104 protein-coding genes, 7 tRNA genes, 1 other RNA gene and 1 riboswitch (1 of these 113 running past the window's edge) are annotated in these 111,713 nt (G+C 65.9%); of the genes, 40 read left to right on the top strand and 72 right to left on the bottom strand.

The genetic code is table 11. The features are described from left to right. The 3 genes from AC1DBN_RS00560 to AC1DBN_RS00550 all read right to left on the bottom strand — a co-directional run. A protein-coding gene (locus tag AC1DBN_RS00560) for a flotillin family protein (RefSeq protein WP_231994287.1) crosses the window boundary here: on the bottom strand, positions 1–42 show its beginning. 1,473 nt of this gene lie to the left of the window's left edge; the window shows 42 of its 1,515 coding nt (coding positions 1–42); the start codon lies at positions 40–42; its stop codon lies beyond the left edge, outside the window. 154 nt (positions 43–196) lie between these two features. Continuing rightward, on the bottom strand, positions 197–1,009 hold the full coding sequence (locus AC1DBN_RS00555; protein ID WP_477722420.1) for an IclR family transcriptional regulator: 813 nt from the start codon (positions 1,007–1,009) through the stop codon (positions 197–199). 40 nt (positions 1,010–1,049) lie between these two features. Beyond that, positions 1,050–1,883 (bottom strand): NAD-dependent epimerase/dehydratase family protein, encoded by an 834-nt coding sequence (locus tag AC1DBN_RS00550; protein WP_477722419.1) that lies wholly within the window; start codon positions 1,881–1,883, stop codon positions 1,050–1,052. Positions 1,884–1,983: 100 nt separating this feature from the next. Here AC1DBN_RS00550 and AC1DBN_RS00545 point away from each other — a divergent pair, with 100 nt between their 5' ends. The 12 genes from AC1DBN_RS00545 to AC1DBN_RS00490 all read left to right on the top strand — a co-directional run bounded on the left by AC1DBN_RS00545 (position 1,984) and on the right by AC1DBN_RS00490 (position 13,246). Then, positions 1,984–3,315, top strand: a complete 1,332-nt coding sequence (locus tag AC1DBN_RS00545; protein WP_477722418.1) for a sugar ABC transporter substrate-binding protein — start codon at positions 1,984–1,986, stop codon at positions 3,313–3,315. Further along, entirely contained in the window at positions 3,312–4,262 is a 951-nt protein-coding gene (locus AC1DBN_RS00540) for a carbohydrate ABC transporter permease (RefSeq protein ID WP_091720653.1), read from the top strand. Before AC1DBN_RS00545 ends, AC1DBN_RS00540 begins: the two co-directional genes overlap by 4 nt. Next, on the top strand, positions 4,259–5,176 hold the full coding sequence (locus AC1DBN_RS00535) for a carbohydrate ABC transporter permease (protein ID WP_091720656.1): 918 nt from the start codon (positions 4,259–4,261) through the stop codon (positions 5,174–5,176). The genes AC1DBN_RS00540 and AC1DBN_RS00535 overlap by 4 nt, the downstream gene beginning before the upstream one ends. A 41-nt stretch (positions 5,177–5,217) precedes the next feature. Next, positions 5,218–6,507, top strand: a complete 1,290-nt coding sequence (locus AC1DBN_RS00530) for a glucarate dehydratase family protein (protein WP_091720659.1) — start codon at positions 5,218–5,220, stop codon at positions 6,505–6,507. Continuing rightward, positions 6,501–7,715, top strand: coding sequence for a hypothetical protein (locus AC1DBN_RS00525; RefSeq protein ID WP_477722417.1), 1,215 nt, complete (start codon positions 6,501–6,503; stop codon positions 7,713–7,715). The genes AC1DBN_RS00530 and AC1DBN_RS00525 overlap by 7 nt, the downstream gene beginning before the upstream one ends. A gap of 49 nt (positions 7,716–7,764) precedes the next feature. Continuing rightward, entirely contained in the window at positions 7,765–8,796 is a 1,032-nt protein-coding gene (locus AC1DBN_RS00520) for an NADPH:quinone reductase (protein WP_091720664.1), read from the top strand. A 98-nt stretch (positions 8,797–8,894) separates the two neighbouring features. Then, positions 8,895–10,664: a peptidoglycan D,D-transpeptidase FtsI family protein gene (locus AC1DBN_RS00515; protein WP_477722416.1), complete on the top strand. Its 1,770-nt coding sequence runs from the start codon at positions 8,895–8,897 to the stop codon at positions 10,662–10,664. 47 nt (positions 10,665–10,711) lie between these two features. Continuing rightward, positions 10,712–11,404, top strand: coding sequence for a histidine phosphatase family protein (locus AC1DBN_RS00510; RefSeq protein ID WP_314214675.1), 693 nt, complete (start codon positions 10,712–10,714; stop codon positions 11,402–11,404). Between the two features lie 23 nt (positions 11,405–11,427). Beyond that, complete coding sequence (locus AC1DBN_RS00505) at positions 11,428–11,979, top strand: DUF3090 domain-containing protein (protein ID WP_091720672.1); 552 nt, start codon at positions 11,428–11,430, stop codon at positions 11,977–11,979. Next, complete coding sequence (locus AC1DBN_RS00500) at positions 11,979–12,743, top strand: SCO1664 family protein (RefSeq protein ID WP_091720674.1); 765 nt, start codon at positions 11,979–11,981, stop codon at positions 12,741–12,743. The genes AC1DBN_RS00505 and AC1DBN_RS00500 overlap by 1 nt, the downstream gene beginning before the upstream one ends. Positions 12,744–12,758: 15 nt before the next feature. Continuing rightward, the gene (locus tag AC1DBN_RS00495; protein ID WP_091720677.1) at positions 12,759–13,037 is read left to right on the top strand and encodes an SDR family NAD(P)-dependent oxidoreductase; all 279 of its coding nucleotides are present in this window, start codon (positions 12,759–12,761) and stop codon (positions 13,035–13,037) included. Next, complete coding sequence (locus tag AC1DBN_RS00490; RefSeq protein ID WP_477722415.1) at positions 13,034–13,246, top strand: hypothetical protein; 213 nt, start codon at positions 13,034–13,036, stop codon at positions 13,244–13,246. The genes AC1DBN_RS00495 and AC1DBN_RS00490 overlap by 4 nt, the downstream gene beginning before the upstream one ends. 77 nt (positions 13,247–13,323) lie before the next feature. Here AC1DBN_RS00490 and AC1DBN_RS00485 read toward each other — a convergent pair whose 3' ends face one another. The 9 genes from AC1DBN_RS00485 to AC1DBN_RS00445 form a co-directional block, all read right to left on the bottom strand. Further along, positions 13,324–14,157 carry an aldo/keto reductase gene (locus AC1DBN_RS00485; RefSeq protein ID WP_091720682.1) on the bottom strand — a complete coding sequence of 278 codons (834 nt, stop codon included), beginning with the start codon at positions 14,155–14,157 and terminating at the stop codon, positions 13,324–13,326. 234 nt (positions 14,158–14,391) lie between these two features. Next, on the bottom strand, positions 14,392–15,453 hold the full coding sequence (locus tag AC1DBN_RS00480; RefSeq protein ID WP_091720685.1) for an MsnO8 family LLM class oxidoreductase: 1,062 nt from the start codon (positions 15,451–15,453) through the stop codon (positions 14,392–14,394). A gap of 179 nt (positions 15,454–15,632) precedes the next feature. Then, the gene (nrdF, locus tag AC1DBN_RS00475; protein ID WP_091720688.1) at positions 15,633–16,607 is read right to left on the bottom strand and encodes a class 1b ribonucleoside-diphosphate reductase subunit beta; all 975 of its coding nucleotides are present in this window, start codon (positions 16,605–16,607) and stop codon (positions 15,633–15,635) included. 97 nt (positions 16,608–16,704) lie between these two features. Then, entirely contained in the window at positions 16,705–18,825 is a 2,121-nt protein-coding gene (gene nrdE, locus AC1DBN_RS00470; RefSeq protein ID WP_091723990.1) for a class 1b ribonucleoside-diphosphate reductase subunit alpha, read from the bottom strand. Positions 18,826–18,845: 20 nt separating this feature from the next. Beyond that, positions 18,846–19,316 (bottom strand): class Ib ribonucleoside-diphosphate reductase assembly flavoprotein NrdI, encoded by a 471-nt coding sequence (nrdI, locus tag AC1DBN_RS00465; protein ID WP_091723992.1) that lies wholly within the window; start codon positions 19,314–19,316, stop codon positions 18,846–18,848. A 102-nt stretch (positions 19,317–19,418) separates the two neighbouring features. After that, positions 19,419–19,664, bottom strand: a complete 246-nt coding sequence (nrdH, locus tag AC1DBN_RS00460) for a glutaredoxin-like protein NrdH (protein WP_015937305.1) — start codon at positions 19,662–19,664, stop codon at positions 19,419–19,421. 397 nt (positions 19,665–20,061) lie between these two features. Then, positions 20,062–21,432 carry a class I SAM-dependent methyltransferase gene (locus tag AC1DBN_RS00455; RefSeq protein ID WP_477722414.1) on the bottom strand — a complete coding sequence of 457 codons (1,371 nt, stop codon included), beginning with the start codon at positions 21,430–21,432 and terminating at the stop codon, positions 20,062–20,064. Next, positions 21,429–22,193 (bottom strand): DUF1365 domain-containing protein, encoded by a 765-nt coding sequence (locus AC1DBN_RS00450; protein ID WP_091723995.1) that lies wholly within the window; start codon positions 22,191–22,193, stop codon positions 21,429–21,431. Before AC1DBN_RS00450 ends, AC1DBN_RS00455 begins: the two co-directional genes overlap by 4 nt. Positions 22,194–22,207: 14 nt before the next feature. Next, entirely contained in the window at positions 22,208–23,605 is a 1,398-nt protein-coding gene (locus AC1DBN_RS00445; protein ID WP_091720691.1) for an NAD(P)/FAD-dependent oxidoreductase, read from the bottom strand. A 137-nt stretch (positions 23,606–23,742) separates the two neighbouring features. Between AC1DBN_RS00445 and AC1DBN_RS00440 the strand changes: the two genes are divergently transcribed. Both AC1DBN_RS00440 and AC1DBN_RS00435 read left to right on the top strand, forming a co-directional pair. Beyond that, on the top strand, positions 23,743–24,660 hold the full coding sequence (locus AC1DBN_RS00440) for a LysR family transcriptional regulator (RefSeq protein WP_091720693.1): 918 nt from the start codon (positions 23,743–23,745) through the stop codon (positions 24,658–24,660). A 45-nt stretch (positions 24,661–24,705) separates the two neighbouring features. After that, on the top strand, positions 24,706–25,212 hold the full coding sequence (locus AC1DBN_RS00435) for a DUF2004 domain-containing protein (protein ID WP_015937310.1): 507 nt from the start codon (positions 24,706–24,708) through the stop codon (positions 25,210–25,212). A 108-nt stretch (positions 25,213–25,320) separates the two neighbouring features. On the opposite strand, the gene AC1DBN_RS00430 is transcribed toward AC1DBN_RS00435, so the two are convergent. The 7 genes from AC1DBN_RS00430 to AC1DBN_RS00400 all read right to left on the bottom strand — a co-directional run bounded on the left by AC1DBN_RS00430 (position 25,321) and on the right by AC1DBN_RS00400 (position 31,799). Continuing rightward, positions 25,321–26,283: a methylenetetrahydrofolate reductase gene (locus AC1DBN_RS00430; protein ID WP_314214690.1), complete on the bottom strand. Its 963-nt coding sequence runs from the start codon at positions 26,281–26,283 to the stop codon at positions 25,321–25,323. Positions 26,284–26,625: 342 nt separating this feature from the next. Beyond that, positions 26,626–27,483 (bottom strand): hypothetical protein, encoded by an 858-nt coding sequence (locus AC1DBN_RS00425; RefSeq protein WP_091720699.1) that lies wholly within the window; start codon positions 27,481–27,483, stop codon positions 26,626–26,628. Further along, positions 27,480–28,430, bottom strand: a complete 951-nt coding sequence (locus AC1DBN_RS00420) for a vWA domain-containing protein (protein ID WP_091720702.1) — start codon at positions 28,428–28,430, stop codon at positions 27,480–27,482. The genes AC1DBN_RS00425 and AC1DBN_RS00420 overlap by 4 nt, the downstream gene beginning before the upstream one ends. Continuing rightward, positions 28,427–29,437 carry a vWA domain-containing protein gene (locus AC1DBN_RS00415; protein WP_172829968.1) on the bottom strand — a complete coding sequence of 337 codons (1,011 nt, stop codon included), beginning with the start codon at positions 29,435–29,437 and terminating at the stop codon, positions 28,427–28,429. Before AC1DBN_RS00415 ends, AC1DBN_RS00420 begins: the two co-directional genes overlap by 4 nt. Then, positions 29,428–29,898, bottom strand: a complete 471-nt coding sequence (locus AC1DBN_RS00410; RefSeq protein ID WP_477722413.1) for a hypothetical protein — start codon at positions 29,896–29,898, stop codon at positions 29,428–29,430. Before AC1DBN_RS00410 ends, AC1DBN_RS00415 begins: the two co-directional genes overlap by 10 nt. Beyond that, positions 29,888–30,781, bottom strand: a complete 894-nt coding sequence (locus AC1DBN_RS00405; RefSeq protein ID WP_091720710.1) for a DUF58 domain-containing protein — start codon at positions 30,779–30,781, stop codon at positions 29,888–29,890. Before AC1DBN_RS00405 ends, AC1DBN_RS00410 begins: the two co-directional genes overlap by 11 nt. 10 nt (positions 30,782–30,791) lie before the next feature. Then, on the bottom strand, positions 30,792–31,799 hold the full coding sequence (locus tag AC1DBN_RS00400; protein ID WP_091720712.1) for an AAA family ATPase: 1,008 nt from the start codon (positions 31,797–31,799) through the stop codon (positions 30,792–30,794). Between the two features lie 151 nt (positions 31,800–31,950). On the opposite strand from AC1DBN_RS00400, the gene AC1DBN_RS00395 reads away from it, so the two are divergent. Continuing rightward, complete coding sequence (locus AC1DBN_RS00395) at positions 31,951–32,154, top strand: hypothetical protein (RefSeq protein ID WP_091720714.1); 204 nt, start codon at positions 31,951–31,953, stop codon at positions 32,152–32,154. A 30-nt stretch (positions 32,155–32,184) separates the two neighbouring features. Here AC1DBN_RS00395 and AC1DBN_RS00390 read toward each other — a convergent pair whose 3' ends face one another. From AC1DBN_RS00390 to AC1DBN_RS00380, 3 genes are all read right to left on the bottom strand, one after another. Then, the gene (locus AC1DBN_RS00390) at positions 32,185–33,387 is read right to left on the bottom strand and encodes an ROK family transcriptional regulator (RefSeq protein ID WP_091720716.1); all 1,203 of its coding nucleotides are present in this window, start codon (positions 33,385–33,387) and stop codon (positions 32,185–32,187) included. A gap of 164 nt (positions 33,388–33,551) precedes the next feature. Beyond that, positions 33,552–34,724 (bottom strand): class I SAM-dependent methyltransferase, encoded by a 1,173-nt coding sequence (locus AC1DBN_RS00385; RefSeq protein ID WP_091720719.1) that lies wholly within the window; start codon positions 34,722–34,724, stop codon positions 33,552–33,554. Positions 34,725–34,798: 74 nt separating this feature from the next. After that, a complete protein-coding gene (locus tag AC1DBN_RS00380) occupies positions 34,799–35,881 on the bottom strand; it encodes an FAD-dependent oxidoreductase (protein ID WP_091720722.1) in 1,083 nt (360 codons plus the stop codon). An 80-nt stretch (positions 35,882–35,961) separates the two neighbouring features. On the opposite strand from AC1DBN_RS00380, the gene AC1DBN_RS00375 reads away from it, so the two are divergent. Then, on the top strand, positions 35,962–37,344 hold the full coding sequence (locus tag AC1DBN_RS00375) for a class I SAM-dependent methyltransferase (RefSeq protein ID WP_091723997.1): 1,383 nt from the start codon (positions 35,962–35,964) through the stop codon (positions 37,342–37,344). A 58-nt stretch (positions 37,345–37,402) separates the two neighbouring features. On the opposite strand, the gene AC1DBN_RS00370 is transcribed toward AC1DBN_RS00375, so the two are convergent. The 13 genes from AC1DBN_RS00370 to AC1DBN_RS00310 all read right to left on the bottom strand — a co-directional run bounded on the left by AC1DBN_RS00370 (position 37,403) and on the right by AC1DBN_RS00310 (position 51,204). Continuing rightward, positions 37,403–37,475, bottom strand: a tRNA-Ala gene (locus AC1DBN_RS00370). A 210-nt stretch (positions 37,476–37,685) separates the two neighbouring features. Then, positions 37,686–37,758 (bottom strand) — tRNA-Ala (locus AC1DBN_RS00365). A 114-nt stretch (positions 37,759–37,872) separates the two neighbouring features. Then, positions 37,873–38,262: a ribosome silencing factor gene (gene rsfS, locus AC1DBN_RS00360; protein ID WP_091720725.1), complete on the bottom strand. Its 390-nt coding sequence runs from the start codon at positions 38,260–38,262 to the stop codon at positions 37,873–37,875. 38 nt (positions 38,263–38,300) lie between these two features. Continuing rightward, positions 38,301–39,749, bottom strand: coding sequence for a hypothetical protein (locus AC1DBN_RS00355; protein WP_091720728.1), 1,449 nt, complete (start codon positions 39,747–39,749; stop codon positions 38,301–38,303). A gap of 7 nt (positions 39,750–39,756) precedes the next feature. Beyond that, positions 39,757–40,407 carry a nicotinate-nucleotide adenylyltransferase gene (gene nadD, locus AC1DBN_RS00350; protein ID WP_269457122.1) on the bottom strand — a complete coding sequence of 217 codons (651 nt, stop codon included), beginning with the start codon at positions 40,405–40,407 and terminating at the stop codon, positions 39,757–39,759. Between the two features lie 13 nt (positions 40,408–40,420). Next, positions 40,421–40,660 carry a hypothetical protein gene (locus tag AC1DBN_RS00345; RefSeq protein WP_091720733.1) on the bottom strand — a complete coding sequence of 80 codons (240 nt, stop codon included), beginning with the start codon at positions 40,658–40,660 and terminating at the stop codon, positions 40,421–40,423. Positions 40,661–40,739: 79 nt separating this feature from the next. After that, positions 40,740–42,119, bottom strand: coding sequence for a glutamate-5-semialdehyde dehydrogenase (locus AC1DBN_RS00340; RefSeq protein WP_091720736.1), 1,380 nt, complete (start codon positions 42,117–42,119; stop codon positions 40,740–40,742). 26 nt (positions 42,120–42,145) lie between these two features. Further along, a complete protein-coding gene (gene proB, locus AC1DBN_RS00335; RefSeq protein WP_091720739.1) occupies positions 42,146–43,297 on the bottom strand; it encodes a glutamate 5-kinase in 1,152 nt (383 codons plus the stop codon). Then, on the bottom strand, positions 43,287–44,876 hold the full coding sequence (gene obgE, locus AC1DBN_RS00330; RefSeq protein ID WP_477722412.1) for a GTPase ObgE: 1,590 nt from the start codon (positions 44,874–44,876) through the stop codon (positions 43,287–43,289). Before obgE ends, proB begins: the two co-directional genes overlap by 11 nt. A 113-nt stretch (positions 44,877–44,989) precedes the next feature. After that, positions 44,990–45,253: a 50S ribosomal protein L27 gene (gene rpmA, locus AC1DBN_RS00325; RefSeq protein ID WP_009372867.1), complete on the bottom strand. Its 264-nt coding sequence runs from the start codon at positions 45,251–45,253 to the stop codon at positions 44,990–44,992. A gap of 60 nt (positions 45,254–45,313) precedes the next feature. Then, positions 45,314–45,622, bottom strand: coding sequence for a 50S ribosomal protein L21 (rplU, locus tag AC1DBN_RS00320; protein ID WP_015937330.1), 309 nt, complete (start codon positions 45,620–45,622; stop codon positions 45,314–45,316). Positions 45,623–45,956: 334 nt separating this feature from the next. Continuing rightward, positions 45,957–47,486 (bottom strand): bifunctional hydroxymethylpyrimidine kinase/phosphomethylpyrimidine kinase, encoded by a 1,530-nt coding sequence (locus AC1DBN_RS00315; protein WP_091720745.1) that lies wholly within the window; start codon positions 47,484–47,486, stop codon positions 45,957–45,959. Positions 47,487–47,495: 9 nt separating this feature from the next. After that, a riboswitch (TPP riboswitch) is annotated at positions 47,496–47,594 on the bottom strand. A gap of 142 nt (positions 47,595–47,736) precedes the next feature. After that, on the bottom strand, positions 47,737–51,204 hold the full coding sequence (locus tag AC1DBN_RS00310; protein WP_091720748.1) for an Rne/Rng family ribonuclease: 3,468 nt from the start codon (positions 51,202–51,204) through the stop codon (positions 47,737–47,739). 439 nt (positions 51,205–51,643) lie between these two features. On the opposite strand from AC1DBN_RS00310, the gene AC1DBN_RS00305 reads away from it, so the two are divergent. Next, positions 51,644–52,315 carry a vitamin K epoxide reductase family protein gene (locus tag AC1DBN_RS00305; protein ID WP_091720749.1) on the top strand — a complete coding sequence of 224 codons (672 nt, stop codon included), beginning with the start codon at positions 51,644–51,646 and terminating at the stop codon, positions 52,313–52,315. 100 nt (positions 52,316–52,415) lie between these two features. Here the strand turns inward: AC1DBN_RS00305 and ndk are convergent, their stop codons facing one another. The 4 genes from ndk to ileS are packed head-to-tail and all read right to left on the bottom strand — an operon-like array spanning position 52,416 to position 58,046. Beyond that, positions 52,416–52,829 carry a nucleoside-diphosphate kinase gene (gene ndk / locus AC1DBN_RS00300; protein WP_091720752.1) on the bottom strand — a complete coding sequence of 138 codons (414 nt, stop codon included), beginning with the start codon at positions 52,827–52,829 and terminating at the stop codon, positions 52,416–52,418. A gap of 51 nt (positions 52,830–52,880) precedes the next feature. Further along, positions 52,881–53,339 (bottom strand): DUF4233 domain-containing protein, encoded by a 459-nt coding sequence (locus AC1DBN_RS00295; protein WP_091720754.1) that lies wholly within the window; start codon positions 53,337–53,339, stop codon positions 52,881–52,883. Positions 53,340–53,342: 3 nt separating this feature from the next. Next, a complete protein-coding gene (locus AC1DBN_RS00290; RefSeq protein WP_314216679.1) occupies positions 53,343–54,701 on the bottom strand; it encodes a bifunctional folylpolyglutamate synthase/dihydrofolate synthase in 1,359 nt (452 codons plus the stop codon). Positions 54,702–54,704: 3 nt separating this feature from the next. After that, entirely contained in the window at positions 54,705–58,046 is a 3,342-nt protein-coding gene (gene ileS, locus AC1DBN_RS00285) for an isoleucine--tRNA ligase (RefSeq protein ID WP_477722411.1), read from the bottom strand. 379 nt (positions 58,047–58,425) lie between these two features. Between ileS and AC1DBN_RS00280 the strand changes: the two genes are divergently transcribed. Next, positions 58,426–59,469, top strand: a complete 1,044-nt coding sequence (locus AC1DBN_RS00280) for an endonuclease/exonuclease/phosphatase family protein (protein WP_314216682.1) — start codon at positions 58,426–58,428, stop codon at positions 59,467–59,469. Positions 59,470–59,515: 46 nt separating this feature from the next. Here the strand turns inward: AC1DBN_RS00280 and AC1DBN_RS00275 are convergent, their stop codons facing one another. Continuing rightward, positions 59,516–60,277 carry an SDR family oxidoreductase gene (locus tag AC1DBN_RS00275; RefSeq protein WP_091720766.1) on the bottom strand — a complete coding sequence of 254 codons (762 nt, stop codon included), beginning with the start codon at positions 60,275–60,277 and terminating at the stop codon, positions 59,516–59,518. A 148-nt stretch (positions 60,278–60,425) separates the two neighbouring features. On the opposite strand from AC1DBN_RS00275, the gene valS reads away from it, so the two are divergent. Continuing rightward, positions 60,426–63,044 carry a valine--tRNA ligase gene (valS, locus tag AC1DBN_RS00270; RefSeq protein ID WP_091720768.1) on the top strand — a complete coding sequence of 873 codons (2,619 nt, stop codon included), beginning with the start codon at positions 60,426–60,428 and terminating at the stop codon, positions 63,042–63,044. Between the two features lie 346 nt (positions 63,045–63,390). Here valS and AC1DBN_RS00265 read toward each other — a convergent pair whose 3' ends face one another. The 6 genes from AC1DBN_RS00265 to AC1DBN_RS00240 all read right to left on the bottom strand — a co-directional run bounded on the left by AC1DBN_RS00265 (position 63,391) and on the right by AC1DBN_RS00240 (position 68,648). Further along, a complete protein-coding gene (locus tag AC1DBN_RS00265; RefSeq protein ID WP_477722410.1) occupies positions 63,391–64,005 on the bottom strand; it encodes a mycothiol-dependent nitroreductase Rv2466c family protein in 615 nt (204 codons plus the stop codon). A gap of 73 nt (positions 64,006–64,078) precedes the next feature. Beyond that, complete coding sequence (gene clpX / locus AC1DBN_RS00260) at positions 64,079–65,359, bottom strand: ATP-dependent Clp protease ATP-binding subunit ClpX (RefSeq protein ID WP_056079756.1); 1,281 nt, start codon at positions 65,357–65,359, stop codon at positions 64,079–64,081. Between the two features lie 176 nt (positions 65,360–65,535). Next, the gene (locus tag AC1DBN_RS00255) at positions 65,536–66,195 is read right to left on the bottom strand and encodes an ATP-dependent Clp protease proteolytic subunit (RefSeq protein ID WP_015937343.1); all 660 of its coding nucleotides are present in this window, start codon (positions 66,193–66,195) and stop codon (positions 65,536–65,538) included. 40 nt (positions 66,196–66,235) lie between these two features. Then, positions 66,236–66,856: an ATP-dependent Clp protease proteolytic subunit gene (locus tag AC1DBN_RS00250; RefSeq protein WP_015937344.1), complete on the bottom strand. Its 621-nt coding sequence runs from the start codon at positions 66,854–66,856 to the stop codon at positions 66,236–66,238. Between the two features lie 234 nt (positions 66,857–67,090). Then, positions 67,091–68,491, bottom strand: coding sequence for a trigger factor (gene tig / locus AC1DBN_RS00245; RefSeq protein WP_477722409.1), 1,401 nt, complete (start codon positions 68,489–68,491; stop codon positions 67,091–67,093). An 82-nt stretch (positions 68,492–68,573) separates the two neighbouring features. Continuing rightward, a tRNA-Pro gene (locus tag AC1DBN_RS00240) sits at positions 68,574–68,648 on the bottom strand. A 130-nt stretch (positions 68,649–68,778) separates the two neighbouring features. Here AC1DBN_RS00240 and AC1DBN_RS00235 point away from each other — a divergent pair. Further along, a tRNA-Gly gene (locus AC1DBN_RS00235) sits at positions 68,779–68,852 on the top strand. A gap of 152 nt (positions 68,853–69,004) precedes the next feature. On the opposite strand, the gene AC1DBN_RS00230 is transcribed toward AC1DBN_RS00235, so the two are convergent. The 3 genes from AC1DBN_RS00230 to AC1DBN_RS00220 form a co-directional block, all read right to left on the bottom strand. Continuing rightward, the gene (locus AC1DBN_RS00230; protein WP_314216690.1) at positions 69,005–69,964 is read right to left on the bottom strand and encodes an Fpg/Nei family DNA glycosylase; all 960 of its coding nucleotides are present in this window, start codon (positions 69,962–69,964) and stop codon (positions 69,005–69,007) included. After that, positions 69,964–70,458, bottom strand: coding sequence for a ribose-5-phosphate isomerase (locus AC1DBN_RS00225; protein ID WP_091720779.1), 495 nt, complete (start codon positions 70,456–70,458; stop codon positions 69,964–69,966). Before AC1DBN_RS00225 ends, AC1DBN_RS00230 begins: the two co-directional genes overlap by 1 nt. Before the next feature lie 79 nt (positions 70,459–70,537). Continuing rightward, positions 70,538–71,557 carry a hypothetical protein gene (locus AC1DBN_RS00220; protein WP_314216691.1) on the bottom strand — a complete coding sequence of 340 codons (1,020 nt, stop codon included), beginning with the start codon at positions 71,555–71,557 and terminating at the stop codon, positions 70,538–70,540. 176 nt (positions 71,558–71,733) lie between these two features. On the opposite strand from AC1DBN_RS00220, the gene pepN reads away from it, so the two are divergent. Beyond that, positions 71,734–74,286, top strand: coding sequence for an aminopeptidase N (gene pepN, locus AC1DBN_RS00215; RefSeq protein WP_314216703.1), 2,553 nt, complete (start codon positions 71,734–71,736; stop codon positions 74,284–74,286). A gap of 18 nt (positions 74,287–74,304) precedes the next feature. Beyond that, the gene (locus AC1DBN_RS00210) at positions 74,305–74,778 is read left to right on the top strand and encodes an OsmC family protein (protein WP_477722408.1); all 474 of its coding nucleotides are present in this window, start codon (positions 74,305–74,307) and stop codon (positions 74,776–74,778) included. Here the strand turns inward: AC1DBN_RS00210 and AC1DBN_RS00205 are convergent. Continuing rightward, entirely contained in the window at positions 74,775–75,791 is a 1,017-nt protein-coding gene (locus AC1DBN_RS00205; protein ID WP_314216695.1) for an NAD-dependent epimerase/dehydratase family protein, read from the bottom strand. The genes AC1DBN_RS00210 and AC1DBN_RS00205 overlap by 4 nt on opposite strands. Before the next feature lie 66 nt (positions 75,792–75,857). On the opposite strand from AC1DBN_RS00205, the gene AC1DBN_RS00200 reads away from it, so the two are divergent. Both AC1DBN_RS00200 and AC1DBN_RS00195 read left to right on the top strand, forming a co-directional pair. Next, positions 75,858–76,544, top strand: coding sequence for a mechanosensitive ion channel family protein (locus tag AC1DBN_RS00200; RefSeq protein ID WP_426763137.1), 687 nt, complete (start codon positions 75,858–75,860; stop codon positions 76,542–76,544). 2 nt (positions 76,545–76,546) lie between these two features. Next, complete coding sequence (locus AC1DBN_RS00195) at positions 76,547–76,996, top strand: globin (RefSeq protein WP_314216698.1); 450 nt, start codon at positions 76,547–76,549, stop codon at positions 76,994–76,996. A gap of 4 nt (positions 76,997–77,000) precedes the next feature. Here AC1DBN_RS00195 and AC1DBN_RS00190 read toward each other — a convergent pair whose 3' ends face one another. Next, on the bottom strand, positions 77,001–77,660 hold the full coding sequence (locus AC1DBN_RS00190; RefSeq protein ID WP_477722407.1) for a DUF8185 domain-containing protein: 660 nt from the start codon (positions 77,658–77,660) through the stop codon (positions 77,001–77,003). A gap of 63 nt (positions 77,661–77,723) precedes the next feature. Between AC1DBN_RS00190 and AC1DBN_RS00185 the strand changes: the two genes are divergently transcribed. Further along, complete coding sequence (locus AC1DBN_RS00185; RefSeq protein ID WP_477722406.1) at positions 77,724–78,704, top strand: acyl-CoA thioesterase; 981 nt, start codon at positions 77,724–77,726, stop codon at positions 78,702–78,704. 129 nt (positions 78,705–78,833) lie between these two features. Here AC1DBN_RS00185 and ettA read toward each other — a convergent pair whose 3' ends face one another. From ettA to AC1DBN_RS00170, 3 genes are all read right to left on the bottom strand, one after another. Continuing rightward, on the bottom strand, positions 78,834–80,516 hold the full coding sequence (gene ettA / locus AC1DBN_RS00180; protein WP_056079796.1) for an energy-dependent translational throttle protein EttA: 1,683 nt from the start codon (positions 80,514–80,516) through the stop codon (positions 78,834–78,836). A 61-nt stretch (positions 80,517–80,577) separates the two neighbouring features. After that, positions 80,578–80,994, bottom strand: coding sequence for a DUF6993 domain-containing protein (locus AC1DBN_RS00175; RefSeq protein WP_477722405.1), 417 nt, complete (start codon positions 80,992–80,994; stop codon positions 80,578–80,580). 344 nt (positions 80,995–81,338) lie between these two features. Beyond that, positions 81,339–81,893, bottom strand: a complete 555-nt coding sequence (locus tag AC1DBN_RS00170; RefSeq protein WP_477722404.1) for a single-stranded DNA-binding protein — start codon at positions 81,891–81,893, stop codon at positions 81,339–81,341. A gap of 207 nt (positions 81,894–82,100) precedes the next feature. On the opposite strand from AC1DBN_RS00170, the gene AC1DBN_RS00165 reads away from it, so the two are divergent. Further along, positions 82,101–82,173: transfer RNA gene (locus tag AC1DBN_RS00165), tRNA-Arg, on the top strand. A gap of 121 nt (positions 82,174–82,294) precedes the next feature. On the opposite strand, the gene AC1DBN_RS00160 is transcribed toward AC1DBN_RS00165, so the two are convergent. Further along, positions 82,295–83,494: an ROK family transcriptional regulator gene (locus AC1DBN_RS00160; RefSeq protein ID WP_477722529.1), complete on the bottom strand. Its 1,200-nt coding sequence runs from the start codon at positions 83,492–83,494 to the stop codon at positions 82,295–82,297. A 197-nt stretch (positions 83,495–83,691) separates the two neighbouring features. Between AC1DBN_RS00160 and xylA the strand changes: the two genes are divergently transcribed. Together xylA and xylB are read left to right on the top strand one after the other, a co-directional pair. Further along, positions 83,692–84,879 (top strand): xylose isomerase, encoded by a 1,188-nt coding sequence (xylA, locus tag AC1DBN_RS00155; protein WP_091720811.1) that lies wholly within the window; start codon positions 83,692–83,694, stop codon positions 84,877–84,879. A gap of 2 nt (positions 84,880–84,881) precedes the next feature. Further along, the gene (gene xylB, locus AC1DBN_RS00150; RefSeq protein ID WP_477722403.1) at positions 84,882–86,300 is read left to right on the top strand and encodes a xylulokinase; all 1,419 of its coding nucleotides are present in this window, start codon (positions 84,882–84,884) and stop codon (positions 86,298–86,300) included. Between the two features lie 115 nt (positions 86,301–86,415). On the opposite strand, the gene AC1DBN_RS00145 is transcribed toward xylB, so the two are convergent. The 3 genes from AC1DBN_RS00145 to AC1DBN_RS00135 are packed head-to-tail and all read right to left on the bottom strand — an operon-like array spanning position 86,416 to position 89,635. Next, on the bottom strand, positions 86,416–87,255 hold the full coding sequence (locus AC1DBN_RS00145; protein WP_091720817.1) for a sugar phosphate isomerase/epimerase family protein: 840 nt from the start codon (positions 87,253–87,255) through the stop codon (positions 86,416–86,418). Beyond that, entirely contained in the window at positions 87,252–88,466 is a 1,215-nt protein-coding gene (locus AC1DBN_RS00140) for a dihydrodipicolinate synthase family protein (protein WP_477722402.1), read from the bottom strand. The genes AC1DBN_RS00145 and AC1DBN_RS00140 overlap by 4 nt, the downstream gene beginning before the upstream one ends. Beyond that, complete coding sequence (locus tag AC1DBN_RS00135; RefSeq protein WP_091720822.1) at positions 88,466–89,635, bottom strand: Gfo/Idh/MocA family protein; 1,170 nt, start codon at positions 89,633–89,635, stop codon at positions 88,466–88,468. Before AC1DBN_RS00135 ends, AC1DBN_RS00140 begins: the two co-directional genes overlap by 1 nt. A 169-nt stretch (positions 89,636–89,804) precedes the next feature. Between AC1DBN_RS00135 and AC1DBN_RS00130 the strand changes: the two genes are divergently transcribed. The 3 genes from AC1DBN_RS00130 (at position 89,805) to AC1DBN_RS00120 (ending at position 92,446) form a co-directional block, all read left to right on the top strand. Next, entirely contained in the window at positions 89,805–90,893 is a 1,089-nt protein-coding gene (locus tag AC1DBN_RS00130; protein WP_091720825.1) for a LacI family DNA-binding transcriptional regulator, read from the top strand. Then, a complete protein-coding gene (locus tag AC1DBN_RS00125) occupies positions 90,893–91,669 on the top strand; it encodes an alpha/beta hydrolase (protein WP_091720828.1) in 777 nt (258 codons plus the stop codon). Before AC1DBN_RS00130 ends, AC1DBN_RS00125 begins: the two co-directional genes overlap by 1 nt. 63 nt (positions 91,670–91,732) lie before the next feature. Continuing rightward, positions 91,733–92,446 (top strand): DNA alkylation repair protein, encoded by a 714-nt coding sequence (locus tag AC1DBN_RS00120; protein ID WP_091720830.1) that lies wholly within the window; start codon positions 91,733–91,735, stop codon positions 92,444–92,446. Here the strand turns inward: AC1DBN_RS00120 and mptB are convergent. Then, positions 92,443–93,999 carry a polyprenol phosphomannose-dependent alpha 1,6 mannosyltransferase MptB gene (mptB, locus tag AC1DBN_RS00115; protein ID WP_390896651.1) on the bottom strand — a complete coding sequence of 519 codons (1,557 nt, stop codon included), beginning with the start codon at positions 93,997–93,999 and terminating at the stop codon, positions 92,443–92,445. The two genes, AC1DBN_RS00120 and mptB, sit on opposite strands and share 4 nt — an antisense overlap. 155 nt (positions 94,000–94,154) lie before the next feature. Between mptB and orn the strand changes: the two genes are divergently transcribed. The 3 genes from orn to def all read left to right on the top strand — a co-directional run bounded on the left by orn (position 94,155) and on the right by def (position 95,691). Beyond that, complete coding sequence (gene orn / locus AC1DBN_RS00110; RefSeq protein WP_091720837.1) at positions 94,155–94,775, top strand: oligoribonuclease; 621 nt, start codon at positions 94,155–94,157, stop codon at positions 94,773–94,775. Between the two features lie 134 nt (positions 94,776–94,909). Continuing rightward, positions 94,910–94,982: transfer RNA gene (locus tag AC1DBN_RS00105), tRNA-His, on the top strand. A gap of 136 nt (positions 94,983–95,118) precedes the next feature. After that, on the top strand, positions 95,119–95,691 hold the full coding sequence (gene def, locus AC1DBN_RS00100; RefSeq protein WP_091720840.1) for a peptide deformylase: 573 nt from the start codon (positions 95,119–95,121) through the stop codon (positions 95,689–95,691). 17 nt (positions 95,692–95,708) lie between these two features. On the opposite strand, the gene AC1DBN_RS00095 is transcribed toward def, so the two are convergent. The 5 genes from AC1DBN_RS00095 to rnpB form a co-directional block, all read right to left on the bottom strand. Next, complete coding sequence (locus tag AC1DBN_RS00095) at positions 95,709–96,506, bottom strand: HNH endonuclease family protein (RefSeq protein WP_091720843.1); 798 nt, start codon at positions 96,504–96,506, stop codon at positions 95,709–95,711. Positions 96,507–96,620: 114 nt separating this feature from the next. Continuing rightward, complete coding sequence (locus tag AC1DBN_RS00090) at positions 96,621–96,830, bottom strand: hypothetical protein (protein WP_477722401.1); 210 nt, start codon at positions 96,828–96,830, stop codon at positions 96,621–96,623. A 75-nt stretch (positions 96,831–96,905) separates the two neighbouring features. Further along, positions 96,906–98,384, bottom strand: a complete 1,479-nt coding sequence (locus tag AC1DBN_RS00085) for a glyceraldehyde-3-phosphate dehydrogenase (RefSeq protein WP_477722400.1) — start codon at positions 98,382–98,384, stop codon at positions 96,906–96,908. 239 nt (positions 98,385–98,623) lie between these two features. After that, entirely contained in the window at positions 98,624–99,166 is a 543-nt protein-coding gene (locus AC1DBN_RS00080; RefSeq protein WP_314213411.1) for a TspO/MBR family protein, read from the bottom strand. A 44-nt stretch (positions 99,167–99,210) separates the two neighbouring features. Further along, an RNA gene (gene rnpB / locus AC1DBN_RS00075) (RNase P RNA component class A) lies at positions 99,211–99,596 on the bottom strand. Between the two features lie 56 nt (positions 99,597–99,652). Between rnpB and AC1DBN_RS00070 the strand changes: the two genes are divergently transcribed. Beyond that, positions 99,653–100,417 carry a YaaA family protein gene (locus AC1DBN_RS00070; protein ID WP_314213412.1) on the top strand — a complete coding sequence of 255 codons (765 nt, stop codon included), beginning with the start codon at positions 99,653–99,655 and terminating at the stop codon, positions 100,415–100,417. A gap of 74 nt (positions 100,418–100,491) precedes the next feature. Here the strand turns inward: AC1DBN_RS00070 and AC1DBN_RS00065 are convergent, their stop codons facing one another. Both AC1DBN_RS00065 and AC1DBN_RS00060 read right to left on the bottom strand, forming a co-directional pair. After that, a complete protein-coding gene (locus tag AC1DBN_RS00065; RefSeq protein WP_056079856.1) occupies positions 100,492–101,229 on the bottom strand; it encodes a zinc ribbon domain-containing protein in 738 nt (245 codons plus the stop codon). A gap of 113 nt (positions 101,230–101,342) precedes the next feature. Then, on the bottom strand, positions 101,343–102,266 hold the full coding sequence (locus AC1DBN_RS00060) for a Nif3-like dinuclear metal center hexameric protein (RefSeq protein ID WP_477722399.1): 924 nt from the start codon (positions 102,264–102,266) through the stop codon (positions 101,343–101,345). A gap of 101 nt (positions 102,267–102,367) precedes the next feature. On the opposite strand from AC1DBN_RS00060, the gene msrA reads away from it, so the two are divergent. From msrA to epsC, 3 genes are all read left to right on the top strand, one after another. After that, positions 102,368–102,892: a peptide-methionine (S)-S-oxide reductase MsrA gene (msrA, locus tag AC1DBN_RS00055; RefSeq protein ID WP_091720857.1), complete on the top strand. Its 525-nt coding sequence runs from the start codon at positions 102,368–102,370 to the stop codon at positions 102,890–102,892. A 64-nt stretch (positions 102,893–102,956) separates the two neighbouring features. Beyond that, a complete protein-coding gene (gene cysK, locus AC1DBN_RS00050) occupies positions 102,957–103,892 on the top strand; it encodes a cysteine synthase A (RefSeq protein WP_091720858.1) in 936 nt (311 codons plus the stop codon). Positions 103,893–103,931: 39 nt separating this feature from the next. Further along, a complete protein-coding gene (epsC, locus tag AC1DBN_RS00045) occupies positions 103,932–104,516 on the top strand; it encodes a serine O-acetyltransferase EpsC (protein WP_091720860.1) in 585 nt (194 codons plus the stop codon). Positions 104,517–104,632: 116 nt separating this feature from the next. Here epsC and gndA read toward each other — a convergent pair whose 3' ends face one another. Further along, positions 104,633–106,069 carry an NADP-dependent phosphogluconate dehydrogenase gene (gndA, locus tag AC1DBN_RS00040; protein ID WP_377202158.1) on the bottom strand — a complete coding sequence of 479 codons (1,437 nt, stop codon included), beginning with the start codon at positions 106,067–106,069 and terminating at the stop codon, positions 104,633–104,635. Between the two features lie 204 nt (positions 106,070–106,273). Between gndA and AC1DBN_RS00035 the strand changes: the two genes are divergently transcribed. Beyond that, on the top strand, positions 106,274–106,999 hold the full coding sequence (locus AC1DBN_RS00035) for a FadR/GntR family transcriptional regulator (RefSeq protein ID WP_477722398.1): 726 nt from the start codon (positions 106,274–106,276) through the stop codon (positions 106,997–106,999). A gap of 184 nt (positions 107,000–107,183) precedes the next feature. Here the strand turns inward: AC1DBN_RS00035 and AC1DBN_RS00030 are convergent, their stop codons facing one another. The 5 genes from AC1DBN_RS00030 to AC1DBN_RS00010 all read right to left on the bottom strand — a co-directional run bounded on the left by AC1DBN_RS00030 (position 107,184) and on the right by AC1DBN_RS00010 (position 109,617). Further along, entirely contained in the window at positions 107,184–107,474 is a 291-nt protein-coding gene (locus AC1DBN_RS00030) for a hypothetical protein (RefSeq protein WP_477722397.1), read from the bottom strand. Between the two features lie 124 nt (positions 107,475–107,598). Further along, positions 107,599–107,671 (bottom strand) — tRNA-Val (locus tag AC1DBN_RS00025). 115 nt (positions 107,672–107,786) lie between these two features. Continuing rightward, positions 107,787–108,662, bottom strand: coding sequence for a Sir2 family NAD-dependent protein deacetylase (locus AC1DBN_RS00020; protein WP_477722396.1), 876 nt, complete (start codon positions 108,660–108,662; stop codon positions 107,787–107,789). A gap of 50 nt (positions 108,663–108,712) precedes the next feature. Continuing rightward, positions 108,713–109,201, bottom strand: coding sequence for a peroxiredoxin (locus AC1DBN_RS00015; protein WP_477722395.1), 489 nt, complete (start codon positions 109,199–109,201; stop codon positions 108,713–108,715). Further along, on the bottom strand, positions 109,198–109,617 hold the full coding sequence (locus tag AC1DBN_RS00010; protein WP_091723998.1) for a DUF3052 domain-containing protein: 420 nt from the start codon (positions 109,615–109,617) through the stop codon (positions 109,198–109,200). Before AC1DBN_RS00010 ends, AC1DBN_RS00015 begins: the two co-directional genes overlap by 4 nt. A 312-nt stretch (positions 109,618–109,929) precedes the next feature. On the opposite strand from AC1DBN_RS00010, the gene aceE reads away from it, so the two are divergent. After that, on the top strand, positions 109,930–111,713 hold a 1,784-nt coding region (gene aceE / locus AC1DBN_RS00005; protein WP_477722394.1), incomplete at its 3' end, for a pyruvate dehydrogenase (acetyl-transferring), homodimeric type.

The raw sequence follows: 111,713 nt of genomic DNA, 5'->3' as shown, positions 1-111,713 counted from the left end.
CAGCAGCACCACTGCTGCTCCGGCGATCAAAACGATCACCATGGTTCCCCCAATAATCATTTCTCCCCTTATTCACATGTTGAATTTCTCCAGTCACTTTACGTGCCAAAGCCTGCGGAGTGAATCCTGCCGGTGTGGCGGCCGGTAGAGTCCTGCGCTTCAGAGCCGCCGACCAGGACGTACGACGGCGGGCGGGCTAGCGGATGCCAGCAGTACGCAGGGTCCGCGCCAGTTCCGCGGCCGCAGATTGCAGGGTCGCCACCGTCCCGACGAGGACGTCGTCGGTGGCCAGTTCGACAGGAATCGAACAGCTCATCGCATCCGTTCCCGGAATGCGGTACGGGACCACGACGCTGACGCAGCAGAGCCCCACGGTATTCTGCTCCCATTCCACCGCGTGCCCTGTCTTCCGGAATTCGGCCAGTTCAGTTTGCAGGGCATCGAAGCCAGTCACTGTCTTGGGCGTCAATTGCGTGTAAGGGCCCGGTCCAAGCCGCTGCAGCACCTCATCGTCGGTGTACTCCGAGAGAATCGCCTTGCCCAGCGCCGTCACCTGTGCAGGCAGCTTGCGGCCAACGCGCGACGAGAGCCGGCGGCGGTCCACCGCCTGGCGCGTCGCCAGGTAGATAACGTCGGAGCGGTCCAGCCGGGCATAGTGCGTGGTGAAGCTGGTTGCATTGCGCACTTTTTCGAGAATGCCGGAGACGTGCTCCATGACGGGATCCCGGTCAAGGTAGGCCGTGCCGCATAGCAGCGCGTGCGTGCCGATCCGGTAGGCGCCTTCCGGGGTCTGCTCGATCCAGTTCAGTTCAAGCAGCGTCAGCAGGAGCCAGTGCAGGCTGGAGCGGGGGTACCCCGTCAGCTTGAAGATCTCCGCCGTGGTCAGCGGCTGTGGAGCTGCCGCCACGAGTTCGAGGATCGCTATGGTCCGCTCCGCGGACTTGACCAGCTTCACGTCACCGCCGGAAGTCTCCGCCCGCGCGCCATCCTGTACATTGAGCGACGCCATCAGCGCTCCCCCTTCCGCCGTGATCCGGGCCTGGCGCGGTTCATTTGGCTGCCAGGGCCGGATAGTTGTCCATTCCTACTTTATGGCCGCTGCCGGCCCATGCTCCGCCAAGAAGCGCGGCGAACTCGTCGTCCCGGGCAGTGTCGATGCCGGCAGCGAACACCTCGGCATCGTCCTGCGGCTCGAAACCAATGGCGCGGCCGGCTTCCAGGTTGGCCCATCCGCGCGTGTTCGCCGATACCGCCCAGACCACGTGATGGCCCGGCGCACCCCGGTCACTGAGGGTGGCCTGCACCAGACGGAATGAATCCGCAGGGGACAGCCACGAGCCCAGCGTCCGCACGTTGCCCGGCCGTTCACCGCCCGTACCAACCCGGGCACTGACCACTTTCATGCCGAACTTGTCCGCGTAGAGGCTCCCCAGCGCCTCCACCGCCGCCTTGCTGACACCGTAGTAGGTGTCCGGACGCGGGGTAAGCACCACGTCCTGTGCGGCGGCGGCCGTCGGGTGGAACCCAACGGCGTGCGTGGAGCTGGCAAGGAGGACACGTCCGATGCCGTTGCGCCGGGCCGCTTCGAGGGTCACTTGGGTGCCGGTGATGTTCGTCGACACGATCTCCTCCCAGGTCTTTTCACGGTGCAGTCCGCCCAGGTGCACCACAGCTACAGCTCCCTCCAGCGCGGCGTTCATGAAGGTGGAGTCCGTTACCGAACCCACGTGCATTGACTCGTTGGGCAGCAACTGAGGGGCTTCGGCCAGGTCCAGGAGGCGGACGGCATAGCCGGCTTCCGCGAGGTAGGGCCGCAGCAGCGTGGCCATCATTCCAGCCCCGCCGGTGATGGCGATATGGGCGCCCTTCGATACTGCGGACAAGTTTCCTCCAGTTGTTGACAGCCTGTGATCCTGATCATACTCTCGTGAAGTACGTTTCACATAGTAACAGGCATTTATATATGTAAAAAGGAGAATCAGAGTGGATTCGAAAATGATGACCCGCTCCCGCGCCGCCGTGGCCCTGACGATGGCTTCCGCAGCGCTGCTGACCGGCTGTGGCGGTGGCTCCGCGGCCCCGGCGGCGAAGGACGACGGGCAGCCCATCGAAGTTTGGGCACGCGCCGGAACCGACGCCGCCACCACCTACTCTGCGATGTTCAAGGAGTTCACCGCCAAGACGGGCGTCCAGGTCAACTTTCAGGGCGTTCCCGACCTCGACCAGCAGCTGCAGACCAGGGCCGCCTCCAAAAAGTTGCCGGACATCGTCATCAACGACTCAGCGGCCCTGGGCAACTACACCTCGCAGGGCTATCTCCAGAAGATCGACAAGTCATCGGTGGCCGGCAGCGACACCATCGCCGACTCCCTTTGGAACGAAACTACAGGCCTGGACGGCGCCACCTACGGCGTGCCGTTCTCCCGCCAAACCATGGTGACCATGATCCGCAAGGACTGGCGCGAAAAGCTCGGCCTGCCCATCCCCACCACCCAGGAGGAACTCGCAAAGCTCGCAACCGCTTTTGCCACCCAGGACCCGGATGGCAATGGCCAGGCAGACACCTACGGCATGACCGTTCCCGGCTCCACCGAACGCGGCTACCTTGGCTGGTGGGCCTCCTCCTACATCTGGCAGGACGGTGGTTCCTACCTCAAGGACGAGGGTGACGGAAAATACTCCGCCACGGCCTCCAGCGCCGAGGCCCAAAAGGGTGTCACCTGGGTCAAGCAGCAGTTCTGCACCGCAGGGAACGTCCAGCCAGGCGCCCTGACGGCAGCCACCAGCGTGGCGTCGCCCTTCTTCCAGACCGGCAAAACCGGCATCATTCTCACCGGGCCCTACAACTTCTCATCGTTCGATACCGCCCTGGGCAAGGACACGTACGAAGTCATCGAGGCCCCCAAGGGCTCCGTCGACAACACCGTCCTGGCTGAAGGCGAAAACATCTACGTCACGGCCAGCAACGGCAAGCCGGAGCAGACCAAGCAGGTCATCAACTACCTGGTCTCCACGGACGGCCAGAAGGCCGGCATGACGGCCGGCAAGCAGCCGATCGTCCGCGTACCGGTCAACGCCGACGTCGACGCTGCCGCCGTCTACAACGATCCCCGCTGGGGGGTGGTGCAGGACGCCCTGAAGAACTCCTCCAAGGCGTTCCCGTCCGCCATCAACTTCGTTCCCGTCAAGCAGGCAGTGGCCGAGTCGCTGAACAAAATCGTCTCGGACTGCGGCTCGGACAACATAGCCTCCGGCCTGAAGGACCTCGATACCGCCATCAATGACGAGCTGACGAAGCAGAACGCCAAGTCATGACCGTCACGCCAACCAAGCCGGCACAAACGCGGGCAGCCGCCAAGGGCGGCAAACAGCTGCCCGAACGCCGGCGGCAGGTCAACGGAAAGCAGATGCTTGCGATTTGGCTGTTCCTGCTGCCGGCAGCTGTCCTGGGCCTTTACTTCAAGTTCATCCCCATGTTCGAGGGGGTGCGGCTGAGCCTGTTCAAGGTCCAGCCGTTCCTGGGCGACGTTTTTGTTGGCTTCGACAACTACGTCAACGTCCTCACCGATGCCCGGTTTATGGATGCCCTGGGGCACACTGTGGTCCTGGGCCTTGCCCAGACCCTCGGCGCCCTGGTGGTGGGCTTCGGCCTGGCCCTTCTGCTGGAGGGCCAGGCACGGTCTCTGTGGGTCCTGCGCACCGCCATCTTCCTCCCGGTGGTCACGGCGCTCGCCGTGGTGGGTGAGATCTGGCGGATCCTCTACTTCCCCACTGCCGACGGCCCCCTGAACACCATTCTTGGCTGGGTGGGCCTGGAACCGCTGCAGTTCCTCAACGGCACGGACACCGCACTCTGGTCCATCGCCGTCGTCGGCATCTGGAGCGGTGCGCCGTACAACATGGTGATCATCCTGGCCGGCCTGACCGGAATCGACCGGACACTCTATGAATCGGCAGGCGTGGACGGCGCCACCATCTGGCAGCGGCTGCGCTACATCACCTTGCCGGCGCTGCGGCCCTCGATCGTGATTGTGCTGACCCTGGCCGCCATCCGCAGCCTGCGCAGCTTCACCGAGGTCTATGTGCTGACCGGCGGTGGACCGGCCGGATCCACCGAAGTCTGGATGACCCGGATGTACTCGCTTGGTTTCCAGCGCAATGACATCGGGGTGGCTTCCGCCGCGGCGGTCCTGCTGCTGGTGGTCACCCTTCTGCTCACGGTGGGCACCCAACTCCTGGCACGAAGGAAGGCACACCGATGAGCCAGACCGGCACACAAACCCGTACTGCTCCGCAGGGCCGGCGGCCGTCGTCGGCCTCGCGCTTCGACTCAGCCCTGGGCTGGTCCCCCGGCTTCGGCACTAACATGGTGCTGCGCATCCTGCTCTGCATCCTGGTGTTTTGCATCTTCGCCCTGCCGTTCGCCGCGATCATCTCCGGCGCGTTTGACAGGAACAGCAGCCCCACGGAAATCACGCTGCTGCCCAAGACCTTCACCACGGCCAACTTCGAAGCCGCAGCGCAGCAGGGCCTGTGGGGCTACCTCCTCAATTCACTGGTGGTTGCCGGCGGCGGGTTGCTCCTGCAGATGACAGTCTCCGTGTTTGCCGCGTACAGCCTGAGCCGGCGGAAGTTCCGCGGCCAGGCCCTGGTGATGCTCCTGGTCCTGCTGACCATGATGCTGCCGGAGGAAGTCATCGGCATTCCCCTCTCGCTGGTCCTCGGGGATCTGCCGTTGCTGGGTATCAGCCTGCGCGGAACTGTCCTGGCCGTCATCCTGCCGGTGGGCATCTGGGGTTTCTCCATCTTCATCATGAGCGAATTCATGAAGGAGATCCCGGCGGAAATCGAGGAAGCCGCACGCCTGGACGGTGTGGGCGAATTCCGGATGCTGTTCACCATCATCCTGCCTCTGTGCAAGCCGGCCCTTGGCGTCATAGGGATCTTCGGCTTCATGATGGTGTGGGACCAGTACCTGCTCCCCCTCATCGCCGCCAACGATCCGAGCGATTACACCCTGACCGTTGCCCTCTCCGTGCTCCGCAACGACACCACCGTTGGTCCCGGCGTCCTGCTGGCCGGCGCCGTGATGGCTATGGTCCCCAGCCTGCTGGTGTACCTCTTCCTGCAGCGCTCCATGATCCGCGGCATCACCTCGGGCGCCACCAAAGGCTAGGTCCGGCCCGGCCGTTTCGCACCTCCCACGAAAGTAGTTCCATGAAAACCAGCACCACCCTGCCCGCCGCGCCCACCCCCACCGCGGCGGACCTGAAAATCACCGAGATCACCATTACGCCCATTGCATTTTCCGACCCGCCACTGCTGAACGCCGTGGGAGTGCACGAACCGCTGGTCCACCGGGTGATCATCGAGGTCAGGACCGCCAACGGCCTGCTGGGCCTGGGCGAATGCGCCGGCGGCCAGAGCCGGCTGGAAAACCTTGCCGTTGGCGCCAACGCCATCAAAGGCCTGGGCGTGTTTGACACCTCCGTGATGGAACAGCTGATCACCGGGGCGCTGGACCCCAGTCTCTCCTCCTTCGAAAAGGCTGCCGTCTTCTCGGCCTTCGAGGTGGCGGCGCTGGACATCCAGGGCCACGCCACGGGCAGGACCGTCAGCGAACTGCTGGGCGGAACCGTCCGGGACGAAGTTCCCTTCAGCGCCTATCTGTTCTACAAATGGGCGGAGCACCCCGCCCTGGATGGCAAGCCTGCCATCACCGATGAGTGGGGCGAGGCCCTGGACCCTGCGGGCCTTGTCCGCCAGGCGCAGAAAATGATCGGCGAATACGGGTTCAAGTCCATCAAGCTCAAGGGCGGCGTATTTCCGCCCGCGCAGGAAATCGAAGCCATCAAAGCCCTGCGGGAAGCGTTCCCGAAGCTGCCGCTGCGGCTGGACCCTAACACGGCCTGGACCGTGGAAACGTCGCAATGGGTGGCCCGCGAAACCGATGGACTGCTTGAATACCTGGAGGACCCCACGCCCGGGCTGGAGGGCATGGGCGAGGTGGCGGCCGCCGCTTCCATGCCGCTGGCCACCAACATGTGCGTGGTGGCGTTCGACCACATCAAGCGCAGTGTGGAGCTGGATTCCGTTCAGGTTATCCTGGGCGACCACCACTACTGGGGCGGCCTCCGGCACACCCGCGAGCTGGGAACCCTCTGCCAGACCTTCGGCATAGGATTGTCCATGCACTCCAACTCACACCTGGGCATCAGCCTGGCAGCAATGGTCCACGTTGCCGCCGCTACCCCGGCCTTGACCTACGCCTGCGATACCCACTACCCGTGGAACGGGCACAACGACGTGGTCAAGCCGGGCGCCCTCCGCTTTGTTGACGGCAGCGTGCGCGTTCCCACCGGCACTGGCCTGGGCGTTGAGCTGGACCGGGACAAACTGGCCGAGCTGCACCAGCAGTACCTTGATGCGAAAATGACGGCCAGGGACGATACCGGCTACATGCAGCGGTTCATGCCCGAATACACGGCGGATCTGCCCCGGTGGTAGCCCCGCAGGCCATCGGCTACCTCTATCCCTGGGATGTCCTGGGGGATCCGGCCGCGCCGGCATGGCTGGGCACTGCCGGAGTGGACCGGGTGGCGTTGGCTGCGGCCTACCATTCGGTCCGGGCCGGCACCCCCCGCCATCCGGACCGGCGCGTGGTGGATGCCCGAACCGCGGCGCTGTACGTGCCGGCCGGAGCCGCGTTTGCAGACCAGGCGTTGGTTCCCGCCTCTGCCAAAGGGTGGACGGGAACGGCGAACTCCTTTGCCGGCGCGGCCGCCGTGGTCCGCGGCCTGGGCCTGCCGGTGGACGCCTGGACAGTCCTGACGCACTCAAGCGCAGCGGGAGGCAACAACCCAGATCTGTGCGTCCGCAACGCCTTTGGCGAGGTGTACCGCTATGCCCTCTGCCCGTCGCAGCCGCAGGTCCGGACGTACGCGGCCGCCCTGGTGGCACAGGTACTGGCGGAGGGACAGCCGGACGGCCTGGTCCTGGAGGCCATCGGTCCGCTGGGTTTCGGCCACCAAAACCAACATGAAAAAACCGAAGGCGCGGAATACTCCCCGTGGGTCCAAGCGCTCCTTTCGCTGTGTTTCTGCACTGCCTGCATTGCCGCCTGCGAAGCCCGCGGTTTGCCGGTGCAGGAGTACCGGAGCCAGGTCCGCAGCGCCGTCCTGTTGGCGGAAGATCATACCGAGACGCCTGAAACGGCGCCTGGAGCGGCCGATTTCCTCCCGCTGTTGGACATCCGCTGGGATGCGGCAGCTGCATTGCTGGATGAGTGCCTCGCAGCCATCGACGCGTCCGGTGCCGCTCCACGGATTTCCTTACATGCATCGCCGGACCCCTGGTCCACGGGCCCCTTTGTCGCCACGGCTTCCTTGCGCCGCAGCAAACTGTGGCCGCTGATGGACCAGGTGACCGCCGTCGTCGCCTGCTGGGGAGAATCGGACCAGGGTGTCGCCGCGGTCCGGGCACTCAAGGCCGCCGCGCCGCAGGCCCGCGTAGGCGCGTACGTGCTGGCCCTGCCGCCCAAACGTGCCGACGCCGGCCACCTCGCCGCTGAATGGGAGAGCCTTGCGGAAGCCGGAGCCGACGAACTCCACGTCTACCACCTGGGGCTGGCCTCGACCCGCCGGCTTGGCGCCATCGGCGGGGCGGTCACGATGCTGCGCGATGACGGGGCACTGCGGCAACGCGACGTTCGGTAGGTTGGTGCCATACGTCAGGGCCAGTTTTTATCGAGGCATGGGAGAACAAGTGAAAGCGATCGTGTACGAAGAGACCGGTGCGTCGTCGGTACTGCAACTTCAGGACAAAGCAAAGAGCGATCCGGGTCCCGGCGAGGTCCGCGTCCGGCTGGCTGTATCCGGGGTAAATCCCACGGACTGGAAGTCCCGTGCAGGCAGCGGGCAGGGCAGCACGAAGCTGAAGGCGCCAAAGGTTCCGAACCAGGACGGCGCCGGAATTGTCGATGCCGTAGGCCCCGGGGTGTCAGGCTTCAGCGCCGGCGACCGCGTCTGGCTCTGGGACGTGGCCTGGGGCGGCGACGAAGGTACGGCCCAGGAGTATGCCGTTGTTCCGTCGGTGAAGGTGGTGGCCCTTCCCGATGATGAGTCCTTTGATACCGGGGCCTCCCTGGGCATACCGGCCCTGACCGCGCACAGGGCCTTGACCTCCAGTGAACACGGGCCTGACCGGCTCTCCCCCGGATCGTTGACCGGCCAGACCGTTCTCGTCACTGGCGGCGCAGGAGCCGTAAGCCACGCCGCAATCCAGCTGGCCCGCTGGGCCGGAGCCACCGTCATCACCACCGTCAGCGACGACCGGAAGGCCGGCCTCGCCCGCCTCGCAGGGGCTCACCAGGTCCTCAACTACCGCACCGAAGACGTTGTTGCCGCCGTCAACGCCGCAGTCCCGGCGGGCGTGGACACCATCGTGGACGTCAACGCTCCCGCCAACCTGGAGTCCGACGTCCGGATCCTCAAGCCTGGCGGAACCATCGCTATTTATGCAGCGAACCCCGGGGAATCGGTGACCGTCCCCGTCCGGGAAAGCATGGGCAAGAACATCCGCTACCAGTTCATCCTGACCTATACCGTCACTGACGGGCAGAAGGAGCACGCGGTGGAGTCGGTAGCCGAGGCGCTGGCGGCAGGCGCGCTTCGCGTCGGTGAGGACCATGGGCTGCCCCTGACCCGTTTCCCGCTTGCCGAAACGGCATCGGCGCACGACGCCGTCGAACAAGGGACCATCGGAAAGGTGCTCATCGACGTCGCCCCGCTCCCCTAAGGACGATTCCGCGCAGGCCCGGCGTGCCAAATCTCACATTCACGGCCACGCCGGGCCGCCGGGCACCCCCGTGCAGGGGCCGCGGCTAACGTGGACGGGTGCGAATCCATGACGTGTCCAGCCCGCGATCCACCGCCCGCGTCCGCCTTGGATTCTGCTTCATGGTGGCGCTGCTCCTGGTGGTTGCGGGCCGGGTGTTCGTGGTCCAGGGATTCGATCCAGAGAGTTATGCGTCCAAGGCTGCGGACCGGCGGACCCAGGTATCCGCGCTCGCCTCCGAACGCGGCGCCATCCTGGACATGAACGGCACCGTCCTGGCCCAGAGCACCGTCCGCTACGACATCGTGGGCACACCGAAAGTCAACAGCACCACCGAGACTTTCCGCCAGGTAGACGATTCCGGCACCGTCCAGACGGTCACACGCGACCAGGGCCTCCTGGAACTCGCCAACCTCCTGGAGATGCCTGAGCCCGAAGTCCGTGAGCTCATGACCGGCGACGCCCTGTTCACCTATCTTGCCAAAGCCGTGGACCCCGGCGTCGAACGTGCAGTCGTGGACCTGGGAGTTCCGGGAGTGGAGTCGAGGCCGGTCAAAAAGCGCGCCTACCCCCAAGGGGCGGTGGCCGGCAGCATTGTTGGATTCACCAATGACCAAGGCGGCGCCGCAGGCCTCGAACTGACCCTGGACGAACAACTGACAGGCCGCGACGGGGAACGGACCTACCAGACCGGCGCCGACGGGATCATCATCCCCACCGCTCCGCTGGAGGTGGTGCCGGCCACCAACGGCCAGTCGGTCAGGCACACCATCGACACCGATCTGCAGTACGCGGCGCAGGAAGCGCTGGAAGCCCAGGCAGGCAAACTCAGCGCCGACTGGGCGAACCTGATTGTCGTCGAAGCCAAGACCGGAAAGATCCGCGCCATGGCGGAAACAAATTCCGTGGACCCCAACGACCCCGGAGCCACCGCACCGGAGGATCGCGGAGCGCGGTCCGTGCAGGCTGCCATTGAGCCGGGGTCAACGGAAAAGGCCATCACTGCAGCGGCCGCCATCGAAGAAGGACTCGTCAGCCCCGGCTCCCGCCTCGTCATTCCGTCCGGGTACACGGTGAACGGGCAGTTCTTCAAGGACTCCTTCGAGCACGGCACCGAGCAGCGGACCTTCGCGGGCGTCATCGGTTCCTCCATGAACACGGGCACCGTCATGGTCGGCCAGGACCTGAGCCGGGAACAGCGCTATGACTACCTCCGAAAATTCGGCATCGGCTCCAGCACCGGAATTCCCCTCCCCGGCGAATCCGCCGGGCTCCTGGCCAAGCCGGACCAGTGGGACGGCCGGCAGGAATTCGCCGTTCTCTTCGGCCAGGGCGTATCCCAGACTCCCCTGCAGACCACCATGGCGTTCCAGGCAATCGCCAACGACGGTGTCCTCCTCAAGCCGCGGCTGATCGAGTCCTACCTCGACCCGGACGGCACCGAACACCCGGTAGAAGCTGAACCCGGCAGCAGGGCGGTCAGCGAATCGACGGCGAGGCAGACACGCGACATCCTCGAGAGTGTGGTCACCGCTGGCGGCGCCAAAGACATCAAGGTCCCCGGATACCGGGTTGGCGGCAAGACCGGCACCGCTGAAGCGGTGGCCGATTCGGGCAAGGGCCTGGACGGGTATACCGCTTCGTTCGTCGGCATGGCACCGATGGATGACCCGCAGTACGTCGTCATGGTCAACGTCCAGCGGCCGGCCGGAAACATCTACGGAATTTCAACCGCGCCGGTCTTCAACAACATCATGACCAGGGTCCTCAGCAAGTTCGACGTCGCCCCGTCCAGGACGCCGTCAGTCAGCCTGCCCCAGAAGTTCTGAGACACGCGCCGCCGGGTTGGGCGCGCCAGTCTGGTTAGGCTGGGTGGATGGCAACAGTAATCCTCGTGCGGCACGGCCGCACCACCGCTAATGCGTCCGGGATCCTGGCCGGCCGGGCCGCCGGCGTGGGCCTGGACCAGACCGGACTTGAGCAGGCGGCTTTCGCCGGAGACCGCCTTGCCGTGCTGCCCCTGGCGGGCGTAGTGTCCAGTCCCCTTGAGCGTTGCCGGGAAACCGCACGGCTCATCCTCGACCGGCAGGCAGGCAGCCCTGCCGCTCCCGTCGAGTCCGACCTCACGGAATGTGATTACGGGCAGTGGCAGGGCCGCAAGCTCAGTGACCTCGCCACCGAAGACCTGTGGGGTGCGGTGCAGTCACAGCCGTCCACCGTCGTTTTCCCAGGCGGTGAATCGATGGCCGGGATGCAGGCCCGGTCAGTGGCGGCAATCCGGCGCCATGACGCGGCATTCGAAGCCGGTCACGGTCCGGGAGCCGTATGGGTGGCCGTGAGCCACGGCGACGTCATCAAATCAATCCTGGCCGACGCGCTTGGGATGCATCTGGACCTCTTCCAGCGCATCAACGTGGGTCCGGCCTCCATCTCGATAGTGCATTACGGTCCCGCCCGGCCAAGCGTCTACGCCACCAACACCGACGCAGGGGATCTTGCGTGGCTCACCCACGGCATCACATCCGGCGATGCGCCGGTGGGCGGCGGCGCGGGACAGGCTGCCACCTAGGCCCGTGTGCCTAAAATACTGATATGCCCACACTTGTTCACGAATTTGCCTGGCCTGACCGGGTCGTCATCGGCACCATCGGCGTTCCGGGGGCACGCACGTTCTATCTGCAGGTCCGTACGGGTAAGCAGATTGTCAGTATCGCGTTGGAAAAGCAGCAGTCAGCCGAGCTGGCTGAAAAGATCGACGACATCCTCGATCAGCTCGGCACCATCGAGGGAAATCCGTTCAGCGTTCCTGCGGGCACGCCCGTGGAACTGGTGGACAATGACCAGCTCGAGACGGTCGAGGAGCAGTTCCGGACGGGTGCCATGAGCCTGGGCTGGGACCCGGCAACAGCGCAGATCGTCATTGAGGCCTACCCCATCATTGAAATCGATGCTGATGCGGGCGAAATACCCGATGTCGATGACGCGGAGTTCCCCGAGATGCTGCTGGTACGGATGCCGGTTGGCACGGCGCGGGCTTTCGCCAAGCGCACGCGGGAGATCGTGGGCGCCGGACGCCCTGCCTGCCCGCTGTGCGGCTATCCTGTAGACCCCGAAGGGCACGTCTGCACCCTGCCCGAGGCCTGATGCCCGTCGACCTGCCGACCGGAGAGCTGACCCTCACCGGGCGGATCACGACGGCGTCGAATGCCACCTTCGTGGGGAGCATCGGCGACACCACTGTTGTCTACAAGCCGATTGCCGGGGAGAAACCGTTGTGGGATTTTCCCGACGGTTTCCTCGCCCACAGGGAGGTTGCCGCCTACCTGGTCTCGGAGGCACTTGGCTGGAACGTCGTGCCACGTACCTGGCTGCGGGACGGTCCGCTGGGCGAAGGAATGGTGCAGCTGTGGCAGGAGCCGGATCCCGACCAGAAGGCGGTGGACATCTTCTCTCCGGACGACGCGCCCCAGACCGGTTGGCGCCACGTTCTTGAAGGCGAGGATGAGACCGGCCGGACAGTTGCCCTCCTCCACGAGGACTCTGTGGCGCTGAGGCGCATGGCCGTGTTCGACGTCGTGGTGAATAACGCTGACCGCAAGGGCGGCCACATCCTCGCCATGGCGGGCGGGCACCGGCACGGTGTGGACCACGGGCTGACCTTTCACACGGACCACAAGTTGCGCACGGTGTTGTGGGGCTGGCTGGGCGATGACCTGAGCAGCGAGGAACTCAAGGGCATTGAGCGGGTCAGCGAGGGCCTGGACGGGGACCTGGGCCGGGACCTCGCGAACCTGCTCAGCGACGAGGAGATCGCATCGCTTGCCGTGCGCTGTGCCCGGTTACGCTCTGCGGGCCGGTTCCCGGCTCCAAGGGGCGGCATGCCTGCAGTCCCGTGGCCGCTGTTCTGAGGCAGTTGGAATGCGATGACGCTCGGCCTCGCCCGCGCCGGTGCCAGCGTCGTCATCTCGGCGGCGCGGGAGGCGGACGAGATCCGCAAGGTCGCCGATGAGATCAACGTGATGCTCGGCACTCCCCGGGTGCTGGCGCTGCAAGCGGACGTGACCCGGGAAGCCGAGTGCCGGCGCTTGGTCGACGAGGCACTCGCTGCCTTTGGCGGGCTTCACATCCTGGTCAATAACGCCGGCCGCGGCATGAAATACGTGAGCCCCTGCTGCCCGGCGGCGCGACGGACACGGGCATGATCCCCGACGGCGTATCCGAGGCTGTGCTCCGCCAACTGCTTCGGCCCGAAGTGACGGTCGAGCCGCTGCTTTGGCTGGCCTCGGATGACTCCGCAGAGATCACGGGCACCCGTCTGGATGCAGCGCGGTGGGACGAGACCCTTACGCCCGAACGGGCAGCCGCAGCCGCCCTCGAGCACGCTGGCTGGGCCAACCAGGCTCCGCACTGACGGAGTCACAGCTGCCCTGACTGACGTTGTCTGGATGGACGGGAGCCTGCGCCGGAACGGAGTTCGCGAAGGCGTCGCTAGATCACTTCGAGCACGCGTTTGCGAGTGGGCGGCGGATGGGCGCGATCCAAGTCAGCCAGGTCGCCGGGCGTGAGACGGACGTCGAGTGCGTCCCGGCATTCCTGGACATGGTTCGGGCTTGAGGCTTTTGGAATTGCCAGGACGTGCGGCTGCCTGAGCACCCAGGCGAGGGCGATCTGCGCGGGGCTGGCACCGTGTTCCGTTGCGATGCGGACCAGCACGGGATCGTCCAATACTCCGCCCTGCTCGAGTGGCGAGTACGCCATCACAGGGATGCCCCGCTCAGTGCACCACGGCAACAGATCGAACTCGATACCCCGGCGGGTGAGGTTGTACACCACCTGGTCAGTTGCGAGCTTCTGTCCGCCGGGCAATCGCATGAGGTCTTCCAGATTCGTGACGTCGAGGTTGCTGACTCCCCAATGCCGGATTTTTCCAGCGCGCTGCAGGTTTTCGAAGGCTTCGAGCGTTTCTGCCACCGGAACCGCGCCCTGCCAATGCAGTAGATACAGGTCGATGCTGTCCGTTCCGAGGCGACGCAGACTGCCCTCGCAAGCGGCGACGGTTCCGTGCAGCGTGGCGTGATGCGGCAGGACCTTGGTGACCAGGAACACTTCGTCGCGGCGTGTTGCCAGCGCCCTGCCAACGAGTTCCTCGGCGGCGCCGTCGCCATACATCTCAGCGGTATCGACCACGGACATCCCATGATCCAGGGCCATGTGTATCGCGGCGGTCTCGCGCGCGGCGTTGCCGCTGCGCTCACCCATTCCCCAGGTTCCGATTCCGAGCACCGGGACCGCTTCACCGGACGGAAGAAGTAACTCGCGCATCGTAGCTCCCGTCAGAAGTGCCCGTTCCCGGCCTGGGATTCGCCGCGTTCGTTCAACCTACTCCCCCGGAGCAGGACAGGACAGATCTCCAGGTGCGCGCCCCCGCTTACCGCAGCGTCTGCACGCATGTCCGGGCTGCGCGGCGGGAAACCTTTCCAGTTCCACGGAGTCCGGGGAACTGGAACTGGAACTTGCCGGCGTCCTGCCTGTCGCGCGGAAGGGCGCTGGATGGCCTCAAGTCAGGTGGGCGTCAAGGGGTGCCGCGAATCCCGGGCCCCCGTCCATGCTGCGGCGCTCGTCTTGGGGGAAGAGCCGCGCAAGGATCCGGTCAGAGTCCTCCTGTGCAGCGACGTCAAAGGCTCCGCCGGTGACCAGCAACTCGTCAGCTCCGGAGGTCGCAAGCAGGTGCTGGACTTGAGTCCGAACCTCGGAGGCCGTCCCGTACAGCGATGTGGACAGGCTGCTTTCGACCGCTTCCTTTTCCCGGAGAGTCAGCCCCGCCCACTCGGTTGGACCCACGGGCGCGAGGGCCGCGAATTCGCCGGTGGTCCTGGAGCGGGCCAGCGCGACGGCTTCGGGCAGAAGCAGTTCCCTCGCCGCCTGGCGGGTGCCGGCGACTGCTACGTTGGCGGAAACCAGGACATAGGGCAGGTCGAACCAGCGTGATGGACGGAACTGTGAGCGATACCTTTCCAGCGCCGGGAGTGTGCCGTTCTGATCAGTCCGGAAAACAGCCGGCCCGCCCAGCACCAAAGCGAGGCCGGCACGGGCTGCAATATCGGCTCCCGAACGGGTGGCCAGCACGAATACCGGTGTAGCCGAATCGTTCCGCGGCCGGGCAGTGATTGACGCGGTTCCGGACAGGTACGCAAGCAGTTGGGCCAGCTGGTCTTCGAACTGCTCCGCGTCCTGTTTCCCGGCGCGCAGCGCATTTCGGATTGCCGGGGTGAAACCGACAGAGCGGCCCACGCCCAAATCGATCCGCCCCGGATGCAGGGCCTCCAGCGTGGCCGCCTGTTCGGCAATCACGAGTGGTTGATGGTTGGGAAGCATGATGCCTCCTGAACCGACCCGGATGGAGTGCGTCCGGGCAGCAACGGCTGCCATCAGCACGGCCGGAACGGAACCGGCGATGCCTGGCACCGCGTGGTGCTCTGCGACCCAGAAGCGGTGGTAACCCCACTCCTCGGCCCGCTGGGCCCGTTCCACCACCAGGTTCAGGGCGTCGGCAGCAGGAAACCCGTTCCGGGCGTTGGCACGGTCGAGAATGGAAATCCGGGGAGGGGGAAAGGCCATACTGCTGGAACCACTCGGGGCGGGGAAGAATTCCGCTCCGTACGAAAGTTCGGAGTCCGGGTCCTGGGCCCGCAAGCCTGCCGCGTCGAGCGCGAGAGGCCGTTGCATCTCGGAAGGCCAACAAAGCGGGCCCCGCGCTTTACCGCGCAGGGCCCGCTTAGTCGGAGTCTCAGAAGTGACTAGAAGTCCCAGTCCTCGTCCTCGGTGTTCACGGCCTTGCCGATCACGTAGGAGGATCCCGAGCCCGAGAAGAAGTCGTGGTTCTCGTCAGCGTTCGGAGACAGTGCCGAGAGGATGGCCGGGTTCACGTCCGTGACGGAAGCCGGGAACATAGCCTCGTAGCCCAGGTTCATCAGGGCCTTGTTGGCGTTGTAGTGCAGGAACTTCTTGACGTCCTCGGCCAGGCCAACACCGTCGTAGAGATCGTGGGTGTACTGGACCTCGTTCTCGTACAGCTCGAAAAGCAGCTCGAACGTGTAGTCCTTGATTTCCTGGCGGCGTTCCTCGGAGACGGTCTCCAGCGCGCGCTGGAACTTGTAACCGATGTAGTAGCCGTGCACGGCTTCGTCGCGGATGATCAGGCGGATCAGGTCAGCCGTGTTCGTCAGCTTGGCGCGTGAGGACCAGTACATGGGGAGGTAGAAGCCCGAGTAGAACAGGAAGCTCTCCAGCAGGGTGGAAGCCACCTTGCGCTTCAGGGGGTCGTCACCCTGGTAGTAGTCCATGACGATCTGGGCCTTCTTCTGAAGGTTCTCGTTCTCGGTGGACCAGCGGAATGCCTCGTCGATCTCCTTGGTGGAAGCCAGAGTGGAGAAGATGGAGGAGTAGCTCTTGGCGTGCACGGACTCCATGAACGCGATGTTCGTGTAGACGGCTTCCTCGTGCGGGGTCAGCGCATCCGGGATCAGGGAGACAGCGCCCACGGTGCCCTGGATGGTGTCCAGCAGGGTGAGGCCGGTGAACACGCGCATGGTCAGCTGCTGCTCGACGGGGGTCAGCGTGTTCCACGACTGGACGTCGTTGGACAGCGGCACCTTCTCCGGCAGCCAGAAGTTGTTCACCAGGCGGTTCCAGACGTCGACATCCTTCTCGTCCTGGATGCGGTTCCAGTTGATGGCCTCGACGTGGCTAAGCAGCTTGACCTTTTCGGTCATGTCATCCCCTAAGCGTTGGGTGGGTTTCTCTAAGTTAAAGCGTACGACGGCGGGCGGGCACCCGCCGTCGTACTTGGCTAGTTAGTTGAAGCTACTACTAGAGCATGCAGCTGACGCAGCCCTCTACTTCAGTTCCCTCCAGCGCAAGCTGGCGGAGACGGATGTAGTAGATGGTCTTGATGCCCTTCTTCCAGGCGTAGATCTGGGCCTTGTTGATGTCGCGGGTGGTGGCGGTGTCCTTGAAGAACAGCGTCAGCGACAGGCCCTGGTCCACGTGCTGGGTAGCGGCGGCGTAGGTGTCGATGACCTTCTCGTAGCCGATCTCGTACGCGTCCTGGTAGTACTCCAGGTTGTCGTTCGTCAGGTACGGCGCCGGGTAGTACACGCGGCCCAGCTTGCCTTCCTTGCGGATCTCAATCTTGGACGCCACCGGGTGGATCGAGGAGGTGGAGTTGTTGATGTAAGAGATCGAGCCGGTGGGCGGAACAGCCTGCAGGTTCTGGTTGTAGATGCCGTGCTCCATGACGGAGGCCTTCAGCGCCAGCCAGTCAGCCTGCGTGGGGATGTGCACGTCCTTGAAAAGTTCGCGGACCTTTTCGGTCTGCGGCACCCATTCCTGCTCCGTGTACTTGTCGAAGAACTCACCCGAGGCGTACTTGGACTTCTCGAAGCCGCCGAACGTCTGGCCGGTCTCGATGGCCAGCAGGTTGGAGGCACGGACCGCGTGGAACACCACCGAGTAGAAGTAGATGTTGGTGAAGTCCAGGCCCTCCTCCGAGCCGTAGTGGACCCGCTCGCGGGCAAGGTAGCCGTGCAGGTTCATCTGGCCCAGGCCGATGGCGTGGCTCTGGTCGTTGCCCTTGGCGATGGATGGCACCGAGGTGATGTTGGACATGTCGGACACTGCGGACAGCGAACGGATGGCCGTCTCGATGGTCAGGCCGAAATCCGGGGAATCCATGGTCTTCGCGATGTTCAGCGAACCCAGGTTGCAGGAGATGTCCTTGCCGGTGGCATCGTAGGAGAGGTCATCGTGGTACGTGGTGGGCTGGGAAACCTGGAGGATCTCCGAGCACAGGTTGGACATGATGATCTTGCCGTCGATCGGGTTGGCCCGGTTCACGGTGTCCTCGAACATGATGTACGGGTAGCCGGACTCGAACTGGATCTCCGCGAGGGTCTGGAAGAACTCGCGGGCCTTGATCTTGGTCTTCTTGATCCGGGAGTCGTCCACCATCTCGTAGTACTTTTCGGTGACCGAGACGTCGGAGAACGGCATGCCGTAAACCTTTTCGACGTCGTAGGGCGAGAACAGGTACATGTCCTCATCCTTCTTGGCCAGCTCGAACGTGATGTCCGGGATGACAACGCCCAGCGAGAGGGTCTTGATGCGGATCTTCTCATCCGCGTTCTCGCGCTTGGTGTCCAGGAACCGGTAGATGTCCGGGTGGTGCGCGTGCAGGTAGACCGCACCGGCACCCTGGCGGGCACCAAGCTGGTTGGCGTAGGAGAAGCTGTCCTCGAGGAGCTTCATCACGGGGATGACGCCGGAGGACTGGTTCTCGATCTGCTTGATGGGCGCGCCCACCTCGCGGATGTTGGTCAGCGCGAACGCCACGCCGCCGCCGCGCTTGGACAGCTGCAGTGCGGAGTTGATGGAACGGCCGATCGACTCCATGTTGTCTTCGATGCGCAGCAGGAAGCAGGAGACCAGCTCGCCGCGCTGCTTCTTGCCGGCGTTCAGGAACGTGGGGGTGGCCGGCTGGAAGCGGCCGTCGATGATCTCGTCCACCATCTGGAGGGCAAGCTTTTCGTCGCCGCGGGCCAGGTGCAGGGCCACCATGCATACACGGTCCTCGTAGCGCTCCAGGAAGCGCTTGCCGTCGAAGGTCTTCAGCGTGTAGGACGTGTAGAACTTGAACGCGCCCAGGAAGGTCTCGAAGCGGAACTTCTTCTTGTACGCGCGGTTGAAGAGCTCGCGGATGAAGTTCATCGTGTACTGGTCGAGCGTCTCGCGCTCGTAGTAGTCGTTCTTGACCAGGTACTCGAGCTTCTCTTCCAGGTCATGGAAGAACACGGTGTTGTTGTTAACGTGCTGCAGGAAGTACTGATGCGCAGCCTCGCGGTCGGCGCCGAACTGGATCTCTCCGTTCGGGCCGTACAGGTTCAGCATCGCGTTCAGCTCGTGATAGCCCAAACCCTTGTAGGCGGCAGGCATCTCCGGCTTCTGGGCCATGGTTACTTCTGTGTCTGCGACAGTCGTGTCCAAAACGTGTCCAATCCTTGGTTGACCCGGGTGACGTCTTCCGGCGTTCCCATAAGTTCGAATCGATAAAGGTGGGGTACCTGGCATTTGGCGGCGATGATGTCCGCCGCCAGGCAGTAGTTGTCCCCGAAGTTTGTGTTTCCGGCGCCGATCACTCCGCGGAGCAGCTGCCTGTTCTGCGGGTTGTTCAGGAACCGGATGACCTGCTTGGGGACTGACCCCTCTCCCCCGGTGCCGCCATAAGTGGGCACCACCAGCACGAATGGCCGGGTGGCGAGGAGGGGTGCGTCCTTCGCATAGAGCGGGATCCGGGCCACTTCCCGGCCGAGCTTCACAACGAAGCGGCTGGTGTTCTCGGAAGTCGAGGAAAAGTAGATGAGCTGGCTGCCGGTCCGGACTGCTTCGGTTTCATCCGATGTCCGGACGGGCGGGGACACCTCCACGCGCTGAGCCGCGTGGTTGTGCAGGGCCCTGCGTCCCTGCTGTGCTGCTGGTGCTGCGATGGAAGTCACCTCAGCTGGCTGGTTTGAAGGAAAGCGGATTTCCTAGGCCACGGAGGAAACTGCGGAAAGCGCCAGTTCCTCGATCTTGTCCGGGCGGAAGCCGGACCAGTGGTCCTGGTCGGTGACCACAACGGGAGCCTGCATGTAGCCCAGTGCCTTCAGGCGGTCGAGCGCCTCGGCGTCCTGGGAGATGTCAACGCTCTGGTAGGTGATGCCCTTTTTATCAAGAGCGCGGTAGGTGGCGTTGCACTGAACACAAGCAGGCTTCGTGTAAACCGTTACGGTCATTGTCCCTGTCCCCTTAGTCGAAATCTTCGCTGGTCCGGTGTCCCCGTCCAAGCTGTATGTCGATACTACATGTAGTGCAGACGCCTCTTAGGAACCCCTAGATGATGTATTACAAGTATGTCATTTAATGCACCTTTAATCCACAGGCGGGCCCCTTCAAAATGTCCGGAATCCCGGCGATTTCGTGGACACCATCCACACCCTGTGGAGTACTTAGCCACATTTAAACCCCAGCGTGTCGGGGAAAAGACGGCGTGTCGCGGCCGTCCGCGCGACCGTTCCGGACAGCCAAAAGGGGGTCCCGAAGTGACCTTCGGAACCCCCTTGGGTGAGCAAACGCACGACGGCGGCAGGCCGGCGTCGTGCGCCCCCCAGCTTTCACCCGGGGAAGGTGGCGCTAGAGCTGCGCCTCCCGCCGGTCCAGCACGATCTGCTGGACATCCAGGTAGCCGGACTGGAACCCGGCACGCGAGTAGCAAAGGTAGAACAGCCACATCCGCTGGAACACCGCATCAAAGCCGAGCCCGTCCACTTCGGCGGACCTGGCAAGGAAACGCTCCTCCCACAGGCGGAGGGTGGCGGCGTAGTGGTCGCCCATCCCCATACGCTCCCGCACGCGGAGGGTGGTGTACTGCTGCGTAATGCCTTCGATGGCCCGCACCGACGGAAGGAACCCGCCGGGGAAGATGTACTTGTGCACCCAGGTGTAGGCGTTGCGGGTGGCCAGCATCCGGCCGTGGGGCATGGTGATGGCCTGGATGGCCACCTTCCCGCCCGGTGCCAGGACGCGGTCGATGGTCTGGAAGTAGATGGGCCAGTACTCATAGCCCACTGCCTCGATCATCTCCACGGACACCACGGCGTCGTACTCGCCTTCCACCGCGCGGTAGTCCTGCAGTGCCACTGTCACCTTGTCCGCGTACCCGGCATCGGCAATGCGCGCCTGGGCCAAAGCCTGCTGTTCGCTGGAGAGCGTCACGCTGTAGACGGTGGCGCCGCGGGCTGCGGCCCGCAGGGCAAGTTCGCCCCACCCGGTGCCGATTTCCAGGAGCCTGGTTCCCTGGCCTACGCCGGCCTTGTCCAGCAACCTGTCGATCTTCGCCTGCTGCGCCTCCGCCAAGACACCGAAGTCCACCGAATCCAGCGGTCCCGCAGCCGAAGGGAACAGCGCCGACGAGTAGCTCATGGTGGTGTCAAGGAAGTTGGCGAACAGCTCGTTGGACAGGTCGTAGTGCCGTGAGATGTTGCTTCGCGTGTTCTGCTCCGCGTTCCGTTCCTGCCGCGGCGTGCGCGGCAGGTAAAGGGTGCGGAGCTTCTGCAGCGGCATGGGGATCAGGCTGTCAACGGACGCCGCGAAGACCTCCAGGACGGCTGCGAGGTCGCTGGCTTCCCAGTCGCCGGCCATGAAGGACTCGCCGAGCCCGATCAGGCCGTTGTCACCGATCCGGACTTCGAAGGCTTCCGGCCGGACCATCGTCATCACCGGCGCGTCAGGGCCGCCCGTGCCCAGGACCGTTCCGTCCGGGTACTCCACGCGGAGGGGGAGCCGCTTGGCAGCCCCTTTGAAGAGCAGGCCTGCCGCCTTGCCTGCCACGGCAGCTTTGGCTCCCGACGGCGGCTGGGCAACTCCGGGCCAGATCTCCGGATCGATGGTGGCGGGCGATGCCGGCATTCCGGTGGGCGTCCAGGTGGCGGGGCCGTTGCCCCCGGCCGGGGTGCCTGCCTTGGAGTGGGCTGCGGCGGTGCCGTTGTCGTCCGTCATTGTCATTGAACTGCCTCCTGTGAGGTGTGGTGTGGCTTGGTGACGACGGGCAGGCGTCTTGCCCAGAGTTTAATGCCCTGCACCCTGATCAGGGCGGATACCAGCAGCGGCGCGGCCGGCACCTGGATTGCGGCGGCGATGATGTTCCGTGCGGTGGCGGGACGCCGCCGCCCGTCCATGGTGGCCACGAAGGGCCGCTGGCCTTCGCGCTCCAGCACGATCGAGACCGCCAGCCGCTCCCCCGGCGCCGGCAGCTTCATCCGGTACTGCCCGTCGACGTCGTTGAAGGGCGAGACGTAGAACGCTTTGGGTACCGATGCCCGGCCTGCCGCGTCCGTCCGGAGCAGGTAGCAGTGGCGCTCACCGTACGTGTTGTGGACCTCGGCAACGACGCATTGGAGGTCGCCATCGCTCCGGTAGCACCAGAACAGGGACAGCGGGTTGAAAACGTAACCGAAGACCCGGGCGCTGGTCAGCATCCGAATGGCACCGCCGTCGGGCTCGATGCCCTGGGTCCGCAGGTAGCCTTCCACGTTGGACCGGATGCTGTGGTCCGGGTTGCCAAGGTGGTCGCCGGCGTGGAATCCTACCAGCGGCCGGAGCCAGGCGGGCACGCGGGGCAGCCGGTCGACGTCGACGAACCAGCTGTAGCTCCGGTAGGTGAACGCGTTCTTCAGCGGGCTTTGCCGCACGTGTGAAATCGAGGTCCGGTAGATGGCCGCCACAGGGGCCGCGGCACCATCGGTGGTGGCTGTGCCGGCGTTCATGGCTACACCGTAGCTCACGAGGGTTCCGCCGCCCGGGCGAACTCGCGCTCCCCCTCGCCGGCAGCATCCGTGGGGCCGGCGTTGACGGGGGCCCACTGGCGGCCCAGCTTTTCCGCGGCGCGGACCCCGGCAAGGGCTCCGTCTTCGTGGAAGCCCCACCCGAGGTAGGCGCCGGCAAAGGCAACCTTGCTGTCACTCAGGGCGGTAATCGCCTCCTGCGCCTTCAGCGATTCGGGCGTGTACTGCGGGTGTTCGTACACCATCCGCTCCAGCACGGTGCCGTCTCCGATGAGATCGGACTCGCCGAGGCTGACGAGGTAGGGTCGGCCGTCCTGCGGTTCAAGCCGCTGCAGGCGGGTGAGGTCGTAACTGACCAGGACCCTGTCCGGCCGGGCATCACAGGACGGCAAACGGTAATTCCACGAGGCCCTCGCGTTCTCCGCGGACGGCAGCACGGCCGGGTCGCGGTGGAAGACCGTATGGTTCACGGAATAGGGCATGCCGCCGAGGGCTTCCTTCTCCTCTGGGGTGGCATCGGCAAGGAACCCGAGGGCCTGCGCCGGATGGGTGGCAATCACGACGGCGTCAAAGTCTTCCAGCGTGTCTCCGGCCGCGAGCTCCACGCCCGAGTCGTGGCGCCGGATGGCTGTAACGGGAGTATTGAGCCGGATGTCCGGCAGCGTCGCCGCCAGCTTTTCCACGTACCGCGCCGATCCGCCCGTGACCGTCCGCCACTGCGGCGAGCCCTTGAGGCCGAGCAGTCCGTGGTGGCCAAGGAAGGTGAACAAGTAGCGGGCAGGGTAGTTCAGCGCGGTAATCGGATCGCACGACCACACCGCGCTGACCACAGGGGTCATGAAGTGGGAGATGAAGTACTGGCTGAATTTTTCGCGGGCCAGGAACTCTCCGAGCGTGGGTTCCGGCGCCTTCGGGTCGCCGCTGACGGCCGAAGCCGGGGCAGTCTTCAGCAGTGCGCGGGCCCTGCGGTAGAACCGGGTGACCTCCAGCAGCATCAGCAGGTAGCGTCCGCGCAGCAGGCTTGATGGTTTGGCGATAATGCCGCGGGCTCCGTCCCGGGCCCCCGCGTACTCCAGGCCGCAGCCGTCGCAGCGGATGGACATGCTCATCTCGGAGTCCTGGGTTTCGACACCGAGCTCGGCAAACAGCCGCAGGAGGGTGGGATAGGTGCGTTCGTTGTGGACAATGAACCCCGTGTCCACGCCCATCAGGGAGCCTTCCGGCTGGGGCATGTCGTGGGTGTGGGCGTGCCCGCCCAGGCGGGAATCGGCCTCGAACAGGGTGACGTCGTCCTGCCGGTTGAGGACGTAGGCGGCGGTCAGGCCTGCCACTCCGCTGCCGATGACGGCAACGCGCCGCCTCTCGCCCCCACTCGCTGCTGGGTTAGGTGACAATCCATGCTCCTCTGCTGAACATCTGCCGCTGGACGGCTATACAAACGGCAATTCGGCGCCGGACCCGAAGCGGATGGGCTGATTGCCGCCCTTTTTGTCCAACCCTATGGGCACAGCACTCAGAGTACTGTTGGCTGGTGGTCAATCCGGTGCACCTGAAGACATTGATGGAGGTCACCCGCCTGGGCTCGTTTGCCGCAGCGGCGGCAACCCTGGGCTACACGGCTTCGGCCGTGTCCCAGCAGATGTCTGCCCTGGAGCGCGATACGGGCACCGTTCTGTTCCAGCGTTCGGCGCGCAGCGTGGTGCCTACGGAGGCCGCCGTCGTCATGACCCGGCATGCGGCCAAGGTGCTCACGGACATCGAGGCCCTGATGGCTGCCGCGTCGAAGACCCAGGATGCCGCCAGCCAGGAACTCAGGCTGGGCATCTTCCCCAGCCTTGCCACCTATGTCCTCCCCCGGATCCTGAAGAATCCGGCCTGGAAGAACCTCGGCATTGACCTCCGCGTCTCGGTGGCCGAGCCGGGACAAACCATCCAGGGGCTGCGCGCGGGCGGAGACCTGGACCTCGCCGTGGTTTTCCAGGTGGGGCAGACCGGGGTGGCGTGGCCGGCAACCATTAACAGGCAATGGATTGGCGACGACGACTTCCGGGTGGTCCTTCCGCGCGACTGGGGATTCCGGCCGGACGCCGGGGTGGCGGCCGAACACCTGTCCGAGTTGCCGTGGATCATGCACCACCCGGGCACCAGCGACGCCATGGTGATCGAACGGCTGTTCGCCGGCTGCAACCTCCATCCCCGCGTTGTGGCGCACAGCGACGACTTCCATGCCAGCCTGGAAATGGCGGCCGCTGGACTGGGTGCAGCCCTGGTCCCGGAACTGGCGCTGCGGAACAAGCCCGCCGGCGTCGTGGTGCTCGACGTCCCTGAAATCCGGCTTGCGCGCAACGTTTTCGCGCTCCTGATTAATGACCGGAAAACGGCCCGGGTGCAGCTGTTTGTCGACCTGCTGGCGGAGACTTTGGCCGGAATGCGCACCGCAGTGAATTAGGCCTGAACGCTGGAATGCGCTGCCCTTCGGGGCTATGTTGAATCTATGAACAAGGTAGCCAGCCAGCATTTTGGCGAAATTGAGCTCAATCACGGCAGGGATCACCTCTTTGCCGCTAAGCATGAGCTGCGTGGCCACCCGCTCAAGATTGACCTGAATGTCACCGCCCACGACCACTTCGATGAAGCGGCCCTGCGCAAGGTGGACTACCGGCTGCGATTCCTGCCCGAACTCGTTGATGAAGTGCGCGAGATGATCGCCGAGGAACTCGACCAGGAAGGCACCAGCCCGCAGGAGTACCTGCACTTCCACTGCAACGCCCTCAAGGATGAGCACCTGCAGAAGGTGTTCGGCGTGGAGGAACGCAGCCAGCTCACCAACGATGTCTTCCTTAAGGCCCTGAAGCTGGGCCACCTCGCCATCTACCCCGGGCAGCCCGAACGCTACTTTGTCCTGGACTTCACGTTGGGCGAGCACTTTACGGACGAGGTGCTGGTTGCCTCTGCCGACGAAGACGGCGTCGTTGACGACGAGATCGTCTGGGAGTCCTGAATCGCTGCTGAGAGCACGACGGCGGCCGGCTACCTTCAAGCGAAGGTGACCGGCCGCCGTCGGACTTTTGTCCGCGGCAGTTTGGTCCTTTCAGGAGAACGCTGCGGCTTAGCTGGCGAGCTGGGTCCGGTTGGCGACGCTGCGGCTGCCGGCGCGGGTGTGGCGCGGAAGGGCCAGCTTGTCCAGCACCTCCAGCGCGCTCTGGTGCTCGTTGAACGTGTAGAGGTGGATTCCGGGGGCGCCGGCATCCAGTGCGGCGTTGGCCAGGTCCACGGTGGCATCGACTCCGATGCGGAGCCGCTCGATGTCCGTATCGGCCGCAGCCAGCCGCTCCGTAAGTTCCGCCGAAGGTTCCACGCCTGCGAGTTCACCCAGGCGCTTGACGCGGCGAAGGCTTGTGAACGGCATGACGCCCGGGATGATCGGAATAGTCACCCCGGCACGGCGCGCCCGGGAGAGGAGGTCCAAGTACTGCGAGGAATCGAAGAACACCTGGGTGATGGCGAAGTCCGCACCGGAGCGCTGTTTGGCCAGCAGAACCTCGACGTCGTGTTCCTCGCTGGGTGACTCCGGATGGCGGGCGGGATACGCCGCCACACCGACCGCGACCTTCCCCGCACACAGCAGGGCCGACCGGCGCTGCTCCACACGGCGGATCAGTTCGATCAGGTCCTGGGCGTAGCGCAGGGAGCCGTTGACCGGCTGGCTTGCGTCGTTGGAAAGGTCGCCGCGGAGGGCGAGGATCCCGCGCACACCGGTGTCCAGAAGCTGGCCGATGACGCCGGCGAGCTGCTCCGGGGTGTTCCCCACGCAGGTAAGGTGCGCCAGCGGCCGGAGGGTGGTTTCCAGGAGGAGCCGGTCGATCAGCTCGAGGGCAGTGTCCCGGTTGGACCCGCTGGCACCGTACGTGACGGAGACGTAGTCCGGTGCAGTGGTTTCCAGTTCCCGGATAGTGGTCCACAGCGTTTCGGCAGCGGCCGGCGAACGGGGCGGAAAAAGTTCGTAGGACAACGCCACCGGGGCGGCGTCCGAGGGGTTTGGCTGTGTGCCAACAGGGCTTGTTGGTGACATTTGCGTCCTTGGCTTTGGGCCATTGGAGCTCCCCGCGGATGAGGCTGCAGGAACCGGCAATGGACTTGAGTTTGGGAATACGGAAGAACTCCACAGGGACGCAGCCGCGACTGTTTCGCCTGTGTTGAAGTTGTCCGTGAGCAAATGTCAGGCCCACATGGGGGCACCCACACCCTCCGAACGGAGGATCGCTGACACGTTACCAGGGTAACTTGCCTCCGACTTTATGAGCGGGCTGGCGGCCCGTTCAAGTCCGCTCCGAATTAAGACACAGTTTTACGCCCGGTTTCGATGCGCTGCTGAAGATTGTTCGCCCCGGCTGCCCCACTGGGGTCCGCACGCTTACCAGGGCCGGTCCGGGCCCTGGTTGTACCCGGTGTCCTTGAGGTAGTCCTCCCGTTCCCGTCCGGTGTTGCGTTCACGCTGCGACTGCCGTGCGCTCTCCTCAAGCTGTTCCAGCTGGCTTTGCTCCGGTGAGTCCGTCTCCTTTGCAGCAGGGTCTGGATTTTCAGTGGGCTGCTGTGCAGCGTCACCGTCTTTGCCGGCGGCCTCCAGTTTCCCGGCCAGGCGTCCCCCGGCTTCGTCCAGCCGCTCCCCCGCAGAACCATCACCTGTCCCCGAGGGACTGGCGAAGCACCCGTCCGGTGCCGCCTTGACCACGCCCAGGGCGTCGGAGAAAAGCGCCGCGGCCGACGCCGGGTCCTCCGCGCGCAGCTTGTCGTCGCCCAGGCGTTCGGTCGCCAGCACGAGGTTCACCCTGATGACGCAGGCATCGGCGGACCCGACGGCGCCTCCGGGAACCAGGTCCAGGGCTTCGGCGAAACGTTGCCGGGCGGCGTCGAAGTTCCCGCTGAGGACTTCGGCGTCCCCGGCGGCGAACGGGGCCTTGTGGGGCTCCGGAATATTGAGGGGCTGCAGCCAGCCGGCGGCGGCCGCGGCAGCACCGGCATCTTTGGCGTCGAATGCCGCGGCTGCCTGGCCGCCGAAGACGCCCAGGCTCAGGAGCTTGGCGGCGATGCCGAGTACCAGGATGACCGGCACGGCGGAGCCCGCCAGCAGCAGGCGCCGCTTCCGCAGACGTCCAAGGCTCTGCTGAGGGCCCTGATGTCGGTCCTTCCCGTTGGTGGCCCGGCTCCCGTGTGCCGCTACCCTCGTGTGGCGCTGGGGCCCCTTGGGTGGCAGGGGTTTTGTGGCGGTCATGGGACGCGTTCCCCCCGTTCGACTGCCTTGGCCGGGGCGGGGGACGCTGCACGGGGCAGCTCCCGGTACCGGCGGATGATCATCGCAGCATCCGGCAGGGCGAGCGCGAAGGCTCCCGCCGCGAACAGCCAGTACAGCTCCGTCCGGCTTTCCACGGAATCGCCGCTGCGCTCGAGTGTGCCCGGGCGGGCCTCCTGCATCATGGGGCCAACCGGGTCTCCGGCTTGCCGGTGCACGTACGGGACGCCCAGTTGCCCGGCCACAGCCTGCAGCCGCGGCTCATCGATGCGGGACAGGGCGTCTGCCCCGGCACCGTCACGCACGTAGGGCCCGTCCGCGGCTTCACCCGGATTACCGGAGTTTTCCTTCATGCGGGCGCCGGCGGCGGTGCCGTACCCCAGTACCGCTCCCCCGGCCACCAGGCTGCCGTCCAGATTGAAGCGTTCCGGCTCCTTTCCGCTGGTCTGCTCGCCGTCGCCCAGGTAGTACACCAGCCGCGGGCGCTCCGGGTGGCTCTCACGCGCGGCGTCGAGGCGCTCGGAAAGGACCTGGCGTGCGGCTGTGATGCTGCTGCCCTTGGCGAAGGCGGTCACCTGCGGCTCCAGGACGGTGACCATGGTCTGCAGTGCCAGGGTATCGGTGGTCAGGGGCATCCGGACAAAGGCTTTCGTGTCAAAGGTGATCAGCGAGAACCGCGCCCCGGGCAGTTCCTTGGCAATGGCCACGATGTCCTGCCGGACACCATCCATCCGCGGAGCTGAGGTCCCATAATCTTCGGCCACCATGCTGGTGGTGGTGTCCACCACAAAGAACACGTTCAGGTCCGTGGTGGCTGCCTGCGAGGTGCCGCCAGGCAGGGCAGGGCGGCAGAGCGCCGCCACCAGGAACGCTGCCAGCAAGCCACGGCGCAGCCAGGAACGATTCCCCGTCAGCAGGATCCGGCTCATAGCCGCATCCTCCACAGTGCGGAGCCAAGCGTTATCCCGGACAGGACGGCCACCCCCAGCGGAAGCACCGGCTGGTCTGAGACCACTGCCCTCGGGGCGCCTTTCAAAGCGGTGGCCTCCGTCTCCTGCACTGCGGCAACGATTCCCGGCACTGCCCCGGGATTGTCCAGCGCGTAGTAGGAGCCCCCCGTGGATTCCGCTGCCGTGCGGAGCTGAGCCCCCGGCTGCCCGGCATCGGAACCGTAGTCCAGGTCCCCCGGGTTCAATGCGTACACGCGAACTGTCCTGTCCTTCGCCAGCGCCGCTGCCTGTGGAAGCGTCAGGATCGGATTGCCGGATACATAGTTGTCAGTGGCAAGCACCACCGACCGGGAGCGTTTCGCTGCCGTGCCGTCCTCGCCTGCATCACTGTCCGGGGTACGGGGGAACCCGCTGAGGCAAGAGGCCAGCCCGTCGCCGATGAGCGAGGAGCCGCGTCCGCCCCAGGTGCCGTCCAGGAAACCGGAGCTTCCCGGTTTGCCCTCGAAGGCGTCGCGTGCCAGCAGCAGCTGGTCGCGGGCATACCCGTAGTCGTCCGTCAGCGGGAAGACCTGGCTGCCGGTGCTGTCGAAGATGGTCAGCCCGATCCGTTCACCGTCGAATTCCCGGGCCAGCTCGGCGAAGACTTCCACCACGGCAGCGTCGGCGCTGCTCATGGAGCCCGAAACGTCCAGGCACAGCATGATGTCCCGGTTGCGCTGCTCCGGCACCGTGGTGGTCAGCTGGACGGGGCGCGCCGCTGCAACGGCGGCCGATGCAAGCAACGCGGCGCAGGCGATCCCTGCCACGGCAAGCCACCGGCGGTGGCGGCGCAGGGCGTCCTGGTATTCGGGCAGCATGGTGAGGCGGTCGCTGTGGGCGGCAGGCCGGCGTCGGACGTCCGTCTGCCGGTGGCGCACGGCGATCCAGGCTGCTGCAGTGGCCGCCAACGCTGCTGCGGGGAGCAGCCACCAAAACATCAGCTCCATGCCCGCACCGTCTCCCGGGCCGTGGCCGCAGTGGCCGACACGGGCGGCAGCGGCTCGGGACCGAATTCTCCCGGGTAGATGGCGCCGACGGCGGCGGCGGCCGCGGGCAGGGGGTGCCGTTCCAGGTCGGCGTGCGTCATCCGCGGGGCGTCCACTCCGGAGGCGTCGCGGACGAAGCGGCGCAGCAGGTGGCTGATGTCCTGATGGGCCGCACGGGCATCCGTGGTTCCGGCCGCGGCATCCTGCTCAGCATCATTGATGCGCTGGATGTAGGCGGCCTTGAGGGCGGCGAGGTCGGTCAGCTGGGCGGGCCGCTGGTTTTCGGGGGCGGCCCGTGGCGGACGGGTGGAGGCAAAAACGAGGACGTACCACGCTGCCACGAGCGCGATCAGGGCGAAGCCTGCCCACATCCATGCCGGGCTGTACTGGAGGGGGCCGAAAAAGGCGGGCTCATCCTGCACGGCGGTGCCTTTCCAGGAGTGCGAAGAGCGCACTGACCACGTCCTGGCTGCCGTCTACTGTCCCCTCGGTGATGCCGGCCCGCCGCAGCATGGTGTTGCGGCCCGCATCCCGCTCAGCGGCGGCATCGGCGTAGGCGGCGGCAATGGCCTCTGTGCCGGCAAGGTGCATCGGGAGGACAGCGGAGTCGCTGACACTGAAGTACCCTGCACCGTCGCCGGGCCCGGCTCCGGAGGGCGCCAGATCCGCGTCCCGGATGGTGAGCCAGAGGATTTCGTGCTGGGCCCGGAGCCTGCGGAGGAGCTGCTCCAGGGCAGGGGACGCCGGGATTTCGTCCGCTGCCACGAAGAGGAGGTTGCGTCCTTTGACGGTGCGCGCCACGTGATCCAGCTGGTCCTCTATCCTGCTGGGGGCAGCGTCCAGGCCCGCACGGGAGTCGACGTGCCGGAGGAGCCGTTCCAGGTGGGCTTCGCCGGCCTTCGCGGGGATGGTGCCGGTGCCGGCAGAGTCGCCGCTGACCAGCCCCACCACGTCGCCGTGCCGGAACGCCAGGTATCCGGCCACACCCAGTGCCATGACGGCGATGTCCTTCTTAACCTCGCCTGACCGCGAGACGGCTGCCATATTTCGCCCCGTGTCCGTGACCAGGATGACCGTTTGCCGCCGGACCGCGACGTAGCGGCGGATCAACGGCGATCCGTGGCGGGCCGAGGCCTTCCAGTCGATGTCGCGGACTTCGTCGCCGGGGACGTAGGCGCGCAGGTCATCGAAGTCGAGGCTGCGTCCGCGGAAAACTGAACCGTACTCGCCGTCGAGCATTCCCCGGGCTTTGCGATGGGCGAAGATGGCCATCTTCGATTTCACCCTGTGCAGGAGGCTGGTCATTCCGGCGGCCTCAGGGGGTTGGGACGGCGGCGACGACGGCGTCGATTACCGTTTCCACCGGCACCTGCTCCGCGACGGCGTCAAAGTTGAGGATGATCCGGTGGCGCAGCACCCGGTGTGCCAAAGCCTTGACGTCCTCCGGAATAACGTGGTCGCGGCCGTGTAGGAGGGCCACAGCCCGGGCGGCCTGGCTGAAGGCGATACTGGCACGGGGGCTGGCGCCGAACTCGATGAAGTCCGCCAGCCGCCGCTCAATGTACTGGCCCGCGTTGCGGGTGACGAAAACCAGGCCCACGATGTAGTTGACGATCGCGGGGTCGAGGTAGATGCGCCGCACCAGGTCCTGCGCAGCCCTGACCGCGTCCAGCGATACGGCGGCGGCAGGCACCTGCTCCGGGCTGAAAACGCCGGCGTCGATGCGCCTGATGATTTCTGCCTCTTCCGCCGGCGATGGATAGTCCAGCACGTCCTTGAGCATGAACCGGTCCATCTGGGCTTCGGGCAACTGGTAGGTGCCCTCCTGCTCAATGGGGTTTTGCGTGGCCAGCACCAGGAAGGGGGACGGCAGTTTGTAGTCCTGGCCGCCGATGGACGTCTGCCGCTCCTGCATGGCTTCGAGCATGGCGCTCTGGGTTTTGGCGCTGGAGCGGTTGATCTCGTCCAGCAGCACGATATTGGCGTGGACCGGGCCAAGCTGCGTGACGAAGGTGCCCTTGGCGGCGTCGTAGATCTGTGTTCCCACGATGTCGCTGGGCAGGAGGTCCGGGGTGCACTGGATGCGGCGGAATCCTGCGCTGACCGCCTCCGCCACGGTTTGGGCTGCGGTAGTTTTGGCCAGCCCGGGGACGCTTTCGAGCAGGACGTGGCCGCCTGTCAGCAGTCCAACCAGCAGGGATTCGCGGAGCCTGGCCTGGCCCACCACCTTGGCCTCGAAGCTGCGGGAAATGCCGGCCACCACCTGCTGCGCCCGGGCCAGTTCGGCCGGTTCGATTCTCGCGGACGCGCTGGTTTGAAGCACTGGATTCCCCCTGGTGGCTGTTCGTGGCGCGGCGGGCCTGCCCGCTGCGCTCCGCCAGCAATCCTATCCATATCCGGCGCGCCACGTCCCGGAAGGACGGCCTGGATGGGGACCCCTCCCCATCGCGGGCACGCAGGTCTATCCTTTTGCCATGAGCGAGCTTCCAGCCAGTTACAAGGAATTTCTTTCCGACAAAAGCGACCTGTTCATCAGCGCAGTAAAGCCTGTCCTGCAGCAGTCGGCAGCGGACAAGCTCCACGGCGTCCGGGTCACCTACAACCCCGGATCCACCGGCCACCAGGCGCATGTGGATGACACCCTGCCGTTCGGCGTGGTGTTCGAAGACATCGACTGAAGCGGGCTGAACCGGCGGTACGCGGCGCCCTTAGCTTTCCAGCAGGAGCCGCTGCGCCCGGGGCGCCAGGGTGTGTTCGAGGACCAGTGACGCTGCGCCGATCGCACCCACGTCTTCGCCCACGCCTGTGCCTACTACTTCGATGGGATGGATAAGCCGGGCGGCGCTGTTTGCTTCGAGCAGCTGGGGCACCTTGGCCAGGAACCGGTCCGCCATGCCGCTCCAGAAGGGGCCGCCGAACACTACCCGTTCCACGTCCAGCGTGTTGGTCACCACGGAAATGGCACGGGCCACAAGGGTGGCGGATTTGTCGATGATGGCCATGGCGCGTTCGTCGCCGGCGTCGGCCAGTTCGCACAGCCTCGCGAAGCTCTGCTGGATCTCCGCGCCGGTGTTGCCGGGCCGGGTGCCGTTCAGGATGCCTGCGGCCTCTGCCTCAGCCACCAGGACCTGCGGGATACAGGACGATTTAACACAGCCGCGCAGCCCGCAATCGCACGGGGGTCCATCCGGGTCCACCATGATGTGGCCGATTTCCCCGGCGTTGCCTGACGTGCCGCGGATGACTTCGTCGTTGAGGACAATGCCGCAGCCGATGCCGGTGCCCATGTACATGAACACGAAGCTGCCGGCCCCGCTCGGGCCGCCGGCCCAGGTTTCCGCCACGGCGGCGCTGGTGACGTCCTTGTCCACCAGGACGGAGTATCCGGTGGCCTCGGACAGGGCGTTGCGCAGCTCCACCCGGTCCCACCCCGGAAGCAGCGGCGGGTCCACCACGGTTCCGTTGTCCAGGTCGATGGGGCCGGGCGCAGCCACGCCGAGTCCGGCGATCCGGTCCCGGTCGACACCGGATTCCTCCACCACCCGGGCAACCTGGGCGGCGATGGTGGCGATGACGGCTGCCGGATTGTTGCCGCCGGGAGTGTCGATCCGTGCGTGCTGGACGACTGATCCCACCAGGTCCATGACGACGAAGGTGGTCACGGCGGGGTCGAGGTGGACGCCGACGGCGTACATTCCCTTGGGGTTGAGGCGGAGGATGGTCCGGGGCTTACCCGGGCCGCTGCCTTCCTTGCCGGCTTCGACAATGAGGTTCTGGTCCAGCAGGCGGCGGGAGATGTTGGAGATGGTCTGCGGGGACAATCCGACGATCTGGGCCAGTTCAACCCGGCTGAGTCCGCCCGAGGTCCGGCGGATGGCGTCAAGGATGACTGTGAGGTTGAAATCCCCCATCCGTGGCAGGTTGGTTCCGCGCCTCGGTGAGGATTGGCGGATTTCAGACACGGTTACCCCTAAACGTCTTGGGCCACGTAGTTGTGGTGCTGCTTGAATCGTACGTTACGCGTGGTCACTGACACATAGCCGGGTTGGCTGCCCGGCGTGGCGGCGGCCCGTGGCTATCTGGCGGACCGCCGGACACTGCGCGTGACAATGAATTTGGGGTTGTTCCCCTCCACAGTGGTAGGCCCGACTTCCCGTTCGAGGGCGGGAAGGTAGGGCAGGTGCCTGTTGTAAACGGTCCAGAGTTCACCGCCGGGAGCAAGGACCCTGCCGGCCGCCTCAATCAGCTTCAGGCCCGCCCCCGCGTGGACCCCTGCGCCTACGTGGAACGGCGGATTCAGCAGGACCAGGTCTGCGCTGGAATCGGCCATGGTGCTCAGGGCATCATCCTGCAGCGCACTGATCCGCCCGTCGAGCCCGTTTGCCTGGGCGGTGGCACGTGCCGAGGCAACAGCCGCGGCCGACTGGTCCGTGGCGGTCACGTGCGCCACCGGGTACTTCCTGGCGTACATGGCCGCGAGGATTCCTGTCCCGCAGCCCAGGTCCACCGCGTGCCGGGCCGGTTTCATGGCCGGAAGGAAGGTCAGCAGGAACCGGGTGCCGATGTCCAGTTTGGGGCCGGCGAACACGGCTCCGTGCGCTGCAACGTCCAGGCCGAGTTCGTCGAGGTGCACGACGACGGGAAAGGACGTTGGCGGCTGGTCCGCCTTCGCATGGGAAGCCACAATGACCCGGGACTTTTGCCGGGCGAGCTGGGGCTGGACCGAGTCGAAATACCGTTCGAGGACGCCGTTCATGCCGAGCGACATGTGTTTCACCCGCCCGCCGGCGAGCAGCAGCGCCCCGGGCGCCGCGTGACGGGCAACCGCGGCGGCCACTTCCTCCAGCTCGGCCAGCGTTTTCGGCAACTGCAGCAACACCACCTCTGCCCCGGTGAGGAGTTCGGCGCCGAGCGGCAACTGGCGGAACTCCGGCACCCGGCCGCTGCCGGCGTCGTCGCTCTCCTTTTCCGCCTGCCAGGCGAGGGCGTTTTGCTGCAGCGCACGTTCTCCGGTGACCAGGTCCTGGTGCACCCGCAGCGCGGCAGGTGCCAGCAGGTCCAGGGCACCCAGCGTGAGGGCACCGTAGCGGTCGCCAAGGATGGCGACAGCGCTGCCGGGGCCCGCCGAAGCTGCGGCAGTTTCCAGGAGGAGCCTGTCCGTGGCGTCCCATGCCTGCAGGTTGGGCGCTTCCACGTCCGGGCGCCGGCGGAGGATCCCGAAGATCCGGTCAAGACTGTCTGTTGCCACGTTTTCCCTGCCGTTGTTCCTTAGCTGCGGGGTGTGCTCCACCCGCGAATTGATCGTGGTCCGTTCCCTCCGGGTCAGCCCCAAGGTACCGGCTCCGCTGCCGGGGCCAATCCGGGCAGCTTGAGGATCTCCGCCACTGCCGCCCGGCCGGCCCGGTTGGCGCCGATGGTGGACGACGACGGGCCGTAGCCCACCAGGTGGACGCGCGGCTCGGATGCCACGCGGGTTCCGTCCATGGCGATTCCGCCGCCCGGCCCGCGAAGGTGCAACGGAGCCAGGTGCTCCAGCTCTGCCCGGAACCCGGTGGCCCACAGGATGACGTCCGCCGCAAGGAATCCGCCGTCCGCCAGCCGGACGCCGCCGGGCTCAATGGCGGTGAACATGGGCTGCCTGTCGAGGGCGCCGCGCGCCGCCGCGGCCCGGAGCGCCGGAGTCCTGATAAGCCCGGTCACCGACACCACGCTCTGCGGCGGCAGGCCTTTCCGGACCTGCTCCTCGACGAGTGCCACGGCGTTATGCCCGGCACGGGCGTCAAATTCGTCGTCGCGCCAGACAGGCTCGCGGCGGGTAAACCAACTGGTGGAGGTGATCTGGGAGATTTCGTCGAGGAGGCCGACCGCCGAGATTCCCCCGCCCACAACGATGACATGCTTGCCAGGAAATTCGGTGGCGGAGACGTAATCCGCCACGTGCAACTGCCTGCCGCGGAAGCTGTCCCGCCCCGGGTAGATGGGCCAGAACGGCCTGGTCCAGGTGCCCGTGGCATTGATGAGTGCCTTGGCGCTCCAGTCCCCAGTGGAGGTGCGGACGCGAAGCCGGCCTGCAGGGTCTTCGTCTTCGCGGCTGACTGAAGAGACCTTGACCGGCCTCCGGACCGTCAGGCCCAGTTCCTGTTCGTAGTCCCCGAAGTAGCGGGTGAGGAACTCGGAACTGGGTTCACGGGAATCCACTGCAGGCTTGGCGATGCCCGGTAGATCGCTGATTCCGTTGACGGTGCCCATGCGGAGGCTCTTCCAGCGGTGGCGCCATGCGCCGCCGGGCCCGGCCTCGGCGTCGAACATCTCATACGCAAGCCCTCTGCGCTGCAGGTGGAAGGCGGCGGATAGTCCGGCTTGCCCTGCGCCGATCACCACGACATCGGTTTGGGCAGCAATCACTCCCCCATGATAGCCGGGCGGGACGTCCGGGCCTTAGGGTTGGCCCATAGAGGCCCGGCCAGCGATACCGGAGGACGATGATGGCAGGAACAACGCGCAGCACGGCGGACACCGGCAGGAGCAGTGCGGCCAGGTTGGCGAAGGCTTTGGCCATTGTTCTAGGCACACCTGACGTGCCCCTGCGGCTGAAAGCCTGGGATGGTTCCGAAGCAGGACCCCGGGATGCCCCCGTCCTGGAGTTCCGGTCGCGTCGGGCGCTGCGGCGGATCCTGTGGTCGCCGGGCCAGCTGGGACTCAGCCGGGCTTATGTGGCCGGGGAGCTCGACGCGCCGGGCGACATTTTCGCCGCCTTCACGGCCCTGAGTTCGGCGGGCAAATTTGCCGAGCCGGGACCGTTCCGGCGTCCGACGGTTGCGGAGCTGTGGACGCTCGCGGCTACGGCAGTGCGGCTGGGCGCTGTGGGGCCCAACCCGGCGCCTCCGCCCGAAGAGGCCCGCGTCGCCCGCAGAGGCCGGGTGCACTCCCGCCACCGTGACGCCGCGGCCATCTCCCACCATTACGACGTCGGCAACGACTTTTACGCCCTGGTTCTGGGCAGCTCAATGGTCTACTCCTGCGCGGTCTGGTCGGATGAACCTGGTGTAACCATGGAGAGCAGCACCGGTGAAAGCAGCACCACGGAGAGCAGCACCGGTGGCAGCCGGGCCGGCAACGACGGCCTGGACGCCGCACAGGAAGCCAAGCTGGATCTGGTATGCCGGAAGCTGGGGCTGAAGCCCGGGATGCGCGTGCTGGATGTGGGCTGCGGCTGGGGCAGTTTTGCCCTGCATGCGGCGGGAAAGTACGGCGTCACCGTGCTGGGAGTGACGTTGTCTTCGGAGCAGGCCATCCTGGCACGGAAGCGGGCTGCCGAGGCGGGGCTTACGGAGAAGGTGGAGATCCGGGTCCAGGATTACCGGGATGTGGCGGACGGGCCGTTCGACGCGATCAGCTCGATTGGAATGTCCGAGCATGTGGGCCGTGACCAAACCCCCGGCTATGCATCCTCCCTGTATTCACTGCTCCGCCCCGGCGGGCGGCTCCTGAACCACGCCATTTCCTGGAATGCCGGCCCCACCGATCCGGACCCCGATTCGTTCATTCCCCGGTATGTGTTTCCGGACGGGGAGATGATCAGCCTGGGTGAAATGGTGGTGGCTCTCGAGGGAGCGGGGTTTGAGGTCCTTGATGTTGAGGCGTTGCGGCAGCACTACGCCCTGACGCTGCGTGCGTGGGTGCGGCGGCTGGAGGAGAACTGGGACCAGGCGGTTGCCCTGGCCAGCGTTGGCCGGGCCCGGATCTGGAGGCTGTACATGGCGTCGAGTGCCATCGGCTTTGAAAATGGCCTGACCGGGGTGAATCAGGTCCTGGTGCAACGCCCGGGCGGCGCCGAACCGCCGCTTCGCCGCACGGCGTGGATGTAACTCCACCAGCGGAAACGCAAAAGGGAACCATCACAGTTGATGGTTCCCTTTTATTCCGTGGAGCTGAGGGGACTCGAACCCCTGACCCCCTGCATGCCATGCAGGTGCGCTACCAGCTGCGCCACAGCCCCGGAAATTTGCTGTCCCGGTCGTTTTCCCCGGAGCAACCTGACCAGCTTAATGCACTTTCCCCGCAGTACCAAATCGCACCTGCGAGCGGGCTGCCGGGGTCCCCTGGCAGATGCCTGCGCTCCTCCGCCAAGGCCTCCGGACGCCCCGCCGACCCATCGAACGCATAAAAAAATCCGCCGGAATCGTGATGATTCCGGCGGATTCTCCGGTGGAGCTGAGGGGACTCGAACCCCTGACCCCCTGCATGCCATGCAGGTGCGCTACCAGCTGCGCCACAGCCCCGAACTGCTGCCGCTCCTGAGAGCTTTTCTCGGGTTTCCCCGAAGCAACTCCAATATCTTAGATCAGCGGTTCCAAGAATTCCAAATCGGGAATACTCCCCGGAGCGGCGCGGGTTTACTCGCTTTCGGACGCGGCCGCAGCGGCGTCTTCCAGCTGCAGGTCCACCACGGGGCAGTCCTTCCAAAGCCGCTCCAGCGCGTAGAATACCCGGTCCTCTTCATGCTGGACGTGGATGACGATGTCGGAGTAGTCCAGGAGTACCCAGCGGCCGCCGGAACGGCCTTCGCGGCGAACAGGCCGCAGGTCCTGCTTGGCAAGTTCTTCCTCGATGCCGTCCACGATCGCGTTGACCTGACGCTCGCTGGGGGCTGATGCGATGAGGAAGACGTCGGCCAGTGCCAGGCGTTCACTCACGTCCAGCGCAACAATGTCATGGGCAAGCTTGTCCGCGGCAGCCTTGGCGGCGTCGCGGGCAATGGTGATGGATGTATCTGATGCAGTCACGGGACTCCTCGTTGATGAAAAAAACAGGGTGCGGCAGGTCAGGGGGTCATGCCGCTGATGATAAGGACGATGCCGGACACCAGGGCCACGACACCGAAAGCCAGGATGCAAAGCTGCAGGATGCGGTTGCGCCTCGCGCGGCCCAGGCCCGCGGTGGAAGCATCCAGGGGTTCAAGACCGTAGGCCGAGCTGGCCGGGACCCGCGGAACGTCCTCGAAGGTGGCCTGGCTGTCCGGGAAGACAACTGGCTTCGGCCGGGTGGCCGCCTTAGCCGCCGCTTCGGCCCGTGCAATGACCTGCGACCGGCCGGACACCGGCTCGGCCGCGCGGCCGGTCCTGGCAGCAGGCTTCTTCTTGCCTCCGGATGCAGGAACCTTGGTTCCCGGCCGGGTGGTGACCGGAACGTGGGATGTTGCCGGAGGCTTCATGACGGGACGGTCCACGCCGGGAACCTGGACGAATTCCAGCGGCGTCACCATGGCCAGGTTGCTCGTGGTGGACGGGCCCGGCCGGTCCTTGGGCGCATTCGCCCCTGGCTGGCTTGCCTTCGGCTGGGAAGCCGTAGGCGCGGCTGCCTGGGGCAACGGGTTCCCGAAGTGCGCGGCCTTGGGCTGGGCCGGCGTCGATGAGGCGTCCGCGGCCTGGCTCTCGCCGGGGGCTGCAGCTCCGCCGGCCTGCTCCGCGAGTTTCTGCCGGGCCATGGCCCGCCGGTTCAGCACTGCGGCGCGTTCCGCCAGGGCGATCTGCTCGGCAAGGATCCCGGGGTCCACCGCCTCCGGATCCATGGAGGCGATGTGCTCCATCTTGGCGATCTGGTTCTTGGCCTGCTCGGCAATCAGGGAACGGGCCGCAAGCGCCTGTTCCACTGTCATCCCTGCGGGGCCGGAAGGAACGCCGGCAGCCTTAGGGGCTGGAGTGCCGGACGGCGCACCCGGCGCCGCCGGAGCCTTGCCCTCTCCCCCGGCGGAGGGTGCAGATTTACTGTCGCCGACGGGTCCCGGCCGGGCAGGCGCCTTCGACGGGACAACAGGTTGGGTGGCGGCGGGTGGAACGATCGGGTTGGCCGACGTGAGGGCCTGCTCTTTGAGCTGCTGCAGGCGGAGCTGGCGTCGGGTGGGAGGCCCGCCCGCAGCAAGCTGGCCTTCCTTTTCCTCCAGGTCTTTGATGGTGCGCAGGGCTGCCCTGTCACGGGCGCGGATTTGCGAGGACCGTTGTGTGTGGGCCGGCACCGCGGCGGGCTGGTCCAGGGGTTGCTGGTCCTGGTCCGGAGCAGCTACAGGCTTCGCGGCAACAGGTTTGGCGGGCGCAGGCGCAGCGGCGGCCACGGGCTTTTGGGGTTTCCCACCTGTCCCGGCCGGTGCCGCGGGCGACGGTTTTATGGCAGGCGGAAGGAGGTCCTTGCCCGTGGGGGCGGCCGACTCCTGGGCGGCGTCCCGCGCCTTCCGGAGTTCCCGGCGGCTGCGGATGGGGGGCTGTTCCTGGCTCATGGAGAACTCATTCAGTGCTGGCTCGTTCGCGTGCTTCGGAAGGTTGATCGTCCCCGCCTGCCGGGGCGTACAGGCCGTACTTCGCGATGTACTGCACCACGCCGTCAGGCACCAGATACCAGACGGGATCGTTTCCCGCGACCCGGGTGCGGCAGTCTGTGGAAGAGATGGCCATGGCCGGCACTTCGAGGAGGCTGACGTCGTCGCGCCCCATGCCGTCAAGGACGTGGCCCGGACGGGTGACTCCAACGAAATGGGCCAGCGACCACAGTTCGTCGATGTCCTTCCAGGACAGGATCTGCGCGAGGGCGTCGGCGCCGGTGATGAAGAACAGGTCCGCGTCCGGCCGCTGGGCGCGAAGGTCGCGCAGGGTGTCGATGGTGTACGTGGGACCGGGACGGTCCACATCAACCCGGCTCACCGTGAACCGCGGATTGGAGGCGGTGGCGATGACTGTCATGAGGTAGCGGTGTTCAGGCTCGGTAACCCGTTTATGGGATTTCTGCCATGGCTGTCCGGTGGGGACGAAAACGACCTCGTCAAGGTCGAATTCTGCAGCCACCTCACTGGCGGCAACAAGGTGGCCGTGATGGATGGGATCGAACGTCCCGCCCATCACGCCCAGCCGGATCCGGCCCTTGTCACTGCTCCGGCGCAAAGTGCGGGAAATGTTAGTGGCCCTGCTTGTGATCGTGCTTGTTCGGGTGCTGGCGGTGCGGGTCCGCGTGCTCCTCCGTGACGGTGTGGCGGTTGCCCAGGTTGTTGTAGGACAACGTGATGAACATCATGACCATGAGGATCCCAAACATGACGATGCCGAAGACCCACGGCTCAGCCCACAGCGGCGCGAGTTCCTCGTGTTCTGCTTCGCCTGCTGCGGCGATGGTCGTGGCGATCTGCTGGAACAGCATGTTCTCCCCTAGGTTCAAGTATTTTGGGGCAGCGGACTTTTCCGCTGCTTTTTGGCGTCTGGTCTATGTTACCGCGTTGCTACCCGCGGACCTGGCCTTCACCCTGGACGATCCACTTGGTGGTGGTGAGCTCGGTGAGCCCCATGGGCCCGCGGGCGTGCAGCTTCTGGGTGGAAATGCCCACTTCGGCACCGAGCCCGAGCTCCCCGCCATCGGTAAACCGGGTGGAAGCGTTGACGATTACGGCAGCGGAGTCCACCTCGGCGATGAACCGTTCGGCGTTGGCGAGGTCGTTGGTGAGGATGGCCTCCGTGTGGCCCGTGGACCACTTGCGGATGTGGCGGACGGCTTCATCCAGGCCGTCCACCATCGCCACGGCGAGGTCAAGGTCCATGTACTCCGTGCCCCAGTCCTCATCCGTGGCGGCGTCGGCTGCCACTGAAGCCGGCAGGGCCGCGCGGATGCGGTCATCGGCATGCAGGCGGACGCCGGCCTTGCTGAGTGCTTTGGCCACGGCGGGGAGGACGGTGGACCCGGAGTGGACCAGGAGGGTTTCCACGGTGTTGCAGACGCTGGGCCGCTGTGTCTTGGCGTTGAGGAGGATCTCCACGGCCATGTCTTCGTTGGCCGATTCGTCGATGAAGATGTGGACGTTGCCTTCGCCCGTTTCGATGACCGGCACGGCGGAGTTGGCCACCACCGACTGGATGAGGTCGCGCCCGCCGCGCGGAATCAGGACGTCAACCCTGCCGCGGGCACGCATCAGGACGTTGGCGCCCGCACGGCCGTACTGGTCCACTGTCTGGACGGCGTCGGCGGGCAGTCCCACGGACTCCAGGGCTTCGCGCAGCACCCTAACGAGGACGCTGTTGGTTGACTCCGCTGCGCTGCCGCCGCGGAGGATCACGGCGTTGCCGCTCTTGAGTGCAAGTCCTGCGATGTCCACGGTGACGTTGGGCCGGGCCTCGTAAATAGCCGCCACGACTCCCATGGGAACGTTGACCTGCCGCAGGCGCAGTCCATTCGGAAGGGTCTGGCCGCGGACCACGTTGCCTACGGGATCCGGCAGGTTGGCGAGGTTCTCCAGGGCGGCCACCAGGCCGTCGATGCGGGCGTCGGTGAGGGTCAGCCTGTCCAGCAGTGCTGCGGATGTACCGTTGGCCTTGCCGTTGGCGACGTCGCGTGCGTTGGCGTCGAGAATGGCGCGGGTGTTGGCCTGCAGTGCCGCCCCCACGGCACGCAGGCCGCGGTCCTTCCACGCCCGGTTGGCCATGGCCATCCGGCGGGCGGCGTGGCGGCTGCGGTCGGCAATGGCGTGTACCGCGGCCTCGATCCCGGCATCGGTGAGCGGACCGTCGGCCGGGGCAGGAGCTGCTGAGGGGGCCTGCTGCTGCGGGGTGCTCGCGGCGGCGGTGTCTGCGGGGTTGTCGGCAGTCGTGTGGATCAGGGCCTCAGTCATAGTCCAAGTTTAGGCGAGGCCCGGGTTCAAACCAGCACCAGGTCGTCAACATGAACAACTTCACGGTCGTAGCCGGTGCCGAGTTCCTCGCCGAGGTCGCGCGTGGACCGTCCCAGCATGCGGGGCAGCTCTTCGGAGGAGTAGTTGACCAGGCCGCGGGCCACGACGGTGCCGTCGGCACCTGCGATCTCGACGGCGTCGCCCGCTTCGAAGACGCCGTGCACAGCGGATATGCCGGCCGGCAGCAGCGAAGTCCGGTGGTGGCGGACGGCCCGGACCGCGCCATCGTCCAGGACAAGCCTGCCCTGGACAGAGGCTACGTGGGCCAGCCACAGCAGCCGGACGGGTTTGCGGGCACCGTTGACGGTGAACCAGGTGCCAACGTCCTCACCGTTGAGTGCGGCGGCAGCGTTGGGCGTGGAGGTCACCAGGGCGTGAATGCCGGATCCTGCGGCCATGCTGGCCGCCTCAACCTTGGTGAGCATGCCGCCGGTGCCAACCCCGGCTTTGCCGGTCTTGCCGATGGACACTCCCTCGAGGTCGTGCGGTCCGGCCACCACAGGAATGCGCTTGGCCCCGTGGGCCGGCGGACCGTCGTAGAGGGAGTCGACGTCGGAGAGCAGCACCAGCGCGTCGGCGCGGACAAGGTGCGCCACGAGGGCAGCCAGCCGGTCGTTGTCGCCGAAGCGGATTTCGTGGGTGGCCACGGTGTCGTTCTCGTTCACCACCGGAACCACGCCAAGGTTCAGGAGCCGGTCCAGGGCCCGGAAGGCGTTGGTGTGCTGGCTCCGCCGCATCAGGTCCTCTGCAGTGAGCAGGACCTGGCTGACAGTGACGCCGTGGGCGCCGAACGCCTGGGTGTACCGGGCCATGAGGAGTCCCTGCCCCACGCTGGCAGCAGCCTGCTGGGTGGCGAGGTCCCGGGGACGCTTCGGGAGGCCAAGCGGTGCCAGTCCGGCAGCGATGGCGCCTGAGGAAACCAGGATGATTTCGGTCCCGCTGTTGCGTTTGGCAGCCAGGGCGTCCGCGAGGGCCGTGAGGGACTCTTCGGAGATGCCGCCCTTGATGCTTGTCAGCGATGAGGAGCCGACCTTCACCACAACCCGGCGGGCGCCGGCCAGCGCGCTCCTGTCCACGGAACCGGAAGCCGGTTCCGTGGCAGTTGCCCTAGGACTCATCGCCGGAGTCCAGGCCACTTTCCTTGATGGGCTGGGCCGCGCGCCGTCCACTGACGGACTCTGTCCAGATGCCGGCCTTGCGTTCGGCTTCGAGCTCGGCGCGGGCAGCGGCCTTGGCATCCCGGCGTTCCTGCTGCTCCTCGCGCTTCTGGGTGCGGGTGGGGCGGTCGCCGGTATCGGCGAAACGGATGTCGGTGCCGCGCGGCGATGCCAGCAGTTCGGCGCCTGCCATCATGGTGGGCTCCCAGTCGAAGACCACGCCATCATCTTCACCGATCACCACGGTGTCGCCCGGCGTGGCACCCATCTTGAACAGCTCGGTTTCCACGCCCAGCCTTGCGAGCCGGTCGGCCAGGTAGCCGATGGCCTCTTCGTTGGTGAAGTCTGTCTGCTTGACCCAGCGGACGGGCTTGTCGCCGAGGACGCGAAACAGGGGCTCGTGGGCCTTCTCCTCGCGGCGGATCCGGAATCCGGTTTCGTTGACGGCGCGCGGACGCAGCACAGTGGGGGTAACTTTCGGCGGAGCGGCTGCTACGGCATCCCGTGCCGCCTTGACGATCTCGGCCATGGCGAAGCCGAGCTGGCGCAGGCCCTCGTGGCTGGTGGCCGAGACCTCGAAGACCCGGTATCCGCGGGACTCCAGCTCAGGGCGGACGAATTCAGCCATGTCCTTGCCGTCCGGCAGGTCCACTTTATTCAGTGCCACGAGGCGGGGCCGGTGGTTCAGCGGGACCACTTCGCCGTCCTGGCCGGCGTAGCTCATGTCCACCGCGTACTTTTCAAGTTCGGTCTCGATGATGGAGAGGTCAGAAAGGGGATCGCGTTCGGATTCGAGCGTGCCGCAGTCCAGGACGTGCACCAGGGCGGCGCAGCGTTCCACGTGCCGCAGGAAGTTGTGGCCGAGGCCCTTGCCTTCGCTGGCACCTTCGATAAGTCCCGGGACGTCCGCGATGGTGAACCGGACTTCGCCTGCCTGGACCACACCCAGGTTGGGGATGAGGGTGGTGAACGGGTAGTCGGCGATCTTGGGGCGCGCGGCGGACATGGCGGCGATGAGGCTGGACTTGCCGGCAGACGGGAATCCCACCAGGGCGATGTCTGCAATGGACTTCAGCTCAAGGATAATGTCGCTCGACTCACCCTCGATGCCGAGCAGGGCGAAGCCTGGAGCGCGGCGCTTCTGCGAGGACAGGGCAGCGTTGCCCAGCCCGCCGGGCCCGCCGGCGGCGGCGATGTACTCTGCGCCCTCCCCCACCAGGTCCGCCAGGACGGTGCCGTCCTTTGACTTCACCACAGTGCCGTCGGGGACAGGCAGGATCAGGGTTTCGCCGTTCTTGCCGCCGCGCCAGTCGCCCATGCCGGGACCGCCGTTGGTGGCGTGCCGGTGCGGGGCGTGGTGGTAGTCGAGGAGGGTGGTGGTCTGGTGGTCCACGCGGAGGATGACGTCGCCGCCGTTGCCGCCGTTGCCGCCGTCGGGCCCGCCGAGGGGCTTGAACTTCTCGCGGTGGACGGAGACGCAACCGTGGCCGCCGGTACCGCCGGATACGTGCAGTACTACCCGGTCTACAAAGCTGGCCACGTAAATCTCCTCAGTGTCGTGTGGGCGCCCATGGACGCCCTATCGATTGTAATGCGCTTAAAAGAGCAGTGGAGCGGGCCAACTGGCCCGCTCCACCGCTTCAGAACTGGTTGTTACTCTGCAGCTGCAGCAGCAACGATGTTGACGACGCGACGACCGCGGCGGGTGCCGAATTCAACGGCGCCCGGGGTCAGTGCGAACAGGGTGTCGTCGCCGCCACGGCCAACGCCGGCGCCCGGGTGGAAGTGGGTGCCACGCTGGCGGACGATGATCTCGCCGGCGGAAACTACCTGGCCGCCGAAGCGCTTGACGCCGAGGTACTGTGCGTTGGAGTCACGACCGTTGCGAGTGGAGCTCGCGCCCTTTTTATGTGCCATCTGAAATGCCTGCCTTTAAATTCTGGGGAATCTGCTGAAAACCTGAACAGTAACCGGTGGTTACTTGATGCCAGTGATCTTGACCTTGGTCAGTTCCTGACGGTGACCCTGGCGCTTCTTGTACCCGGTCTTGTTCTTGAACTTCTGGATGACAATCTTAGGACCACGGAGGTCCTGGAGGATTTCAGCCGTAACGGTCACCTTGGCCAGGTCAGCAGCGGCAGTGGTGATCTTGTCACCATCAACCAGGAGCAGTGCGGGCAGCTCGATGGTGCTGCCAGCCCCACCGGCGACGCGGTTCAGGGTAACGAAGTCTCCAACGGAAACCTTCTCTTGGCGGCCGCCTGCGCGGACAATCGCGTACACCACTTGGGAACTCACTTCTCTCGACGTTTATAACTAAAATTGCGTGCGGCACCCGTTGCACTGTTTGGCTGGGTTCCCGCTGTGCCTCAACGCCGTGGATTCCCCGAAGGTCTCCATGAGTTATCCCGCAGGACTGCCTTGTGTTTTCCACGCTGGCATGTTCCCGGGGTCATAACCCAAGTGTTGGCGTAAGCACCGAAGATCCAGAATACGCTAATTCCGTCTCCGGCCGCAAATGAGGCTGGCTCCGGCGGGTCGGCTGTGATAGGAACCACAGACATCGTCCGCCACCGGGGCCGTGCCAGACCATAGTACCGGCAGCACGGCCCGGGCAGGTTCAGGCGTGGAGCCGCGGCGCGTCGAAGAACTCCACTTCCAGCCGGCAGGACTGCCGGAAAGCGGTAACCATGGCGTGCCGCTCGTCATCGGAAGCCTTGCGTGCCGCTTCGTCCACCACGGCGATGGCCCGGCGCGTTGCCTCCGCGAAATCCTCGTCGGCATAGGTGCGGAGCCAGTCGGCGTAGGGGTGTCCTGCCGGTTCCCCGTCGGCGAGGAACCTGGCATGGAGCGTCTTCCCGGCGTCCGCGTACAGCCAGAAGCACGGCAGGACAGCCGCTGCCAGGACTGCATAGCTGCCCGACGCCGAAGTAGCCGTCAGGTGGTCCACGTAGGCCTTGGTGACAGGACCCAGTTCGGGACGGACGGTGCGGGTGCTGAGCCAGGAACGGTGCAGTTCCGACTCCACTTCGAGGCACTGCTGGGCCGACGCCGCCCAGAACAGCTGCTCGGCTTCCGTGGGAGCCAGCGCGCTGGCCCGGGCGAGGACTCGCGAATACCCGTTCAGGTAGATGGCATCCTGCGCAAGGTAATACGCGAACTGGCTTTCCGGAAGTGTCCCCGAGGCCAGGGCCCGGAGGAAACCCAGGGCGTAGATCGACTCAAGGTGGGCGTCGGCATCTTTCCGCAGCTGCGCCGTAAAGTCGCCTGGCCGAAGCGCTTGGCGGATGTGGTGGAAATGGTGAACGGGCCCGTTGCCGGTTCCCACCTCCAGTACGGCGGACGCCGCCAGCGCCCCCGCAAGCCAGGGTTTCACTTCCCGTAGGGCCACTTCCCAGTTGCCTACCTGCGCCTGGACCGTGGCCATGGCGGAGGACAGGGAACAGCCTGTGCCATGGCTGTTCCGCGTTGCCACCCGCTCCCCCGGGATTTCCACTACGTCTGCGGATAGCATGCCGGCCGGGCCAACCAAGGCGTCCGGGCAGCTGCTGCCTTGCAGGTGGCCACCCTTGACCAGCACGGCAGCACCGGTGGCATCAGCAAGCCGCCTGCCCTGTTCCAGGGCTGCCTCCCACGTGTCCTGTACGTCTTCTTCCAGCAGCATGGCCAGTTCGGCCAGGTTGGGGGTGACAAGGTGGGCCAGCGGCACCAGGCTGCGGAGCGCGGCTTCGGCACTCTCCTGCAACAGCCGGTCTCCGCTGGTGGCAACCATGACGGGGTCCAGGACAACGACGGCGGGGCGCACCTTCTCCAGCCAGGTGCGCACGGCATCGATCACTTCGGCGTCGCCCAGCATGCCGATCTTGACGGCGTCAACGTGGATGTCGTCGCTGATGGCCGCCAGCTGCTGTGCCAAAAAGGATGCCGGAGGAACATGGACGGCGGTCACCCCGCGGGTGTTCTGGGCGGTGAGGGCAGTGATGGCGGCCATGCCGTAACCGCCGTGGGCCGCGATGCTTTTGAGGTCCGCCTGGATGCCGGCCCCACCGGAGGGGTCCGAGCCCGCGATGGCAAGGACCCGGGGCACGTCCCGTACGGCAGCCGGCATTACGGTTGCGGAGGGATTCGGGAGCGGGGTGGCTGCGGGCATGGCAAGGGTCGAAGACAAAAGAGACATCCCTTCGCCGGTACTAACCGGACAGGTTCAACGGGTGTGGATCTCAGCCGGGCCTGGTGCGCGGCACCCCGTGTCGGTTCCCCAGCCTAGCCGCTGGACGGCAGTCAACCGAAAGGTGACTGCACCTGTTAAGTGCGCTGCTGAGGGCCGTTCCCCGTTAACGGCAGATGCCCGGCCCCACCACAGGAGTGGAGGGCCGGGCATCTGCAGTGCCTGGGCAGGGTCAGAGCTCGGAAGCAGGAACCCCTACGCCAAGGATGATGGGCGCATCGGCTTTGGCTGCCGGCTCTGCCGGCGCTGCGGGCTGGGGCGCTTTGGCGGCATGGGAGTGGCCTTCGCTGGCCGACGGGACGTTCTCATGGTGTTCCACGGTGGTCTCGTTGGCTGCGCCCTGCGCCCTGCTTGCACTCCGGTTACGCCGCGGACGGCGCTGCCGGGACAGGTCGGGGGCGGCAGGCGCAACGGGCTGCTGGGGTGCCGCAACCGCTGCCTCCGCCGGTTCGGGGGTGGCCGGCGCGGCCTGGGCCGTCCCGGACTCCTGTGGCTGGCTGCCAACAGGCGAAGCCGGCTGGCCCAGGTGGGCAAACGCTTCGGCAAGCCGGTCAAGCGACAGCGCAGGCGAGGCTTGGTGCTCGTCTGCGTGCTCAACGAAGGGCAGCGCGACCTTCTCGCCGCCGAACGTCAGGACAGCTGCCGGGCGTGCCGGCGTCCCGTCGTCGTGCTTCTCCGTTGTGCCCGCGTCCTGCTGGGCGGGGGCCAGCCGGGCCGCCACCTCATCATCATGCAGGTGTGCGGCGTGGGCAGCAGCAGCAATGTTGGCCAGGGCCAGCCTGGTGGCTTCAGCCTTGGCATGGCGTTCGGCCTCGTGCGGGTCCGGCTGGACGGGGTGGGCAGCCACCGCTGCGGGTGCGGGTGCCTGTTCGACCGGCTGGCCGCCACGTCCACGGCGGCGCTTGCGTTCGCCGCGCGTACCTTCCTGGCTGCTGTCGGTGCGCTGGCCCTCGTTGCGCTGACCCTCACTGCGCTGGCCCTCGCTGCGGTTGCCCTCGTTTCGGTTCCCGTTGGTGCGGGAATCGGAGCGGTTGTCTGAGCGGTGGACGTGCTGCTCGGCTGCCACGATGTTGGCGCGGCGGTGCTCTACGGGGTCGTCATGGGTGACGACGCCGCGGCCCGCGCAGGCTTCGCACTGCTCGCCGAAGACTTCCAGGAGCCCGGTGCCCATGCGCTTGCGGGTCATCTGGACGAGTCCCAGCGAGGTGACTTCCGCCACCTGGTGCTTGGTCCGGTCGCGGCCCAGGCATTCCACCATGCGGCGCAGGACGAGGTCGCGGTTCGATTCCAGGACCATGTCGATGAAGTCGATCACGATGATGCCGCCGATGTCGCGCAGCCGCAGCTGGCGCACCACTTCCTCGGCCGCTTCAAGGTTGTTCTTCGTGACGGTTTCTTCGAGGTTGCCGCCGCTGCCGGTGAACTTGCCGGTGTTGACGTCCACCACGGTCATGGCTTCGGTCCGGTCGATCACCAGTGAGCCGCCGGAGGGCAGGAACACCTTGCGTTCGAGGGCCTTGTGGATCTGCTCATCAATCCGCCAGGCAGCGAAGATGTCCTGGTCCTTGGTCCACTTTTCCAGGCGTCCCACCAGGTCCGGCGCCACATAGGTGACGTAGGCCTCGATGGTGTCCCAGGCGTCCTCGCCGGAGACGATCAGCTTGGAGAAGTCCTCGTTGAAGACGTCACGGACCACCTTTATGGTGAGGTCGGGCTCGCCGTACAGCAGCTCCGGAGCCAGGACCTTGGTGGAGGAGGACTGGCTTTCGATGCCTTCCCACTGGGCGCGGAGCCGGTTGATGTCGTGGGTCAGCTCCTCTTCGGACGCCCCTTCGGCCGCCGTGCGCACAATGACGCCCGCCTGCTCGGGCAGGCGGTCCTTGAGGATGCGCTTGAGCCGGTTCCGCTCGACGTCGGGCAGCTTGCGGGAGATTCCGGTCATGGAACCGCCGGGGACGTACACGAGGTAGCGGCCCGGCAGCGAGATTTGGCTGGTCAGGCGGGCGCCCTTGTGGCCCACGGGGTCCTTGGTCACCTGGACCAGGACGGTGTCGCCTGACTTCAGCGCGTTCTCGATACGGCGCTGCTTGCCTTCAAGGTTGACGGCTTCCCAGTTCACTTCGCCCGCGTAAAGGACGGCGTTGCGGCCGCGTCCGATGTCCACGAAGGCAGCCTCCATGGAGGGCAGCACGTTCTGGACTTTGCCCAGGTAGACGTTGCCGATCAGCGAGTCCTGCTGGGTCTTGGAGACAAAGTGCTCGGCCAGGACGCCGTCCTCGAGGACGCCAATCTGGATTCTGTCGTCGCGCTGGCGGACGATCATCTGCCGGTCCACGGATTCGCGGCGGGCCAGGAACTCCGCTTCGGTGATGACGGTGCGGCGCCGGCCCGTGTCCCGGGATTCGCGGCGGCGCTGCTTCTTGGCTTCCAGTCGGGTGGAGCCCTTAACGCTGGTCACCCGGTTGCTGGCGGGCGCCTCGCTGACGGCACGCGGTGCGCGCACGCGGGTAACGGTGTTGGGCGGATCGTCGTCGTTGCCGCCGGTCAGTTCGAGGTCCTGGTCACCGCGGCGGCGGCGACGACGACGGCGGGACGTCACGCCGTCCTCGGCCGGACCGGCTTCTTCCTCGTCCGATTCGTCGGCGGCGTCATCCGCCTCGGAGCCACCGGTTCCGGCGTCGTCGCGCTCGTCCAGACGGCTGCGCCCCCGGCGGCCACGGCTGCGGCGCCGGCGGCGGCTGGAGGATTCCTCGGATTCGTTGTCCTCGGCGTCGTCTTCGTCCTCGGCCTCCTCCGCTGCGGCGGCGGGCGTAGCGGGGCGGACGACGGTGCTCAGGTCCGGTGCCTGGAACAGCATGGAAGTGGGCGAGCCGGGCTCAAGGAACAGGGAGGCAAACGCGCCCGGTTCCTCGCCAGCCGCGGTAGCTTCGGCGGCTTCGGCGGCTTCGGCCGGCGTCGCAGCGGATTCTCCTGCTGCAGCGGCAGCTGCCGTGCCGGGGGCCTGCTCCGGGGCGGCCTCGGCTGCGGTCTCGACGGCGGTAAGTTCCTGTTCGGCGGGCTTCTCTGCTGCTGCCTCTACGGCCGCCTCCCGGGCCACGGCGCCCTGGTCCGCCGTTTCAGCGTCCAGCGCGGCAGCGGTGACGGGCAGTTCCTGGGCAGGGGCCGGCGTTTCGGCGGGGGCCAGCGTTTCTGCAGGTGCCCCCGCAGGAGCAGCTTTCCTCGTGGCAACGCGACGGCGGCGGACCGGCTTGGTCTCGGTGGGTTCCGCGGGTACTTCGCTGGCAGCAGGCGCTTCTGCGGCGGTGGCAGCTTCGGCGGGGGCAGCGTCAGCGGCCGCACCGGCTTCCGTGGAGTCTGCATCGGTGGCAAAGGCAGGCAGCGGCTCGGCGGCGTCTGCCTTCTTCTTGGCCCGGGGCCGGCGCACGGCGGTTTTGGCCGGGGCTGAGGGGGCACCCTCATTGCCGGCCGACGCAACGGCGGTTGGGGCATCGTTCGGAGCCACCTCGGCGGCGGCTGCGGCTACGGCGTCATCGGCCTTCGGCGCTGCCTTGCGTCGGGTCCGGGGAGCCTTTTTGGGTTCGGCCGCGGCTTCCACAGCCGGTTCAACCTCGTTAACGGAAAGCTCAGTTTCATTGTTCATCTGTGGCAACACTCCTGCCCCTGACGTACCGCCACATCCGGCACCCATTGGGGCACATATTGTCAAAACCCGCAGGCGCTGACAGAAGTCAAGTGGATGCTCCCAGGTTCGCACCGGCAATGGGGTGCGGCAGCCCGTAGGAGCCAGTGGAAAGTTCTGAAACCCGTTGTTCTACATGCCACAACCAGGTGCCGTCCAATGGAGATTGCGGGAGTGTCGGAACAATCCGAAGCCTGCCCTGCTCGTCATTGGCGGTCTTGGGAACAAACCACCGGACCGGAGACCGAATGTGGTTCGGCTTCCAGCCACGTTCATTCTCTCACACGCGGGGTAAATCACGTGGGAAGGTGCCGCGGGCTTTCTGTTCCCTGGGCGTTGCGTCCAGCCGCCGGCGTTACAATCAGGCTCAGGAGCACCGGACGAAAAGGACGCCATACCAATGCCCAGCATCTCCCCCGTCAGCGGCACGCCAGCCCAGGAGCGGACCACCACCCCGGACAGCGCCCCGGCGGCTAATACGCCGGTGATGGCCCGGAACCGGCCCTTCGGCTGGCTCCTGGTGATTACCGGAGTTATCGGCTGGCTCGCTTCCGGAACCCTGGTCCTGGAAAAGCTCGCGGTGCTGCAGGATCCCAACCACACCACCGTGTGCGATGTAAACCCGTTTATCTCCTGCGGCGAAGTGATGAAGACCTGGCAGAGCTCACTCTTTGGCTTCCCCAACATGTTCATCGGGATCGTGGCGTTCGCCATCATCATTACCGTGGGCATGGCCCTGTTGTCCGGCGCCACGTTTGCCCGCTGGTACTGGATCGGGCTGCAGGCCGGCGTTACCCTCGGCTTCATCTTCGTGGTGTGGCTGTGGTCCCAGGCCCTTTATGACATCCACGTCCTGTGCCCGTTCTGCATGATCGTCTGGGCCGCGATGATCCCGCTCTTTGTCTGGACCACCATCCGCAACATCTCGGCCGGAGTCATTCCCGTCCCCTCGGGGGCCGCCCGCGTCGTGGGCGATTCCGGCTGGATCATCGTGGCGCTGATCTACGTGGGCGTGATTGCCAGCATCTTCTTCGCCTTCATCCAGGTGTTCGCCGGCACGTCAGGGTTCTAGCCGCCCAGAGCCCTAGGACCAACAGATAAGGCCAATGTTCACGAAGAACATTGGCCTTATCTGTTGGTCCGCACCACCATGGCGGCGCGGAGGGCGGGTCCTAGAACCAGATCTTGATCTCGCGCTCAGCGGAGTCCGAGGAGTCTGAGCCGTGCACCAGGTTCTGCTGCACCTTCAGTCCCCAGTCGCGGCCGAAGTCGCCGCGGATGGTGCCCGGAGCCGCGGTGGTGGGATCGGTGGTGCCTGCCAGTGAACGGAAGCCTTCGATGACGCGGTGGCCTTCAAAGATCGCGGCAACCACAGGGCCGCTGAGCATGAACTCCACCAGCGGCTCGTAGAACGGCTTGCCCACGTGCTCTTCGTAGTGCTGCTCGAGCAGCTCGCGGGTGGCGTTCACCTTTTTGAGTTCGGCCAGGGCGTAGCCCTTGGCTTCGATCCGGGCCAGGATGGCGCCGGTGAGGTTACGGGCGACGCCGTCGGGCTTGATCAGGACGAGGGTGCGCTCAGTGGTCACAACTGCTCCAATGCGTTGGTGGGGTTTCGGGTCAAGTCTACGGGGGCTGCCCTACTGGGCCGGACCGGATCCGGCGGGCTGGTCCGGGTTGGCGGCTTCCCACGCGGCCTGTTCACGTTCGCGTTGCCCGGCTTCGCGGTCCAGCCTGATTCCCGTGCGGATGCCGTACCACCAGCAGATGGCGAACAGTACGCCCACCAGGAACATGGCAGGTTCGAAGATGCCGGTGAGGATCAGCACCACCTGCAGCACCCAGCCCAGTCCGATGCCCCAGGGCTTGCGGAGGAACGCGCAGGCCAGCACCATGACCACGCTCAGTGCTATCCCGACGCCCAGGATCAGCGCCGGCGGGAACTCGCCGCGGCGCAGGCCGAACACTGCCAGGGTGGCAAAGAACATGACGAACGCCTCCAGCAGGAGGACCGTCGAGGCGAACATGACCTTGGTGGAGCGCCGTTTCTTCGGCATGCCCGGGCGCCATTCGCGCTGGGCCTTGGTCAGCCTGGCCATGGATTACGCCTCCGTCTTTCCGAGCAGGATGCGGGCCTCGGCCACGAGGGTGATGGAGCCCGTGACCAGCACACCGCCGGAGAGGTCGTCGTTCGCTTCGGCCCGTTCCACCGCCCATTCCAGGGCGTCGTCGAGCTTTTCTTCAATATGCACGTTGTCCTCGCCGAAGCCGAGGTCAATGGCCAGCTCGGCCAGTTCGGCGGCCGGCACGGCCCGCGGCGAATTGGACTGCGTAAAGCAGTACTCCTCCGCCACGTCTCCCAGGGATTCCTTGAGTTCACGGAGGATCTCCTCCGCGTCCTTCTCCTTGAGCACGCCCACCACGGGGACCAGCCGGGAGAAGGTAAAGGCCTCCTTCAGGGCCGCGGCCGAAGCCTTGATGCCGTCCGGGTTGTGGGCAGCGTCCACGATGATGGTGGGTGCAGACCGCACCACTTCCAGCCTGCCGGGCGAGGTTGCGGCGGCGAAGCCTTCCTGCAGGACGTCGAAGGGCAGTTCCTTTTCGCCGCCGAAGAACGCCTCCAGGGCCGCCACGGCCACGGCTGCGTTCTGCGCCTGGTGGGCGCCATGGAGCGGGACCAGCAGGTCCGGATAGCGCCCGGCGATGCCCTGGATGGTGACCATCTGGCCGCCCACGGCAACGGTGCGGGATTCGACGCCGAACTCCACGCCCTCGAAGCGGAACGGCACGCCAACTTCCTTGGCTTTTTCCAGCAGGACCTGCGCAGCGTCCAGGGGCTGCGCAGCACTGACCAGGAAGCCTCCGGGCTTGATGATGCCGGCTTTTTCGTGCGCGATGTCCTCGGTGGTGTCCCCCAGCAGGTCCGTGTGGTCCAGCGAGATCGGGGTAATCACCGATACCTGTCCGTCGCCCACGTTGGTGGCGTCGGTGATGCCTCCCAGGCCCACTTCGATGATGGCCACGTTGACGGGCTGGTCGGCGAAAACAGCGAAGCCCAAGATGGTGAGGCATTCGAAGTACGTCAGGCGGGGCTGCCCTTCCGCCTCCAGCTCGGCATCCACGATCTGCAGGTAGGGACGGATCTCGTCCCAGATCCGAACAAACGTTTCGTCGGAGACCGGGTGCCCGTCAATGCTGATCCGTTCCGTGACCTTGGACAGGTGCGGGCTGGTGTAGCGCCCGGTGCTCAGTCCCTGGGCCCGCAGCACGGACTCGATCATGCGGGACGTGGACGTCTTGCCGTTGGTTCCGGTCACGTGGATGATCGGGAACGCCTTGTTGGGTTCGCCGAGCACATCCATGGCGCGGAACAGCGGGGCGAGCCGGGGCTCCATCTTGTTTTCCGGCGCACGCCCCAGCAGTTCGGCGTAGACGCTTTCCACGGAAAATTCGTCAGTCATGCCTTAGGCCTCCACTTTTTCTACGACGACGGCGGGCTCGGGCACGTCTGCCGGTTCGGCCGTCAGGTCTACCGTCAGCGTCTCCCCCTTGACCAGTTCCGCGTTGGCCTCCAGGGCGTCCACGACGTTCTGCGCGGCGGTAACGGTGGTCCGGATACGGTCGCTGACGTTGAGCCCGGCGTCCTTGCGGGCCTGCTGGATGGCGCGGACCATGTCGCGGGCCAGGCCTTCCGCTTCAAGCTCGGGGGTGACCTCGGTGTTGAGGACGACGAAGCCGCCGCCGGGCAGGACTGCGACAGCAGAGGATGCAGAGGACGCGGCAGCACTGCCGTCGGACTCTGCAACCACCGTCTCGAGGGTGTATTCCTGTGGCTCGAGCTGCAGGCCCCCGGCGGTGACAACGCCCGAGTCATCCACAGACCAGTCCCCGGACTTGGAGCCCTTGATGGCCAGCTGGACGTTCTTGCCAAGGCGCGGCCCTGCGGCGCGGGCGTTGACTACCAACTTCTGCTGGATGCCGAACTCCTCCGGGGAGGCAGTGGCGGCGTCGAGGAGGCGGACGGAGCGGATGTTCAGTTCGTCCGCGACGACGGCGGCGAAGCCTTCCAGCGCGTCCGCACCGGGTGCCACCACGGTGAGTTCCTGCAGCGGCAGGCGGACACGCAGGTTGGCGGCCTTGCGGAGCGAGGATCCGGTGGAGCAGATCTGCTGCACCTTGTCCATGGCGTCCACGAGGTCCGGGTTGGCCGGGAAGAGGTCCGCGTCCGGCCAGTCGGCAAGATGCACAGAGCGGCCGCCGGTCAGGCCGCGCCAGATTTCCTCGGTGACCAGCGGCAGCAGCGAAGCAGCGGCACGGGACACAGCCTCCAGGGCAGTGAACAGGGCGTCGAAAGCATCCTGGTCCTCGTCGAAGAACCGCTGGCGGCTGCGGCGGACGTACCAGTTGGTGAGCATGTCCAGGTAGCTGCGCAGCGCGTCGCAGGCGCCGGAGATGTCGTAGTCGTCCAGCCGCTCCGTCATGCTTCGGACCAGGTCTCCGGTGTTGGCCAGGAGGTACTGGTCCATGGTGTCGGCGTACCCGTCGTACCGGAGCTTCGCTTCGTAGCCGTCCCCACCGTTTGCTGCATTCGTGTACAGCGTGAAGAAGCTGTAAACGTTCCACAGCGGCAGGATGACCTGGCGGACGCCGTCGCGGATGCCCTGCTCGGTGACGATCAGGTTGCCGCCGCGAAGGATGGGGCTGGACATCAGGAACCAGCGCATGGCGTCGGAGCCGTCACGGTCCAGCACTTCGGACACGTCCGGGTAGTTCCGGAGGCTCTTGGACATTTTTTGCCCATCGGAGCCCAGCACGATGCCGTGGCTGATGACGTTCCGGAACGCCGGCCGGTCGAACAACGCGATGGACAGGATGTGCAGCATGTAGAACCAGCCGCGCGTCTGGCCGATGTACTCCACGATGAAGTCCGCGGGGTTGTGGGTGTCGAACCAGGCTTCGTTCTCGAACGGGTAGTGGACCTGGCCGTACGGCATGGAGCCGGAATCGAACCAGACGTCCAGGACGTCCTCCACGCGCCGCATCACGGACTGTCCCTCTTCCGGGGTGCGGGGATCGTCCGGGTTGGGCCGGGTCAGTTCGTCGATGAACGGACGGTGCAGGTCCACCTGGCCGTCCTTGTTCAAGGGGAGGCGGCCAAAGTCCGCTTCGATCTCCGCGAGGGAGCCGTAGACGTCGGTGCGCGGGTAATCGGGGTCGCTGGACTGCCACACGGGGATGGGGCTGCCCCAGTACCGGTTGCGGCTGATGGACCAGTCGCGGGCATTTGCCAGCCATTTGCCGAACTGGCCGTCCTTGACGTTGCCGGGGATCCAGTTGATCTCCTGGTTCAGCTCGGACATGCGGTCCTTGAACTTGGTGACCTCCACGTACCAGGAGGACACCGCACGGTAGATCAGCGGGTTGCGGCACCGCCAGCAATGCGGGTAGCTGTGCTCGTAGCTGGCCTGGCGGACCAGGCGGCCCTGGGCGCGGAGCACCTGGGTGATGGGTTTGTTGGCCTCGAAGACCTGCAGGCCGGCGATGTCGTGGAGGTCGCCGTGCGTGAACAGCGGCAGGAACTTCGCGCCTTCATCGACGGAGAGGACCACGGGGATGCCGGCTTCCTCACACACCTTCTGGTCGTCTTCACCATAGGCGGGAGCCTGGTGGACGATGCCGGTGCCGTCAGTGGTGGTCACGTAGTCGGCCACGAGGAAGCGCCAGGCGTTCTCCATGCCGTACTTTTCATTGTCACTGAAGTCGTCCCAGAGCCGCTGGTACTGCAGCCCCTCAAGTTCGGTACCGGTGTGGGTGGACACCACTGCCGCTTCCGCGTCTTCGAATCCGTCGTAGCCGAGGTCCTTGGCATAGGCGCCGATGAGGTCCGCAGCGAGGAGGAAGGTACCGGTCACAGGGGCATCGGCGGATGCAGCCTTGATGCCGTTGGGTCCGGCGGGCAGCACGGCGTAGGTGATGGAAGGCCCGACGGCGAGCGCGGCGTTGGTGGGAAGGGTCCAGGGGGTGGTGGTCCAGGCGAGGGCCTGTACCCCTGCCAGCTGCCGGGAGAGTTCCGAATCACCCGCGAGGATGGGGAACGTGACCGTAACCGTCTGGTCCTGGCGGTTCTTGTAGACGTCGTCGTCCATGCGCAGCTCATGGTTGGACAGCGGTGTCTCGTCCTTCCAGCAGTAGGGCAGGACGCGGTAGCCGTTGTAGGTGAGGCCTTTCTCGTGGAGCTGCTTGAAGGCCCAGAGGACGGACTCCATGTACTCGACGTTGAGCGTCTTGTAGTCGTTGTCGAAGTCCACCCAGCGGGCCTGGCGGGTGACATACGCGCGCCATTCGTCGGCGTACTTCATCACAGAGGCGCGGCAGGCGTCGTTGAATTTGTCGATGCCCATGGCTTCGATCTGGGTTTTGTCGGTCATGCCCAGCTGCTTCATTGCTTCAAGCTCTGCAGGGAGGCCATGGGTGTCCCAGCCGAAGCGCCGCTCAACGCGCTTGCCGCGCTGGGTCTGGAACCGGCCCACCAGGTCCTTGGCGTAGCCGGTCAGCAGGTGGCCGTAGTGCGGGAGGCCGTTGGCGAACGGCGGACCGTCGTAAAACACGAATTCGTTGCTGCCGGGCTCGCCGCCGGGCAGGTCGGCGCTGCGCTGGTCGATGCTGGCCTGGAAGGTGCCGTCCCGGTCCCAGTACTTCAGGATGCGCTCTTCGATCTCCGGAAACTTCACGGAGGCGGAAACGCCTGCGCGGCCGTCGGACGGGCCGCCGCTGGTGGAGGCTGAGGCCTTGGGATAATACGTCATTCTCGACATCCTGGGTTGAGCTGGGCGAACCGGCAGTTGCCGGACACTTTCCGGGATGCGAGGACGGCTCGCTGTGCGGTCCAAGGACTGCACGCTTACCGCGGTACCACCTCACTTACCGGCGCAGTGTGTTCCACAGGAACTGTGCTGCCCCGGCCTCTCATTACTGCTGTAACGGGCTTACCCGTCCGGTTCTACTGGCACGCCCCGCGGACGGCGGGTGGTGCGTTCTTCCGGAAGCTCACCGGTGATTGCCGGGTCATAGCCTTTGATGAGTCTACTATCGGGTCCGCCTGCATTTCCATTCCCCGGGGCCGGCTCATGGCGGCGCACCGGTCAGCCGCGGGTTCGGGCGCCTGCAGTGCCTAGACTCACTTCCATGACTTCTTCCGGCCGGCGGGTCCCCGCACGCGTCCCTGTCGTGTGCACGTGGTTATCGCTCCTGGCCGCAGTGCCGATGCTGGTGATGTCCGTTTTCCGGGCGGTCGGCGCGGAGTGGCCGGTCCTGGTGGTCCAGCTGCTCGCCTTCACGCCATGGCTGGCGGTCCCTGCGGCCGTGGCCCTTGTCCTGTCGTTGTTCGGAGGACGGAGATGGCTGCAGCTGGTGACGGCAGGGCTCCTGGTGTGCCAGCTTTTCTGGCTCTTTCCCCTGGATGTTGCCCGCCCCTCCCCCGCGGCTGCCGCAGCGCCGGCGGCGTCGCCAACGGAGCAGCAGCCACCGGCCACGGTGGAGCTGAACGTCATGAGCATCAATTCCCAGTTTGGCCGGGCGGACGCCGCCACCATTGTCCGGCTGGTGAGGGAGAAGAAGGTGGCGCTCCTCGCCGTCCAGGAACACTCGCAGGATCTCCAGGAACGGCTGGCCGCTGAAGGCCTCGGTTCGCTGCTGCCCCACAGGATCAGCCAACCCACGGATGACGGCGCTGGCAGCGCCGTGTACTCAAGCCATCCGCTGGAGCCGGTGGGTTTGCTGCCGGACACCCCGTTCCTGATGCCGACGGCCAGGATCACGGCCACCGGAAGCGGGGGTGGTGCCAGTGCCGTGCTGGAACTGACCAACGTCCACACCCTGCCGCCTGTGGACACCCGGGTGGGTCAATGGCGGAGCGATCTCAAGGCCTTGTCCCGGTTGGCGGAACGGCCCGGGCACAGGCTGCTGATGGGTGATTTCAACGCCACCTACGACCATGCAGAGTTCCGGAGCCTCCTTCGGGCCGGAGAGGACGGCCTGGTGGACGTGGCTGCGGCCGCCGGGTCAAGGCTCCTGCCTACGTGGCCCATGGATGGCACGCGCCTGCCCGGCATCGCCATCGACCATGTGGTGACAAGTCCCCGGGTTGGCAGCAGCGGCTACCAGGTCCACGGGGTTCCGGGCACCGACCATGCGGCCATCTTCGCAACGGTGGCGGTTCCGGCTGCCTGAACACCCGTGAATGCTGCGCGGCTATGGCACTGGCCTGCCGGCGGGCTCAGCCCTTGCGGATGAGCTTGTGGTTGGCGGCCTGGGCAACCGGCCGGATGACTATTTCGTCCAGGTTGACGTGGTGCGGGACGCTGACGGCGTACCGGACGACGTCGGCCACGTCCGCCGCGGTCAGCGGCTTCTCCACGCCTTCGTAGACCTTGTCCGCGGCCTGTTCGCTGCCCAGGCGGTTGAGCGCGAATTCCTCGGTCTGCACCAGGCCGGGCGCCACTTCGATCACCCGGATGTTGTTTTCCACTTCCTCCAGCCGGAGCGCATTGGTGAGGGCGTGCTGGGCGAACTTGGCCGCGTTGTAGCCGCCTCCGCCTTCGTAGGCTGCAATCGCGGCAGTGGAGGTCAGGTTCAGCACCGTTCCCTCGCCGTTGGCACGGAGCATCGGCAGGAACGCACGGGTCAGCTTCATGGTGCCCAGCACGTTGACCCGGTACATCCACTCCCAGTCCGCGGTGCTGGCTTCCGCCACCCGGTCCGCGCCGCGGGCGCCGCCGGCGATGTTGATGAGCGTATCGATACCCCCGGCAGCGGTGACCTTTTCCACCAGCCGGGACACGTCGTCGTCCTCGGCAATGTCAGCGGGAACGGCGACGGCGCCGGTCTCGGCCTCCAGCGACGCGAGGCGGTCTTCGCGGCGGGCTACGGCGAACACCGTCCAGCCTTCCGCGCGCAGGGCGCGCACCGTCGCTTCACCAATGCCGGTGCTTGCGCCGGTCACCAGGGCTGCCTTGCTGTGCTGCAATTCGTCAGTCATGGCACCACCCTAACGGGAGGTTCCCGCATCGGGCGGACCGGGCGTTACACAGCGTCAAGGGGACGCCCCCGGGCCGGATCTACGGCAGGATGCCGCCGTGGCCACGGGCGTTTCTCCGGGATTGAACGGAGCATGAAAGAATTGCCCAATGGCTGAAGACATACAGGGTACAGACACGCCCACCACCGCCCCCATCAACGTTCCCGACAAGCCGGCACTGGAAGGCCTCGAGGCTGCCCTGACCCGGCGCTGGCTGGATGAAGGAACCTACAGGTTCAACCCGGACACCACCCGGGAGCAGGTCTACTCGATCGACACTCCCCCGCCGACGGCGTCGGGCTCGCTGCACGTGGGCCACATGTTCTCCTTCACGCAGACCGACGTCCAGGCGCGGTACATGCGGATGACCGGGAAGAACGTCTTCTACCCCATGGGCTGGGATGACAACGGGCTGCCCACCGAACGCCGGGTGCAGAACTACTACGGTGTGCGCTGCGATCCCGCCATCCCGTACAACGCCGACTACCGGCCACCGGCGCAGCCTGCCAAGAACCAGCGCGACTTCGACGTCGTGTCGCGCCAGAACTTCATCGAGCTGTGCGAGGAACTGGCCGTTGAGGACGAGAAGGTCTTCGAAAACCTGTTCCAGACCCTCGGCCTGTCCGTCGACTGGAACCTGACCTACCGCACCATCGACGACACCTCCCGCGCGGTGTCCCAGCGCGCGTTCCTGGCCAACCTGGCCGCCGGTGACGCCTACATGGCCGAGGCACCCACCCTGTGGGACGTCACGTTCCGTACCGCCGTTGCCCAGGCCGAGCTGGAGGACCGCGAGGTTCCCGGTGCCTACTACCGCTACCCCTTCTTCACCGAGGCCGGCGACAAGATCTTCATCGAGACCACCCGCCCGGAGCTCCTGGCCGCGTGTGCCGCGCTGGTGGCAAGCCCCGACGACGAGCGGTACCAGCCGCTGTTCGGCAAGACCGTGCGGTCTCCCCTCTTCGACGTCGAGCTTGAGGTCAGGCCCCACCCGCTGGCCAAGGCTGACAAGGGCTCGGGCATCGCCATGGTGTGTACCTTCGGAGACCTTACCGACGTCACCTGGTGGCGTGAACTCCAGCTGCCAACCCGCGCCATCATGGGCCGCGACGGCCGCATCATCGCCGAAACGCCGGACTGGATCACCACCGAGGCCGGCAAGGAAGCCTACGCTGCGATCGCCGGCAAGACGGCGTTCTCCGCCAAGGAAGCAGTGGTGGAACTGCTCGGCGCTGCGGGCCTGCTGGACGGCGAACCGAAGAAGATCACCCACCCGGTGAACTTCTTCGAAAAGGGCGACAAGCCGCTCGAGGTTGTGACCTCACGCCAGTGGTACATCCGGAACGGCGGCCGCGACGAAGAGCGCCGCGAACGCCTGATCGCCAGGGGCCAGGAGATTAACTTCCACCCGGCCTTCATGCGCTCCCGCTACGAAAACTGGATTGCCGGCCTGAACGGTGACTGGCTGGTATCCCGCCAGCGCTTCTTCGGCGTGCCCATCCCCGTCTGGTACCCGCTGGACGCCCAGGGCAACCCGGACTACGACAACCCCGTCCTGCCCTCCGATGACATGCTTCCGGTGGACCCCGCAGCGGACGCAGCCCCGGGCTTCGACGAATCCCGGCGCGACCAGCCCAACGGCTTCACCGGCGACGCGGATGTCCTGGACACCTGGGCCACGTCCTCGCTGACCCCGCAGATCGTGGGCGGCTGGAGCCGGGACGAGACTCTGTTCGACAAGGTCTTCCCCTTCGACCTCCGCCCGCAGGGCCACGACATCATCCGCACCTGGCTGTTCTCCTCCGCTGTCCGTGCCGATGCACTGCAGAAGACCGCACCTTGGAAGCACGCAGCAATCTCCGGCTGGATCCTGGACCCGGACCGCAAGAAGATGTCCAAGTCCAAGGGCAACGTTGTGGTACCCACGGATGTCCTCAACGAGTACGGCTCGGACGCCGTCCGCTACTGGGCGGCCTCGGCCCGCCTGGGCGCCGACACCGCCTACGAGATCGCCCAGATGAAGATCGGCCGCCGCCTGGCCATCAAGCTCCTGAACGCCTCAAAGTTCGTGCTGAACCTCGGTGCCACCGAGAACTCTGTGGTGTCCGGCGATCTTTCGGTGCTGACCAACAAGCTGGACCGTGCCCTGCTGGCCCAACTGTCCGACGTCGTTGCTCAGGCCACGAAAGCATTCGATAACTACGACTACGCCCGGGCCCTGCAGCTGACCGAAACGTTCTTCTGGCAGTTCACGGACGACTACGTGGAACTCATCAAGGACCGTGCCTACGGCGCGGCCGGCGAAGCGGAGCAGGCATCGGTGCTGGCGGCCCTGGCCACCACGCTGGATACGCTGCTGCGCCTGTTCGCGCCGTTCCTGCCGTTTGCCACCGAGGAAGTCTGGGGCTGGTGGCGCACGGGCTCGGTTCACCGCGCCGCCTGGCCGGCCGGCGTCGAGGTGGATGGCGACACCACCATGCTCGCCACCGTCGGTAACGCCCTGAGTGGTGTCCGCAAGGCAAAGTCCGAGGCAAAGGTGAAGCAGCGGACCGAGGTCCTCTCTGCCACCATCAGCGCCTCGGAGGCTCTGACCACCCAGCTGAAGGCCGGCCTGTCCGACCTCAAGGCGGCGTCCAACGCCCGGGAGATCACCCTGGTGGTGGGCGAAGGGGAACTGACCGTGAGCGACGTGACCCTGGCTGCCCCTGAGGAGACAGCGGCCGTCTAGTCCGGTGCACGCCCTGTTTCAGGGCAAAGGGGAAGCCCCATCAGCGTTTTGCCGTTGGTGGGGCTTCGACTTTTTCGGCCATCTCGTGACGAACTTGATGGTCTGGCAGAATCCGGGGATTTCCAGGTCTTCCTACCTCGTCACTGGTAGCTCGTATCCGGCTTCGCCAAAGGCTGCGTCGAATACATTTCACTGGATCTTTGGTTCCTGCGTCCCCCTTCTTTCGAAGTTGGTAAGAACTATTTTGATCCTGTGCGCAGGCATGCACAAGGGCCCCGGAAGAACTACATGGGAGTAGTTCTTCCGGGGCCCTTGAAGTCTTCAGCGGCGGCAGCCGCGCGCCGGCTCAGCCGAATTCGGGGCGTTCGGTGCGGCTGCGCTTCAGCTCGAAGAAGTGCGGGTAGGAGGCCATGGCAGTGGTGGCATCCCACAGCTTGCCGGCCACCTCACCGCGCGGGATGCGCGTGAGGACCGGTCCGAAGAATGCCGTTCCGTTGAAGGCGACCACGGGGGTGCCGACGTCCTGGCCGACGAGGGAGATGCCTTCTTGATGGCTGGCCCGGAGCTTGGCATCGTAAGCGTCAGACTCAGCAGCCTCTGCCAAGGAGGCGGGAAGCCCGCACTCGGCCAGGGCCTTGGTGATCACGACGGTACGGTCCTTCTCGCCGCCTTCGTGGATCAGGGTGCCCATGGCGTCGTAGAGAGCCTTGACGGTGGCGTCGCCGTGTTCCTGCTGGGCCGCGATAATCACGCGGACCATGCCCCACGCGTTGTCCATGGACTTGCGGTACTCGGGGTCGAGGTCGCGTCCTTCGTTGAGGACTGCCAGGCTCATGACGTGCCAGACGGTTTCGATGTCGCGGACGGCTTCCACCTCGCCGATCCAGCGCGAAGTGATCCAGGCGAACGGGCATAGCGGATCAAACCAGAAGTCGGCCCGGTTCTTGGCGGTTTCAGTCATGGCTAATCCTTCAGGTAGGGGTGGCGGCGCAGGCGGCAGCCACCGCTGACGGGGGTGTTGCGGGCAACGTGGCTCAGGCGGACTTCCGCCGCTTGGTCACGTGCGGGATCATGGTGGGCTCGGCGCCGCGGAGGACGACATCCTCGGTGATGACCACGCTGGCCACGTCTTCCCGGCTGGGAAGATCGAACATCACCGGAAGCAGGACTTCCTCGAGGATGGCACGCAGGCCGCGGGCGCCGGTGCCGCGTTCCAGGGCTTGGTCGGCGATCGCATCCAGGGCGCCGTCGTCGAAGACCAGCTCCACGCCGTCAATCTGGAACATCTTCTGGTACTGCTTCACCAGTGCGTTCTTGGGCGTGGACAGGATCTGGATCAGGGCGTCCCGGTCCAGGTTGGAAACCGTGGTGATGACCGGGAGGCGGCCAATGAACTCTGGGATCAGGCCGAATTTGAGCAGGTCCTCCGGCATCACTTCGCCGTAGGAGTCCACCTTCTTGCTCGCGTCGTTCAGGGGTGCGCCGAAGCCGATACCCTTGCGGCCGGACCGGGACCCGATGATCTCTTCGAGTCCGGCGAAGGCACCTGCCACGATGAACAGGACGTTGGTGGTGTCAATCTGGATGAATTCCTGGTGCGGGTGCTTGCGTCCGCCCTGCGGCGGTACCGAGGCAACAGTGCCTTCGAGGATCTTCAGGAGCGCCTGCTGAACGCCTTCACCGGAAACATCGCGGGTGATCGAAGGGTTTTCGCTCTTCCGCGAGATCTTGTCGATCTCGTCGATGTAGATGATGCCCTGCTCTGCCTTCTTGACGTCGTAGTCCGCGGCCTGGATGAGCTTCAGGAGGATGTTTTCGACGTCTTCGCCGACATACCCGGCCTCGGTCAGTGCTGTGGCGTCGGCGACGGCGAACGGCACGTTGAGGCGGCGGGCGAGGGTCTGGGCGAGGTACGTTTTTCCGCAGCCCGTGGGGCCGATCAGCAGGATGTTCGATTTGGCGATCTCGACGTCGTCGTGGTGGCCGCCGTCGCCGAGGTTCCCGGACTTCGGCGCGTGGCCGGCCTGGATGCGCTTGTAGTGGTTGTAGACCGCCACGGCGAGGGACCGTTTGGCCGGTTCCTGGCCAATGACGTATTCCTGCAGGAAGTCGAAGATCTCCCGCGGCTTGGGCAGTTCAAAGCTGCCAAGGTCGGCGACCTCGGCGAGTTCCTCTTCGATGATTTCGTTGCACAGTTCGATGCACTCATCGCAGATGTAGACACCGGGCCCGGCAATGAGCTTCCGCACCTGCTTCTGGCTCTTTCCGCAGAAAGAGCACTTCAGCAGATCCGTGCTCTCGCCAATCCGAGCCATATGTGAACCCCTTAGTATCCTGCTGCCGCGCAGCTTGCACCCTTGCTGGAATCTTCCCCGGACCGTGCGGGCCGGTTTGTGACAACTTCCACTCTAGGTCACATTGGCTCCCAAGGGTGGAAGGAAAAGGCCGGCGGGGCCAAAATGAACTGGCCCCGCCGGCCTTTTGGGTACTGCTACCTCGTAATTGCCTGAGGTTTGATCTTGCGTGAATCCAGGACCTGGTCGATCAGGCCGTAGGACTGTGCCTCTGCCGCGGTCAGGATCTTGTCGCGCTCGATGTCGTTGTTGACCTGCTCGGACGTCCGGCCGGAGTGGTGGGCGAGGGTGTCCTCGAGCCAGGACCGCATGCGCATCACTTCGGCCGCCTGGATCTCGAGGTCCGATGCCTGCCCGCCCTGGCCGCCGGACAGGGCGGGCTGGTGGATCAGGACGCGGGCGTTGGGCAGTGCCAGGCGCTTGCCCGGGGTACCTGCAGCGAGCAGGACGGCTGCGGCGCTGGCGGCCTGGCCCAGGCACACCGTCTGGATCTCCGGGCGGATGTACTGCATGGTGTCGTAGATGGCAGTCATTGCCGTGAACGAGCCGCCGGGAGAGTTGATGTACAGGGTGATGTCGCGGTCCGGGTCAGTGGACTCGAGCACCAGCAGCTGGGCCATGATGTCATCGGCCGAGGCGTCGTCCACCTGTACACCGAGGAAGATGATGCGGTCCTCGAAGAGCTTGGTGTACGGGTCCTGGCGCTTGAAGCCGTAAGGTGTGCGTTCCTCGAACTGCGGCAGGACGTAGCGGCTGGACGGAAGATTACCGGCAGACCACCCGAAGTTGTAGTTCATAGTTATTGCTCCTGATCGAAAGGGTTCTGGTAGCCGGGAATTAGTTCTCGGAGGACGACTGGCCGGAGCCGTTGGAGGTTCCGCCGCCGCCGGAGACGGAGCCCGCGTGCGCGGCGATCTTGTCGAAGAAGCCGTACTCGAGCGCTTCGGCGGCCGTGAACCACTTGTCGCGGTCGTTGTCCTTGAGGATGGTCTCAACGGTCTGGCCGGTCTGGTCGGCGGTCAGCTCTGCCATGACCTTCTTCATGTGCAGGATGAGCTCAGCCTGGATCTTGATGTCCGAGGCCGTGCCGCCGATGCCGCCCGAGGGCTGGTGCATCAGGACGCGGGCGTTGGGGGTCGCGTAGCGCTTGCCCTTGGTGCCGGAGGACAGCAGGAACTGCCCCATGGAAGCGGCAAGGCCGGTAGCCACGGTGACGACGTCGTTGGGGATGAACTGCATGGTGTCGTAGATGGCCATGCCGGCCGTCACGGATCCGCCGGGAGAGTTGATGTACAGGTAGATGTCCTTCTCAGGGTTCTCGGCGGAGAGGAGCAGCAGCTGCGAGCAGATGGCGTTGGCGTTGTCGTCACGCACCTCCGACCCGAGCCAGATGATGCGCTCCTTCAGGAGTCGGTTGTAAATGTAGTTGTCCTGGGCTGCGGGATCGACGGTCGCCATCCGGGGGGCCTCTTGGTGCTGTGACATGTTTACTTACCTCTCGCTGGTGACGGTGACATCACTGAAAATCACTACTTGGACACTAACCGGTTTCACCGACATTTTGTTCGCGCCCCTGCGGCTGTTCGCTGACGGCGCACGATGCCGGCACCCGGCGCCCTGCCCCGGGGTTTCAACGCGAACGGCCCCCGGATCAGAAGATCCGGGGGCCGTTCGAACATGCCTGTGTGGAGGCTATGCCTTGGCGTCAGCCTTCTCGTCCTCGGCAGGAGCCTCGGTGGCTTCGCCCTCCGCGGCGTCAGCCTCGGTGACCTCGGCGTCGGCGGCCGGAGCTTCCTCTTCGCCGCCGGGGCGGACGAAGTCACTCAGGTCAACGGTGTTGCCTTCGGAGTCGGTGACCGTGGCCTGGCCCAGCACAACTGCCAGTGCCTTGCGGCGGCGGACCTCGGAAACCATCATGGGGACCTGGCCGCTCTGATCGATGATCTGGGCGAACTGGTTGGGGTCCATGCCGTACTGGCTGGCCGTGGTGACGATGTAGTCGATCAGCTCGTTCTGGCTGACGTCGACTTCTTCCTTCTCGGCGATGGCGTCGAGGATGATCTCGTTCTGGAAAGCGCGGGCGGTGTTTGCACGCACTTCCTCACGGTGCTCCTCGGTGTCGTGCTCGCCTTCGCCGTGGCCGTTGCCTTCCTTGAAGTGGGCCTCGAGCTGCTCTTCGACAACGCTGTCCGGCACGGGAACCTCGACAAGCTCAACGAGCTTGTCCAGGACCTTGTCGCGGGCCTCGACGCCCTGCTCCACAACCTTGGACTCAGCGGCCTGCTTGGCCAGGTCTTCGCGCAGTTCGGCGAGGGTGTCGAACTCGGAAGCCAGCTGGGCGAAGTCGTCGTTGGCCTCAGGCAGCTCGCGCTCCTTGACGGCCTTGACGGCAACCTTCACCTGTGCGGCTTCGCCGGCGTGGTCGCCGCCCACCAGGGTGGTGTCGAAGATCGCATCTTCGTCGACGCTGAGGCCGGTAACGGCCCCGTCCATACCCTCAAGCATGGTGCCGGCGCCTACCTGGTAGGACAGGCCTGCAGCGGAGTCAACCTCTTCGCCGTCGATCGTGGCGGTGATGTCGATGGTGAGGAAGTCGCCATCGGCGGCCGGGCGGTCCACTGACTTCAGCGTGCCGAAGCGGCCGCGGAGTTCGTCCAGGGCCTTGTCAACGTCTTCGTCGGATGACTCAGCGGCGGCAACCTCAACCTTGATGCCGGCGTAGTCGGGCAGCTCGATCTCGGGACGGACGTCAACCTCGGCTGCGAACTTCAGGCCGCCGTCGGTGGCGGACGGGTCCGGAACCTCGGTGATCTCAACCTCGGGGCGGCTCAGCGGGCGGATGCCTGATTCCTGCACGGCAGCCTGGTACCAGCCGTTGAGGCCATCGTTGATGGCGGTTTCGAGGACATAGCCGCGGCCGACGCGCTGGTCGATGAGCTTTGCGGGGACCTTGCCCTTACGGAACCCAGGGACCTGGATCTGCGAAGCTACGGTCTTGTAAGCCGAGTCGATGCTGGGCTTCAGTTCCTCAAAGGGAACCTCAACGTTGAGCTTGACCCGCGTGGGGGTGAGGTTCTCGACAGCGCTCTTCACGGTCTAAGTACTCCTGGGATTGTGGGATGGGTCTCTGCGAAACGCAATGTTCCTGCCCGATCCGAGTGGCCGGGCCGCAGAGTCGGGGTGACAGGATTTGAACCTGCGACTTCCTGCTCCCAAAGCAGGCGCTCTAGCCAAGCTGAGCTACACCCCGTAAGTGCACAGGCAAGTCTACGGTGATACGCGTCGCGAATGCACATTTGACACGTGGGCCATGGATTAGGTTTAGTTGTATCCGGCTTGAACAGCCAGCCCGAAGATTCCGCGGAAACGGAGCTTCCTTCGGGGACGTAGCTTAATGGTAAAGCCTCAGTCTTCCAAACTGATTACGCGGGTTCGATTCCCGTCGTCCCCTCCAAGCAGCAAAGCCCCTCCTCGGAGGGGCCTTTGCTTTTTAATGCTGCCTGCGTGTGGTCGTGGGGCACTATGCCGGCCAGCCCGGGCCAAAAGCACTGTGCTGCCCGGCATGTCCGCGCCAAAGTGCCCTGTTTCGGCCCGGGCGGGCAGCTGTTATTCCTGCGGCTGCTGGCAGGACGGGCACCAGTACAGGTTGCGGCCCGCGAGTTCGGCGATCAGCACCAGGGTGCGGCAGACCCGGCATGGCAGCCCCTGTCGCTTATAGACATAATGGGCGTCCTCGCCGCGCGGAAAGCTGCCGCTCTTGGCCGGAACGTCCCGCCCGGCACGCGCAGCTTTGGCCGCCGTGGTGCCGTTGACTGCCCAGTACCGCGGCGGCGTGGTGATGATCCTGCCGTCCGCCACGCCATCGGTCATGACGCTGACGACGTCGCGCCACAGGTTCCGGGCGTCCGGTTCCGTTACGTCCGTCCCCGGCATCCAGGGGTCCAGCCGGCGGCGGAACAGGACCTCGGCACGGTAGACGTTGCCCACGCCGGCGATGATCTTCTGGTCCATGAGCAGCGCGGCGACGGGAGTCCTGCGGGTGCGGAGGTTCCTGGCGAAGCGGCCAGCGTCACCGCGCAGGTTCCGGAGTGGATCCGGCCCCAGGCGTGCCAGCACGGCATCGGTTTCAGCGGCAGTGATGGTTTCGCACGTCGTGGCACCCCGCAGATCAGCCCAGCCATGGCCGCTGGCCAGCCGGACCCGGACGGCGCCCACGGGGGCGGGCGGCCCCGCGTAGGAGTCCCCGTCGTCGGCTTCGCTGCCTGCGGGGGACTCCTGCTCCCCTACCCGGCGGGGCGCGCCAATGCTGGAAGAACCGGTGAACGTCCGGTCACCGCCAAAGCTCCACGCGCCGTATAGGCCAAGGTGCACGTGCAACACCAGGGCGTTGTCGAAGTGCAGGAACAGGTGCTTGCCGTGTGCTTCGGCGGCCACCAGGGCGTGGCCGTCCAGCAGGGCCGCTCCCCCGCTGAACCTGCCCTGCGGGCTGGAGACAGCGAGGCGCTCTCCCGTGAAGACGTCCCCGAACTGGCGGGCCAGCCGGCGGACGGAGTGGCCTTCCGGCACTACTCGATGACCTCGCCGGTGGTTTCGTAGGCCGCGATTTTGCCGATCCGGCGGACGTGGCGTTCGTCGTTACTGAACGGCTCTGCCAGGAACGCCTCGATCAGCCCGGTGGCTTCCTCCACGGAGTGCTGGCGGCCGCCGACGGCCACCACGTTGGCGTCGTTGTGTTCACGGGCCAGGGTGGCGGTGGAGAGGTTCCACGCCAGTGCTGCCCGGACGCCCTTGACCTTGTTGGCCGCGATTTGCTCGCCATTGCCCGAGCCGCCCAGCACGATGCCCAGGGCGTGGACGCCTGCCTGCTGGTCGGCCACGACGGCGAGGGCTGCGTTGATGCAGAAGGACGGGTAGTCGTCCTGGGCGTCGTAGGCCTTGGGTCCGTGGTCCACCACGTCGTAGCCCTTGGCAGTGAGGTGGGAGACCAGGTGGGCGCTGAGCTCCATTCCTGCATGGTCGGTGGCGATGTGGACCCGCGGGAAGGAAGGGGATGAGGTCACGTTCAGGTTCCGTTCGGTTTGGCGGCACTGGCGGCCGGCGGGGTGGGCGCCGGCCCGGGAAACAACACGGACAAGAATACTAGGAGCCCGGGGCTTGCCCGCCTGATGACGGGTTTCCGCCCTTCCGGGCCCTGGCGGCTACCCGGGTGAGGACGTCGGCAAGGCGCGCGGCGGATGCCTGGCTGCCGCCGCTGACGGCAAGGCGGCGGCCGTCGGTTTTGCTGACGACGACGGCGGGGCCGCTGCCCACCAGCATGGCGTCGGTGCCGCCGTGGTGCCGGTAGCCCCACCCGCCGTAGTCTGCTGCCTTCAGGTCTGCTGCGCTGGCGGCGGTGATGGATCCGGCCGGAACATCCATGACCGGCAGGACGCCCGCCAGGAGGACCTTCAGCCCGTATCTGTCCGCCTTCACCCGGGCGAAGAGGAAGCCCGCTCCCACCACCGCGAGGAGTACCAGGAGGCCACCGAGCCAGGGCAGCGCGATGGCGATGAGCGCGGCGGGGAACAGTGATGCGATGCCGATCATGACGAAGACCGAGCTGCGCGCGTGCACCCACAACCGGACGGTGTCCGCTGTGAGGTCGGGGTCGGCTTCACGGGTCAGTGTGCGCTGGAGCGCCCGGTCGTCATCAACGGACCAGTGCTGGTCCGCCTTGTAGACCATGGCCAGGGTGACGCCCAAAGAAACCGCCGCCCCGCTTCCCAGCGCCAGGACCGTCGCGTCGACGTGCGAATTGCGGGCATCGGTCACGCCGGCCTGCCCCACCAGGCCGGCAGCCAGCACGGTGGTGACAAAGAGGCACAGGAACAGTCCGACGCCCATCATGATCCGGCGCATGATGGCCGGGCGGGACAGGGGAAGTGCCTGCGAGAGGACCAGCCACCCGGTGGCCAGGATCATGGCTGCGCCCCAGCCCACGTAGATGCCGTATGGCGCAAAGGCGGCACCGCCGTCGGCCGTCCACTGGATGGCGAGCGGCTCCGGAAGGTCACGCCGCAGCAGCGACGCGCAGAACACGAACGCACCGGCCAGGAGCACGGGGAAGCCGATGGCGAAACGCAGCGCCTTCCGGTCCACCCTGTCCAGAATCTTTCCCATGGATTAACGCTACCCCCGCCGGCGGGCACTCCCGGAGGGACCGGAGCGAAAGGTGTGCCGGGGACGTGACCTGCGCAACGTGCCAGGGGTCGGGCAGTGCAAGAATGATCAGAGCCGGAGCCGGCTACCGCCGGCGCCGCAGCAGCCAACGTCTTCTGGAGGTCTCCTTGCCAGGCATGAACCTGACGCGCGATGAAGCCCGCGCCCGCGCCGAACTGATAACTGTCGAGTCCTACGAGGTGAGCCTGGACCTGACCCGCGGCAGTGAGGTGTTCGGCAGCACCACGACCGTGAAATTCGGGGCCGTTGCCGGGGCTGAGACGTTCATCGACGCCGTGACGCACACGGTGCACAGCGTGACCCTGAACGGCCAGAGCCTGGACCCCGCCGCTGTGGCCGACGGCGTGCGGATCCAGCTGCCCGGCCTGCAGGAACACAATGAGCTGACGGTGGTGGCGGATGCACCGTACATGAACACCGGCGAGGGCCTGCACCGTTTCGTTGACCCCGTGGACAACGAGGTCTACCTGTACACGCAGTTTGAAGTGCCCGATTCCCGCAGGATGTTTGCCGTCTTCGAGCAGCCGGACCTCAAGGCGACGTTTGCCTTCACGGTCACCGCGCCCTCGCACTGGGACGTCATCTCGAACTCCCCCACGCCAACACCGGCCGAAACTTCTCCCTCCGAAGACGGCGGAGCCCGCTCGGTGTGGACCTTCGCACCGACGCCCCGGCTGTCCTCCTATGTGACAGCCCTGATCGCGGGCCCCTACCAGTCGGTCCGCAGCGAGGTCACAAGTTCCGACGGGCGGGTCATCCCGCTGGGCGTTTTTGCCCGCAAGTCGCTGATGCAGTACCTGGATGCGGACAACATCTTCGAACTCACGCGGCAGGGTTTCGGTTTCTTCGAAGCACAGTTCGGCTGCCCCTACCCGTTCGAGAAGTACGACCAGCTGTTCGTGCCGGAGTTCAACGCCGGCGCCATGGAGAACGCCGGTGCCGTGACCATCCTGGAGGGGTATGTCTTCCGGAGCAAGGTGACGGGGGCGCAGATTGAACGGCGCGCCATCACGGTGCTGCACGAGCTCGCGCACATGTGGTTCGGCGACCTGGTGACCATGCGGTGGTGGAACGATTTGTGGCTGAACGAGTCCTTCGCCGAGTACATGTCCCACCTGGCGGCCGTGGAGGCCACGTCCTTCACCAGCGCCTGGACCACTTTCGCCTCGGTGGAGAAGTCCTGGGCCTACCGCCAGGACCAGCTGCCCACCACCCACCCGATCTTCGCTGAGATCAACGACCTGCAGGACGTCGAGGTGAACTTCGACGGCATCACCTACGCCAAGGGCGCCTCGGTCCTGCGGCAGCTGGTGGCCTGGGTGGGTCCGGAACAGTTCATGGCCGGCGTTCGGGAATACTTTGCCAAGCACTCCTGGGCCAACACCGAGCTGAGCGACCTGCTGGTGGAGCTCGAAAAGGCCAGCGGCCGCGACCTGGACGGCTGGGGACAGCAGTGGCTGGAGACCGCCGGAGTGAACACCCTGGTTCCCGAACTCGACGTGGACTCCGACGGGACGCTGCGCTCCTTTGCCATCCTGCAGTCCGCCGTGCCCGAGTGGCCCACCATCCGCCCGCACCGGCTGGCTGTGGGGTTCTACAACCTGAATGCCGCCGGCAAGCTTGAACGCGTGCACCGCGAGGAACTGGACGTCGACGGCGAACGCACCGACGTCCCTGCCCTGGCCGGGCTCAAGCAGCCGGACCTCATCCTGGTCAACGACGACGACCTCGCCTACGCCAAAGTCCGCCTCGACCCGAAGTCCTTGGCCACCGCGACGGCCCACCTGAAGGACTTCCAGGAAAGCCTGCCGCGGACGCTGGTCTGGAATTCGGCGTGGGACGCAGCCCGGGACGGCGAAACTCCGGCGCGTGCCTACGTGGAGCTGGTCCTCGCCAACGTGGCCGCAGAAACGGATTCCTCCGTCATCCTGGTGCAGCTGCGCCAGCTTGCCACCACGCTGAACTTCTACGTGGCCGAGGAACACCGCGAAGCCACCACCGCCGCGGCCGTGGACCGGCTCTGGGACCTGGCGCAGGAAGTTCCCGGCGGATCCGACGCGCAGCTCCAGTTCGCTAAGTCCTTTGCCCTGCTGGCCGGCAGCACTTCCCAGCTGGACCGGGTGGCCGGGCTCCTGGACGGGTCAGTCGCTTTGGATGGGCTCACCGTGGACCAGGACCTGCGCTGGGAACTGGTGGCGTCCCTGGTGGCCGGCGGCAGGCTCGGCCAGGACGGAATCGACGCCGAGCTGGAGCGGGACAAGACCGCCAGCGGGCAGAACGCTGCTGCCCTGGCCACGGCTGCCATCCCCACCCCCGAGGCTAAGGCCGCCGCATGGGAGTCGATCGTGGTCAAGGGCGATCTCTCCAATGCGTTGCAGGGTTCGGCCGTGGCCGGGTTCATGCGGGTGCTGGACCGGACGCTGCTGGAACCGTACGCGGAGAAGTATTTCGCGGCTGTCCCGGGCATCGTGGCCACCCGCACGCACGCACTTGCCCAGCAGATCGTCGTCGGGCTCTACCCGGCGCTGCTGACCACCCAGGCCACGGTGGACCGCACGGATGGATTCCTGGCGTCACTCCCGCAGGAGAGCGCTGCGCTGCGCCGGATGATGCTGGAAAACCGCGACGGCGTGGCCCGGGCACTGCGCGCCCGCGCCGCGGACGCCTGACAGGAAGGGAACGCAGCCATGGGCCTGCACGAACACAAGTTCGCCTTGACCGTCCAGTGGACGGGTAACCGCGGCGATGGGACCTCGTCCTACCGCGGTTACTCGCGGGACCACGACGTCGCCATTCCGGGCCTTCCGGTCCTGAAAGGCTCGGCAGACCCCACGTTCCACGGTGACCGTGAGCGGTACAACCCGGAGCAGCTGCTACTGGCCGCCCTGGCGCAGTGCCACATGCTGTCCTACCTCCACGTCGCGGTGAAGCACGGCGTGGTGGTCACGGACTACCGGGACGACGCCACCGGGGAGATGGTGCTGAACCGCGACGGGAGCGGCCAGTTCCAGAGCGTGACCCTGCATCCGCAGGTCACGGTGGCGGACCCGGGGCAGGTGGAACTGGCGGCGTCACTGCACCATGAGGCGAACCAAGTTTGCTTCATTGCCCGGAGCGTCAATTTCCCGGTGGGCCACGAACCGGTCACAGTGGTGGCTTAGGCCACGTTGCCGGTGCTGGCCCCCTCTCCCGCGCGGAGCAGGCGGACCAGCCCGGCTTCGGTCTCCGGTGCCAGCCCGGCATTGCGTGGACGGCGCAGGCCCCGGGCACGCTCATCCCGCAGGACGTCCGCGATGGTTTCCTGCCAGGGGCGCAGCACCAGCCCCGCGTCCCTGGCTGCCTGGTTGCTGCGGGCCATGAACCCGTCGTGGCCCGGCGGAAGCCACAACGGCAGCGAATCCGGCCCCGACCAGTAGGCGATACCCTGGCCGGCGAGCCACTCGGGCGGGGCATACAGGATGTGGCCAGTGTGGCCTGCGGCCTCCCGTGATGCAGCCACGTACGCGGCAAAAGGCACCTGGTCCCCCAAGGCGTTCAGGGCTCCCGTGGTTCCCTGGCCGGCGGCTTTGAGGATCCATGCGGCCAGGTCCCGGACGTCGATGACTTGGGTGGGAGCGGTGCCGATGCCGGGGACCACCACAGGCGTGTTGTCCCGGGCGAAGCGGGCCGGCCAGTAGCCGTAGCGGTCGGATCCGTCGCCCGGGCCGGCGATAAGGCCCGCACGGACAATATGGGCCTTGCCGCCGGCTGCTTCCACGGTGGCCGCTTCAATGGCTGATTTGGACTCGCCGTAGGTCTCCGGCGTCGATGCCTCCCCGTCGGGCAGCGGCTGCAGCAGCGCCGCGTCCTCCGCGGCGCCGGGCACCGAATGGTCCGCGTACACCGAACAGCTGGACACCAGCGTCCAGTGTCCAGTGCGTGCCGCGAGGCTTTCCAGCGCATCGCGTGCCAGGGCCGGGTCGCGTGCCACTTCGATCACGGCATCCCAGTCCCCGGCCGCGTCGTCGTAGGCGTTCGCGCCCAGTGAACGGTCGGCCTGCAGCCACACCGCACCCTCCGGCGGCCGCCCGGACGTGCCCCTGGCCAGGCACGTTACGCGCTGGCCTGCGGCTACGGCTTGGCGGGCGATTTCTGCTGACAGGAAGGCGGTTCCGCCCAGGACGAGGATGCGCATTGCTCCACGCTACGGCGCTAGGGTTGAAGGTGAACAGAGCCAAGTTTCAAGGAGCACTTCCCCCATATGGTCAGCATGTTGTCAGTCCTTCCGTCCGCCGCCACCGATCCGGACGGCATCAGCATTACCGGGATCGTGATCAGCCTCGGTGTGGGCGTCGCCGTCTGGCTGGTGGCGACGTTCGTCATTTCCCGGATCACCACCCGCGTGGCAGCCGGAAGCAACTTCTTCAAAAAACGCACGTTCAAATGGGTGGCTCCGGCGCTGCGGGCGCTGGACCACGAACGGCGCGTACAGCGCGCGGAAACCATCGGTTCGCTGCTGAACAGCGTGGTGGGCGTCTTGGTGGTGGTCATCACCGGCATGTACGTGCTGCAGAACCTGGACATCAATATTGCACCGCTGCTGACCAGCGTGGGCATTCTGGGTGTGGCCATCGGTTTCGGCGCGCAGCAGCTGATCCGCGATTTCCTGGCCGGAATCTTCATCACCATTGAAGACCAGTTCGGCATAGGCGACGTGATTGAAACCAGTGAGGTAGTGGGAGTGGTGGAATCCATGGGCCTGCGCATCACCCGGGTCCGGTCCGACGACGGCGCCATCTGGTACCTGCGCAACGGTGAGATCCTGCGGGTGGGCAACCGTTCCCAGGGCCGTTACGTGCCGTTGCATGAAGGGCCAACGGGCACCACTGACCAGAGCTCCGACCACGGCGTCGAGAACACGAAGACCGAGCAGAAAGCCGGAGAGTAGCCATGAGCCTCCCCATTGAGCCGCAGCGGCCCCAGCTGATGCAGAACGATCCCTTCAGCCAGCCGGCCTACACGGACAGCTTCTACGACGCCGTGGGCGGCCACGACACCTTCGTCAAACTGATCGATGTGTTTTACGACGGCGTGGCAACCGACCCCCTGCTGCGCCCCATGTACCCGGAAGAGGACCTCGGGCCGGCCAAGCGTCGCTTCCTCATGTTCCTGGAGCAGTACTGGGGCGGGCCCACCACGTACGGTGAGGAACGGGGCCATCCCCGGCTCCGGATGCGGCACATGCCGTTCAGGGTGACGCCCGAGGCCAAGGACCGCTGGCTGTTCCACATGCGCGTGGCAGTGGACGCACTGGAGCTGCCGGCACTCTACGAGGGCACGCTGTGGGAGTACATGGAACGCGCGGCGCTGTCCATGATCAACAGTCCGTCGGGCGCGTAACGGGCTAGAGGAGTCCGCTGCCGGTCCGCGCCAGGACATGGCCGCGGCTGCCGGAAAGGCGGAACCAGCGGCCGGCCCGGTAAAGCTTCTGTTCGCCATCGGCGAGGAAGCCCAGGGCAAGGGCGGCAAACGCAGCACCGGCCGGCAAGCCGGTGGCGTCCAGTTCCCTGCCCCATACCGCTGCGCGCGCGTTGTTCAGCATCAGCGCTCCGGGATTGTTGGGCACTGCGCCGGCCACCTCACCGATGCCGGCCTCCGCGGCGGACTTAAGATCAGCGTCCGGAACCGAACCCAGCAGCTCCCAGCCGCCCCGCGGGGCGCCCACGCCCGTCCACGATTCGGTGACGGTGGTGGGCGGAACCGGCAATTCGACGTCGTCCGCCCCTGCCCGGGCCAGCCGGTCCAGGACCGCTGCCAGCGGCACCGTGACGTCGGTTTCCGACGGCGCGGCAAGCTCCATGGTGCGCAGGCCAAGGATGGTGGGGGTGGCTTCGCCCAGGATCCGCGGCCGCAGCACGCAGACGTAGGCTGCCAGCACGGAGCCCGCCGCCTGCAGCCGGATGGCGCCGTCGTCAACCGCTTTGGCGCGGGTGGCAAACGTCTTCAGGTCGGCAAGATCCCGCGGGTCGGCGAAGCGGAAGGACGAAGTAAGAAGATCAGACACACCAAGAACACTACCGGCTGCGCCTTGTTTGAGCGGTGCCGGGGGTCCGTCTAGAGTCAGACCATGACTGAAGCCGAAGCCGGAATCCTGGCTCTTCCCGGCGGTGACCCCACGTCGTCGCTCATCAAACTCCTGGACCTTGGCGAGCTGGAAGGCGCGCGGACGGACGAGGATATTTTCCTTGGTCCGTCCCAGCAGCAGCCGCACCACCGGGTGTTCGGCGGCCAGGTGCTGGCACAGTCGCTTGTTGCGGCCACGAGGACGGTGCAGGAGGACCGCGCTGTCCACTCCATGCACGGGTACTTCCTCCGGCCCGGTGACGCCAACAAGCCCATCACCTTCGGTGTCCAGCGGCTCCGTGACGGCCGGTCGTTCTCCGCCCGGCGGGTCCACGCCTACCAGGAAGGCACGCCCATCCTGTCGATGATCGCCTCCTTCCAGACTGAGGATGAAGGCATCGAGCACGAGTCCGCGATGCCGGCCGGGATCCCCGACCCCGAGTCCCTCCCCACCACGGCAGACCTGCTGGGGAAGTTCGACCACCCGGTGGCGCGGCACTGGGCCTATGAACGGCCGTTCGACATCCGGCACGTCAATCCCCCGTTGTATGTTTCGGCGACGGGCGAGAAAGAGGCCACGAACGCCGTCTGGATGAAGACCTTCGGCCCCATGCCGGACAACCCGAACCTGCACCGCGCTGCCCTTGCCTACGCCAGTGATTACACTCTCCTGGAGTCCATCCTGCGGCGCCACGGCCTCAGCTGGATCACGCCGGGCATGAACGTGGCCAGCCTGGACCACGCGATGTGGTGGCACCGCCCGGCGCGCGTGGACGAGTGGCTGCTGTACGTCCAGGAGTCACCGAGTGCACAGTCGGCCCGGGGCCTGGCAACGGGAAAGATCTTCAACCGGGCCGGTCAGCACGTTGCCTCCGTGGCCCAGGAGGGCATGGTCCGCGTGCCCTCGGACCTGAAAAGCAAAGTTGCAGGGGCCGTCCAGTCCAAGGTACTGGAGCACCAGCTCCGCAAGGCCGGCCGGGCGTAGGGATCCGCCCGCCGAGTTATTTCTCACCCACTGGCGGGGCTTCACCACACAGCAAAGGCCGGCGCGGGTGGACTTTTGTCCACCCGCCCCGGCCTTTCTGTTCCCGGAGCCGCGGCCCCGGCGAGTGACTTAGTCGCGCGTCAGGCGGCGGTGGGTCACGCGGTGGGGCTTGGCGGCGTCGGGGCCGAGGCGCTCCACCTTGTTCTCCTCGTAGGACTCGAAGTTGCCCTCGAACCAGTACCACTTGGACGGGTTCTCCTCGTCGCCTTCGTAGGCCAGGATGTGGGTGGCCACCCGGTCCAGGAACCAGCGGTCGTGCGAAACCACCACGGCGCAGCCGGGGAATTCGAGCAGCGCGTTCTCCAGGCTGCTGAGGGTTTCGACGTCGAGGTCGTTGGTGGGTTCGTCAAGGAGCAGGAGGTTGCCACCCTGCTTCAGGGTCAGCGCCAGGTTCAGGCGGTTGCGCTCACCACCGGAGAGCACACCGGCCTTCTTCTGCTGGTCCGGGCCCTTGAAGCCGAATGCTGCCACGTAGGCGCGGGACGGCATTTCGACGTTGCCCACCTGGATGAAGTCGAGGCCGTCGGAAACGACCTCCCACAGCGTCTTGTTGGGGTCGATGCCGCCACGGCTCTGGTCAGCGTAGGAGATCTTGACGGACTCGCCGATCTTCAGGTCGCCGCCGTCGAGCGGTTCCAAGCCGACGATGGTCTTGAACAGCGTGGTCTTGCCGACGCCGTTGGGGCCGATGACGCCAACGATGCCGTTGCGCGGCAGGGTGAAGGAGAGTCCATCGATAAGCGTCCGGTCCTCGAAGCCCTTCTGGAGGTTCTTGGCCTCCAGGACGACGCCGCCCAGGCGCGGTCCCGGCGGGATCTGGATCTCTTCGAAGTCCAGCTTGCGGGTCCGGTCGGCTTCGGCAGCCATCTCCTCGTAACGGGCCAGACGGGCCTTTGACTTGGTCTGGCGGCCCTTGGCGTTGGAGCGGACCCACTCGAGTTCCTCGGTGAGGCGCTTGGCCTGCTTGGCGTCCTTCTTGCCCTGGACTTCCAGGCGGGCACGCTTCTTTTCGAGGTACGTGGAGTAGTTGCCCTCGTACGGGTACAGGTGGCCGCGGTCAACCTCGGCGATCCATTCGGCCACGTGGTCCAGGAAGTACCGGTCGTGGGTGACGGCGAGCACAGCGCCGGGGTAGCTGGAGAGGTGCTGTTCGAGCCACAGGACGCTTTCGGCGTCGAGGTGGTTGGTGGGCTCGTCGAGCAGCAGCAGGTCAGGCTTCTGCAGCAGGAGCTTGCACAGTGCCACGCGGCGGCGTTCACCACCGGAGAGGTTGGTGACGTCGGCATCAGCCGGCGGGCAGCGGAGGGCGTCCATGGCCTGTTCCAGCTGGGAGTCGAGGTCCCAGGCGTCTGCTGCGTCGATGGCTTCCTGGAGCTTGCCCATCTCGTCGAGGAGGGTGTCGTAGTCAGCGTCGGGGCTGGCCATTTCCTCGGAGATTTCGTTGAAGCGCTGGATCTTGCCGTAGATCTCGCCCACACCCTCCTGGACGTTGCCCAGGACGGTCTTTTCCTCATTCAGGGGCGGTTCCTGGAGCAGGATGCCCACGGTGTAGCCGGGGCTCAGCCGGGCCTCACCGTTCGATGGGGTGTCCAGCCCGGCCATGATCTTCAGGATGGTGGACTTACCGGCACCGTTCGGACCCACGACGCCGATCTTGGCGCCCGGGAAAAAAGACATGCTTACGTCATCAAGGATGAGTTTTTCGCCAACGGCTTTGCGGGCCTTGGTCATTGTGTAGATAAATTCCGCCATGGTTCCAAATCTAGTGGGTTGGCGGGCATAACTCACATTTGCGTTGAATGTGCCACTGGCCTCATGACCCCACGAAGCACTTGCCGCTCGCGAGAACGGGGAGGACCGTCACGGTGACGGACCCTTCGCGGACCTGGCCGATCACGCAATCCTTTCCCTGCAGCACGGCGGCTTCGATGGCATCTGCTTCAAGCCCTGTTGGTGTCCGGCTTTGCGATACCTGAAGCGCTGCGGGGGCAATACCGGCCGCTGTGAGCACCTCTGTGACCTGGGCAGTTGCGGGTTTTGGCGTGCCCGCGGCCAACCCGGTGAGGCTCTCGGTAACCGTGCGTTTCATCGCTTCGGTGGCGGCTTTGTCCGCGTCGGATGTGGTGGCCAGCGCCTGCCCGCTGGGCGTAGCCGCCGCTGCCGGAGAGGCGGAAGTCGGGGTGCTTGCCTGCTGTTCAGGGGCCGGCTGCCTCTGCGCCTGCTGGTCCATAGCCGGATTGTCCACGCCCGGCCCGGCCGGCGAAGGGCCACTGACGCACCCGGACAAAAGAAGCACCAAAGCTACTCCCGTTATGGCGGTGAGACGGGAGGTTACAGTGTGCCGCATGGTGTCATTCTGCCATGTGCCGGGCTGCCGCCCGGTCGCGGCATCACCGGGCAGTCCGGAAGGCATACGGCGTTGGGCCCGCCTCCCGGGAGAATGGCACGGCCCGCCGTATCCGGTTGTGGGCTCCGCTTGAGCGCCGGCGGCCTGTGGCGGGCGGACGGAATGCGGCCGGGGGGTGCCGCGTTCCGTCCGCCCGGGAATGGCAGGACGGTGAACGCTGATGGGCCCTAGACTTCGGCGAGCTCCCCCGTTTCGAGATCGAGGGAAGCGAGTTCGCCGTTGCTGTCCTCGATGACAACGGCTGGTTGGGCGTCGTCGTCGGGATGGTCGAAGTCGTGGTCTTCTGCCTCGTCCTGGGCCAGGCCCAAGGCTGACTGGGGGTCGTCGGGAACGGCGGGTGGCTCCACCAGGGACAGCGGGGGCCTGGACGACGTGCGGGTGAAGTTTGCGGAGCCGAGCGAAAGGTCATGGCCCACAGCATCGGCGTAGATGACTGTCGAATGGTAGACGCGGCCGTCCTTCTCCCACGTGCTGAGCCGTAGTTTCCCGACTACGATGACCGGCTGCCCCTTCCTGATGCTGCACCCGATGGTCCCGGCAAGCTGGCGGTACCCGTGAACGGTGAACCAGTTCGTGTGCTCGTCCACCCATGCCTTGGCGGACTCGTCGAAGCGGCGCGAGGTAACCCCTACGCGGAAGGATGCTTTCGCGGTACCGCGCCCGGTGGTGGAACTCGTTACATCCGTGGCCACGAAGCCCCGGATGGTCATTAGGTCTTTCATCTTTCACGTCCTGTCTCAATGGTGGCGCCTGTGCAGGCAGTACCAGCATTGCGCCGCCGGGCAGCCGGCAGGAGGGGCAGGTTGGGCTATGTGCATAAGGCACCGGCGCAGGCGGATGTGGAGGGGGAGTCACCTGCAGATGACGGCACCGGCACCCCGGGCAGGGTAAACTTTTTGAGGCACTGGCCGAGAGGCCGGAGACCGGATGCCTCAGTAGCTCAGGGGATAGAGCAGCGGCCTTCTAATCCGCCGGTCGGGGGTTCGATTCCCTCCTGGGGCACCGAAAAGAGGTCCTGGCCTTGCGCATGCAGGCCAGGACCTCTGTTGCTTAAGCGGCCGCAGGAATCCCGCCAGAATCTTGCGTCCGTGTGAGGGCCGGGCCCGACGCTCGAGCAGGATCGTTAAGGCCCCTGACCTGCCCGCGGCTGGCCCTGCAGCAAGTGCGGCGCGTCCACCAGCGAGCGCAGGACGCTTCCGGCCGCGCCCAGGAGCGCGCCCTCCTCACCCACGGCCGAGGTGACAACATGGTCGGGAGCCAGCTTGCCTGGCGCATACGTGGAGAGGCTGCGCAGAAGCGGAGCCCGCAGCCACTGGTCAAGGACGGCAAAGTGGCCGCCGAGCACCACCGAACCGATGTCCACCACCCGCGCAGTTGAGGCGAGGGCAATGCCCAAGTACTTGCCGGCACGTTCGACGGCGGATATGGCCCGGGTGTCCCCCGCGGCGAGCGCTGCAAGGAGGCTGCGCATGGCTGCGGAGCGGCTTTCGCCGGTGGTTTCAACGCCCGCGGCAGCGAAGATGGCATCCTGGCCGGCAATTGTTTCCAGGCAGCCCGTCCCTCCGCACGAGCAGAGGCTTCCTGCAGGGTCCACCACCACGTGTCCCACTTCGCCGGCGTGCCCTTCGGGCCCGGTGAAAAGCTCACCGGCCAGGACCAGGCCGCCACCAACGCCCACCTCCCCGGAGACGAACAGGAAGTCCGCATCAGTGCCGGGCCTGTGCCGGAGTTCCGCCAGGGCCGCAGCATTTGCTTCGTTGAACAGGGCGACGGCCAGCGGCGCTTCCGGAAGCAACGCACCAAGGTCAAGGTCGACGCCGGTCCACCCCAGGTTGGGGGCGGTCAGGATTCCCGTCCCTCCGGGTCGCACCAGCCCGGGAACGGCGAGGCCGCCGCCGAGGATTTCTACGCCGCGCTCCCCCGCGTCACCGCGCGCTTTGGCCGCCAGGACGGCGAGCGCCTCCAGGACGGGTTCAGGCTGGCTTCCGCGGTTGTCGCGTTCCCGGACTTCCAGGAACAGGACCGTCCCGGAAAGGTCCATCACGCCGGCAGCTATGTAGTCGACGTTGACCTCCATACCCATCACGGCCCGCTTGGTGTTCAGGTCCAGGCCCACCCCGGGACGGCCACGCTCCCCCCGTGCATTGAGTCCGACCTCGCGCACCAGGCCTGCGTCCAGGAGGTCCGTCACCATGCTTGAGACGGACGCCTTGGTCAGGCCGGTGGCGGCAGCAACCTGGGCCCTGGTGGGGAACGCTCCCCGGGGCGCACCGGCGATGGCACCGAGAACCAGGGAGAGGTTGCTCCTGCGCACGTCCCCCATGGTCCCCGGAGCCGCTGGCCCGTGGGGCGTCGACGCCGGTACCGGCAACCTCATGGCACTCCTCGCTGCGGATCCCGCCAAAAAAATCTGTGGGTCCGCACCGCCGGACCCTTGACCACAGCCTACGTCCCCACATAAAGTTCAGGCAATAAACTAAACATCCGCACGTCGCGGCCCATCGATCGCAAGGACGCATCATGACTCTCTCCCCCACCCCTGCCGACAAGTTCACCTTTGGCCTTTGGACGGTGGGCTGGACCGGAGCCGATCCCTTCGGTGTGGCCACCCGCGCGGCCCTTGACCCAGTGGAGGCCGTGCACAAGCTGGCGGACCTCGGCGCCTATGGCATCACCTTCCACGACAACGACCTGGTCCCCTTCGACGCTCCAGCCTCCGAGCGCGAACTGATCCTCAAGAACTTCCGCGCGGCACTCGCCGACACCGGGCTCAACGTGCCGATGGTCACCACCAACCTGTTCAGCCACCCGGTATTCAAGGACGGCGGCTTCACCTCCAACGACCGTTCCGTGCGCCGGTTCGCCCTGTCCAAGGTCCTCCGCAACATTGACCTCGCGGCAGAGCTCGGCGCAGAGACTTTCGTCATGTGGGGTGGCCGCGAAGGCAGCGAATACGACGGCTCCAAGGACCTCGCCGCCGCACTGGACCGCATGAAGGAAGGCGTTGACACGGCCGCCGGCTACATCAAGGACAAGGGCTACAACCTGCGCATCGCGCTCGAGCCCAAGCCCAACGAACCCCGCGGAGATATCTTCCTGCCCACCGTCGGTCACGGCCTGGCCTTCATCGCCCAGCTCGAACACGGCGACATCGTTGGCCTGAACCCCGAGACCGGCCACGAGCAGATGGCGGGCCTGAACTTCACCCACGGCATTGCCCAGGCGCTCTGGGCCGGCAAGCTCTTCCACATCGACCTCAACGGCCAGCGCGGCATCAAATACGACCAGGACCTCGTCTTCGGCCACGGCGACCTCACCAGCGCCTTCTTCACGGTGGACCTGCTGGAGAACGGCTTCCCGGGCGGCGGCCCCAAGTACGACGGCCCGCGCCACTTCGACTACAAGCCGTCGCGCACGGACGGCTACGACGGCGTCTGGGAATCCGCCAAGGCCAACATGGCGATGTACCTCCTGCTCAAGGAACGGGCGCTGGCCTTCCGCGCGGACCCGCTGGTGCAGGAAGCCCTCAAGGCATCGGGCGTCTTCGAACTCGGCGAACCCACCCTCAACGCCGGAGAAACCACCGCAGACCTGCTCGCCGACGCCGCCGCATTCGAAGACTTCGACGCCGACAAGGCAGCAGAGCGTTCGTTCGCGTTCGTCCGGCTCAACCAGCTTGCCATCGAGCACCTCCTCAACGCCCGCTGACCATGGCACTGGTCGCGGGAATCGACAGTTCCACCCAGTCCTGCAAGGTAGTAATCCGCGATGCCGGCACCGGCGTTTTGGTCCGGCAGGGCCGCGCGCCACACCCCGAGGGCACCGAGGTCCACCCTGTCCACTGGTGGGACGCCCTCCAGGCGGCGATCGCCCAGGCGGGTGGCCTTGACGACGTCGCCGCCGTCTCCGTCGCCGGGCAACAGCACGGCATGGTCTGCCTTGACGCCGGCGGCGCGGTGATCCGCCCTGCCCTGCTGTGGAACGACACACGGAGCGCCGGTGCCGCCGCGCAGCTCATCGACATGGCGGGCGACGGCGATGCTGCCGCCGGCGCCCGCTTTTGGGCACAGGCCACAGGGACAGTCCCGGTAGCGTCGCTGACGCTGACCAAGCTGCACTGGCTCCGGGAAAACGAACCGGAAAACGCAGCCAGGGTTGCCGCCGTCTGCCTCCCGCACGACTGGCTGACCTGGCGCCTGGCCGGGTACGGACCGGGAAGCGGCGCGGTTGGGCTTGATGCGCTGGTGACGGACCGCTCGGACGCTTCAGGGACTGGATACTTCTCGACGGCGGAGGGAAAGTACCTGCCCGACCTCGTGGCCGCATCGCTTGGCCACACCCCGACACTGCCGCTGGTCCTTGGCCCGCTGGAGGCAGCAGGCAGGACACCGGCCGGCAGCCTGCTCGCAGCGGGCGCGGGTGACAACGCTGCAGCGGCACTGGGTGCTGGTGCGGGGCTGGGCGACGTTGTGATGTCCCTGGGCACGTCCGGCACCGTCTTCGCGGTTTCGGAGACACCGGCGGCTGATGCAACCGGACTGGTGGCCGGGTTTGCGGATGCGGCGGGGCACTACCTGCCCCTCATCTGCACGCTGAATGCCACGCGCGTATTCGATGCAACAGCAGCGCTACTGGGAGTGGACCTGGCCGAATTCAACCGGCTGGCCCTGTCAGCGCAGCCCGGCGCGGGCGGCCTGACCCTGGTGCCGTACTTCGACGGGGAACGCACCCCCAACCTGCCGGATGCCACCGGTTCCCTGCACGGCATCACACGGGCAAACTACACCCCGGCGAACGTGGCGCGCGCCGCCGTCGAAGGCGTTGTCTGCTCACTCGCTGGGGGCCTAGCCGCGCTCCTGGAACAGGGAGTGGAAGCCCGGCGCATCGTGCTGGTGGGCGGCGGCGCACAGTCGGCGGCCGTCCAGGATGCCGCGGCCCGGCTGCTGGGGGCGGCCGTCGCCATTCCGCGGCCGGGAGAATACGTGGCCGACGGCGCTGCCCGCCAGGCCGCCGCAGCACTTACCGGCGCTTTCCCCGCCTGGGCGTCAGACGCCGTCGTGCTTCCCCGTGGAACGGACGACGCCGGTGTGCTGGCGGCATACCGGCGGTTCGCCTCGCTGTACGCCTGACGTAGGCATACACAGAAGACCCGGACCGCAGGCGGTCCGGGTCTTCTGCATGTGGAGCGCGGGCCGCTGCCTGTCACTTTCGAAAGCTCGGCAGCAGCCCGCGGCCTGGACCAGGTCAGGCGTACGGCAGGACAAGCTCCGCGTAGCGTTCCTTGACCGTGGACAGCACGGTGTTGCCGTCGGTGTCCCAGATCTCCTGGTTGAAGATTTCGACTTCGATGTCGCCGGTGTAGCCGGCATCCCGCACCCAGGTGCCGATGGTGGCGAAGTCCACGACGCCATCGCCCATGTATCCGCGGGAGAGCAGCGGATCAGCGGCAATGGGCATGTTGAAATCGCACACCTGGTAGGAAGCGATGCGGTTTTCCCGCCCGGCCCGCTCGATCTGCGCCTTCAGCTCCGGATCCCACCAGACATGGAACGTATCCACGGCGACGCCCACCGTCGCGGCATCGAAGGGCGCCGCAAGGTCCAGCGCCTGGCCAAGGGTGGAGATGAGTGCGCGGTCCGCGGCGTACATCGGGTGCAGCGGTTCCAGCACCAGCCGGACGCCGTTTTCCGCGGCGAACGGAACAAGGTCCGCCAACCGGTCCGCCACACGCTGCCGTGCCGCCACGACGTCCTTCTCCCCCGGCGCCAGGCCGCCTACCACCAGGAACAGTTCCCTGGTGTCCAGTGCCACGGCCTCGAGGATTGCTGCGCGGTTGTCAGCGAGCGCAGCCGCCTGCCCCTCGGCGTCGGCAGCGGTCAGGAAACCGCCGCGGCACAGCGAGGAGACCCGCAGTCCCGCGTCCTTGATCAGGCGGGCAGCCTTGTCCAGGCCGGCCTCCTCCACGCGGTCCCGCCACGGGCCGATGGAGGGAATGCCGGCGTTGACGCATCCCTCGACCACCTGGGCAAGTGTCCATTTCTTGGTGGTGGCGCTGTTGATGGCCAACCTTGAGAAGTCGCTCACACGCCCACCCCGTTGATCCGCAGGTAGTCGGACATCCGGAAAGCGGCGAGGGCGGGATCCTTCAGCAGGCCCGCCTGGTCGGCGAGTTCGAAGGTCTTGGCCAGGTGGCAGACGGAGCGGCCGGAGTGCAGGCCGCCCACCATCTGGAAGCCCGGCTGCTTGCCGTTGAGCCAGGACATGAACGCAATGCCGGTCTTGTAGTAGAACGTGGGGGCGCTGAAGATGTGCTTGCCTAGTTCGCGGGTGGAGTCCAGGATCTCGCGGGCCTTGGCGGCGTTGCCGGCGTCGTAGTTCTGCAGGGCTACCGAGGCGGCCGGGTAGATGGCTGCGAAGATGCCGAGCAGCGCGTCCGAGTGGTGCGTGCCGTCTCCGTCGATGAGTTCGGGGTAGTTGAAGTCATCGCCGGTGTAGAGGCGGACGCCCGCGGGCAGGGCTGCGCGCAGGGCCACCTCGTGGCTTGCATCGAGCAGCGAGACCTTGACGCCGTCAACCTTGTCCGCGTTGTCCTTGATGAGGCCCAGGAAGGTCTCGGTGGCGGCAGCGACGTCGTCGGAGCCCCAGTAGCCGGCAAGCGCGGGATCGAACATGGTGCCCAGCCAGTGCAGGATGACCGGCTGGTCAACTTCCTGCAGCAGCGTGGAGTACACGCTCAGGTAGTCCTCCGGACCCGTGGCTACCTTGGCCAGGGCACGGGAGGCCATCAGGATGACCTTCGGCCCGGCTTCGCTGATGACGGCAATCTGTTCGCGGTAAGCCTCGAGGACAGCCTTGAGGCCGGCTTCGCCCGCGGGCAGGGAGTCGATGTCCAGCTGGTCGGTGCCTGCGCCGCAGGACACGAGGTCACGGACGGACTTGCCGGCGGTGGCTGCGCTGTTCGCTGCAACCACGGACGCCGCCTCGACGCCGGTGCGCTTGATGAGTTGCTGGGTGGCTGCCCAGTCGAGGCCCATGCCCCGCTGTGCGGTGTCCATTGCATCGGCGACGCCCAGACCGTAGGACCACAGTTCGTGGCGGTAGGCCATCGTGGCATCCCAGTCCAGGCGTGCCGGGGCACCGGGGGTGTTGTCGGCAAGGACCTCGGGGATGACGTGGGCTGCGGCGTACGCCCGCCGCGCTGTCAGAGGGGCGGAGGGGCGGGCCCAGGTGGCGCCGCCCTGCAGGCGGTATTCCCGCGTGCCGCCGTCGTGGGAGGGAAGGATGAGGGACGTCATTAGAGCGTGATCTCCGGGATGTCGATGGTGCGGCGTTCGTCGTTGGACTGCAGGCCGAGCTCTGCAAGCTGGACACCCCGGGCGGCGGAAAGCAGGCCGAAGCGGTGTTCGCGGCCGGCGACGACGTCGCGGAGGAATTCCTCCCACTGCAGCTTGAAGCCGTTGTCGAGTTCGGCGTTGGCGGGAACTTCCTGCCACTGGTCGCGGAAGGATTCAGTGACGGGCAGGTCCGGGTTCCACACGGGCTTGGGGGTGTGCGCGCGCTGCTGGGCCACGCACTTGTTGAGGCCTGCGACGGCAGAACCGTGGGTGCCGTCGATCTGGAATTCCACCAGCTCGTCGCGGTAGACGCGGACGGCCCAGGACGAGTTGATCTGGCCCACGACTGCGTCTCCCGCGGGGGTCTCAAGCTCGAAGATGCCGTAGGAGGCGTCGTCGGCCGTTGCCTTGTATTCCTTGCCGGCCTCGTCCCAGCGGGCGGGGATGTGCGTAGCGGTCTTGGCGCTGACGCTCTTGACTTTGCCGATGATGCCCTCGAGGACGTAGTTCCAGTGGCAGAACATGTCCGTGGTCATTCCGCCGCCGTCTTCCTTGCGGTAGTTCCAGGACGGGCGCTGGGCGGCCTGTACGTCGCCTTCGAACACCCAGTAGCCGAACTCGCCGCGGATGGAGAGAATACGGCCAAAGAAGCCTTCGTCCACCAGGCGGCGGAGCTTGACCAGGCCGGGGAGGTACAGCTTGTCGTGGACGACGCCTGCGGTGACGCCGGCTTCCTTGCCAATGCGGGCCAGCTCGATGGCCTCTTCCAGGGTTTCCGCGGTGGGCTTCTCGGTGAAGATGTGCTTGCCGGCCAGCATGGCCTTCTTCAGGGTGGCAGCACGCAGGCTGGTCATTGAGGCGTCGAAGATGACGTCAACGGTGGGATCGTTGATGACCGATTCCAGGTCCGTGGTCCATTCGGCAACCTTGTGCTTCTCCGCCAGTTCGCGGATCTTTGCCTCGTTGCGCCCCACCAGGATGGGCTCAACCTGCACGCGGGTGCCGTCTTCCAGGGTGAAGCCGCCGGCGTCACGGATCGGCAGGATGGAACGCAGCAGGTGCTGGCGGTATCCCATGCGGCCGGTGATGCCGTTCATGGCGATGCGGATCGTCTTTGTTTCGAAGCCCATGTGTCCTCCACGGTGAGTGAGCAAGTTTTACTCAAGCCTGATTGGGAAAGCGCATTCCCACTGAATCCATCATGCACCGCTCCCGCCGGAGTTGGCAAGCGCTTTCCGGAAGAACTTTCAACTGCCATAATGTGGTGACCGTTATCTTCCCCGACGTCCAGGAGCTGCTGTGGCTGCTAGTACCCTCACCGAGGTGGCCCGGCTCGCCGGGGTGTCTCCCGCCACCGCCTCCCGCGTCCTCAACGGCTCCGCGCGCAAGCCCGGCAAGGACATCGCCGAGCGGGTCCGCCAGGCGGCAGATTCTTTGGGCTACATTCCCAACGCGCAGGCACAGGGACTGGCGAAGTCGAGTTCCGGCCTGATCGGCCTGATTGTCCACGACATCGCGGACCCCTACTTCGCGGCAATTGCCAGGGGCGTCCAGGAGGCTGCCCGCGAACAGCGCCGGATGGTGCTGCTGGCCACCACGGGCGGGGCGCCCGGGGAAGAAAAGGAAGCAGTTGCCGCCTTCGCTGCCCGGCGCGCCGACTCGATCGTGATCGCCGGCTCGCGCTCGTCGCGGGCTGAGGACGGGGACGAAAACGCGGAACTGGCCGCGGAGCTGGACCGCTACTGCCGCAACGGAGGGCAGGTTGCTGTGGTGGGACACCCTGTCGTGGGCGCCGCAGCCCCGGAGGGCTACCACGTGGTGTCGGTCCCCAACCAGGAACTTGCCGCAGACCTTGCCGTGGAACTGGCCGCGGGGTGGGACGGCGACTTCGTCATCATCGGCGGCCCGGAAGGGCTCTTCACCTCCGATGACCGGATCCGCGGCTTCCAGGAAGGGCTCAGCCGGGCCGGCCGCGGCCCCGCCGAGGTACTGCGGAACTCCTTCAACCGGTCCGGAGGATACGAGGCCGGCCTCAAGCTGGCGGCACGGATCAAGGCCGGCGGAACCGGCGGGAGCGGCCGGCCGGCCGGCAACGGGCTGGGTATTTTCGCTGTCAATGACGTCATGGCCATCGGTGCGGCCGCCGCCTTGCGCGCAGAAGGGCTACGCATCCCGCGCGACGCACGGATCGCAGGCTTCGATGACATCGAGACCCTGCGCGATTTCAGGCCTGCGCTTTCCACGGTCAGCCTGCCGCTGGAGGAGATTGGGCGGCTCGCCACCAGGGCCACTGCACCACCAACGGCCGACGGCGACGACCAGGATTCCGCACCGCTTCCGGTGACCGGCAGAGTCATGCTGCGCCGCAGCACGGAGGCCACGGACTGATGGCGCCGAACGGCCTGACCTCAGTTCCCGCCCGTTGCTCCGGTGGCGGGTTGCGGCCCGCCGTCCTGGTCCTGCCCGGCGGCGGCTATGCGCGCCAGGCCGACCATGAGGCCGAACCCGTGGCCGAATGGCTCGCCTCGCTGGGTATTCACGCCTTTGTCCTGCGCTACCGGGTAGCCCCACACCGGCACCCCGCTCCCCTGCGGGATGCCAAGGAAGCCTTGCTGTACATACGCGGCGGCGCCCATGGCCTGGCGGTGGATCCCGAACGGGTCGGGGTGCTGGGATTCTCGGCGGGCGGCCACCTCGCTGCCACACTGTCCACGGCGGTTTCCACGGGAGACCCGGCCCTCGATGTGCCCGGCTCCGTCCCCGACCTGGCAGTGCTGTGCTACCCCGTGGTCTCGTTGACCCGGGACGTGCACCAGGGGTCGGTCGACAACCTCGTGGGCGACGCACCGTCCCCGGCCCTGCTCTCGGCCCTTTCCGCGGACCGTCAGGTGACCTCCCAGACCCCGCCGGCTTTCCTGTGGCACACGGCCGACGATGAAGCCGTGCCCGTCAGCCACAGCCTGGGCTACGCGCAGGCGCTTTTCGACGCCGGCGTGCCCGCGGAACTCCATGTCTTCCCGCATGGCCGGCACGGCATCGGCCTGGCAGCCGGAGCACCGGGCGCCGAGGAGTGGCCTGCACTGTGCGCGGCGTGGCTGGAGCGCGCCGGCTGGACGTTCGCCGGCCAGTCAGCCGCCCCCGAACCTGCAACAGCGGCGCCCTGACCGGTTACCGGGGATGTGGAGGTGATGGCTGCGGTGGTCCGGCGCGCTGGCTAAGGTTGCCTCATGGAAAGCCCAGCAACTTCCAACCCCGAGGTGCTCGCTGCAATCCGGTCTGAGCTGCGGGAACATGCCGATCCCGCGCGTGCAGCGGGCGCCCAGGCGTACATGAGGTCAAGCCTTCCCTCGCTGGGAGTCCGGGTGCCGGAAGTTCGCCGGATCGCGAAGGACGCGGCTGCCGCGGCGCCGTTCCGGTCCGGGGAGGAACTGCGTGCCACCGTCCTCGATCTGTGGCGCCACTCCGAGGTGCGCGAGGAGCGGTACGCCGCCATTGATTTGACCGCGAACAGGATGGTTTCCCGGGACCTGCACATGCTGCCGGTCTACGAGGAAATCATCCGTACCGGCGCCTGGTGGGACTTCGTGGATGGCGTTTCGGGGCGTATCTGCGGCCTCCTTCAGGCCCACCGTGAGGAAATGACTGCAGTGCTGCGCGCCTGGAGCACCGATGAAAACTTCTGGTTCAGGCGGGCCTCCATCATCGCCCAGCTGAAGGCCAAGGCCGCCACGGACACCACCTTGCTGGCCGCGGTCATCGAACCAAACCTGGGAGACGGAGAATTTTTCGTCCGGAAAGCCATCGGATGGGCACTGCGGGAGTACGCCAAAACCTCACCGGACTGGGTGGCGGCCTTCGTGGCTAAGCACTCGGCCGTTATCAGCCCCCTGTCGCGGCGGGAAGCGCTGCGACGGCTCAACGGCCGGGCTGCGGGCCGCTAGATCACCGGACGTTCAACAACCAGGTCACCGGACTTGCGGAACAGCCGTTTCGTCGAGGGATCCCAGAAGATCAGGTAGAGGCCGAACAGCAGGCCTGTGACAGCGGCCGCGACCCGGGCCAGGGTCAGCGCGAAGCCCAGGTCATCGGCCTGGAGGTACGGGAAGACTTCAAGCTGGTCCGAGATGGCGTAGATCATGAAGAAAGACACCACAAAGTAGAGAGCCTTAACCTGCCAGTCGTTGCGGATGCCGGTGACGGCGAAGAGCGGAATGAGCCACACCACGTACCAGGACTGGATGATGGGGGCCAGCAGTACGATGGCAGCGAATCCGAGCGTAAGCCGCCGCATCAGCCGGTCGTAGTCGCCCCGCAGGATCAGCCAGGCCACGATGCCCACCGCGAGGAGCTTTCCGGCGTCGAACACCCACCCTGCGAAGACACTGCCGTCCAGGCCAAACGAATTGGCCAGCGAGGCCACGATCATCCCGATCAGGCCCACCGGGGCGTACCAGATGGCAATGCTGCCGGGGGCCGAGAGCCCGTTGATCCATCCGAACCCGAATCCGTTCACCAGGCCCATCAGAACCAGGAGGCCCAGGCTGATGCCGGCCGTCAGCGCCCAGAACGAAAACTTGCGGAGCCAGCCGGCATTCTGCCCGGCCCAGAGCAGCCCGATGAAGGGAAGGAAGACAATCGTGATGGGCTTGACCGCGATGGACAGCGTTACCAGGACAATGCCGCGAACCACCCGATGGGTGGCGCAGTAGTACAGGCCGGCGAGGGCCAGGCCGATCATGAGGGAATCATTGTGGACGCTGGCGATGAAGTTGGTCAGGAACAGCGGGTTCGCCGCCGTCAGCCAGAGCGCCCGGTGCGGGTTGACGCCGTGCAGTTCGGCCAGCTTAGGCACGTAGATGACGCACAGCACCACCCCTGCCACCGCCACCAGCCGGAACAGCATCACGCTGGCTTCGGGCTGGACATTGGTGGACCAGACCACGAACTGCTCGATCCACAGGAACAGCTGGCCGTAGGGAACCGGCGCTTCGGTCCACATTTTGTCGGCGCCCAGCTGGAAGTAGTTGGACAGGGAGGAGATGCCGTTCTCGTAGGGGTTGAACCCCTCGACCATGAGGCGGCCCTGGCCGATGTAGGCATAAACGTCCCGGCTGAACAGCGGGACGCAGACCACCATCGGCAGGCCCCATGCCAGGATCGCCTTGAGCGTGGCGCTGCGCGCCTGGGGTCCCCACACGTGGACTTTCTGGCCCAGCCGCAGCCAGGCCCGCACCAGAAGCATGCCGCCCACTGCCAGCAGGATGATGGACAGTGCTACCCCGGCTGCCTCGGCGCGCATCCAGATGAACAGCGGCATCCTGCGCAGTTCGGAAACGGGCGCCAGCCAGCCGACCCCCAGGGATCCAGCCAGCATAAACATGGAGCCAACGAAGCCTGCAAGGATCGGGGACCGGGGATCGTCCATCTCGGCACCGCCGCTGACGGCCGGGGCGGCGGCAGCCATTCCGCCCGCCGCGGGCAAAGGCGCCGTCATATCAGGGTTGTCCAATCTTTGTGCGTTTTCGCAGGCCACGCCCGTCGGCCGAAGGGCCTGTCCGGGGCGCGTTTCCACGCAGCGGGGAGACCCGCCACGTATTCGAAATCCTAGCACCGGCCGGTTGGCAGGAGGTGTAACGGTAGGCTGGTCCGGTGCCTATATCAAACGAAAGAATCGTCTGGATTGACTGCGAAATGACCGGTCTGGACATCAAGAACGACGCCCTGATCGAGGTAGCCGCGCTGGTCACCGACTCCGAGTTGAACATCCTCGGCGAGGGGGTCGACGTCGTCATCAAACCGGATGACGCCGCCGTCGCGCAGATGAACGACTTCGTCCGGGACATGCACACCAAATCCGGACTCCTCAAGGAGCTCCCGGCGGGCAAGACGATGGCCGAGGCAGAAACGGCAGTGATGGAGTACATCGCCGAATGGGTGCCGGAGCCGCGGAAGGCGCCACTGGGCGGCAACTCGGTGGGAACAGACCGGGTCTTCCTGTCCAGGGACATGCCCGCCATCGTGGAGCACCTGCACTACCGGGTGATCGACGTCAGCACCATCAAGGAGCTGTCCCGCCGCTGGTTCGCGCGTGCGTACTTCCAGTCCCCGGCCAAGAAGGGCGGCCACCGCGCCCTGGGTGACATCCGGGACTCCATCGATGAACTCCGCTACTACCGGGACGCAGTCTTCGTACCGGCGCCCGGGCCGGACAGTGCAACGGCGCAGAAGATCGCCCGGCGGATCACCAGCCCGGAAACCGGCCTTCCCTAAAAGTAATCTGCGCCACACTTTCAGGATTTTTCGCTGAAAACGCCGAAAGTGGACAAAGTACCCCCAAAGAGCAGGTAAGCTATTTGAGTTGCCTTTCCAGAGGCCGGGAAGCCGGTCACATTGTGGGGCACATGGTGGGCTTAGCTCAGTTGGCAGAGCGCCTGGTTGTGGTCCAGGAGGTCGCGGGTTCAACCCCCGTAGCTCACCCTCACCGGACGGTATTGCAGCCGTTCAAAGGAGGCCGCATCGGATTATTCCGGTGCGGCCTCCTTTCTTTTTCACCACCTCTTTTGCATCACCGCCCTGCGCCCGCTGCGGGGCCGCAAGCCGAAGGACAGCGAAGATGACCGTTCTGCCCATCACCATCTGGGGCGAACCCGTGCTGCACCGCCGGGCTTCCGAAGTGGAAGTTTTCGACGACGAACTGCGCACCCTGATTGCGGACATGTTTGAGACCAACGATGCCGCCAACGGAGTGGGGCTGGCAGCACCGCAGGTAGGCGTGGGCAAGAGGATCTTCGTCTACAAGTACGCGAACGAGGACGACGCTCCCGCCAGCGGCGTGTTGGTCAACCCGGTGCTCACGCTCTCAAAGATCTCCGGAGCCGCTCCCGACCCCGATGAGGAAGAGGAAGGGTGCCTCTCCTTTCCCGGCGACCAGTATCCGCTCAAGCGCGCCGAGTGGGCACGGGTGGAAGGTCTTGACGGCAACGGCGAGCCCGTGAAGTTCGAGGCCACCGGATGGTTTGCCAGGGTCATCCAGCATGAATACGACCACCTGGACGGCAAACTGTACGTCAACCGCCTGATGGACAGGTATGCCCGCAAGGCCAAGAAGACGGCAAAGAAGAACGGTTGGGGCGTTCCCGGCCTGACCTGGCTGCCCGGCGTGGACCCGGACCCGTTCGGGCACTGACTAACCGGTGACCTGGCTCAGGTTGCCCTGATGGTCTGCTGGCCGGGGCACGATCCCAGGACCCGCTTCATCGCGTCCTTCTCAGCCTCCGTCACCCACAGCCCGTACGCCGCCTTCACGGACACCTGCCGGGCTACGTAGTGGCACCTGATGGACTTGTTCTTCGGAAGCCAGGTGGCGGCGTCGCCCGCGCCCTTTTGCTGGTTGCTCGGGCCGTCTGCAGCGATCAGGTTCAGGGGATCATTCGCCAGGTTCTGCCGCTGGCGCGGCGTCAGTGCCTGGGCGCCCTTCTGCCAGGCGTCCGAGAGGGCCACCACGTGATCGATCTGGACGGCGGCGCTGCTGTCCTGGCCGCGGCGGAACTCGATGGGCTTGCCCGTATAGGGCTCCTGGAAGTGCCCTGCGGAGATGCGGCATTTCGAGCCCTCCGCAAAGACAACGCCGGCCAGGTCCCGGCGAAGGATGTCATTACGCGTGTCGCAGCCGTTGCGGTCAACGTCGAGCCAGGCCTGCCCGAAAGCCTCGCGGGTGTAGTTGTCCTTGCCTGCCCGGCCCTTGACGGGGAGGGCTTCCAACGCATCCGCGGCTGGGCCCTGGGGCACCTCATGGACCGCTGCCACCGGCTTCATCCACGCAGCATCAAATACGGGAGCCGCTGTGGGGCCGTCCGCTGCGGGTGCGGCAATGTCGAATTGCCCCGCGGTAAAGAACCAGCCCAGTAGCCCCAGGGCGGCGACACCGCCCACTATCAACAGTGCCCAGGCCTGCCGGGAACGGCGCCGCGCCCGCCGGTAGGCGGACCAGCTGACGGTCACTGGACTGCAGTTCGGGGGCGGGAGTGGAGCACCCCATGAGCCTAGGTCACAGGAGACCGCCGCCCTTGGATATCCACAGTGTGCAGGACGAGTGAGGGTTTAGCGGCGTGACCGCTACAATTCCCGTGACACCCTCTGGAGGTCTTCCTCGGCAACCGCCAGCAGGCTTTCAAGCTGCTGCACCCGTTCCGCGGTGACGTCACCCGAGGCATGAGCGGCCTTGGCGCCGTCCAGCAACCTGAGCGCTTCCTTGTGATTGGCCTTGGCTACGTCAAATGCGTGTTCCAGCGTGGTTTCGTGCTCAAGTGCCTGATCGTTTTCCATTCCCCAAGTGTGGGCCCCATTCCCGGCTGATTCCAGAGAACCAGCCGGGAATTCACCCAAAAGAAACAGGAAAGATCAGACGGCGATGGCCGCCAGGGCCTTGGCGCTCTCCTTGGCCGGGAAGGACGGCGGGTTTACTCCGGCCATTTCTTCCATGACCCGGACCACCTGGCAGCTGTAGCCGAATTCGTTGTCGTACCAGACGTAGACCACCAGGTTCTTGCTGGTGGAAACGGTGGCGAGGCCGTCAACGATGCCGGCGCGGCGTGAACCGACGAAGTCGGTGGAGACGACTTCAGGGGAATCGATGTAGTCGATCTGCTTGCGCAGTTCCGAGTGCAGCGACATCTCGCGGAGGTAGTTGTTGACCTCATCCTTCGTGGTCCCGTTCTCCAGGGTCAGGTTCAGGATGGCCAGCGATACGTCCGGGGTGGGGACGCGGATGGAGCTGCCGGTGAGCTTGCCGAGCAGCTCGGGCAGGGCCTTGGCAACTGCCTTCGCGGCCCCGGTTTCGGTGATGACCATATTCAGGGCGGCGGACCGGCCCCGGCGGTCGCCCTTGTGGAAGTTGTCGATCAGGTTCTGGTCGTTGGTGAACGAGTGGACCGTCTCAACGTGGCCGTGGATCACGCCGAACTTGTCGTTCAGGGCCTTCAGCACCGGGGTGATGGCGTTCGTGGTGCAGGACGCCGCAGAGACGATCGCGTCCGTGTCCTCGATGGTGCCGTGGTTGATGCCGTGGACGATGTTCTTCAGCTCGCCCTTGCCCGGTGCGGTGAGCAGGACGCGGGCGGCGCCTTTGCTCTGCAGGTGCTGGGACAGTCCCTCGGCGTCGCGCCAGCGGCCGGTGTTGTCCACCACCAGGGCGTTGTTGATGCCGTAGGCGGTGTAGTCGATGGTGGCGGGATCGTTCGAGTAGATGACCTGGATCCGGACGCCGTTGGCCGTGATGGTGTTGGATTCATCGTCCACGCGGATGGTGCCCTCGAAGGAGCCGTGCACGGAGTCGCGGCGCAGCAGGCTGGCGCGCTTCAGCAGGTCGTTGTCGGAGCCGCGGCGGACCACGATGGCCCGGAGGCGCAGGCCGTGGCCGCCTCCGGCTTTTTCGACCAGCAGGCGGGCGAGGAGCCGGCCGATGCGTCCGAACCCATAGAGGACGACGTCGGTGCTGGTGCGGTCGTCGCCGCCCCGCTTGCCCACGACGTCGGCCAGCTCTGCGCGGAGGAACTCTTCAAGGGTGGCGCCGTTGCCCTCTTCCTTGAACTTCTGGTTGAGCCGGGCGATGTCGATGGCCGCGGCGCCGAGCTCCAGCCCGGCAAGGGCGTTCAGCAGGGGTGCGGTCTCCTCCAGGAGGAGTTCGTCCTTGCTCATCCGGCGGGCGAAACGGTGTGCCTTGAGGATGTTCATGGTGGACTTGTTGATCAGGCTCCGGCCATGGATGCTCGTGACCACGTTGTTTTCGCGGTACAGCCGGCCGATCACCGGAATCATGGCCTCGGCGAGGGCCTCGCGGCCCATCCACGTATCAAGACAAGAATCTGACGTCTGGCTCACAGAAATACCTTCCTCGGTTCAGCCGCATACGTCCTCGTGTGCGGTTGTAGGCCACCTGATGATGTCCAGGGGCATCCACGCCTGCGGGGTTCGGCCCCCAGGCGCCTGGATCGTGTGCAAAGAAAAACCGCCGGATGCGAACGCAATTCCAGCGGAAGAACTTCTACGTCCAGAATCCATTCTAATTTGGCACGGCCCGGGGAACAGACCCGCCGGGCGTGAAATCACTCACACGGCGTTCAGTTATGAAGTGCGGCGTAGAGGTTGAGGCTGCAGGAGAAGAGCACCCAGGAGAAGTAGGGCAGCACCAGCAGCCCGGCCACGCCGTTCACCGGGCCAAACCGCAGGATCAGGAACACGAGGCAGCCGGCCAGCCCAGTGAGGACCACCAGCGCGGCCCAAAGCGCCGCCGGGCCCAGCAAGGGGTAAAGGCCGAAGTAGCTCAGCGGCCACGCGGCATTGAGCACCAGCTGGAGCAGGTAGCCGGCCATGGTGCCGCCCGTGAGCGCCCCTTTCCGCCAGACCAGCCAGGCGGCAACGGCGATACTGCCGTACAGCAGGAGCCACATGGAGCGGAACATCCACTGCGGCGGCATCCAGGGCGCCTGCACGGAAGCCGCGAACCAGCCGTGCATGTTCAGCAGGATCGGAACCGTGGCCAATGCCCAGGCCGTGACGGAGAGGGCAAGGAAAGCCATCAGGCCCAGGACCTGCGTGGGCAGGTTACGGGTCTGGGGTCCGGCGGGCGGGCCGGCCGGCTGCGGATCGGTATTTGCGGGCACGGTTCAGGATCCCCAACACATCTTCCAAGGTCAAACCGGTTGTGCGGATGGGACAGCCGGTACGCCGGGTTCTGTTCCCCCGTGCCGTTGCCGTCACGGGGGCGACGGCCATCCATCTACGGATACCGTTGCCGGCACCCTCTAGCGGCCTACCCGGACACTCGGGCGGGCAGCCCTCAAACGTGCCCTGTCTGGCCTTGCTCCGGGTGGGGTTTACCTAGCCTTCCCGGTCACCCGGGAAGCTGGTGGTCTCTTACACCACCGTTTCACCCTTACCTGCCGCTTTCCGAAAACGGAAAGAGCAGGCGGTCTATTCTCTGTGGCACTTGCCTGCGGGTTACCCCGAGTGGGCGTTACCCACCACCCTGCCCTGTGGAGCCCGGACGTTCCTCGAGCCACTTTCGTGACGCGCGGCCGCCTGGCTGTCCCATCCGCTTCCAGTCTACCGGCGCCGGCGGCTGCTGTTGCCGCCGGTAGGATCGGACGGTGCTGATCCTGCTCCCCCCCTCAGAAGGCAAGACCCCCGCGGTCAACGGTGCCGCCGTCGATTGGTCGTCGTTGGGCTTTCCGGACCTCAACCCTGCGCGGGCGAAGGTACTGGAGGCACTGGGAACCGTCAGCGCCCACGAGGACGCCCTCGACCTCCTGGGCGTGGGCGCATCGCTGCGTGACGACGTCGTACGCAATACGCGGCTGCACGCCGAACCGGCGGCCCCTGCGCACCGCATCTACTCGGGCGTCCTCTACGACGCCCTGGGTTACCGGACCTTGACGACGGCCCAGCGGCGCAAGGCTGATGAGTCGGTGCTGGTGGTATCGGCATTGTGGGGCGCCATCCGCTTCGGCGACTCCGTGCCCGCCTACCGGCTGTCCATGGGGACGGCGCTGCCCGACGTCGGACGCCTCGCCACGTTCTGGAAGCCACAGCTTTCCGAGGCCCTCGCCTCCGTCGTGGGAGACCAGCTGCTGGTGGACTGCCGGTCCAGCACCTACGCGGCCGCGTGGGCTCCCCCGGCAGGACAGACGGTGTCCGTGAATGTCTTCACCGAAGCCGGCGGCGTGCGGAAAGTCGTCAGCCACTTCGCCAAGCACACCCGCGGCGAGCTGGCCCGGCACCTGCTCTCGCGCCGCGGCAAAGCGCCCTCAACACCCGCCGGCCTCCTGAAGGCCGCGCAGGAGCGCTGGACTGCGGAGCTCGTTCCCGGGACTGCCCGGAAACCGCATGCGCTGAACATCATCCTGCCGGGCTAAGGCTCCGCTGCCCAACGGCTAGTGCCACGCCCCGGCTGGCCGGGCAGGACGATGCCAGCTGCTGCGTGCCTGGGTCAGGCCCACTCCTCCGAGCGGACCAGGATGGCACCTGAATCGGGGCAGAAAACAATGTCGTCACCGGAAGCGGCGGTGATCTCCGCGAGGTCGCCGGGGCTGAGCTTCATGCCCGAAGCCTCCGAGGTGCCGTGGAAGAGCCGGGCAGCGCCCACCCCGCGCTTGGCCAGGGTCTTCTCATAAATGGCCAGCATCCCGGCGTCCAGTCCGGCGGCGAACTCATTGCGCCTGCCCCGCACGTCTGCAGCTTCCGCATCGACTGCGGCGAGCTCCTTGTCCAGTTCCGCGCGGATGCTGCCGAAAGAGCCCTGGATATCGTCCACGATCTGCTGCTGCGCAGACTGCCGCTCACGGAGTGTGTCCAGGCGTTCCAGGACTTCCAACTCCACGTCCTCGAGGTCCGAACGCCTTCTGTTGAGCGAAGCGATGTCCTTCTGGAGAGCCACCAGGTCCTTGGACAGGCCCGTTCCGCTGTTGAGGCGCGCCTCATCCCGCTCAATGCGGGTGGCCACCTGTTCAACGTCCGCCTCAGCCCGCTTCAACTCGGCTTCGGCGTCGTGCACTGCCACTTTTGCGGCACCGAGTTCGCCGCTGGCCACGGAAAGGGCAGCCTCAAGGTCTTTGATCCGGGGATCGTTTTCCAGCGAGCGGCGGCGGCTGGCCAGGGCTTTGAGCTTTGCATCCAGGCCTTGCAGGTCGAGCAACTTGATCTGTTCCGCCGGTGCTGCCTTCGCCACTGTTACCTCCGCTTGATCCCTCCGGCCGCGGCCGGGCACCGTACCGGCGCTTCCTCGACTCTAGCGCCTGGCCCGCGTCCCTGCCTCGCCGGACCGGACCGGGCCGCACCGGGTCAGCCCGGCGTGAGGATGAAGTCCCAGGGATCGCTGTTGGTGGCACTCACCTGGATTTCGACGTCGTGCCCCTGGTCGGCGAGGACGTTGCCCAGGGCTGCCGCGGCGGCCGGCAGCCAGAGCCATTCGCTGGCGAAGTGGGACACGTCGACGAGGTAGGGGCGTCCGTTCAGCGCAGCTTCCCGCGCCTCCGAAGCGGGGTGGTGCCGAAGGTCGGCCGTGACGTAGACGTCGGCGTTGCTGGCCCGCACTTCGTTGAACAGCGAGTCGCCCGCGCCGCCGCACACAGCGATCCGCCGGACCAGGCCGTCTTTGTCACCGGAGACGCGCACTCCCCCGGCTACGGACGGCAGGATACCGAAGACCCTGGCCGCGAAATCGCCCAGGGTCATGGCGTCCTCGAGGTCCCCGACCCGTCCAATTCCCTCCTCGGGCAGTCCGTTGGCCGCCAGCGTCAGCGGGGCAACGTCCTGGAGGCCCAGCGCGTCGGCCAGCACATCAGACACACCCCCGACGGCGGAATCACCGTTCGTGTGGACCGTCAGCAGGGCGGTTCCGGACTCGATCAGCCGGTGGACCGCCCGGCCTTTGGGAGTCGTGGCCGCGACGGACGTGACGCCTTTAAGAAGCAGCGGATGATGGGTGATCAGGAGTTCTGCGCCCCATTCGACGGCTTCGTCGATCACCTCCAGCGTGGGATCGACGGCGAACATCACCTTGGTGACCAGCGCTGCAGGGTGGCCCGCCACCAGGCCCACCTCGTCCCAGCCTTCGGCCAGAGATTCAGGCCACAGTTCCTCTACCGCGAGCAGCAGGTCGCCGAGGGTGGGAGCCCCGTCCGGCTCGTCGCCGGCCTGCACGGCGAAGGGGGCGTCGCCGTCGTGCTCGTCCGGACCGGTAACGTCGGTGTCCACAGGTTCCATAGTCTTAGTTTTACCCCATCGCCCGGCGGGCGCAGGCATGCCGCCGGTGTGACGCGGGACGCGCGGGGAATCATCCGGCGCTGCCAACCATTGAAGAGGTCATGAAAACTTTTGTTCTTGGCGGAGGCTGCTTCTGGTGCCTCGACGCCGTCTACCAGAAAACAAAGGGTGTCACGGCAGTGGTGTCCGGCTACACGGGCGGCCACGATCCGTACCCTGACTACTACTCCGTCTGCAGCGGCACCACCGGTCACGCCGAAGTGGTGGCCGTGACCTTCGACGAGGAGATCATCCCTGCCGAGGTCATCCTGGATATGTTCTTCGCCCTGCACGACCCCACCACGCTGAACCGCCAGGGCTATGACGTGGGGACCCAGTACCGCTCCTCGATGTTCTACGAAACCACCGAGGAGAAGATCCTGTTCGAAGAAGCCATCGACCGGAACCAGGCCCTGTGGAGCCACCCGATCGTCACAGAGGTCAGCCGCCTCCCCCGGTTCCATGTTGCCGAGGAGTTCCACCAGGACTACTACGGAAAACATCCCGAGCAGGGCTACTGCCAGGTCATCATCAACCCGAAGCTCGCCAAGGCCAGGAAATATTACTCTGCATGGCTTAACGCTTAGCCAGCATTACGCGGCCTCGTTAGGCTGACCTCAGTATTCACCCCTCAGAGATAGGCGTATCTACATGGCACGGATTTATGACGACGTAACGCAGCTGGTAGGCCGCACCCCGCTGGTCAGGCTGAACCGGCTCAGCGAGGGGCTGGGTGCCACCGTTGCCGTAAAGCTTGAGTTCTACAACCCTGCCAACAGCGTGAAGGACCGCATCGGTGTGGCCATCATCGACGCTGCCGAAAAGTCAGGTGCGCTGAAGCCGGGCGGCACCATCGTCGAAGGCACCTCCGGCAACACCGGGATCGCCCTGGCCATGGTGGGTGCAGCCCGCGGCTACAAGGTCATCCTCACCATGCCCGAAACGATGTCCACGGAACGCCGTGTGATGCTCCGCGCCTTCGGTGCCGAAATCGTTCTGACGCCTGGCTCCGAGGGCATGCGCGGTGCGGTGGAAAAGGCCCAGGAAATCGTGGCCAACACCGAAAACTCCATCTGGGCACAGCAGTTCGCCAATGAGGCCAACCCCCAGATCCACCGCGACACCACTGCCGAGGAAATCTGGGCCGACACCGACGGCGACGTGGACATCTTCGTCTCCGGCATCGGCACCGGCGGCACCATCACCGGCGTGGGCCAGGTCCTCAAGGAGCGCAAGCCCGGCGTCCAGATCGTGGCAGTCGAGCCCAAGGACTCCCCCATCCTCAACGGCGGCGCTCCGGGCCCGCACAAGATCCAGGGCCTGGGTGCCAACTTCATTCCCGAACTGCTGGACACCAACGTTTACGACGAGGTGCTGGACGCGACGCTTGAGGACTCCGTCCGGGTTGCCCGCGAACTGGGCGTCAAGGAAGGCATCCTGGGCGGCATCTCGTCCGGTGCAATCGTCTGGGGTGCCCTGGAGTTGGCTAAGCGCCCGGAAAACGCCGGCAAGCTGATTGTTGCCATCGTCTGCGATTTCGGTGAGCGTTACATCTCCACCGTCCTCTATGACGACATCCGCGGCTGATCAGACCGCCCTCCGCCCGTTTCCTGTAGAAAGAAGTTTGTGGGCTTTTTTGCACGACTAAAGGAAGACCTCGACGCCGCCAGGTCGCATGACCCGGCGTCGAGGGGTTCCGTCGAGAACTTTTTCGCCTATTCCGGCCTGCACGCCATATGGATCCACCGGCTGACACACCGCCTGTGGCAGAACCCGGCGCTGCGTTTTCCCGCCCGGCTCATTTCGCAGCTTGGCCGGTTCACCACCGGAATCGAGATCCACCCCGGCGCCACCATCGGCCGCCGGTTCTTTATCGATCACGGCATGGGTGTGGTCATCGGCGAAACCGCCGAGATCGGCGAGGACGTCATGATCTACCATGGCGTCACGCTGGGCGGCCGCTCGCTGGCCCGGATCAAGCGGCACCCAACCATTGGTGACCGCGTGACCATTGGCGCCGGCGCCAAAATCCTCGGCCCCATCACCATCGGCCGGGACAGCGCTGTGGGCGCCAACGCCGTGGTGGTCAAGGACGCTCCGCCGGAGTCGATCGTTACCGGCGTCCCTGCCAAATGGCGGCACCGTGACGCGCAGCGGGAGACCAAACCCGCCGTCGACCCCGCCGAGTACGACATCGAATACCGCATCTGACGCCCGGCCGGGTGCGCCCAGTGAAGCTGGACGCACCACGGCCGGCGGCACGCAAAAGGCGGGCAGTTCCAGGATTCTCCTGGAGCTGCCCGCCTTTTGCGTTGTGTCAGCGGATGCTAGTGGGTGTCTACCGCTTCGATCTCGGACTTGTCTTCGCCCCAGAGCGTGTGGAAGGTGCCCTCGGCGTCCACGCGGCCGTAGGTGTGGGCGCCGAACAGGTCGCGCTGGCCCTGGATGAGGGCGGCAGCGACGCGCTTGCGGCGCAGGCCGTCGTAGTAGGCCAGCGAGGACGAGAACACGGGCACCGGGATGCCGAGCTGCACAGCGGTGGCCACGACGCGGCGCCAGGCAGGCAGTGCGTCGGCGATGGCCTTGGTGAAGGCCGGTGCAAACAGCAGGTTGGCGGGCTTCTCGTCGGCGGCGTAGGCCTTGGTGATGTCCTTGAGGAGTTCCGCGCGGATGATGCAGCCGGCACGCCAGAGCGACGCGATCTCGTCCAGCTTCAGGTCCCAGCCGTATTCCTTGGCCGCGGAGGTCAGCATGTCCAGGCCCTGGGCGTAGGAAACGAGCTTGGAAGCGTAGAGCGCCTGGCGGACGTCTTCGACGAACGTCTCCGGGATTTCAACCGAAACCTCGTTGCCGGCCAACAGTTCCTGGCCGAGCTTGCGCTGGCCCGCCTGCGAGGACAGTGCACGGGCGAAGACGGATTCGGCGATGCCGGATACCGGCGAGCCCAGTTCCAGTGCGGAGATAACGGTCCAGCGGCCGGTACCCTTCTGGCCGGCAGCATCCACCACGACGTCGACGAAGGGCTTGCCGGTCTTGGCGTCCACGTGACCCAGGACCTCAGCGGAGATTTCGATCAGGAAGGAGGACAGGTCGCCCTTGTTCCACTCCGTGAAGATCTTGGACTGTTCGGCGGGCTCGATGCCTGCGCCGGAGCGGAGCAGGTCGAAGGCCTCACCGATAACCTGCATGTCGGCGTACTCAATGCCGTTGTGGACCATCTTGACGAAGTGGCCGGCGCCGTCGGTGCCAACCCAGGCGCAGCAGGGCTCGCCGTCAACCTTGGCAGAGATCTTCTCGAGCAGGGGGCCGAGGGCCTTGTAGGACTCCTTGGAACCGCCGGGCATGATGGACGGGCCGTTCAGCGCGCCTTCCTCGCCGCCGGACACGCCGACGCCCACGAAGTGCAGGTCCTTCTTGGCCAGGGCCGCTTCACGCCGGCGGGTGTCCTCATAGTGCGAGTTGCCCGCGTCAATGATGATGTCGCCCGCTTCGAGAAGCGGCTCAAGCTGCTCGATGACCGAGTCGACCGGCTTGCCGGCCTTGACCATGATCAGCACCCGGCGGGGCTTCTCCAGCGAATCGACGAGCTCCTGCAGGGTCTCGGTGCGGACGAAGTCGCCTTCGGTACCGTACTTTTCCAGCAGGGTGTCCGTCTTTTCCACGGACCGGTTGTGCAGGGCCACGGTGAAGCCGTTGCGGGCCAGGTTGCGGGCCAGGTTGGCGCCCATCACCGCGAGGCCGGTGACACCGATGTGTGCAGACATCAAAACTCCAATTCATTGCGTACGACGGAAAGTGCGGCGGGCCTGCCCCGGGCGGGGTGGCACTGCGCTGATCAAGCTGTCGGAATAAAGCATATATATTCTTTGGGTCACAGGAAAGTAACGCCCATCCAGTGGACCAGACCGGGCCTGCTGCGGTCCATCCCCGGAGCATGGCCGGGCGATGCTGAGCACTAGGCTTACAGCATGACAAGCAGCCTGCACCACCGTGCCATCGAGAATCTTGGCACCCGCATCATCTCGGGTGAGCTGCCCGCAGGCCACCTCATGCTCGCAGAACAGCTCGAAGTTGAGCTGAAGGTTTCCCGCTCGGTGATCCGGGAAGCTGTCCGTGTGCTGCAGTCCCTGGGACTGGTGGAGACCACCAAACGGGTGGGCATCCGTGTCCTGCCCGCCAGCCGGTGGAATCCGTTCGATCCGCAGGTCATCCGCTGGCGGCTGGCAAGCAACGCCCGCGGCGCCCAGCTGCGGTCCCTCGCAGAACTCCGCGCGGCCGTTGAGCCTGTAGCGGCCGAGCTGGCGGCCCAGAACGCTCCCGCGCCGCTGCGCCTGGAATTGGTTGACGTTGCCTACGCCATGCGCGACGCCGGCAACAAGGGTGAGGTGCCCCGCTTCCTTGAGCTCGACATCCACTTCCATTCGCTGCTGCTTTCCGGCTCCGGCAACGAGATGTTCGCGAACCTGATGGGCCAGGTGGCCGAGACGCTGACGGGACGCACGGTCCACGGCCTCATGCCCGACCATCCGCACGAGGCCGCCCTGCAGTGGCACGTGGATGTTGCCGAAGCAATCTCTCGGGGCGACGCAGCCGCTGCCCGCGAGGCATCCGACCACATCATGCGCAGGACGATGTCGCAGATGTCCGATTCCTGGACAGAACAGCCTCGGGTTTTCATCCCGGTAAAGCGCTGAGCCGCACGGGCGGCCTCCGGTTAGCCCTTTCTCCGCTTTCCCGGCGACACACATTCCGGAATGACTTCTTGTTTCCGGAACTTCACTGTATATTCATTTCAGGCCCTCCACCGCGGCATCCCCCAATAGTCGCGGTGGAGGGTTTTCCACTGCCCTGAAGCCCCGCGCTGCCTGTCCTGGCACCTCAAGCGGCGTCCGCCACGGCGTCCCGCAGCCGCCACCCTCCGCCCAGCCCGTCGCGCTCAAGCAGCATGGTGGTCAGCGCTGAGCCTGCGTTGCTTCCCAGGCGTACCTGGACCTGGAGGACCTCTACGTCCACCCTGCTCCGGCCCTTGGGCATCCGGCGGTTGGTCTCCCACCAGTTGACCCGTTCAAACCACCTGACCGGTTCGGCGCCCACCAGCCACTCCCGGCCCCGGCAAACCACAGATGCAGGTACTCCATCGCCGCCGTCGCGGACTATCACGTGTTCCATGCCCTGTACGTTATGGCGAGGGTCTGACACCGCACTCCGGGTGGTCCACGCCGGCACTGTGCCAGGAAAGGGAAAGAAAAAACCCGCCTCGCGTGCTTCAAAAGCATGCGAGGCGGGTTGTTTGTGGGTCCTACCGGGATCGAACCGATGACATCCACGGTGTAAACGTGGCGCTCTACCAGCTGAGCTAAAGACCCTTGCCAATTGGATTGCTTTCGATAAGCCGCAAACCAACGAACATAGACTCTACCCGACAAAGGCGGCTAAACGCGAATCGGGATCTGCGCCCCACCTTCCGGGTATTCCGGCCGGTCAGAGCGGCGGGAGCCGTTCCGCCAACCACATCAATGATTCGCTCACGCCAGCCTCAAGCTTGATGGTGGCTTTGTCGTCCCCGCGGGTCTCGCCGCGGTTGATGATCACCACAGGCTTGCCGTCCTTGGCTGCATGGCGGACAAAACGCAGGCCGCTCATGACAGTCAGGGATGAACCGGCAACCAGCAGGGCCGCTGCCTCATCCACCATCGCATAGGACCGTTCCACACGGTCCTTGGGCACGTTCTCGCCGAAGTACACGAAGTCAGGTTTCAATGTCCCGCCGCACGCCGGGCAGACCGCCACGACGAAACTGCTGATCAGATCCAGGTCCTCCACCGTGGCGTCCGCGTCAGGGGCCATCTCCACAAGGCCTGATTCCTCGGCCTGCTCCAGGAAACCCGGATTGAGTTCACCCAGCATGCCGGCCAGGAGGCCGCGGGAGTAGGTACGGCCGCAATCGAGGCAGACAACCTGGTCATACCTGCCGTGGAGGTCCACCACATTGGTGCTTCCCGCGTCCTCATGGAGTCGGTCCACATTCTGGGTGATGAGGCCCGTCAGGTATCCCCGGCGCTCGAGCTCTGCTGCTGCGAGGTGTCCATGGTTGGGGTCGGCATGGCGGAGGTGGGACCAGCCGATGTGGTTCCGCGCCCAGTACCGCTGCCTGTTGGCCGGGTCCCTGACGAACTCCTGGTACGTCATGGGCGACCGTGGCGGGGACCCCGGACCGCGGTAGTCCGGAATACCGGAATCAGTGCTCAGGCCCGCCCCCGTGAGCAGCGCGAACGGCGCTCCCGACAAGAGGTCGCGGATCAGGCCCAGGGCCTCAAGTTCCCGTCCGGATGGGTGCGCCGGCTCGACGCGCGGCATGCTGGCGAACCCGGTGAGTCCGACCCCATGCCGCGGCTTCTCCACCGCCGTCAGGCCTGTTCCAGCCCGGCCAGTGCTTTGCGGTAGGCAGAAAAGTCACGTGCCTCGCCGCGGGGGTTGACCACCGTGTACCGGATGACGCCGCCGGCGTCGATGATGAACGTGCCACGCTTGGCCATGCCGCTGTCTTCGTCGAAGACACCGTAGGTGCGGGCGACGCCGCCGTGGGGCCAGAAGTCTGCCAGCAGGTCGAAGCTGTAGCCTTCCTGGCCGGCGTAGGCCCGGAGGCTGAACTTGCTGTCGACAGAGACGGCCAGGACGGCGGCATTCGAGTCTTCAAACGAGGCGAGGTTATCCCGGATCTCGCAGAGTTCGCCGGTGCAGATGCCGGAAAAGGCGAACGGGTAGAAGACCAGGACAACGTTCTGGCCGCGGAACGACGACAGCCGGACCGGTTCGCCAAACTGGTTGGAAAGTTCAAAGTCCGGCGCTGGGTCGCCAACCGCCAGCAGGGATGCAGCAGCAAGCGCCTGCGTCACTTGTTCTTCCTGCTGACCAGCCTTGTTGCGCTCCAGTCCTTAGAGACACCGGCCGACGTGGTGACGTGCAGGCCGGCGGTGGGTGCTGCTTCCTGGATGTCGGCAGGCGAGACGTATCCGTCCCGGCCTGACTTCGGCGTCAGGATCCAGACCACGCCGCTTTCGCTGAGGGTGGTCAGCGAGTCCATCAGGCTGTCGACAAGGTCGCCGTCACCGTCACGCCACCAGAAGATGACGGCGTCCGCCACTTCATGGTCATCCTCGTCGAGCATGTCTGCGCCGGTGAGGTCCTCGATGTCGTCACGCAAGTCGAAGTCGACGTCGTCGTCGTAACCGAACTCCTGAATCAGATCCCCAGTTTTGAAACCCAATTTTTCCGCCACATTTACCGAAGTGGCGGCGTCGGCCTCGCTCACGTGTTCCTCCAATACGTTTCATATGCAGTCTGCATAGTGATTTCCATTACTCCCAAGCCAACACCCTTTGTGCCTGCGCTTCAAGCTGGCATACCCGGAATTGCGCATATTCTGCGTCACACCGGGGGTTCCTGCCTGCGTCGCAGCGGCCCTTCGTCACACAACCAGTATGACGGCGAAATACAACTGTCGTGCCCAACCCACGGCTACGCATCGGCTTGCCCCGACGGTTAGAGTGGCTGATGACGACTATGCCTGCAGGACAACAACCTTGTAACTCCGTGCAGACGTAGGAGCTCTAGGAACCCTGCCGTGGCTGCAGGAGAAGATACCTCCCATATCCTCAGCGGGTTGACTGACCAGCTGCCTGATCGTGATCCGGAAGAGACTGCGGAGTGGGTTGAGTCCCTGGATGCGTTGATCCGGGAACAGGGTACCGAGCGTGCCCAGTACATTATGCGGAGCCTGCTGCAGCGTGCGGGCGCGCAGAGTGTCGGGGTGCCGATGGTGACCACCACCGATTACGTGAACACGATCCCCGTGGACCAGGAAGCACCGTTCCCGGGCAACGARGARTACGAGCGCCGGTACCGGGCGTACATGCGGTGGAACGCCGCGGTCATGGTGCACCGGGCGCAGCGGCCCGAGATCGGGGTGGGCGGGCATATCTCCACCTACGCCGGTGCYGCGACCCTGTACGAGGTCGGCTTCAACCACTTCTTCCGCGGCAAGGACGCCCCCGGCGGCGGGGACCAGGTCTTCTTCCAGGGCCACGCCTCCCCCGGCATGTACGCCCGSGCGTTCATGGAAGGCCGCCTSACSGAGGAGGACCTGGACGGGTTCCGGCAGGAAAAGTCCCGGSMSGGCCACGCSCTGTCCTCCTACCCGCACCCGCGCCTGATGCCGGACTTCTGGGAATTCCCCACCGTGTCCATGGGCATCGGCCCGATGAACGCGATCTACCAGGCCCAGTCCAACCGGTACCTGCACAACCGCGGCCTGAAAGACACCTCCGACCAGCAGGTCTGGGCGTTCCTGGGCGACGGCGAAATGGACGAGCCCGAGTCCCGMGGCCTGCTCCAGCTCGCCGCGAACGAGAACCTGGACAACCTGAACTTCGTGATCAACTGCAACCTCCAGCGCCTCGACGGGCCGGTCCGGGGCAACGGGAAGATCATGCAGGAACTCGAAGCGTTCTTCCGCGGCGCGGGCTGGAACGTGATCAAGGTCGTCTGGGGCCGGGAATGGGATGACCTCCTCACCCAGGACACCAACGGGTCCCTGGTGAAGATCATGAACGAAACCCCCGACGGGGACTACCAGACCTACAAGGCCGAATCCGGCGGGTTTGTCCGCGAACACTTTTTCGGCAAGGACCCCGCCACCAAAGACATGGTCGCGGACCTCACCGATGACCAGATCTGGAACCTCAAACGCGGCGGCCACGACTACCGCAAGGTCTACGCAGCCTACAAAGCCGCCACCGAATTCAAGGGCAAACCCACCGTCATCCTCGCCAAAACCGTCAAGGGCTACGGACTCGGACCGCACTTCGAGGGCCGCAACGCGACCCACCAGATGAAGAAGCTGACCCTTGATGACCTGAAGAAGTTCCGCGACCACCTGCGGATCCCGGTCACCGACGAGCAGCTCGAGCAGGACACGTACCGCCCGCCGTACTACCACCCGGGCACGGACGCTCCGGAAATCAAGTACATGATGGAGCGCCGCGCAGCCCTCGGCGGGTCGGTGCCGGAGCGCCGCTCCAAGCACGCCGAGATCGTCCTGCCCGAGGCGAAGACCTACGAGGTAGCCAAGCGCGGATCGGGGAAGCAGCAGGCCGCCACCACCATGGCGTTCGTCAGGCTCCTGAAGGACCTGATGCGGGATAAGAACTTCGGCAAGCACATCGCCCCGATCATCCCGGATGAGGCCCGTACGTTCGGTATGGATGCGTTCTTCCCGACGGCGAAGATCTACAACCCCAAGGGCCAGAACTACCTCTCCGTGGACCGCGACCTCGTCCTGGCCTACAAGGAATCCCCCGCCGGCCAGCTCATCCACCCCGGCATCAACGAAGCCGGCGCCGTGGCAGC

It is taken from the genome of Pseudarthrobacter sp. 10T415 (genome assembly GCF_056394175.1).
The sequence above is the reverse complement of the archived record's forward strand: the minus strand, read 5'-3'. Positions and strand labels throughout refer to the sequence as shown.

What these genes read in the sequence shown, in the direction of transcription:
- cysK (WP_091720858.1), top strand. Translation starts at nt 102,957, where the DNA reads ATGGCACGGATTTATGACGACGTAACGCAGCTGGTAGGCCGCACCCCG.
- proB (WP_091720739.1), bottom strand. Translation starts at nt 43,297, where the DNA reads ATGAGTCCTAGGGCAACTGCCACGGAACCGGCTTCCGGTTCCGTGGAC.
- AC1DBN_RS00200 (WP_426763137.1), top strand. Translation starts at nt 75,858, where the DNA reads ATGGTCAGCATGTTGTCAGTCCTTCCGTCCGCCGCCACCGATCCGGAC.
- AC1DBN_RS00310 (WP_091720748.1), bottom strand. Translation starts at nt 51,204, where the DNA reads ATGAACAATGAAACTGAGCTTTCCGTTAACGAGGTTGAACCGGCTGTG.
- AC1DBN_RS00415 (WP_172829968.1), bottom strand. Translation starts at nt 29,437, where the DNA reads ATGGAGCTGATGTTTTGGTGGCTGCTCCCCGCAGCAGCGTTGGCGGCC.
- AC1DBN_RS00185 (WP_477722406.1), top strand. Translation starts at nt 77,724, where the DNA reads ATGACTGAAGCCGAAGCCGGAATCCTGGCTCTTCCCGGCGGTGACCCC.
- pepN (WP_314216703.1), top strand. Translation starts at nt 71,734, where the DNA reads ATGAACCTGACGCGCGATGAAGCCCGCGCCCGCGCCGAACTGATAACT.
- AC1DBN_RS00540 (WP_091720653.1), top strand. Translation starts at nt 3,312, where the DNA reads ATGACCGTCACGCCAACCAAGCCGGCACAAACGCGGGCAGCCGCCAAG.
- AC1DBN_RS00030 (WP_477722397.1), bottom strand. Translation starts at nt 107,474, where the DNA reads ATGGAACACGTGATAGTCCGCGACGGCGGCGATGGAGTACCTGCATCT.
- AC1DBN_RS00535 (WP_091720656.1), top strand. Translation starts at nt 4,259, where the DNA reads ATGAGCCAGACCGGCACACAAACCCGTACTGCTCCGCAGGGCCGGCGG.
- AC1DBN_RS00255 (WP_015937343.1), bottom strand. Translation starts at nt 66,195, where the DNA reads ATGAACTACAACTTCGGGTGGTCTGCCGGTAATCTTCCGTCCAGCCGC.
- rpmA (WP_009372867.1), bottom strand. Translation starts at nt 45,253, where the DNA reads ATGGCACATAAAAAGGGCGCGAGCTCCACTCGCAACGGTCGTGACTCC.
- AC1DBN_RS00450 (WP_091723995.1), bottom strand. Translation starts at nt 22,193, where the DNA reads ATGAACGCCGGCACAGCCACCACCGATGGTGCCGCGGCCCCTGTGGCG.
- AC1DBN_RS00020 (WP_477722396.1), bottom strand. Translation starts at nt 108,662, where the DNA reads ATGCCGCGCGTCGAGCCGGCGCACCCATCCGGACGGGAACTTGAGGCC.
- ileS (WP_477722411.1), bottom strand. Translation starts at nt 58,046, where the DNA reads ATGACGTATTATCCCAAGGCCTCAGCCTCCACCAGCGGCGGCCCGTCC.
- AC1DBN_RS00505 (WP_091720672.1), top strand. Translation starts at nt 11,428, where the DNA reads ATGCCCACACTTGTTCACGAATTTGCCTGGCCTGACCGGGTCGTCATC.
- mptB (WP_390896651.1), bottom strand. Translation starts at nt 93,999, where the DNA reads ATGACGGCGCCTTTGCCCGCGGCGGGCGGAATGGCTGCCGCCGCCCCG.
- AC1DBN_RS00315 (WP_091720745.1), bottom strand. Translation starts at nt 47,486, where the DNA reads ATGCCCGCAGCCACCCCGCTCCCGAATCCCTCCGCAACCGTAATGCCG.
- AC1DBN_RS00160 (WP_477722529.1), bottom strand. Translation starts at nt 83,494, where the DNA reads ATGGGGGACGTGCGCAGGAGCAACCTCTCCCTGGTTCTCGGTGCCATC.
- def (WP_091720840.1), top strand. Translation starts at nt 95,119, where the DNA reads ATGACCGTTCTGCCCATCACCATCTGGGGCGAACCCGTGCTGCACCGC.
- AC1DBN_RS00510 (WP_314214675.1), top strand. Translation starts at nt 10,712, where the DNA reads ATGGCAACAGTAATCCTCGTGCGGCACGGCCGCACCACCGCTAATGCG.
- AC1DBN_RS00340 (WP_091720736.1), bottom strand. Translation starts at nt 42,119, where the DNA reads ATGACTGAGGCCCTGATCCACACGACTGCCGACAACCCCGCAGACACC.
- AC1DBN_RS00035 (WP_477722398.1), top strand. Translation starts at nt 106,274, where the DNA reads ATGACAAGCAGCCTGCACCACCGTGCCATCGAGAATCTTGGCACCCGC.
- AC1DBN_RS00120 (WP_091720830.1), top strand. Translation starts at nt 91,733, where the DNA reads ATGGAAAGCCCAGCAACTTCCAACCCCGAGGTGCTCGCTGCAATCCGG.
- AC1DBN_RS00375 (WP_091723997.1), top strand. Translation starts at nt 35,962, where the DNA reads ATGGCAGGAACAACGCGCAGCACGGCGGACACCGGCAGGAGCAGTGCG.
- AC1DBN_RS00250 (WP_015937344.1), bottom strand. Translation starts at nt 66,856, where the DNA reads ATGGCGACCGTCGATCCCGCAGCCCAGGACAACTACATTTACAACCGA.
- ettA (WP_056079796.1), bottom strand. Translation starts at nt 80,516, where the DNA reads ATGGCGGAATTTATCTACACAATGACCAAGGCCCGCAAAGCCGTTGGC.
- AC1DBN_RS00135 (WP_091720822.1), bottom strand. Translation starts at nt 89,635, where the DNA reads ATGGGCTTCGAAACAAAGACGATCCGCATCGCCATGAACGGCATCACC.
- AC1DBN_RS00195 (WP_314216698.1), top strand. Translation starts at nt 76,547, where the DNA reads ATGAGCCTCCCCATTGAGCCGCAGCGGCCCCAGCTGATGCAGAACGAT.
- AC1DBN_RS00220 (WP_314216691.1), bottom strand. Translation starts at nt 71,557, where the DNA reads ATGGGAAAGATTCTGGACAGGGTGGACCGGAAGGCGCTGCGTTTCGCC.
- AC1DBN_RS00140 (WP_477722402.1), bottom strand. Translation starts at nt 88,466, where the DNA reads ATGACGTCCCTCATCCTTCCCTCCCACGACGGCGGCACGCGGGAATAC.
- AC1DBN_RS00170 (WP_477722404.1), bottom strand. Translation starts at nt 81,893, where the DNA reads ATGAAAGACCTAATGACCATCCGGGGCTTCGTGGCCACGGATGTAACG.
- AC1DBN_RS00485 (WP_091720682.1), bottom strand. Translation starts at nt 14,157, where the DNA reads ATGCGCGAGTTACTTCTTCCGTCCGGTGAAGCGGTCCCGGTGCTCGGA.
- AC1DBN_RS00355 (WP_091720728.1), bottom strand. Translation starts at nt 39,749, where the DNA reads ATGAGCCAGGAACAGCCCCCCATCCGCAGCCGCCGGGAACTCCGGAAG.
- AC1DBN_RS00205 (WP_314216695.1), bottom strand. Translation starts at nt 75,791, where the DNA reads ATGCGCATCCTCGTCCTGGGCGGAACCGCCTTCCTGTCAGCAGAAATC.
- AC1DBN_RS00530 (WP_091720659.1), top strand. Translation starts at nt 5,218, where the DNA reads ATGAAAACCAGCACCACCCTGCCCGCCGCGCCCACCCCCACCGCGGCG.
- AC1DBN_RS00430 (WP_314214690.1), bottom strand. Translation starts at nt 26,283, where the DNA reads ATGTCACCAACAAGCCCTGTTGGCACACAGCCAAACCCCTCGGACGCC.
- AC1DBN_RS00345 (WP_091720733.1), bottom strand. Translation starts at nt 40,660, where the DNA reads ATGCTGTTCCAGCAGATCGCCACGACCATCGCCGCAGCAGGCGAAGCA.
- AC1DBN_RS00435 (WP_015937310.1), top strand. Translation starts at nt 24,706, where the DNA reads ATGAACAAGGTAGCCAGCCAGCATTTTGGCGAAATTGAGCTCAATCAC.
- AC1DBN_RS00490 (WP_477722415.1), top strand. Translation starts at nt 13,034, where the DNA reads ATGATCCCCGACGGCGTATCCGAGGCTGTGCTCCGCCAACTGCTTCGG.
- AC1DBN_RS00480 (WP_091720685.1), bottom strand. Translation starts at nt 15,453, where the DNA reads ATGGCCTTTCCCCCTCCCCGGATTTCCATTCTCGACCGTGCCAACGCC.
- AC1DBN_RS00455 (WP_477722414.1), bottom strand. Translation starts at nt 21,432, where the DNA reads ATGACAATGACGGACGACAACGGCACCGCCGCAGCCCACTCCAAGGCA.
- xylA (WP_091720811.1), top strand. Translation starts at nt 83,692, where the DNA reads ATGACTCTCTCCCCCACCCCTGCCGACAAGTTCACCTTTGGCCTTTGG.
- xylB (WP_477722403.1), top strand. Translation starts at nt 84,882, where the DNA reads ATGGCACTGGTCGCGGGAATCGACAGTTCCACCCAGTCCTGCAAGGTA.
- valS (WP_091720768.1), top strand. Translation starts at nt 60,426, where the DNA reads ATGGCTGAAGACATACAGGGTACAGACACGCCCACCACCGCCCCCATC.
- gndA (WP_377202158.1), bottom strand. Translation starts at nt 106,069, where the DNA reads ATGTCTGCACACATCGGTGTCACCGGCCTCGCGGTGATGGGCGCCAAC.
- AC1DBN_RS00090 (WP_477722401.1), bottom strand. Translation starts at nt 96,830, where the DNA reads ATGGAAAACGATCAGGCACTTGAGCACGAAACCACGCTGGAACACGCA.
- AC1DBN_RS00555 (WP_477722420.1), bottom strand. Translation starts at nt 1,009, where the DNA reads ATGGCGTCGCTCAATGTACAGGATGGCGCGCGGGCGGAGACTTCCGGC.
- AC1DBN_RS00395 (WP_091720714.1), top strand. Translation starts at nt 31,951, where the DNA reads ATGAGCGAGCTTCCAGCCAGTTACAAGGAATTTCTTTCCGACAAAAGC.
- AC1DBN_RS00305 (WP_091720749.1), top strand. Translation starts at nt 51,644, where the DNA reads ATGCCCAGCATCTCCCCCGTCAGCGGCACGCCAGCCCAGGAGCGGACC.
- AC1DBN_RS00125 (WP_091720828.1), top strand. Translation starts at nt 90,893, where the DNA reads ATGGCGCCGAACGGCCTGACCTCAGTTCCCGCCCGTTGCTCCGGTGGC.
- AC1DBN_RS00265 (WP_477722410.1), bottom strand. Translation starts at nt 64,005, where the DNA reads ATGACTGAAACCGCCAAGAACCGGGCCGACTTCTGGTTTGATCCGCTA.
- AC1DBN_RS00290 (WP_314216679.1), bottom strand. Translation starts at nt 54,701, where the DNA reads ATGACTGACGAATTTTCCGTGGAAAGCGTCTACGCCGAACTGCTGGGG.
- nrdE (WP_091723990.1), bottom strand. Translation starts at nt 18,825, where the DNA reads ATGCCTGCCGCCTACAAGGGTTTGGGCTATCACGAGCTGAACGCGATG.
- AC1DBN_RS00405 (WP_091720710.1), bottom strand. Translation starts at nt 30,781, where the DNA reads ATGACCAGCCTCCTGCACAGGGTGAAATCGAAGATGGCCATCTTCGCC.
- AC1DBN_RS00060 (WP_477722399.1), bottom strand. Translation starts at nt 102,266, where the DNA reads ATGGAACCTGTGGACACCGACGTTACCGGTCCGGACGAGCACGACGGC.
- msrA (WP_091720857.1), top strand. Translation starts at nt 102,368, where the DNA reads ATGAAAACTTTTGTTCTTGGCGGAGGCTGCTTCTGGTGCCTCGACGCC.
- AC1DBN_RS00500 (WP_091720674.1), top strand. Translation starts at nt 11,979, where the DNA reads ATGCCCGTCGACCTGCCGACCGGAGAGCTGACCCTCACCGGGCGGATC.
- AC1DBN_RS00275 (WP_091720766.1), bottom strand. Translation starts at nt 60,277, where the DNA reads ATGACTGACGAATTGCAGCACAGCAAGGCAGCCCTGGTGACCGGCGCA.
- AC1DBN_RS00175 (WP_477722405.1), bottom strand. Translation starts at nt 80,994, where the DNA reads ATGGACCAGCAGGCGCAGAGGCAGCCGGCCCCTGAACAGCAGGCAAGC.
- AC1DBN_RS00295 (WP_091720754.1), bottom strand. Translation starts at nt 53,339, where the DNA reads ATGGCCAGGCTGACCAAGGCCCAGCGCGAATGGCGCCCGGGCATGCCG.
- AC1DBN_RS00420 (WP_091720702.1), bottom strand. Translation starts at nt 28,430, where the DNA reads ATGAGCCGGATCCTGCTGACGGGGAATCGTTCCTGGCTGCGCCGTGGC.
- clpX (WP_056079756.1), bottom strand. Translation starts at nt 65,359, where the DNA reads ATGGCTCGGATTGGCGAGAGCACGGATCTGCTGAAGTGCTCTTTCTGC.
- AC1DBN_RS00495 (WP_091720677.1), top strand. Translation starts at nt 12,759, where the DNA reads ATGACGCTCGGCCTCGCCCGCGCCGGTGCCAGCGTCGTCATCTCGGCG.
- AC1DBN_RS00425 (WP_091720699.1), bottom strand. Translation starts at nt 27,483, where the DNA reads ATGACCGCCACAAAACCCCTGCCACCCAAGGGGCCCCAGCGCCACACG.
- nrdH (WP_015937305.1), bottom strand. Translation starts at nt 19,664, where the DNA reads ATGACCGTAACGGTTTACACGAAGCCTGCTTGTGTTCAGTGCAACGCC.
- AC1DBN_RS00280 (WP_314216682.1), top strand. Translation starts at nt 58,426, where the DNA reads ATGACTTCTTCCGGCCGGCGGGTCCCCGCACGCGTCCCTGTCGTGTGC.
- nrdF (WP_091720688.1), bottom strand. Translation starts at nt 16,607, where the DNA reads ATGACCGAAAAGGTCAAGCTGCTTAGCCACGTCGAGGCCATCAACTGG.
- AC1DBN_RS00210 (WP_477722408.1), top strand. Translation starts at nt 74,305, where the DNA reads ATGGGCCTGCACGAACACAAGTTCGCCTTGACCGTCCAGTGGACGGGT.
- AC1DBN_RS00390 (WP_091720716.1), bottom strand. Translation starts at nt 33,387, where the DNA reads ATGGGGGATTTCAACCTCACAGTCATCCTTGACGCCATCCGCCGGACC.